General features: G+C 70.6%; 107 protein-coding genes and 1 pseudogene (2 of these 108 only partly in view). 69 read left to right on the top strand and 39 right to left on the bottom strand.

Going from position 1 to position 112,152, the window contains the following annotated elements; genetic code table 11:
* The 3 genes in view from ACIBI4_RS31175 to ACIBI4_RS31165 are tightly spaced (at most 25 nt apart) and all read right to left on the bottom strand, a layout consistent with a single transcriptional unit that may run on beyond the window.
* Positions 1-641, bottom strand: partial view of a carbohydrate ABC transporter permease gene (locus tag ACIBI4_RS31175; protein ID WP_399207518.1) — the 5' portion only. The gene continues 247 nt to the left of window position 1, outside the view; only the first 641 of its 888 coding nucleotides appear in the window; the start codon lies at positions 639-641; its stop codon lies beyond the left edge, outside the window.
* Complete coding sequence (locus tag ACIBI4_RS31170) at positions 634-1,602, bottom strand: carbohydrate ABC transporter permease (protein ID WP_399207588.1); 969 nt, start codon at positions 1,600-1,602, stop codon at positions 634-636. The genes ACIBI4_RS31175 and ACIBI4_RS31170 overlap by 8 nt, the downstream gene beginning before the upstream one ends.
* Positions 1,603-1,627: 25 nt before the next feature.
* The gene (locus tag ACIBI4_RS31165) at positions 1,628-2,947 is read right to left on the bottom strand and encodes an ABC transporter substrate-binding protein (RefSeq protein ID WP_399207517.1); all 1,320 of its coding nucleotides are present in this window, start codon (positions 2,945-2,947) and stop codon (positions 1,628-1,630) included.
* 195 nt (positions 2,948-3,142) lie between these two features.
* Between ACIBI4_RS31165 and ACIBI4_RS31160 the strand changes: the two genes are divergently transcribed.
* From ACIBI4_RS31160 to ACIBI4_RS31145, 4 genes are all read left to right on the top strand, one after another.
* Positions 3,143-4,381, top strand: coding sequence for an ROK family protein (locus ACIBI4_RS31160; RefSeq protein WP_399207516.1), 1,239 nt, complete (start codon positions 3,143-3,145; stop codon positions 4,379-4,381).
* Positions 4,382-4,443: 62 nt separating this feature from the next.
* Positions 4,444-5,628 carry a cytochrome P450 gene (locus ACIBI4_RS31155; protein ID WP_399207515.1) on the top strand — a complete coding sequence of 395 codons (1,185 nt, stop codon included), beginning with the start codon at positions 4,444-4,446 and terminating at the stop codon, positions 5,626-5,628.
* 36 nt (positions 5,629-5,664) lie between these two features.
* Positions 5,665-6,099, top strand: a complete 435-nt coding sequence (locus ACIBI4_RS31150) for a PaaI family thioesterase (RefSeq protein ID WP_399207513.1) — start codon at positions 5,665-5,667, stop codon at positions 6,097-6,099.
* Positions 6,099-6,611, top strand: a complete 513-nt coding sequence (locus ACIBI4_RS31145; RefSeq protein ID WP_399207512.1) for a hypothetical protein — start codon at positions 6,099-6,101, stop codon at positions 6,609-6,611. Before ACIBI4_RS31150 ends, ACIBI4_RS31145 begins: the two co-directional genes overlap by 1 nt.
* 9 nt (positions 6,612-6,620) lie before the next feature.
* On the opposite strand, the gene ACIBI4_RS31140 is transcribed toward ACIBI4_RS31145, so the two are convergent.
* Positions 6,621-7,619 (bottom strand): Gfo/Idh/MocA family oxidoreductase, encoded by a 999-nt coding sequence (locus ACIBI4_RS31140; RefSeq protein WP_399207511.1) that lies wholly within the window; start codon positions 7,617-7,619, stop codon positions 6,621-6,623.
* A gap of 100 nt (positions 7,620-7,719) precedes the next feature.
* Here ACIBI4_RS31140 and ACIBI4_RS31135 point away from each other — a divergent pair, with 100 nt between their 5' ends.
* From ACIBI4_RS31135 to ACIBI4_RS31095, 9 genes and pseudogenes are all read left to right on the top strand, one after another.
* Positions 7,720-8,538 (top strand): GntR family transcriptional regulator, encoded by an 819-nt coding sequence (locus tag ACIBI4_RS31135; protein WP_399207510.1) that lies wholly within the window; start codon positions 7,720-7,722, stop codon positions 8,536-8,538.
* A gap of 159 nt (positions 8,539-8,697) precedes the next feature.
* The gene (locus ACIBI4_RS31130) at positions 8,698-9,693 is read left to right on the top strand and encodes a substrate-binding domain-containing protein (protein ID WP_399207509.1); all 996 of its coding nucleotides are present in this window, start codon (positions 8,698-8,700) and stop codon (positions 9,691-9,693) included.
* 161 nt (positions 9,694-9,854) lie between these two features.
* Positions 9,855-10,862 (top strand): sugar ABC transporter substrate-binding protein, encoded by a 1,008-nt coding sequence (locus tag ACIBI4_RS31125; protein ID WP_399207508.1) that lies wholly within the window; start codon positions 9,855-9,857, stop codon positions 10,860-10,862.
* Entirely contained in the window at positions 10,859-11,890 is a 1,032-nt protein-coding gene (locus ACIBI4_RS31120) for an ABC transporter permease (protein ID WP_399207507.1), read from the top strand. Before ACIBI4_RS31125 ends, ACIBI4_RS31120 begins: the two co-directional genes overlap by 4 nt.
* On the top strand, positions 11,887-12,738 hold the full coding sequence (locus tag ACIBI4_RS31115) for an ATP-binding cassette domain-containing protein (protein WP_399207506.1): 852 nt from the start codon (positions 11,887-11,889) through the stop codon (positions 12,736-12,738). Before ACIBI4_RS31120 ends, ACIBI4_RS31115 begins: the two co-directional genes overlap by 4 nt.
* 123 nt (positions 12,739-12,861) lie before the next feature.
* Positions 12,862-13,989: pseudogene (locus ACIBI4_RS31110) on the top strand (ROK family glucokinase); the annotation flags it as partial.
* A gap of 147 nt (positions 13,990-14,136) precedes the next feature.
* Positions 14,137-14,718, top strand: coding sequence for a sugar kinase (locus ACIBI4_RS31105; protein ID WP_399207505.1), 582 nt, complete (start codon positions 14,137-14,139; stop codon positions 14,716-14,718).
* A 216-nt stretch (positions 14,719-14,934) separates the two neighbouring features.
* Complete coding sequence (locus ACIBI4_RS31100; RefSeq protein WP_399207503.1) at positions 14,935-17,727, top strand: DEAD/DEAH box helicase; 2,793 nt, start codon at positions 14,935-14,937, stop codon at positions 17,725-17,727.
* A 563-nt stretch (positions 17,728-18,290) separates the two neighbouring features.
* Complete coding sequence (locus ACIBI4_RS31095; RefSeq protein WP_399207502.1) at positions 18,291-19,982, top strand: SWIM zinc finger family protein; 1,692 nt, start codon at positions 18,291-18,293, stop codon at positions 19,980-19,982.
* 139 nt (positions 19,983-20,121) lie between these two features.
* Here the strand turns inward: ACIBI4_RS31095 and ACIBI4_RS31090 are convergent, their stop codons facing one another.
* Both ACIBI4_RS31090 and ACIBI4_RS31085 read right to left on the bottom strand, forming a co-directional pair.
* Positions 20,122-22,131, bottom strand: coding sequence for a GTP-binding protein (locus ACIBI4_RS31090; protein WP_399207501.1), 2,010 nt, complete (start codon positions 22,129-22,131; stop codon positions 20,122-20,124).
* Between the two features lie 178 nt (positions 22,132-22,309).
* Positions 22,310-23,203, bottom strand: coding sequence for a hypothetical protein (locus ACIBI4_RS31085; RefSeq protein ID WP_399207500.1), 894 nt, complete (start codon positions 23,201-23,203; stop codon positions 22,310-22,312).
* 138 nt (positions 23,204-23,341) lie between these two features.
* On the opposite strand from ACIBI4_RS31085, the gene ACIBI4_RS31080 reads away from it, so the two are divergent.
* Positions 23,342-24,091, top strand: coding sequence for a GntR family transcriptional regulator (locus ACIBI4_RS31080; protein WP_399207499.1), 750 nt, complete (start codon positions 23,342-23,344; stop codon positions 24,089-24,091).
* Between the two features lie 11 nt (positions 24,092-24,102).
* On the opposite strand, the gene ACIBI4_RS31075 is transcribed toward ACIBI4_RS31080, so the two are convergent.
* Positions 24,103-24,492 (bottom strand): RidA family protein, encoded by a 390-nt coding sequence (locus ACIBI4_RS31075; RefSeq protein WP_399207498.1) that lies wholly within the window; start codon positions 24,490-24,492, stop codon positions 24,103-24,105.
* 72 nt (positions 24,493-24,564) lie between these two features.
* Between ACIBI4_RS31075 and ACIBI4_RS31070 the strand changes: the two genes are divergently transcribed.
* Positions 24,565-25,566: a LysR family transcriptional regulator gene (locus ACIBI4_RS31070; protein WP_399207497.1), complete on the top strand. Its 1,002-nt coding sequence runs from the start codon at positions 24,565-24,567 to the stop codon at positions 25,564-25,566.
* Here ACIBI4_RS31070 and ACIBI4_RS31065 read toward each other — a convergent pair.
* The 5 genes from ACIBI4_RS31065 to ACIBI4_RS31045 form a co-directional block, all read right to left on the bottom strand.
* Positions 25,535-26,146: a class I SAM-dependent methyltransferase gene (locus tag ACIBI4_RS31065; RefSeq protein WP_399207495.1), complete on the bottom strand. Its 612-nt coding sequence runs from the start codon at positions 26,144-26,146 to the stop codon at positions 25,535-25,537. The two genes, ACIBI4_RS31070 and ACIBI4_RS31065, sit on opposite strands and share 32 nt — an antisense overlap.
* A gap of 72 nt (positions 26,147-26,218) precedes the next feature.
* Complete coding sequence (locus ACIBI4_RS31060; RefSeq protein ID WP_399207494.1) at positions 26,219-27,274, bottom strand: hypothetical protein; 1,056 nt, start codon at positions 27,272-27,274, stop codon at positions 26,219-26,221.
* A gap of 817 nt (positions 27,275-28,091) precedes the next feature.
* Positions 28,092-28,769 (bottom strand): response regulator, encoded by a 678-nt coding sequence (locus tag ACIBI4_RS31055; protein WP_399207493.1) that lies wholly within the window; start codon positions 28,767-28,769, stop codon positions 28,092-28,094.
* The gene (locus tag ACIBI4_RS31050; RefSeq protein WP_399207492.1) at positions 28,766-30,019 is read right to left on the bottom strand and encodes a sensor histidine kinase; all 1,254 of its coding nucleotides are present in this window, start codon (positions 30,017-30,019) and stop codon (positions 28,766-28,768) included. Before ACIBI4_RS31050 ends, ACIBI4_RS31055 begins: the two co-directional genes overlap by 4 nt.
* Before the next feature lie 38 nt (positions 30,020-30,057).
* A complete protein-coding gene (locus tag ACIBI4_RS31045; RefSeq protein WP_399207491.1) occupies positions 30,058-30,282 on the bottom strand; it encodes a hypothetical protein in 225 nt (74 codons plus the stop codon).
* Positions 30,283-30,815: 533 nt separating this feature from the next.
* On the opposite strand from ACIBI4_RS31045, the gene ACIBI4_RS31040 reads away from it, so the two are divergent.
* Positions 30,816-31,196, top strand: a complete 381-nt coding sequence (locus ACIBI4_RS31040) for a hypothetical protein (protein ID WP_399207490.1) — start codon at positions 30,816-30,818, stop codon at positions 31,194-31,196.
* 151 nt (positions 31,197-31,347) lie between these two features.
* On the top strand, positions 31,348-33,105 hold the full coding sequence (locus ACIBI4_RS31035) for a chloride channel protein (RefSeq protein ID WP_399207489.1): 1,758 nt from the start codon (positions 31,348-31,350) through the stop codon (positions 33,103-33,105).
* A 17-nt stretch (positions 33,106-33,122) separates the two neighbouring features.
* Here the strand turns inward: ACIBI4_RS31035 and ACIBI4_RS31030 are convergent, their stop codons facing one another.
* Positions 33,123-33,266 (bottom strand): hypothetical protein, encoded by a 144-nt coding sequence (locus tag ACIBI4_RS31030; protein ID WP_399207488.1) that lies wholly within the window; start codon positions 33,264-33,266, stop codon positions 33,123-33,125.
* A 112-nt stretch (positions 33,267-33,378) separates the two neighbouring features.
* Here ACIBI4_RS31030 and ACIBI4_RS31025 point away from each other — a divergent pair, with 112 nt between their 5' ends.
* From ACIBI4_RS31025 to ACIBI4_RS30995, 7 genes are all read left to right on the top strand, one after another.
* Entirely contained in the window at positions 33,379-34,002 is a 624-nt protein-coding gene (locus ACIBI4_RS31025; RefSeq protein WP_399207487.1) for an MgtC/SapB family protein, read from the top strand.
* A gap of 203 nt (positions 34,003-34,205) precedes the next feature.
* A complete protein-coding gene (locus ACIBI4_RS31020) occupies positions 34,206-35,585 on the top strand; it encodes a glutamate decarboxylase (protein WP_399207587.1) in 1,380 nt (459 codons plus the stop codon).
* Between the two features lie 117 nt (positions 35,586-35,702).
* Positions 35,703-37,241, top strand: coding sequence for an APC family permease (locus ACIBI4_RS31015; protein WP_399207486.1), 1,539 nt, complete (start codon positions 35,703-35,705; stop codon positions 37,239-37,241).
* Positions 37,242-38,168: 927 nt separating this feature from the next.
* Entirely contained in the window at positions 38,169-38,693 is a 525-nt protein-coding gene (locus ACIBI4_RS31010; protein WP_399207485.1) for a hypothetical protein, read from the top strand.
* Between the two features lie 20 nt (positions 38,694-38,713).
* Positions 38,714-39,997 (top strand): 4-carboxymuconolactone decarboxylase, encoded by a 1,284-nt coding sequence (gene pcaC, locus ACIBI4_RS31005; protein WP_399207484.1) that lies wholly within the window; start codon positions 38,714-38,716, stop codon positions 39,995-39,997.
* Between the two features lie 55 nt (positions 39,998-40,052).
* The gene (locus tag ACIBI4_RS31000) at positions 40,053-40,685 is read left to right on the top strand and encodes an MBL fold metallo-hydrolase (RefSeq protein ID WP_399207483.1); all 633 of its coding nucleotides are present in this window, start codon (positions 40,053-40,055) and stop codon (positions 40,683-40,685) included.
* 86 nt (positions 40,686-40,771) lie between these two features.
* Positions 40,772-41,551 (top strand): exodeoxyribonuclease III, encoded by a 780-nt coding sequence (locus tag ACIBI4_RS30995; protein WP_399207482.1) that lies wholly within the window; start codon positions 40,772-40,774, stop codon positions 41,549-41,551.
* Between the two features lie 54 nt (positions 41,552-41,605).
* Here ACIBI4_RS30995 and ACIBI4_RS30990 read toward each other — a convergent pair whose 3' ends face one another.
* Entirely contained in the window at positions 41,606-43,315 is a 1,710-nt protein-coding gene (locus tag ACIBI4_RS30990) for an SGNH/GDSL hydrolase family protein (RefSeq protein ID WP_399207586.1), read from the bottom strand.
* Positions 43,316-43,585: 270 nt separating this feature from the next.
* On the opposite strand from ACIBI4_RS30990, the gene ACIBI4_RS30985 reads away from it, so the two are divergent.
* The 5 genes from ACIBI4_RS30985 to ACIBI4_RS30965 all read left to right on the top strand — a co-directional run bounded on the left by ACIBI4_RS30985 (position 43,586) and on the right by ACIBI4_RS30965 (position 47,367).
* A complete protein-coding gene (locus ACIBI4_RS30985; protein ID WP_399207481.1) occupies positions 43,586-44,029 on the top strand; it encodes a DUF6278 family protein in 444 nt (147 codons plus the stop codon).
* A 123-nt stretch (positions 44,030-44,152) separates the two neighbouring features.
* Positions 44,153-44,896: an amino acid ABC transporter ATP-binding protein gene (locus ACIBI4_RS30980; RefSeq protein ID WP_399207480.1), complete on the top strand. Its 744-nt coding sequence runs from the start codon at positions 44,153-44,155 to the stop codon at positions 44,894-44,896.
* Between the two features lie 20 nt (positions 44,897-44,916).
* Positions 44,917-45,846: a glutamate ABC transporter substrate-binding protein gene (locus ACIBI4_RS30975; protein WP_399207479.1), complete on the top strand. Its 930-nt coding sequence runs from the start codon at positions 44,917-44,919 to the stop codon at positions 45,844-45,846.
* A gap of 10 nt (positions 45,847-45,856) precedes the next feature.
* On the top strand, positions 45,857-46,501 hold the full coding sequence (locus ACIBI4_RS30970) for an amino acid ABC transporter permease (protein WP_399207478.1): 645 nt from the start codon (positions 45,857-45,859) through the stop codon (positions 46,499-46,501).
* Positions 46,498-47,367, top strand: coding sequence for an amino acid ABC transporter permease (locus ACIBI4_RS30965; RefSeq protein ID WP_399207476.1), 870 nt, complete (start codon positions 46,498-46,500; stop codon positions 47,365-47,367). The genes ACIBI4_RS30970 and ACIBI4_RS30965 overlap by 4 nt, the downstream gene beginning before the upstream one ends.
* A 32-nt stretch (positions 47,368-47,399) precedes the next feature.
* On the opposite strand, the gene ACIBI4_RS30960 is transcribed toward ACIBI4_RS30965, so the two are convergent.
* Together ACIBI4_RS30960 and ACIBI4_RS30955 are read right to left on the bottom strand one after the other, a co-directional pair.
* A complete protein-coding gene (locus tag ACIBI4_RS30960; RefSeq protein ID WP_399207475.1) occupies positions 47,400-48,992 on the bottom strand; it encodes a CocE/NonD family hydrolase in 1,593 nt (530 codons plus the stop codon).
* 170 nt (positions 48,993-49,162) lie between these two features.
* Positions 49,163-49,915 (bottom strand): hypothetical protein, encoded by a 753-nt coding sequence (locus tag ACIBI4_RS30955; RefSeq protein WP_399207474.1) that lies wholly within the window; start codon positions 49,913-49,915, stop codon positions 49,163-49,165.
* A gap of 212 nt (positions 49,916-50,127) precedes the next feature.
* Between ACIBI4_RS30955 and ACIBI4_RS30950 the strand changes: the two genes are divergently transcribed.
* The gene (locus ACIBI4_RS30950; RefSeq protein ID WP_399207473.1) at positions 50,128-50,787 is read left to right on the top strand and encodes a glycoside hydrolase family 75 protein; all 660 of its coding nucleotides are present in this window, start codon (positions 50,128-50,130) and stop codon (positions 50,785-50,787) included.
* A gap of 30 nt (positions 50,788-50,817) precedes the next feature.
* On the opposite strand, the gene map is transcribed toward ACIBI4_RS30950, so the two are convergent.
* Positions 50,818-51,585: a type I methionyl aminopeptidase gene (gene map / locus ACIBI4_RS30945; protein WP_399207472.1), complete on the bottom strand. Its 768-nt coding sequence runs from the start codon at positions 51,583-51,585 to the stop codon at positions 50,818-50,820.
* A 64-nt stretch (positions 51,586-51,649) separates the two neighbouring features.
* Here map and ACIBI4_RS30940 point away from each other — a divergent pair, with 64 nt between their 5' ends.
* The 13 genes from ACIBI4_RS30940 to ACIBI4_RS30880 all read left to right on the top strand — a co-directional run bounded on the left by ACIBI4_RS30940 (position 51,650) and on the right by ACIBI4_RS30880 (position 63,168).
* Entirely contained in the window at positions 51,650-51,901 is a 252-nt protein-coding gene (locus ACIBI4_RS30940) for a helix-turn-helix domain-containing protein (protein ID WP_399207471.1), read from the top strand.
* Positions 51,898-52,380: an NUDIX hydrolase gene (locus tag ACIBI4_RS30935; RefSeq protein ID WP_399207470.1), complete on the top strand. Its 483-nt coding sequence runs from the start codon at positions 51,898-51,900 to the stop codon at positions 52,378-52,380. The genes ACIBI4_RS30940 and ACIBI4_RS30935 overlap by 4 nt, the downstream gene beginning before the upstream one ends.
* Before the next feature lie 67 nt (positions 52,381-52,447).
* Positions 52,448-53,629: an alginate lyase family protein gene (locus ACIBI4_RS30930; protein WP_399207469.1), complete on the top strand. Its 1,182-nt coding sequence runs from the start codon at positions 52,448-52,450 to the stop codon at positions 53,627-53,629.
* Positions 53,626-54,864, top strand: a complete 1,239-nt coding sequence (locus tag ACIBI4_RS30925) for an alginate lyase family protein (protein WP_399207468.1) — start codon at positions 53,626-53,628, stop codon at positions 54,862-54,864. Before ACIBI4_RS30930 ends, ACIBI4_RS30925 begins: the two co-directional genes overlap by 4 nt.
* A gap of 33 nt (positions 54,865-54,897) precedes the next feature.
* A complete protein-coding gene (locus ACIBI4_RS30920) occupies positions 54,898-55,299 on the top strand; it encodes a PPOX class F420-dependent oxidoreductase (protein ID WP_399207467.1) in 402 nt (133 codons plus the stop codon).
* 16 nt (positions 55,300-55,315) lie between these two features.
* Positions 55,316-55,702 (top strand): MmcQ/YjbR family DNA-binding protein, encoded by a 387-nt coding sequence (locus tag ACIBI4_RS30915; protein ID WP_399207466.1) that lies wholly within the window; start codon positions 55,316-55,318, stop codon positions 55,700-55,702.
* 161 nt (positions 55,703-55,863) lie between these two features.
* Positions 55,864-57,576: a hypothetical protein gene (locus ACIBI4_RS30910; protein ID WP_399207465.1), complete on the top strand. Its 1,713-nt coding sequence runs from the start codon at positions 55,864-55,866 to the stop codon at positions 57,574-57,576.
* Positions 57,577-57,765: 189 nt separating this feature from the next.
* Positions 57,766-58,608 carry a nitrilase-related carbon-nitrogen hydrolase gene (locus ACIBI4_RS30905; RefSeq protein WP_399207464.1) on the top strand — a complete coding sequence of 281 codons (843 nt, stop codon included), beginning with the start codon at positions 57,766-57,768 and terminating at the stop codon, positions 58,606-58,608.
* A complete protein-coding gene (locus ACIBI4_RS30900; RefSeq protein ID WP_399207463.1) occupies positions 58,605-59,897 on the top strand; it encodes an aspartate aminotransferase family protein in 1,293 nt (430 codons plus the stop codon). Before ACIBI4_RS30905 ends, ACIBI4_RS30900 begins: the two co-directional genes overlap by 4 nt.
* A 112-nt stretch (positions 59,898-60,009) precedes the next feature.
* Positions 60,010-61,404, top strand: coding sequence for a dihydropyrimidinase (gene hydA / locus ACIBI4_RS30895; RefSeq protein WP_399207462.1), 1,395 nt, complete (start codon positions 60,010-60,012; stop codon positions 61,402-61,404).
* A gap of 228 nt (positions 61,405-61,632) precedes the next feature.
* Positions 61,633-62,154: an SMI1/KNR4 family protein gene (locus tag ACIBI4_RS30890; RefSeq protein WP_399207461.1), complete on the top strand. Its 522-nt coding sequence runs from the start codon at positions 61,633-61,635 to the stop codon at positions 62,152-62,154.
* On the top strand, positions 62,155-62,787 hold the full coding sequence (locus ACIBI4_RS30885) for an SMI1/KNR4 family protein (protein ID WP_399207460.1): 633 nt from the start codon (positions 62,155-62,157) through the stop codon (positions 62,785-62,787). It begins immediately after the preceding gene.
* Positions 62,788-62,847: 60 nt separating this feature from the next.
* Positions 62,848-63,168, top strand: a complete 321-nt coding sequence (locus tag ACIBI4_RS30880) for an amidohydrolase family protein (RefSeq protein ID WP_399207459.1) — start codon at positions 62,848-62,850, stop codon at positions 63,166-63,168.
* A 36-nt stretch (positions 63,169-63,204) separates the two neighbouring features.
* Here the strand turns inward: ACIBI4_RS30880 and ACIBI4_RS30875 are convergent, their stop codons facing one another.
* Complete coding sequence (locus ACIBI4_RS30875) at positions 63,205-64,407, bottom strand: helix-turn-helix domain-containing protein (RefSeq protein ID WP_399207458.1); 1,203 nt, start codon at positions 64,405-64,407, stop codon at positions 63,205-63,207.
* A gap of 137 nt (positions 64,408-64,544) precedes the next feature.
* Between ACIBI4_RS30875 and ACIBI4_RS30870 the strand changes: the two genes are divergently transcribed.
* Positions 64,545-64,730 carry a hypothetical protein gene (locus tag ACIBI4_RS30870; RefSeq protein ID WP_399207457.1) on the top strand — a complete coding sequence of 62 codons (186 nt, stop codon included), beginning with the start codon at positions 64,545-64,547 and terminating at the stop codon, positions 64,728-64,730.
* A gap of 14 nt (positions 64,731-64,744) precedes the next feature.
* On the opposite strand, the gene ACIBI4_RS30865 is transcribed toward ACIBI4_RS30870, so the two are convergent.
* Complete coding sequence (locus tag ACIBI4_RS30865) at positions 64,745-65,581, bottom strand: hypothetical protein (RefSeq protein ID WP_399207456.1); 837 nt, start codon at positions 65,579-65,581, stop codon at positions 64,745-64,747.
* Between the two features lie 201 nt (positions 65,582-65,782).
* On the opposite strand from ACIBI4_RS30865, the gene ACIBI4_RS30860 reads away from it, so the two are divergent.
* Positions 65,783-66,577 (top strand): SDR family NAD(P)-dependent oxidoreductase, encoded by a 795-nt coding sequence (locus tag ACIBI4_RS30860; RefSeq protein ID WP_399207455.1) that lies wholly within the window; start codon positions 65,783-65,785, stop codon positions 66,575-66,577.
* A gap of 30 nt (positions 66,578-66,607) precedes the next feature.
* Here the strand turns inward: ACIBI4_RS30860 and ACIBI4_RS30855 are convergent, their stop codons facing one another.
* Positions 66,608-67,030: a VOC family protein gene (locus ACIBI4_RS30855; protein ID WP_399207454.1), complete on the bottom strand. Its 423-nt coding sequence runs from the start codon at positions 67,028-67,030 to the stop codon at positions 66,608-66,610.
* An 87-nt stretch (positions 67,031-67,117) separates the two neighbouring features.
* On the opposite strand from ACIBI4_RS30855, the gene ACIBI4_RS30850 reads away from it, so the two are divergent.
* The 15 genes from ACIBI4_RS30850 to ACIBI4_RS30780 all read left to right on the top strand — a co-directional run bounded on the left by ACIBI4_RS30850 (position 67,118) and on the right by ACIBI4_RS30780 (position 82,805).
* Complete coding sequence (locus tag ACIBI4_RS30850; RefSeq protein WP_399207453.1) at positions 67,118-67,714, top strand: TetR/AcrR family transcriptional regulator; 597 nt, start codon at positions 67,118-67,120, stop codon at positions 67,712-67,714.
* 107 nt (positions 67,715-67,821) lie between these two features.
* Positions 67,822-68,508 (top strand): GntR family transcriptional regulator, encoded by a 687-nt coding sequence (locus tag ACIBI4_RS30845; protein WP_399207452.1) that lies wholly within the window; start codon positions 67,822-67,824, stop codon positions 68,506-68,508.
* Entirely contained in the window at positions 68,505-69,407 is a 903-nt protein-coding gene (locus ACIBI4_RS30840) for a dihydrodipicolinate synthase family protein (RefSeq protein ID WP_399207451.1), read from the top strand. Before ACIBI4_RS30845 ends, ACIBI4_RS30840 begins: the two co-directional genes overlap by 4 nt.
* Positions 69,404-71,125: an L-arabinonate dehydratase gene (gene araD, locus ACIBI4_RS30835; protein ID WP_399207450.1), complete on the top strand. Its 1,722-nt coding sequence runs from the start codon at positions 69,404-69,406 to the stop codon at positions 71,123-71,125. The genes ACIBI4_RS30840 and araD overlap by 4 nt, the downstream gene beginning before the upstream one ends.
* A gap of 105 nt (positions 71,126-71,230) precedes the next feature.
* Complete coding sequence (locus tag ACIBI4_RS30830; RefSeq protein WP_399207449.1) at positions 71,231-72,178, top strand: carbohydrate ABC transporter permease; 948 nt, start codon at positions 71,231-71,233, stop codon at positions 72,176-72,178.
* A gap of 59 nt (positions 72,179-72,237) precedes the next feature.
* Positions 72,238-73,089 (top strand): carbohydrate ABC transporter permease, encoded by an 852-nt coding sequence (locus ACIBI4_RS30825; protein WP_399207585.1) that lies wholly within the window; start codon positions 72,238-72,240, stop codon positions 73,087-73,089.
* Complete coding sequence (locus ACIBI4_RS30820) at positions 73,086-74,252, top strand: Gfo/Idh/MocA family protein (protein ID WP_399207447.1); 1,167 nt, start codon at positions 73,086-73,088, stop codon at positions 74,250-74,252. The genes ACIBI4_RS30825 and ACIBI4_RS30820 overlap by 4 nt, the downstream gene beginning before the upstream one ends.
* Positions 74,249-75,088: a PmoA family protein gene (locus tag ACIBI4_RS30815; protein ID WP_399207445.1), complete on the top strand. Its 840-nt coding sequence runs from the start codon at positions 74,249-74,251 to the stop codon at positions 75,086-75,088. Before ACIBI4_RS30820 ends, ACIBI4_RS30815 begins: the two co-directional genes overlap by 4 nt.
* Positions 75,085-76,644, top strand: coding sequence for a glycoside hydrolase 43 family protein (locus ACIBI4_RS30810; RefSeq protein WP_399207444.1), 1,560 nt, complete (start codon positions 75,085-75,087; stop codon positions 76,642-76,644). Before ACIBI4_RS30815 ends, ACIBI4_RS30810 begins: the two co-directional genes overlap by 4 nt.
* Positions 76,645-76,676: 32 nt before the next feature.
* Positions 76,677-78,014, top strand: coding sequence for an ABC transporter substrate-binding protein (locus tag ACIBI4_RS30805; RefSeq protein ID WP_399207443.1), 1,338 nt, complete (start codon positions 76,677-76,679; stop codon positions 78,012-78,014).
* Entirely contained in the window at positions 78,011-79,318 is a 1,308-nt protein-coding gene (locus ACIBI4_RS30800; RefSeq protein ID WP_399207442.1) for a polysaccharide lyase family 1 protein, read from the top strand. Before ACIBI4_RS30805 ends, ACIBI4_RS30800 begins: the two co-directional genes overlap by 4 nt.
* A gap of 119 nt (positions 79,319-79,437) precedes the next feature.
* Positions 79,438-80,445, top strand: a complete 1,008-nt coding sequence (locus ACIBI4_RS30795) for a LacI family DNA-binding transcriptional regulator (RefSeq protein WP_399207441.1) — start codon at positions 79,438-79,440, stop codon at positions 80,443-80,445.
* A gap of 129 nt (positions 80,446-80,574) precedes the next feature.
* Entirely contained in the window at positions 80,575-81,126 is a 552-nt protein-coding gene (locus tag ACIBI4_RS30790; RefSeq protein ID WP_399207440.1) for a SigE family RNA polymerase sigma factor, read from the top strand.
* The gene (locus tag ACIBI4_RS30785; RefSeq protein WP_399207439.1) at positions 81,123-81,869 is read left to right on the top strand and encodes a hypothetical protein; all 747 of its coding nucleotides are present in this window, start codon (positions 81,123-81,125) and stop codon (positions 81,867-81,869) included. The genes ACIBI4_RS30790 and ACIBI4_RS30785 overlap by 4 nt, the downstream gene beginning before the upstream one ends.
* 126 nt (positions 81,870-81,995) lie before the next feature.
* Positions 81,996-82,805, top strand: a complete 810-nt coding sequence (locus ACIBI4_RS30780; RefSeq protein WP_399207437.1) for a pectate lyase — start codon at positions 81,996-81,998, stop codon at positions 82,803-82,805.
* Between the two features lie 124 nt (positions 82,806-82,929).
* Here ACIBI4_RS30780 and mmsB read toward each other — a convergent pair whose 3' ends face one another.
* From mmsB to ACIBI4_RS30750, 6 genes are all read right to left on the bottom strand, one after another.
* A complete protein-coding gene (mmsB, locus tag ACIBI4_RS30775) occupies positions 82,930-84,165 on the bottom strand; it encodes a multiple monosaccharide ABC transporter permease (RefSeq protein WP_399207436.1) in 1,236 nt (411 codons plus the stop codon).
* Positions 84,162-85,733: a multiple monosaccharide ABC transporter ATP-binding protein gene (gene mmsA, locus ACIBI4_RS30770; RefSeq protein ID WP_399207435.1), complete on the bottom strand. Its 1,572-nt coding sequence runs from the start codon at positions 85,731-85,733 to the stop codon at positions 84,162-84,164. The genes mmsB and mmsA overlap by 4 nt, the downstream gene beginning before the upstream one ends.
* Before the next feature lie 41 nt (positions 85,734-85,774).
* A complete protein-coding gene (gene chvE, locus ACIBI4_RS30765; protein WP_399207434.1) occupies positions 85,775-86,881 on the bottom strand; it encodes a multiple monosaccharide ABC transporter substrate-binding protein in 1,107 nt (368 codons plus the stop codon).
* Between the two features lie 2 nt (positions 86,882-86,883).
* Positions 86,884-87,915 carry a hypothetical protein gene (locus ACIBI4_RS30760; protein WP_399207433.1) on the bottom strand — a complete coding sequence of 344 codons (1,032 nt, stop codon included), beginning with the start codon at positions 87,913-87,915 and terminating at the stop codon, positions 86,884-86,886.
* Positions 87,916-88,013: 98 nt separating this feature from the next.
* Complete coding sequence (locus ACIBI4_RS30755) at positions 88,014-89,018, bottom strand: zinc-binding dehydrogenase (RefSeq protein ID WP_399207432.1); 1,005 nt, start codon at positions 89,016-89,018, stop codon at positions 88,014-88,016.
* Entirely contained in the window at positions 89,015-90,169 is a 1,155-nt protein-coding gene (locus ACIBI4_RS30750) for a mandelate racemase/muconate lactonizing enzyme family protein (RefSeq protein WP_399207431.1), read from the bottom strand. The genes ACIBI4_RS30755 and ACIBI4_RS30750 overlap by 4 nt, the downstream gene beginning before the upstream one ends.
* A gap of 202 nt (positions 90,170-90,371) precedes the next feature.
* Between ACIBI4_RS30750 and ACIBI4_RS30745 the strand changes: the two genes are divergently transcribed.
* Both ACIBI4_RS30745 and ACIBI4_RS30740 read left to right on the top strand, forming a co-directional pair.
* Entirely contained in the window at positions 90,372-91,148 is a 777-nt protein-coding gene (locus ACIBI4_RS30745) for an IclR family transcriptional regulator (protein ID WP_399207430.1), read from the top strand.
* 29 nt (positions 91,149-91,177) lie between these two features.
* On the top strand, positions 91,178-92,014 hold the full coding sequence (locus tag ACIBI4_RS30740; protein ID WP_399207429.1) for an SMP-30/gluconolactonase/LRE family protein: 837 nt from the start codon (positions 91,178-91,180) through the stop codon (positions 92,012-92,014).
* 42 nt (positions 92,015-92,056) lie between these two features.
* On the opposite strand, the gene ACIBI4_RS30735 is transcribed toward ACIBI4_RS30740, so the two are convergent.
* From ACIBI4_RS30735 to ACIBI4_RS30720, 4 genes are all read right to left on the bottom strand, one after another.
* The gene (locus ACIBI4_RS30735) at positions 92,057-93,430 is read right to left on the bottom strand and encodes a tannase/feruloyl esterase family alpha/beta hydrolase (RefSeq protein ID WP_399207428.1); all 1,374 of its coding nucleotides are present in this window, start codon (positions 93,428-93,430) and stop codon (positions 92,057-92,059) included.
* 102 nt (positions 93,431-93,532) lie between these two features.
* A complete protein-coding gene (locus ACIBI4_RS30730) occupies positions 93,533-94,195 on the bottom strand; it encodes a pyridoxamine 5'-phosphate oxidase family protein (RefSeq protein WP_399207427.1) in 663 nt (220 codons plus the stop codon).
* 188 nt (positions 94,196-94,383) lie between these two features.
* Positions 94,384-95,238, bottom strand: coding sequence for a ketose-bisphosphate aldolase (locus tag ACIBI4_RS30725; protein ID WP_399207426.1), 855 nt, complete (start codon positions 95,236-95,238; stop codon positions 94,384-94,386).
* A gap of 22 nt (positions 95,239-95,260) precedes the next feature.
* The gene (locus tag ACIBI4_RS30720) at positions 95,261-96,145 is read right to left on the bottom strand and encodes an SIS domain-containing protein (protein ID WP_399207425.1); all 885 of its coding nucleotides are present in this window, start codon (positions 96,143-96,145) and stop codon (positions 95,261-95,263) included.
* 163 nt (positions 96,146-96,308) lie between these two features.
* Between ACIBI4_RS30720 and ACIBI4_RS30715 the strand changes: the two genes are divergently transcribed.
* A complete protein-coding gene (locus ACIBI4_RS30715) occupies positions 96,309-96,821 on the top strand; it encodes a MarR family winged helix-turn-helix transcriptional regulator (RefSeq protein WP_399207423.1) in 513 nt (170 codons plus the stop codon).
* A 5-nt stretch (positions 96,822-96,826) separates the two neighbouring features.
* Here the strand turns inward: ACIBI4_RS30715 and ACIBI4_RS30710 are convergent, their stop codons facing one another.
* The 5 genes from ACIBI4_RS30710 to ACIBI4_RS30690 form a co-directional block, all read right to left on the bottom strand.
* Positions 96,827-97,927, bottom strand: coding sequence for a PP2C family protein-serine/threonine phosphatase (locus tag ACIBI4_RS30710; RefSeq protein ID WP_399207422.1), 1,101 nt, complete (start codon positions 97,925-97,927; stop codon positions 96,827-96,829).
* A 121-nt stretch (positions 97,928-98,048) separates the two neighbouring features.
* The gene (locus ACIBI4_RS30705; RefSeq protein ID WP_399207421.1) at positions 98,049-98,462 is read right to left on the bottom strand and encodes a hypothetical protein; all 414 of its coding nucleotides are present in this window, start codon (positions 98,460-98,462) and stop codon (positions 98,049-98,051) included.
* A 135-nt stretch (positions 98,463-98,597) separates the two neighbouring features.
* Complete coding sequence (locus ACIBI4_RS30700) at positions 98,598-99,725, bottom strand: MFS transporter (protein ID WP_399207420.1); 1,128 nt, start codon at positions 99,723-99,725, stop codon at positions 98,598-98,600.
* Positions 99,726-99,827: 102 nt separating this feature from the next.
* Entirely contained in the window at positions 99,828-100,214 is a 387-nt protein-coding gene (locus ACIBI4_RS30695; RefSeq protein ID WP_399207418.1) for a YybH family protein, read from the bottom strand.
* A 28-nt stretch (positions 100,215-100,242) separates the two neighbouring features.
* Positions 100,243-101,910: an alpha/beta fold hydrolase gene (locus ACIBI4_RS30690; protein ID WP_399207417.1), complete on the bottom strand. Its 1,668-nt coding sequence runs from the start codon at positions 101,908-101,910 to the stop codon at positions 100,243-100,245.
* Between the two features lie 180 nt (positions 101,911-102,090).
* Here ACIBI4_RS30690 and ACIBI4_RS30685 point away from each other — a divergent pair, with 180 nt between their 5' ends.
* A complete protein-coding gene (locus tag ACIBI4_RS30685; RefSeq protein ID WP_399207416.1) occupies positions 102,091-103,044 on the top strand; it encodes a MerR family transcriptional regulator in 954 nt (317 codons plus the stop codon).
* 7 nt (positions 103,045-103,051) lie between these two features.
* On the opposite strand, the gene ACIBI4_RS30680 is transcribed toward ACIBI4_RS30685, so the two are convergent.
* Positions 103,052-103,912, bottom strand: coding sequence for an aldo/keto reductase (locus tag ACIBI4_RS30680; protein WP_399207415.1), 861 nt, complete (start codon positions 103,910-103,912; stop codon positions 103,052-103,054).
* Between the two features lie 152 nt (positions 103,913-104,064).
* On the opposite strand from ACIBI4_RS30680, the gene ACIBI4_RS30675 reads away from it, so the two are divergent.
* A complete protein-coding gene (locus tag ACIBI4_RS30675; protein WP_399207584.1) occupies positions 104,065-104,883 on the top strand; it encodes an SAM-dependent methyltransferase in 819 nt (272 codons plus the stop codon).
* 10 nt (positions 104,884-104,893) lie between these two features.
* Positions 104,894-105,322 carry a hypothetical protein gene (locus tag ACIBI4_RS30670; RefSeq protein ID WP_399207414.1) on the top strand — a complete coding sequence of 143 codons (429 nt, stop codon included), beginning with the start codon at positions 104,894-104,896 and terminating at the stop codon, positions 105,320-105,322.
* A gap of 23 nt (positions 105,323-105,345) precedes the next feature.
* Here ACIBI4_RS30670 and ACIBI4_RS30665 read toward each other — a convergent pair whose 3' ends face one another.
* Entirely contained in the window at positions 105,346-105,549 is a 204-nt protein-coding gene (locus tag ACIBI4_RS30665) for a hypothetical protein (RefSeq protein WP_399207413.1), read from the bottom strand.
* A 133-nt stretch (positions 105,550-105,682) separates the two neighbouring features.
* Between ACIBI4_RS30665 and ACIBI4_RS30660 the strand changes: the two genes are divergently transcribed.
* The 3 genes from ACIBI4_RS30660 to ACIBI4_RS30650 are packed head-to-tail and all read left to right on the top strand — an operon-like array spanning position 105,683 to position 110,855.
* Complete coding sequence (locus ACIBI4_RS30660) at positions 105,683-108,148, top strand: DUF4132 domain-containing protein (protein ID WP_399207412.1); 2,466 nt, start codon at positions 105,683-105,685, stop codon at positions 108,146-108,148.
* Positions 108,145-110,544 (top strand): DUF4132 domain-containing protein, encoded by a 2,400-nt coding sequence (locus ACIBI4_RS30655; RefSeq protein ID WP_399207411.1) that lies wholly within the window; start codon positions 108,145-108,147, stop codon positions 110,542-110,544. Before ACIBI4_RS30660 ends, ACIBI4_RS30655 begins: the two co-directional genes overlap by 4 nt.
* On the top strand, positions 110,541-110,855 hold the full coding sequence (locus ACIBI4_RS30650) for a hypothetical protein (RefSeq protein ID WP_399207410.1): 315 nt from the start codon (positions 110,541-110,543) through the stop codon (positions 110,853-110,855). Before ACIBI4_RS30655 ends, ACIBI4_RS30650 begins: the two co-directional genes overlap by 4 nt.
* Positions 110,856-110,875: 20 nt before the next feature.
* Here ACIBI4_RS30650 and ACIBI4_RS30645 read toward each other — a convergent pair whose 3' ends face one another.
* Complete coding sequence (locus ACIBI4_RS30645) at positions 110,876-111,952, bottom strand: hypothetical protein (RefSeq protein WP_399207409.1); 1,077 nt, start codon at positions 111,950-111,952, stop codon at positions 110,876-110,878.
* A 132-nt stretch (positions 111,953-112,084) separates the two neighbouring features.
* Positions 112,085-112,152, bottom strand: partial view of a 1,4-alpha-glucan branching protein gene (locus ACIBI4_RS30640; protein ID WP_399207407.1) — the final stretch only. 559 nt of this gene lie beyond the right edge of the window; 68 of the gene's 627 nt are visible here — the last part of the coding sequence; the start codon falls outside the window, past its right edge — the gene reads right to left on this strand; the stop codon is at positions 112,085-112,087.

Here is a 112,152-nt window from a genome sequence, read left to right as displayed (position 1 = left end):
GGCACCGCGGCCGGGACGACGACGCGGAAGAGCGCCCCGAGCGGTCCGCAGCCGTCCACGAGCGCGGCCTCGTCCAGGTCGCGCGGGATCGAGGAGAAGTAGCCGATCAGCATCCAGATCGAGAACGGCAGCGAGAAGGTCAGATACGTGAGGATCAGACCGCCGCGCGAGCCGTAGAGCGCGATGCCCGTGGAGTTCCCGATGTTCACGAAGATCAGGAAGAGCGGGAGCAGGAAGAGGATGCCCGGGAACATCTGCGTGGACAGGATCGTCACCGTGAACACCCGCTTGCCGCGGAACTCGTAGCGGCTCACCGCGTACGCCGCGAAGACCGCGATCACCACCGAGCAGACGGTCGCCGCGCCCGCCACGATCAGCGAGTTCATGAAGTACTTCGCGAGCGGGACGGTCTCCCAGATGTCGATGTACGGGCGGAACGTGATGTCGCTCGGCAGCCAGGTCCACTCGCCGAGGGTGTCCTCCAGGGGCTTCACCGAACTGGAGAGCATCACGTAGACCGGAAGCAGCGCGAAGAGCGCGAGCAGGCTCAGCACGATCCGGCGGGTCCACACGAAGGACCGGGGTGGCGCCATCGGGGAACGAGGCCGCCCGGCCGTCAGGGAGCGGGGTCGCTCAGACATCGACTCGCCTCTTTCCGCGCGAGGTGACCAGCAGGTACACCGCCGTGACCAGGAGCAGGAAGAGCAGCAGGAGCACGGACATCGCCGAGCCCGAGCCGAAGTTCCAGGTCAGGAACGACGATTGGTAGATATGGATCGAGACGAGGTCCGCGGCCTCGGGCGCCGACTTGCCGAACAGCAGGAACGGCGTGTTGAAGTCGTTGAACGTCCACAGGAACAGCACAAGGACCAGGACCTGGTTGACGGGCGCCAGCGAAGGCAGGGTGATCCGGCGGATCTGCTGCCAGATCCCGGCGCCGTCGAGCGCGGCCGCCTCGTACAGCTCGCCGGGGATGTTCTGCAGCCCGGCCATCAGCATCAGGAAGGCGAACGGCCAGGTCTTCCAGATCGCCACGATCGTCAGGGCCCAGAAGCTGTTGTCTCCGATCAGCCAGAAACTGTCGCCGCCGAGCACCGAGTTCACCAGGCCGTTGTCCCGCTGGAACATGAACGCCCAGGTGATCACGGCCGCGTAGACCGGCAGCGCGTACGGCGTCAGGAACACCGCGCGCAGTACCGCACGACCGCGGAAGTTCTCCTGCATCAGGATCGCCGCGGTGACCCCGAGCAGCCAGGAGAAGCCGACGGCGAGCACCGTGAACGCGCAGGTCACCCAGAACGAGTGGAGCAGCGCGGCACCGACGGGCGCGTCGAAGTCCACGGCGATACGGAAGTTGTCGAAGCCCGTCCACGGGGCGCTGCCCCAGTCGCGGATGTAGAACTGCGTGAGCTCCTTGAAGCTCATCACGGCGCCGATGACCATCGGCACCAGGTGGATGAGCAGTTCGAGCACGAGCGCGGGAAGCAGCAGTAGATACGGGAGCCCGCCGCGCCGCAGCCGGTCGGGGAGGCGCAGCCTGCGGCGCGGGGGCGGACCCCCGGCGGGGGAGCGCAGTGCTTCCCCCGCCGCGGGCGCCTTCATGTCGAGCGAGGTCACGTCGTGGTCCTCAGCTCTTGGTCATCTGCTGCTCGGCCTTGCCGAGCGCGGCCTTCACGGACTCCGTGGTCACCGGCCGGCCCGCGGCCGCGTCGGCGAACAGATCCTTGATGGCGGTGCCGACGACCGTCTCGAACTGCGACTCCTCGGGCACCTGCGGCAGCGGCGCCGCGCTCTTGCCGAGGACGTCGCGCAGCACGGAGGTGTCCGGCTTGCCGAAGGCCGCGTCCTCCTGGGCCGCCTTGACCGGCGGGATCGAGCCGTAGGTCGAGTTGAGGATCCGCTGCTCCTCGTCGGAGGTCATGAACTTCACGAAGTCCACGGCCCCGTCGAGGTTGTCGCTGTTCTTGAAGACGGAGATGTTGATCCCGGCCACCATCGAGTTGATCTGCTCGCCCTGTCCGGGCGTGCCCGACTGCACCGGAACGGGAGCGACCCCGTACTCGCTCTCGTCCATGCCCTGCGACTTGAACGTGGAGGCGGCGGCCTGCCACAGCACCATCGCCGCCTTGCCCTTGGAGAAGTCGCTGAGCGACTGGTTCTGGGCGTATTCGGCGGCGCTCTTGGACGTGATCCTGTCCTTGGCCATGAAGTCCACCCACTGCTTCACGCCCGCGACCGCGCCGTCGGAGGTGAAGTCCGGCTTGCCGTCCTCGGTGAAGAAGTCGGCGCCGTGCTGCTTGGCGAGCACGAAGGCCTGGTGGATGTGGTTGGAGAGATTGCCGCCTTCAAGAGCCAGACCGTAGGTGTCGCCCTTGGTGACCTTCTTGCCGGCCTCGACCAGCTCGTCCCAGGTGGCCGGCGGCTTCTCGATCCCCGCGTCCTTGAAGATCTTCTTGTTGTAGTAGAGGGCGTACGACAGCGAGTACAGCGGGACCGCGGCGGGGTCCTTGCCCTCCGCCCCGGCCGCGGCGACGGCCGCCTCGGTGAACCGGTCCCGGCCGCCGATCCTCGCGAAGTTCTTCTCGTCCCACGGCAGCAGCGCCCCGGTCGCCTGCAGCGAGGCGGACCAGGTGTTGCCGATGTTCAGGACGTCAGGACCCTGGCCCGAACTTGTCGCGGCCATGATGCGGTTGAGCAGGTCCGACCACGGGACGACCTCCAGCTCGACGTCGATCCCGGTCTTCTTCTCGAACTTCGCGATCTCCTTGGTGAGGATCTTCTTGTCGGCCTCGATGCTCGGGCCCTGGTTCGAGGCCCAGTACGTGAGCTTCTCGGGGCTTTTGTTGCTGCCCTCGCCGTCGGTCGCCGTACCGCCGCCGCAGCCGGCGGCGGTCGCGGTCAGGGCGAGGACGAGGGCGGCGGCAGCGGCGGCTCGTATCGTGCGCATGAGGGCCCCTCTCAGGGGGTGGCCCCGTTCAACTCATGAACGGGCGTCACGGCTAAATTCAAGGCGTGAGTTAAGTAGTGAGAGAAGGGGGCGTCAAGAGCTCGCGCACGAGTTCACGGGCACGTTATGGTCACGGACGCAGGGCAGTCGGGAGCCACGGGTGGCTGCTGTCCGCGGGCCAAGGGAGGGGCGAGCATGGCGCAACCACACCGGCGGACCGTGCGTGACCTGCGACGCAGCAATCGCGCGACGGTGCTCGGGCGGCTGTACTTCGAAGGTCCGCTGAGCCGCCAGGAGCTCGGCCCGCTCACCGGCCTCAGCTCCGGATCGATCAGCAACGTGGTCGGAGAACTCGTCACGGACGGCATCGTCGAGGACGCCGGATCCGTGGAATCCGACGGCGGACGCCCCCGTACGCTGCTGCGCGTCGCGCCCGGCAGCGGCCATCTCGTCGGCGTGGACGTCGGCGAGACCCGGATCCGCGTCGAGCTCTTCGACCTCACGCTCACCGAACTCGCCCGCGCCGACCTGCCGTTGCCGCCCGACGGACACGACGTCGAACGGGTCGTACGGCTCATCGGCGAAGGGCTCCGGCAGGTGCTCCTGCTGCGCGAGAACCCCGAGCGGCCGCTGCTCGGCATCGGGGTCGGCGTCCCCGGCATCGTCGACTCCGGCTCCGTCGTGCACGGCCAGACCATCGGCTGGGACGCCGTGCCGCTCGGCTCGCTGCTGCAGTCCTCCGGCCACCTCCCGTCCGGGATACCGCTGTTCATCGACAACGGCGCCAAGACCCTCGGCCGCGCCGAGATGTGGTTCGGTGCGGGCCGCGGCGCCCGCAATGCCGTCGTCACCCTGATCGGCTCCGGTGTCGGCGCGTGCGTCATCGCCGACGGGGTGCCCTACCAGGGCGCCACCAGCAGCGCGGGGGAGTGGGGGCACACGGTCCTGCAGGTCGTCGGCGGACGCTCCTGCCGGTGCGGTGCGACCGGCTGCCTGGAGGCGTACGTGGGCGCCGAGGCGCTGCTCCAGCGGTGGCGCGAGAACGGCGGCCGCTGGTCGGCGGCCGACGAGGAAGGCGCGCTGGCCGAGCTCCTCGCCGCGCCCGACGCGGCCGGACTCCTCGACGAGACCGCGCGCTACCTCGGCGCGGGCATCGCCGACCTCGTCAATCTCTTCAACCCGGAACGCATCGTCCTCGGCGGCTGGGCCGGCCTCCTGCTCGGCCCCCGGCTGCTCCCCGCGGTCCGCGAGGCCGCCGCCTCGTACGCCCTGCGCCACCCCTTCGCGGGCACCTCCCTGGTCCTGGGCCGCCTCGGCCCCGACGCGGTCACGGTCGGCGCGGCGACCCTGCCGCTCGCCCGCTTCCTGGAGGCGGGCGGCGTGATCCGCACGGAACCCGCGGACGCCCGCCGCACCGGATCCCCGGTCGCTTGATCTTCCGGGTTAGCCTCGAAGGGAGTGACCTCGGGGCTTCCGGCTGCGGAGAGGACCGTTTCATGACGGAGATCGTCGATCTGGGCGCGTACGGCGAGGAGTTCACCAGGGACCCGTATCCCGTCTACGCCGCGCTGCGCGAGCGCGGGCCCGCGCATCTCGTCCGGCTGGCCCCGCCGTACGACGAGATGTACACGTGGATGATCGTCGGCTACGAGGAGGCGCGGGCCGCGCTCACCGACCCGCGGCTCGCGAAGAACCCGTCCGTCCTCGACGGCACGGCGCTCGACGGCGACCTCATCGGCACCCATCTGCTGCTCGCCGACCCGCCCCAGCACACCCGGCTGCGCAAGCTCGTGGCCCGCGAGTTCACCGCCCGCCGCGTCGAAGCCCTCGCGCCCCGCGTGCAGGCCGTCACCGACGGGCTGCTCGACGCGATGGGGGACCGCGGGCGGACCGACCTCATCGACGCCTTCGCCTTCCCGCTGCCGCTCACCGTGATCTGCGAGCTGCTCGGTGTGCCCGCCATGGACCGCGATGCCTTCCGCGCGATGTCCAACGAGGTGGTCGCGCCGACCGGGGCGGACGCCGAAATGGCGGCGGTCACCCAACTCGCCACGTATCTGGACGAGTTGATCGAGGACAAGCGCTGCAGCGGTCCGGCGGACGATCTGCTGAGCGCCCTGATCCGCACCACCGCCGAGGACGGCGACCAGCTCTCCGCCGACGAACTGCGCGCGATGGCCTTCCTGCTCCTGGTCGCCGGGCACGAGACCACGGTCAACCTCATCGGCAACGCGGTGCACGCCCTGCTCACACACCCCGCCGAACTCGACGCCGTACGGGCCGACTCCGGGCGGCTCGACGCGGTGATCGAGGAGACCCTGCGGCACGAGGGGCCGGTGGAGAACGCCACGTACCGCTTCAGCACCGAACCCGTCGAGGTCGGTGAGGTCACCATCCCCGCCGGGCAGCCGGTCCTCGTCTCGCTCGCCGCCGCCGGTCACGATCCCGGCCGCTTCCCCGACCCGGGGCGCTTCGACCCGGACCGCAGCACCCAGGGGCATCTGGCCTTCGGCCACGGCATCCACTTCTGCATGGGCGCACCGCTCGCCCGCCTGGAGGCGCGCATCGCGCTGCGCACCCTCCTGGAGCGCTGCCCGGACCTCGCGCTCGACGGGGCGGCCGGGCCGTGGCTGCCCGGGATGCTGGTGCGGGGGGTGCGGAAACTCCCCGTGAAGTGGTGAAATGCGGCTCGCAGACCACCTTCGGAGGAAGCTCTCATGCAGGAGTTCGACCGCACCACGTTTGATCTCGGCGTCGCCGAACAGGTCCTGGACGCCCAGCCGTTCAGCCGCCTGCTGAAGACCCGCATCACGTCCTTCGGCGACGGGGCCGCCGTGCTCGAACTGGACATACGCGAGGAGCTGCAGCAGCAGAACGGCTTCCTGCACGGCGGTGTCCTCGCCTACGCGGCCGACAACTCCCTCACGTTCGCGGCGGGTTCGGCGCTCGGGCCCGCCGTGCTCACCGCGGGCTTCTCCATCCAGTACATGCGCCCGGCCCGCGGCCGTACCCTGCTCGCCCGCGCCGAGGTCGTGCACGCGGGCCGCCGGCAGGCCGTCGCCCGCTGCGACCTCGTGTGCGTCGACGACGACGGCACGGAGACCCTGTGCGCGGTGGCGCAGGGGACGGTGCTGAACACCGTCGGCTCCTGATGCAGCGCCAACTGGAGATACAGGCTGAACTCACCGCCCGCCTCGGCGGCGGTGAGGGCTTCCACCATGTCCACTGGCGCTCCAAGATCGAGCTCGCGCTCGACTGCTTCATGTGCGAACGCACCGCGCGGACGACGGTCCTCGAACTCGGCGCGGAACGCTCCCTGTGCTCGGGCAGCACCAGCAGCGGCTTCCCCAGCCACTACACGGCGGCCCGTATCGCGGCCTTCGACATCACCTCGGGCGACGACCGCCTCTCCCTCAACGCCATCGTCAGCTTCTGGTGGGCCCCCTTCACGGACGCCCGCACCGGCCTGCGCGGCGCGGCCCCCACGCTCCAGCCCTGGGTCCGCCTCCACCTCGGCTACAACTGCCCCGACGAACCGGCCACGGACCCCCACCAGTTCACCACCCAGACCAACACGGTCCGCCCCGCAAGCGAGTCCTGCACCCACTGCACACGCCCGGTCGCAACCAGCTTGCGGGCACCCACGATCCGGTTGCTGGACTGAGCTCCCCGCTCACCCGATCTCCTCCACCCGTACGACCCGCCCCTCCCGCCGGGACACCTCGCACGCCTCCGCGACCCGCAGGGCCGCCAGGGCCTCGTGGCCGTCGCAGGGGTTGGGGTGCTCGCCCAGGAGGAGGGAGACGAACGCCGCGAGTTCGGCTTCGTAGGCGGGGGCGAAGCGTTCCAGGAAGCCCGGCCAGGGTTTGGAGGCCGGGGGCGGGCCCAGGGGCTCGGTGGAGGCGATCGGGGTGCGGTCGTCGAGGCCCGCCGCGATCTGGTCGAGTTCACCGGCCAGTTCCATGCGGACGTCGTAGCCCGAACCGTTGAGCCGGGTCGCCGTGGCCGTGGCGAGGACCCCGCCGGTCAGGGTCAGGACGGCCGCCGCCGTCGAGACGTCGCCCGCATCGCGGAACATCTCCGGGCCCGCGTCCGACCCCGTCGCGTACACGGACTCGACCTCCAGGCCCGTCACCCAGCGCAGCATGTCGAAGTCGTGGATGAGGCAGTCGCGGTACAGGCCGCCCGACAGCGGCAGGTATTCGGGCGGCGGAGGAGCGGGATCCGAGGTGATCACCCGGATGGTGTGCAGCCGCCCGAGCCGCCCCGACCGCACCGCCTCGCGCGCACCCGTGTAGCCCGCGTCGAACCGCCGCTGGAACCCGATCTGCAGAAGAGTGCCCGCTGCGTCCACTTGGGCGAGCGCCGCCTTCGTCCCCGGAAGGTCCAGCGCGATGGGCTTCTCGCAGAAGACCGGAAGCCCCGCCCGCGCCGCCTGCTCGATGAGCGCCGCGTGCGCCGACGTCGCCGCCGTGATGACCAAGGCGTCGACGCCCCAGTTGAAGATCTCCCGTACACCCGGAGCCGCCGTCTCGCCCAGCCGCTGCGCGAGCCGGGAGGCCCGCGCGGGATCCGCGTCGGCGATGAGCAGCGAGCCCACGTCACGGTGACGGCTCAGCACGGCGGCGTGGAAGGAACCGATCCGGCCGGCTCCGATGAGTCCGATACGCATGGCATCAACGTGGCAGGCCCGTCAGGCCCTGTCCATCGTTTGTCAGGACAATCGAACCTCACCACTTCCTGTCAACCGGACGCGGGGCTACGCTCGCCCCGTGTCCAAGCAAGCAGTGCACCGTGCGAACACTGCAGGGAACACAGCGGGACCACAGACGGCCGTGAGCAGCGTCGGCGACGCCTCTCTGGCCCTGGGCGTCGACCGCACCAGCCCGGTCCCGCTGTACTACCAGCTGTCCCGGCAGCTGGAAGAGGCCATCGAGCAGGGCAAGCTCGCGCCCGGCAGCCTGCTCGGCAACGAGATCGAACTCGCGGGGCGCCTCGGACTGTCGCGCCCCACCGTGCGCCAGGCGATCCAGTCCCTCGTGGACAAGGGGCTGCTCGTGCGCCGCCGCGGAGTCGGCACCCAGGTCGTGCACAGCCAGGTGAAGCGCCCCCTCGAACTGTCCAGTCTCTACGACGACTTGGAGACCGCGGGCCAGCGCCCCGCCACCCAGGTCCTGCACAACGTGATCGAACCGGCCTCCGCCGAGGTCGCCGCCATGCTCGGGCTCGCCGAGGGCGCGGACGTCCACCGCATCGAGCGGCTGCGGTTCGCACACGACGAACCGGTCGCGTACCTCCGCAACCATCTGCCCGTCGGACTCCTCCCGTTGGAGACAGCCCACCTGGAGGCCACCGGCCTCTACCGCCTCATGCGCAACGCGAGTGTCACCCTGCACAGCGCCCGCCAGTCCATCGGCGCCCGCGCGGCCACCGGGGAGGAGGCGGCACGGCTCGGCGAACCGGCCGGAACGGCCGTGCTCACCATGGCCCGTACGACCTTCGACGACATGGGACGCGCGGTCGAGTACGGCTCGCACCTCTACCGGGCCTCGCGCTACTCCTTCGAGTTCCAGCTGCTCGTACGGTCCTGAGTCCTGAGCCTTGAGCGACACCGCGACCGGGTCTACGCACGTCTTCCCGACTGGGTAACGAAGTCCGAATGTTCTGACAAACGCATTGACGGAGCCCGGTGCCACGGCTACAACCACTCAAGCCGCATCCCGGCGGCCGGGAGAAGAGGTGGGTTCACCATGCGTACACGCCGCACTGCAGCAGGCATAGCCGCCTTCGCGGCGGCCGCGGTCCTCGTCGCGGGGTGCAGCAGCTCCGGCGGCAAGGAGTCCGAGGACAAGCCGTCCGAGGGCGGCGGGGGCAAGGTCTCCGGGCCGAAGCTGACGATCGGCATGGTCACGCACGCCGGCAAGGGCGACGCTTTCTGGGACATCGTGCAGAAGGGCGCCCAGGCCGCCGCGGACAAGGACAACGTCGAGTTCCTGTACGCCAGCGACGACCAGGCCAAGGAGCAGGCCTCGCTCGTCCAGTCGTACATCGACAAGAAGGTCGACGGCATCGTCGTCTCCCTCGCCAAGCCCGAGGCCATGAAGGACGTGCTCGGCAAGGCCGAGGACGCCGGCATCCCGGTGATCACCATCAACTCCGGCGGTCAGTTCTCCGCCGAGTTCGGTGCCCTCAACCACATCGGCCAGGACGAGTCCGTCGCCGGTGAGGCGGTCGGCAGCGAACTGGAGAAGACGGACCGCAAGAAGGCGCTCTGCGTGATCCACGAGCAGGGCAACGTCTCCCTGGAGGAGCGCTGCGCGGGCGTCAAGAAGGCCTTCGGCGGCGACACCGAGAACATCAACGTGCCCGGCACCGACATGCCCCAGACGCAGTCGCAGATCACCGCGAAGCTGCAGGCGAGCGAGGACATCGACGCGGTCGTCACGCTGAACGCGGGCATCGCCGAGGCCGCCATCAAGGCCAAGGGCGACGCCGGCAGCAAGGCCGAGGTGTCCACGTTCGACCTGAACGAGGCCGTCACCGAGCAGTTGAAGAAGAAGGCGATCACCTTCGCCGTCGACCAGCAGCCCTATCTGCAGGGCTACCTCGCCGTGGACGGCCTGTGGCTCTACAAAACGAACCTCAACGTGATCGGCGGCGGACAGCAGGTCCTCACCGGCCCGGCCATCATCACTGAGAAGGACGTCCCGCAGCTCGAGAAGCTGGCCGCGAACGGCACGCGGTGACCGTCGCCGCCCTCGCCCTGCCCGGGTGCCGCTCGACCGTATGGCCGAGCGGCCACCCGGTACCTGTCCGGCGGCGGAGATCGCCGGTCAGTAATACTGGGGCGTTCGCGGCCGCACAGGCCGCGGCGCACCGGGCAAGGCAGCAAGAAGGGCACGGCTTCGTGGCAAGGGTTCGGACCTGGGTGGGCATCGCACTGGCAGCGGTACTGGGGGCATCGGTCGCCGGATGCAGCAGCACGGGCGGCAAGCGCGCCGAGGACGCACGCAAGGCGTCGGCCGAGGCACAGGGGAAGGCGGCCGTGAACACGCCCAGGTGGACCTTCGCGATGGTCACCCACTCGGGGGATGGCGACAGTTTCTGGGACATCGTCCAGTCCGGCGCCAAGCAGGCTGCCGCGAAGGACAACATCAACTTCCTGTACGCGCACGACGACCAGGCGCAGCAGCAGGCGCAGCTCGTGCAGTCGTACATCGACAAGAAGGTCGACGGGCTGATCGTCACGCTCGCGAAGCCGGACGCGATGAAGGGCGTCATGGCCAACGCGAAGAAGGCCGGCATCCCCGTGATCACGGTGAACTCCGGCTCCGCCGAGTCCAAGGAGTTCGGCGCGCTCAGTCACATCGGCCAGGACGAGGAGATCGCCGGTGAGGCCGTCGGCGAGGAGCTCACCAGGCGCGGCAAGAAGAAGGCGCTCTGCGTCCTGCACGAGCAGGGCAACGTGGGCCACGAGCAGCGTTGCGCGGGCGCCGAGAAGACCTTCAAGGGCGATCTGCAGAACCTCTACGTCGACGGCACCAACATGCCCGAGGTCCAGTCCGGCATCGGCGCCAAGCTCCAGGCCGACCGCTCCATCGACTCCGTCCTCACCCTCGGCGCGCCCTTCGCCGACGCGGCCGTCAAGGCCAAGAAGGACGCCGGCAGCGAGGCCGAGATCGACACCTTCGACCTCAACGAGGAGGTCGCCCGCGGCCTCCAGGACAAGACCTACGGCTTCGCGGTCGACCAGCAGCCGTACCTCCAGGGCTACGAGGCGATCGACCTGCTCTGGCTCTACCGCTACAACGCCAATGTCCTCGGCGGCGGCCGTCCCGTCCTGACCGGCCCGCAGATCATCACGGGCGAGGACGCGGGGGCGCTCCTGGAGTACACCGAGCGGGGGACCCGATGACCACAGCGACCGCCGACGAACGGCTGCTCAGAACCTCTCTGTGGCGCAAGATGCTCGGTCGCCCCGAGCTGGGCGCGGTGATGGGCGCCGTCGCCGTCTTCATCTTCTTCTCGTTCGCCGCTGACAGCTTCCTGCGGATGTCATCGCTGAGCACCGTCCTGTACGCGGCGTCCACGCTCGGCATCATGGCCGTCCCGGTGGCGCTCCTGATGATCGGCGGCGAGTTCGACCTCTCCGCCGGTGTCCTGGTCACGTCATCCGCGCTGGCGTCCTCGATGATCAGCTACCAGATGACCGCCAACGTCTGGGTCGGCGTCTTCGTCTCGCTCCTCGTGACGCTGGCGATCGGCATCTTCAACGGCTTCATGCTGACCCGGACGCAACTGCCCAGCTTCATCGTGACGCTCGGCACGTTCCTGATGCTGACGGGCCTCAACCTCGGCCTGACCAAGCTGATCAGCGGCACCGTGCAGACGAAGTCGATCGCCGACATGGAGGGCTTCGCCTCCGCGCAGAACGTCTTCGCCTCCGAGATCTCGATCGGCGGCGTCAACTTCAAGATCACGATCCTGTGGTGGCTCGTCCTCGTCGCGCTCGCCACCTGGATCCTGCTCCGCACCCGCTGGGGCAACTGGATCTTCGCGGTCGGCGGCAACGGCGACGCGGCCCGCGCGGTCGGCGTCCCGGTGACCAAGACCCGCATCGGCCTCTACATGGGCGTCGCCGTCGGCGCCTGGATCTCCGGGCAGCATCTGCTGTTCTCCTTCGCCCGCGTGCAGTCCGGCGAGGGCGTCGGCAACGAGCTGATCTACATCGTCGCGGCCGTCATCGGCGGCTGTCTGATCACCGGCGGCTACGGCTCCGCGATCGGCTCCGCCTTCGGCGCGCTGATCTTCGGCATGGTCAGCAAGGGCATCGTCTTCGCCGAGTGGAACGCCGACTGGTACAAGTTCTTCCTCGGCGCGATGCTGCTGCTCGCCACGCTCCTCAACCACTGGGTACGCAAGCGGGCGGAGGCCACGAAATGAGCGAGGCTCCGGCTGCGGAGGCAGTGGCGACGGGCACGGCACTCGTCGAGCTGGACGACGTCAGCAAGTACTACGGCAACATCCGGGCGCTCGAAGGTGTCTCCCTTGAGGCGCACGCGGGCGAGGTCACCTGCGTCCTCGGCGACAACGGCGCCGGCAAGTCCACCCTGATCAAGATCATCGCAGGGCTGCACCAGCACGACGCCGGCACCTTCCGCATCGAGGGCGAGGACGTCCGCCTCGGCAAGCCGCGCGAGGCCCTCGACCGCGGCATCGCCACGGTCTACCAGGATCTCGCCGTCGTCCCGCTGATGCCGGTCTGGCGGAACTTCTTCCTCGGCTCCGAGCCCACGAAGGGCGCGGGCCCCCTCAAGCGCATGGACGTCGCGCTCATGCGCGGGACCACCCGCGCGGAGCTCCTGCGCATGGGCATCGACCTGCGCGACGTCGACCAGCCCATCGGCACGCTCTCCGGCGGCGAGCGGCAGTGCGTGGCCATCGCGCGCGCCGTCTACTTCGGCGCCAAGGTCCTCGTCCTCGACGAGCCCACGGCCGCGCTCGGCGTCAAGCAGTCGGGCGTCGTCCTCAAGTACGTGGCGGCCGCACGTGACGCAGGCCTCGCCGTGGTCCTGATCACGCACAACCCGCACCACGCGTACCTGGTCGGCGACCGTTTCGTCCTCCTCAAGCGCGGCACGATGGCCGGCAGCTACGCCAAGCCGGACATCGCCCTCGACGAGCTGACGCGCCAGATGGCGGGCGGCTCGGAGCTGGAGGAGCTCAGCCACGAGCTGGAGCGGGCCCCGGAGCCGCTGCATCTCGGCGGGGAGCCGACGGACAAGGGGTGACCCGCGGGGCCGGGGCGGGGATGCACCTGTGCCGGCCCGCGGAGCCGGGGTGGGCGTCCACCCGCCCCGGCTTGCCCGGCCGGGCAGCACACCCGTCCCACGTCGCCCATAGAATCGCCCCCGATGAGCACTTACCGTGATCTCGCCCCCAGAGGCTCGGCGCGCGCGACCCTGCGGACCGTAGGGACGCGCGAGCGCCGCTCGCATCTCACCGCACCTCGCGTGCCCACCGTCGGCATCGACATCGGCGGTACGAAGGTGATGGCGGGCGTCGTCGACGCGGACGGCGTCATCCTGGAGAAGCTCCGCACGGAGACCCCGGACAAGTCCAAGAGCCCCAAGGTCGTCGAGGACACCATCTGCGAGCTGGTGCTCGACCTCTCCGACCGGCACGACGTGCACGCCGTCGGCATCGGCGCCGCGGGCTGGGTCGACGCGGACCGCAACCGCGTCCTGTTCGCCCCGCACCTCGCATGGCGCAACGAACCCCTGCGCGAGGCCCTCGAAGGGCGCCTCGCCGTTCCCGTCCTCGTCGACAACGACGCGAACACCGCAGCCTGGGCCGAGTGGCGCTTCGGCGCGGGCCAGGGCGAGGACAACCTCGTCATGATCACGCTCGGCACCGGCATCGGCGGCGCCATGCTGGAGAACGGCCAGGTCAAGCGCGGCAAGTTCGGTGTCGCCGGCGAGTTCGGCCATATGCAGGTCGTCCCCGGCGGCCACCGCTGCCCCTGCGGCAACCGCGGCTGCTGGGAGCAGTACAGCTCCGGCAACGCCCTGGTCCGCGAGGCCCGCGAACTGGCCGCCGCCGATTCCCCCGTCGCGTACAACATCGTCGACCGCGTCCAGGGACAGATCTCCGACATCACCGGACCACTGATCACCGAGCTCGCCCGCGAGGGCGACGCGATGTGCGTGGAACTGCTCCAGGACATCGGCCAGTGGCTCGGGGTCGGCATCGCCAACCTCGCCGCCGCCCTCGACCCGTCCTGCTTCGTCATCGGCGGCGGCGTCAGCGCGGCCGACGACCTCCTGATCGTGCCCGCCCGCGACGCCTTCCGCCGCCAGCTCACCGGCCGCGGCTACCGCCCCGAGGCGCGGATCGCCAAGGCGCAGCTCGGCCCCGAGGCAGGGATGGTGGGCGCGGCGGACCTCGCCCGCCTCGTCGCCCGCCGCTTCCGCCGCGCCAACCGCCGCCGCGTCGAGCGCCACGAACGGTACGAGCGCTACACCCAGGCGATCCGCAACGGCCGCATCCCCACCCTCGCCGACGCCAAGGCACCCTTGGACGAAGGCACCGGCGGCAAAGGCGCCGGTACCGCCGGTACCGCCGGTACCGCCGGTACCGGCGACGCCGGTCCGTCGTCCGACACCAGCACCACGCAAGGAAACCCGTAGATGCCGCCGTCCGTCCCCCGCCAGTCCCCGCCGCCGGACGAACCGGCACGCAGGCCCGAGGACCACCGGCACATGATCCGGCGCCGCTGGATCACCGCGACGATCATCGTGCTCCTGATCGGCGTCCCCGCCGTCTACCTGGCGATCTCCGCGGGCCAGAGCCGGGACAGCGGCCGCGACAAGGAGGAGAAGTACTCCGCGACCGGCCTCACCGAGGGCTGGCCTTCACGCGTGCAGCGCCGGATCTACGAGGTGCCGATCCCGGGCAAGTCCAAGAAGGTCGCGTACTACGAGACCAACAACTGGCGCACCAGCCGCCTGTACGCGCAGTTCGAGACGACACCGGCCGGTCTGGAGAAGTTCCTCAAGAACATCGACGAAACCGTCGACTCCCTCGAACCGAACGAGATCACCATCAGCGAACGCGACCAGCGCGTCGTCGGCTGGGAGTTCACGGGCGAGGGCCCATGGGCGGGCCTCACCCACAAGCAGAGCGACCCCCGCCCGACGCAGGACGTCACGGTGAACACATCGAACCCGAAGCGCCCGATGGTGTACGTGGTGTCTGCGGCTACGCCTTAGCCGTTCAGCCCCTGCGGCGTTTGAGCAGAGCCGAACGAAGTCCGGATGCGGGGTCCGGGGCGGAGCCCCGGTTTCGGGAAGGGGCGGGTCGGGGAGAAAGCCCGCCGCAGGCGCCCCCACCCACCCCCACCTGCACAAACAAAAAATTGTCAGACCCGCTCCGTAAAGTCGTCGACACCTGCCCGCACAAGCCGCACGAGGAGGTGCGACAACGCCATGCCCACCACCGCGCTCGCCCACCTCGCCCCCGTCTTCCTCCCGGCCCCCCTGCCCCGCGAGGGCAGACTCGCCTTCTGGTCACCCGACGACACCCCACTGCCCCCAGACCTGGGCGAGGCCACAGACCTCACCGTCGTACGCAGAAGAGGCGCCGTGGTCCGCACCACCACGGTCCCCGCGCGCACCCTCACCGTGGAGCAGGCCCTACCGGCCTTGCTCCACGCCCACACCACACCGAACGCCCACCCTGCGGCAGCCTGCTGGGGCACCGCCGCACATTTCGCCCTGCACCTGGTCGCCCGGGGCCGCCTCCTCCCCGGCCTCACCGGCGACGACCTGGACGCATGGCGGGCGGGCCCACTCGAAGCGGACGACATCCGCTATCTGCGATCGGTCGCCGCCGCCCTGCCGTACGAGGGGCACGCGAGCCCTCTGCCCGACACCCGGCCGCTCCGGCTCCCGTCCCCCGAAGCCCTGATGCGCGCCTTCCTGGACGCGGTCGCCGACACCCTGCCCCGTACCATCGCGGCCGCCCACGCCGTCGGCGCCCCCTTCGCCGCCCGCGCGCCGCAGCGGCTGCCCGAGGCGCGGGACTGGGCGGCGGAGGCGGCGGCCGGCATGGACACCGGCGTACGGATCTCGCTCCGGCTCGACCTCAGCGGATACCACCTGTTCGACCGCACCGACGACGCCCAGGGCCAGGGCGCCGCCGCGATCGTCCAGGTGCACAGCCTCGCCGACCCCACCCTCGTGATCGACGCGGCGGCGCTGTGGGCGGGGGAGGGGGACGCGGTGTTCGGGCCGCGCGCCCGGGTCGACGCGGCCCTCGCACTGCGCCGCGCCGCCCGCGTCTGGCCGCCTCTGGAGCGGCTCACCGAACGGGACACCCCGGACGTCCTGGCGCTCACCGAGGAGGAGTTGTACGAACTCCTCGGTTCCGCGGCCGCCCGGCTCACCGCGGCGGGCGTGGGCGTGCACTGGCCCAAGGATCTCGCGCAGGATCTGTCCGCGGCGGCGATCGTCCGCCCCGCGCCGGGCTCGGCCACCGACGGCACCGGCTTCTTCGAGGCGGAGCAACTCCTCGAATTCCGCTGGCAGTTGGCGCTCGGCGGCGAGGCGCTCAGCGAGGCAGACATGGATCTGCTCGCCGAGTCCCACCGGCCCGTCGTACGGCTGCGGGACCGCTGGGTCCTGGTCGATCCCGCCCTCGTCCGCAAGGCGCGCAAGCGCGAACTGGGGTTGCTCGACCCGGTGGACGCGCTGTCCGTGGCCCTCACGGGAGAGGCCGAGGTCGACGGCGAGGCGGTCGAGGCCGTACCGGTCGGCGCGCTGGCCGCCCTGCGCACCCGGCTGACCACCGCCCTGGCCCCCGCCGAACCGCCGCCGGGCCTGCGGGCCACCCTGCGCGACTACCAGCTCCGCGGCCTCACCTGGCTCGACCGGATGACCTCCCTCGGCCTCGGCGGCTGTCTCGCCGACGACATGGGCCTCGGCAAGACCATCACCGTCATCGCACTCCACCTCAAGCGCGCACGCCCCGAGCCGACCCTCGTCGTCTGCCCCGCCTCCCTCCTCGGCAACTGGCAGCGGGAGATCGAGAAGTTCGCGCCCGGCGTCCCGGTCCGCCGCTACCACGGCACGGGCCGCAGCCTCGACGACCTCGACGGCGGCTTCGTCCTCACCACGTACGGCACGATGCGCTCGGCGGCGCCCCGTCTGATGCAGCAGTCCTGGGGCATGGTCGTCGCCGACGAGGCACAGCACGTCAAGAACCCGGCGTCCGCGACCGCCAAGGCGCTCCGCACGATCCCGGCACCCGCGCGCGTGGCCCTGACCGGCACCCCCGTCGAGAACAACCTGTCCGAGCTGTGGGCCCTGCTCGACTGGACGACCCCCGGGCTGCTCGGCCCGCTCAAGGCCTTCCGCTCGCGGCACGCGCGCGCCGTCGAGGGCGGCGAACACCCGGACGCAGCCGAGCGCTTGGCGCGTCTGGTCCGCCCGTTCCTGCTGCGCCGCAAGAAGTCCGACCCGGGCATCGTCCCCGAACTGCCCCCGAAGACCGAGACCGACCACCCGGTGCCGCTCACCCGCGAACAGGCCGGCCTGTACGAGGCCGTGGTGCGCGAGTCGATGGCGGCCATCGAGGCGGCCGAAGGCATCGCACGCCGCGGCCTGGTCCTCAAGCTCCTCGGCGCGCTCAAGCAGATCTGCAACCACCCGGCCCAGTACCTCAAGGAGGAGGCCGGGGCGCGTCTCGACGGGCGCTCGGGCAAACTCGCGCTGCTCGACGAGCTGGTGGACACGATCCTCGCGGAGGACGGTTCGGTGCTGGTCTTCACGCAGTACGTGGGGATGGCCCGGCTCATCGCGGCGCATCTGGCCCATCGCGCCGTACCGGTGGAGATCCTGCACGGGGGTACGCCGGTCGCTGAGCGCGAGCGGCTTGTCGACCGTTTCCAGGCGGGGGCGACACCCATCCTCGTCCTGTCGCTCAAGGCGGCCGGGACGGGGCTCAATCTGACCCGGGCCGGTCACGTCGTCCACTTCGACCGCTGGTGGAACCCGGCAGTCGAGGAACAGGCCACCGACCGCGCCTACCGCATCGGCCAGACCCAGCCGGTTCAGGTCCACCGCCTGATCACCGAGGGCACGGTGGAGGACCGCATCGCGGACATGCTCGCCGCGAAGCGGGAGCTGGCCGAGGCGATCCTGGGCTCGGGCGAGTCGGCCCTGACCGAACTCACCGACCGCGACCTGGCGGACCTGGTCTCCTTGAGGAGGTCGGAATGAACACGCCACCGAAGGGAAGCCCCGCGGACCGCGCACGAGCGGCGTTGCGGGCGGCTCGGGCGGAGAGGGAGCGGGAGCGGTTGGAGGGGGTCGGCGCCCCTGAGGACGGAGCCGCGGGCGAGGGGCGTGCCTCGTCCGAGCCGTCGGAGCCGGGGCCTTCGGGCTTCGGCTCGGACACGGTGCCGTCGCGCGACAACGATGAGGCGGCGGCCGCCTCGGAGAGTCCGGGCGGCTCGGCGAGCAGCGAAGCCGCGTCGTCCTCAGAACCCGTGGAAGGTTCCGAGGAGCCGGGTCCGGCGGGACCGAGGCCCGAGCCGTCGGAGGGATCCGAGGGTGCGCGTCCGGCGGATGCGGCGCGGGCGGCGCTGCGTGCGGCCCGGTCCGCGTCGGCGGCTGCCGGAGCAGGCAGCCGGCCCGTCGGCAAGGGGGCGGAAGCCGCAGTCAAGGAGGTTGCCCGCACGGAGGGGACCCCATCGGCAGACCCGGCACCGAGCGCGCCCGAGCCTCCCAAGAGCTCCCCGGCGCGAGAGGCCGGTCATGAGGCGGACGAGGCGAGGGCCGCGTTGCGCGCGGCGCGCGAGACGGCCCACAAGGAGGACCGGACCGAGCGCCCGCGCCAGACCACCCCCACGCCCCCCACCCGTACGCGCGCCCGCTCCGAAGGCGACGCGCCTGCCCCCTCCCGCCGGGGCGGCGGCCCACGCGCGGCGTCCGCGGACCTGGCCGATCTGCTGCAGTCCCTCGGGCGCGGAGCGGCCGCACGGACCTCGAGCGCTCCCGGCGCGGACGAGCCGGCCGGCTCAGCGGGACTTCACGCCGCACCGGACCAGTTGGCGGGTGCGCCGCAGCGGGATGCCGACAGCGCACCCGCCGTGCGACCCCACGCCGCCGACCGCACCGCCGACCGCACCGCGACCACACCCCGCGACCCGGCCCCCGAACCCACCCGTCACGAACTCACCCGTCGCGAGACGACCCCGACCAGCTCGGCCGCCGCCGCAGCAGCCACCATCCGCCCCCTCCCCGTCCAAGACCTCCGCCGCACCTTCTCCGCCCTGCCTCAACGCCCCGCCCACGAAGGCGACTTCGCCGAGACCTGGTGGGGGAACGCCTGGGTGCGGGCGCTGGAGGAAGTGGCCGCCGATCCCGCGCGGCTCAAGCGAGGGCGGGGGTACGCGGATCAGGGGCACGTCGAGGCGATCACCGTGACGCCCGGCAACGTCCTCGCGTACGTGCAGGGCAGCCGACAGCGCCCGTACCGCACACGGATCCGGCTGCGGACGCTGGACGACGCCGACTGGGAGCGGTTCCTCGACGCCGCCGCGGACCACCCCGGCCACCTCGCCGCCCTGCTCGACCGCGAGCTCCCGCACGGGCTCGCGGACCTCGCCGCCGGGCTCGGCGTCGACCTGCTGCCGGGGCCGGGTGAGCTGCAACCCGACTGTTCCTGCCCGGACTTCGGGCATCCCTGCAAGCACGCGGCCGCCCTCTGCTACCAGACGGCACGGCTGCTCGACACCGACCCCTTCGTCCTACTCCTGCTCCGCGGCCGCGGCGAGCACTGGCTGCTCGACACTCTGGCGCGCCGTAACGCCCACCGCGCCGCGCGCGCGGAATCGGCCGCCCCGCCGATGCCCGGCGTACGGGCCACGGAGGCACTCGGGCAACGCGTCCTGCCGCCCCTGCCCGCGCCTTTGCCCAGGCTCGTCCACGCGGGCCGGCCGCCCGCGTACCCGGCCGCGCCCGGCGGCCCGGACCCGTTGGCACTCGACCAGTTGGCCACCGACGCGGCCGCCCGCGCCCATGCCTTCCTGATCACGGGGGAGGACACCATCGGCGGGCTCACGCTCTGGCAGGACGCCGTACGGATCGCCGCCGGTCAGCCCGGTTCGGGGCTGACCGGAGCGACTCGTGCGCTGTACGCCCAACTCGCCGCCGCGGCAGACCGTTCCACCACCGACCTGGCCCGGGCCGTGGCCGCCTGGCGCCAGGGCGGCCTCGACGGCCTCACCGTCCTGGACGAGCCATGGAACCCCCCGGCGGGCCCCTTCGACCAGGCCCGCCCGGCCCTCCTCGCCGCCGAGCACCCCGCGTTCCGCCCCTGGCGCAACCACCTCACGCACCCGGCCGGCCACCTCCAGCTCCGCTACGGCCGCGACGGCTACTGGTACCCGTACGAAGCCGAGCCTGGCACCGACGACTGGTGGCCCCGCGGCACACGCGACCTGGACCCGGTGGGCGCCCTCTCGGGCTGAGGCGCCCGCCTGACCTGGTACGCCCGCCCGCCTGGGCACGAGCGTCCGCCCGTTCCGGGATGCCCGCCCGGCCCTGAGGCGGGCCGTCTCAACCACCACCGCCCGCCTCAGCCACCCGTACCCGCCCAGCAGCCACCCCCTACCGAAGCCGCGTCACCACCAGCAAATACTCCTTGCGGCTGAGCGGGTTGTGGTCCGTCCGGGCCCGCGCCGCGGGCTCGCCCGCCACCGGCCGATAGCCCGCGAACGCGGACTCGACCACGCCTTCGCCGCGGGTGAGCCCCGGAAGGAGCTGCCCCAGCCGGTGCAGACTCGCCGCCGGGATCTCGCCCTCCACGACACCGGCGGCACCCCGGAGATCCGGCGTACCCGGCACCGCCCGCAGCCGACCGAGGAGCGCGAGGACCGGACTCAGCGCGTCCGAGGGCAGTTCGAGCCGGAACGCGTGCACCGGCTCCTCCACGCGCGTCCCCGCCTCCCGCAGCGCATCCATCAGGACGAGCGGCGTGACCAGCCGGAAGTCCCCCGCCGTACTCGACATGCTCTTGTCGAAGGTCGCGTGCGAGTGGCTCTGGCGCGGCCAGTACCCCGAGTGCGTCATCGTCACCTTGCAGTCGACGACCTGCCAGCCGAGCAGCCCCTGGCCGAGCGTCTCGTACACCGTCTCCTCGACGGCCTTGAAGAACGCGTACGGCATGGAGCCGAGTTCGACCTCCAGGCCGAAGGAGATCCCGCTGCCGGGCGCCGCCGGTTCCACGCGCAACCCGACCGTCCCGAGGAACGGCAGCAGATCCTTCTCGTAGCCGTGGCCCACGCCGGCCGGCCGCTCGACGCAGATCGTCGTCGTCTCGCGGAAGGCGACGTCGATCCCGAACTCCTCGGCGAGCGTGGTCTGGATGACCTCCTTCTGGACCTCGCCGTAGAGGGAGAGGTGCACCTCTCCGCGTACGTCGTCCTGGCGGAGCCCGATCAGCGGGTCCTGCTCGGCGAGTTGGGCCAGCGCCAGATGCAGCGCACCCCGGTCCGTCCCGGCACCCGGCACCACGACCGTCTCCAGCGTGGGCGGCGCGAAGTGCGCGTCGTCGGACTCCTTGCGGGCCGCGCCCACCCAGTCCCCGATCCGCACCTCGCCGAGCCCCCACACCCGGGCGATCTCACCGGCCCGCACCGCGTCCCGGCGCTCACCCGCGCCTTCGTGGAAGACCTCGACCGCGGTCACCTTCGCCTCGTGGGGCGTACGGTCACGGCCCACCGGTACCCGGTCCCGTACGGCCAACTCGCCGGAGAACATCCGTACATACGCGATCTTCTCACCGGCCCCACCACGCTCGACCTTGAAGACGGTGCCCGAGAGCCGGCCGTCACCGGGGTCGGCGGACGGCAGCAGGGTGCGGATGCCGTCCATGAGGTCCGGCACCCCGGCACCCGTGACTGCCGAGCCGAGGAACACCGGGTGCACCAGACCGTCGCGGGTCTGAGCGGCCAGCGTGCCGAGCAGCCGCTCGTACGGAACGGGTGCGTCGGTCACGTACGCGGAGAGCAGTTCCTCGTCCTGTTCGGCGAGGACTTCGGTCAGACGGCGGCGGAAGCCGGCGTCCCCGGAGCCGTACGCGAGGGCGCGGGCGTCGCGTGCGCCGATGCCCTGGACCATGCCCATCGCGAGCGCGGCAGGGGTGAGGCGGCGGTTGATCCGGCGCAGGGTGCGTTCGGCGTCCGCGCCGCGTCGGTCGATCTTGTTGACGAAGATCAGCGTCGGGATGCCGAGGCGGCGCAGCGTACGGAGCAGGATCCGCGTCTGTGCCTGAACGCCTTCGACGGCCGACACGACGAGCACGGCTCCGTCGAGCACGCCGAGCACCCGCTCCACCTCCGCGATGAAATCGGGGTGGCCGGGCGTATCGATGAGGTTGACGGTCACTTGGTCCTCGGGCGGGCCGAGGGGGAACGAGACGACCGCGGACTTGATGGTGATGCCGCGGCGGCGCTCCAGCGCGAGCGAATCCGTCTGTGTGCTGCCCGCGTCGACGCTGCCGGGAGCATCGATCACACCGGCGGCGTGCAGCAGCCGCTCGGTCAGGCTGGTCTTACCTGCGTCGACATGGGCGAGGATGCCCAGATTCAGTGAGGGGTTCGGCGATGCCGATGACACGTCGCGTCATGTCCTTCGAAGAGGGGATCGGGGTCAGCGAGCGGGACATGGACGTCTGGCGCATTCCGATTCCTCCTCTTGTGGCCGCTTCGTGGCGGCGGACGTCTGCGAGTAGACCAGGGCTGGGCGCTACCGGGCAACCGAATTAGCGGTGAGTGCGCGACGACCCGCGCGTGGCTCAGCCGCGCTTGCGGGTGTTGCGGCCCATGCGGTGCCAGGTGTGGCGGCGGCCGCGGATGGCGACGGAGTAGTCGTAGAGGAATTCGGGATCCATCGAACCGGACACATAGGCATCGCCGATGTGGTGCGCGTCGACGCCGATCTCCTTGGCGTTGAGCGCGAGTTGAGGCACCAGATTGCGGTGCGAGCCCTCCTGGCTCGTGCCGATGGTGCCCATGGCGATGGCACCGGCGGCGTGGATACGGCGTACGGCGTCCGCGGCGATCTCACGGGTGACGCCGGGAACCGTGCCGGGCAGCGGGACGAGCACACCGTCGGCACCGGCCTCGGCGACCGCGGCCATCCTGGCGGCGTCCAAGACCTCGATCCGCCCGGCCATGTGCATCTTCCCGGACCAGATGGCGACGTCGTCGCCGAGTCCGTTGCGCAGTTCCTCGCTGGTGCGGGCGATGTCCTCGAGCGTGGCGCCGGTGGCGGGGTTCGCCGTCACGCACAGCAGGGCGACACCCTGATCGACCAGCCGCTTGGCGTTCTCGACGGTCGCCTTGCGCAGCTCGGGAACCCTGCCGGGTTCGATGTTGACGCCGATCGGCCGGCCGACGGCGTCGGCGATGCCGGTGACGGAGTCGTGGCTGCCGAGCACCGCAAGGTTCCAGCGGCTGCCGTCAAAGACTGTCTCCACGGCGTTGATGATCACGATGTCCGCACCGAACGCGGCGGCGACCTCGATGTTGCTGACGCCGCCGGTTTCGTGCGCGCTCATCAGCATCGACATGTTCGCCCAGACCTCGGCCACCACGGCGCGCCCCTCACTCTGGGCCACCGAGGCGGTCAGCTCCCTGCCGCGGAGCGTGGCGAGTTGGCTGCTGTCCAGGTCGAGAATGCGCGACATGACGAGGTCCTTCCGGAGTACTTGGCTAGGGAATGGGTGTTTTCACCCCTATTCGGGTATACCAGATGTAGTCCAGATGGCTTTCCGGTCCTTCGGCCCTGAAGCAGGGGCGAAGGTCATCGAGCAAGGAGCAGGCGCGTGCCGCGCACCGAGCCGTTCGCGCCCGTCCCGTCCGACGGCGGCCAGCCCCCGTACGTCCTCGCACAGCAGGCCCTCGCGCACGCCATCGCCTCCGGCGCCCTCGCGCCGGGGGAGCGGCTGCCGTCCGAGCGCCATCTGTGCGAGCAGCTCGCCGTCAGCCGAGTCACCCTGCGCCGCGCCCTCGCCGCCCTGAAGGCGCAGGGCCAGGTCGAGTCCTCGCAGCGTCGCGGCTGGCAGGTCACCCGGGCCGGCTTCACCCACACCGCCGACGCCGGCGCGGTCATCGGCTTCATCGAGGCCAACCGGCGCCTCGGCGGCCAGGTCACCTCCCGCGTGCTCCTCGCCCGTACGCGCCGGGCGCGTTCGAAGGAGGCCGACCGCCTCGGCATCCCCACCCGGGCACCCGTCTTCGAGCTGCACCGGCTACGTCACCTCGACGGCCTGCCGGTCTGCCTCTCGTACGACCTGGTACCTCTCGCGTTCGCCCCGGCCATCGTGGACCAGGACTTCACCACCGCCTCGCTCTTCGCCCATCTCGCCGCCGAGGGACACGGCCCGGCCCGCGCCGAGTACACGGCCCGCGCCGCCCTTGCCGCGGACGAGGAGAAGGAGCCGCTCGATCTGACCGGACCGTCCCCGGTCCTGCACACCACACGCCTGTCGTACGACACCACGGACGCGCCCTGCGCGGACAGCCACGAGGTCTACCGCGCCGATCGCTACGAACTGCGCATCACGCTCGGCTGAGGTGCGGACCGTCACGCGACCTTCCGCCGGGCGTACACCTCGATCTCGATCTTCATCCGGGGGTCGGCGAGGCCGCACATGAGCATCGTGGCGGCCGGCCGGACCTCGCCGAACGTGCGACGCAGGGCGGGCCAGCAGGGCTCGAAGTCGGCCCGGTCGGGCAGCAGATAGCGGACCCGCACCACGTCGGCGAAGGTGCACTCCGCTTCGGCGAGGGCGGCCTCGATGTTGCGCAGGCACTGCTCGGTCTGCTCCACCACGTCGTCGGAGATCGTCATGGTCGTGTAGTCGAATCCGGTCGTCCCGGACACATGGACCCAGTCGCCGTCGATCACCGCGCGGGCGTAGCCGATCTGCTCCTCGAACGTCGAGCCGCTGAGGATGGAACGTCGCTCTGTCATGCGCCGAACGCTAAGTGACCAGCACTGATACGTCTAATACGCTTTCGGGTGCTCAGTGATATCTCTAGGCGTATGGAGCGCCCCGAACTTCCCCTGCATCAACTGCATGCCTTCGTCGTGCTCGCCGAGGAACTCCACTTCGGTCACGCCGCCACCCGTCTGGGCATCGCCCAGCCTCCGCTGAGCCAGCAGATACGCCGGCTTGAGGACAAGGTCGGCCACGCGCTGTTCAGCCGCGAACCCGGACGTATCCGCCTCACCCCGGCGGGGCGGGAGCTCCTGCCCGCTGCCCGGAGCGTTCTCAGCCACCTCGCAGAGGGGCTGACCGCGGCCAGGGACGTCGGCAGCGGCAGGGCCGGCCGCCTGCGGATCGGCTTCGCCGCCTCCCTCGCCCTCACCGTGCTGCCCAGCCTCCTGCGAACGTTCCGGGAACAGTTCCCGGCCGTGGAACTGGACATCCAGGAGATGACCACCACGCCCCAACTGGCCGCCCTGCGCGAACGGACGATCGACATCGGACTGCTGCGGGAGCCGCCCGCCCAGGACGCGGAGCTCGACTTCGAGACCGTGCTGACCGAACCGTTCGTGGCCGTCCTGCCCGCCTCGCACCCGCTCGCGGCGCAACGAGCCGTCCGGGTCGAGCAGTTGGCGGACCAGCCCTTCGTACTCCTGCCGCGTGCCGTCGGCCCGCCGCTCCACGACCGGATCGCCGGCCTCTGCATCGCTGCGGGTTTCACCCCTCGGGTGGCTCAGCACGCCGTGGAATGGCAGACCGTGTGCGCCTTGGTGGAAACCGGCCTCGGCGTGTCGCTGGCCCCGGAGAGCATCCGCCGGATCCGCCTCAAAGGCGTTGCCTTCCGCAGGATCGAGCCTGGTGTCGCGCCCGGTGTCGGGCACGGTACCGCGACCGGTATCGAGCCCAGTGCTGCGCGCACACGAGTTGCCGTCGCATGGCGCAGGAACGACTCGAACCCCCTGCTCCCAGGCATCCTGGCCGCCCTGACCGAGATCCGTCGGACCGGCCGGTGTGCCGAGCCGGTCGCTAGGAGGCCGTATCCGGGAGGCGTGGCGTGAGGACGGCCACGAGGAACTCGGAACCGTCCACGTAGGGGATCAAGTCCCATGTGGACAGAAGGAGTTGGGGAGTCAGGCCAGCTGCTTCGGCGTCCTGGAGGAACTGCTCGGGAGGGTAGCCGCGGTCCGTGCCGAAGCCGGTCACTGCCCGCCCGCCGGTCCTCAGATGCCTCTTGAACCGGCCGAGGACGGTGCGCCGGGTGTCCGGGGCGAGGAACGTCATCACGTTCCCGGCGCAAACGATGAGGTCGAAGCCGTCCCCCGGAAGGTCGAGGTCGGCGAGGTCACCAACCAGCCACTGTGCACCGGGATGGTCGGTGCGGGCCGCGGCGATGAGGGTCGGGTCGAGGTCGACACCCGTGACGTCGTGCCCGGCCTCGGCGAGGTAGGCGCCGACCCGGCCGGGCCCGCAGCCCGCGTCGAGGATCCGCGCTCCGCGGCCCGCCATCGCGTCGATGAGACGGGCCTCACCGTGCAGGTCGGCCCCTTCTTCGGCGAGTTTTCTGAACCGGTCGATGTACCACTGTGAGTGCCCCGGGTTCTCCTTGAGCAGCGCGAGCCAGCCGTTCGTGTCGTTCACCCGGCCAACTATGCCTCACCCACCGGCCCGCACCCGGCCACCTGCTCTCGGCGGATGCTCAGGACGGAACTGTCAGCTGTCGCGGCGTGCCCACTGAGCCGCCCGGACCGTTCCCTCCTGGATGTCCTGCTGTGGCAGCTGGAGTCCGAAGGCGTCTTCCAGGGCGTGGAAGTACAGCTCGAACTCGCTGGTCGTCCCGGGATGGTCGAGTTCGGCGCGGCGTATGGCCCGGTTGAGGAAGTCGAGTTGACCGCCTCGGAAGTAGGGGGCGCGGCCGCGGTCGTACCAGATGAGCTCCAAGACGCCCCAGTCGTCGTCGATGCGCCGGCCGTCGCGGAAGTAGTCGAAGGTGTAGATGGCCTTCGCGGACGTGGCGCGCAGATGCACCATCTCGCTGACACCGAGCCGGGCGAGAGCCTCAAGGCCCGGACCGAGGCCGGGGGTCTCGTGGTACATCAGGAACGCCCAGTCGCCGGCCTGCCCGAAACAGCAGGTCTCCCAGACCATGTCCTGGTAGAAGGCGCCGTCGTCCATGCTGCGCAGGTCCGCAAGGCGGGTTTCGCCGGCGACCTGTTCGGGGTCGGCTCCATGGAGCAGGACGATCTGTTCGGCGCTGATGTTCTCGCCGCGGAAGAAGACGAGGTGTGTGCAGGGGTCTTGTCCGCGCCAGTTTCCGGCGATCCAGGCGAGTCCCTCCAGCGGGTCGCGCCCGCACGGAAGGGACGGCGGCTCGCCGTCCATGCTGCCGTTGCGGAATCGGCTGCCCCAGGCGGGGTTGATCCGGTCCAGCAACTCGGCTTGGCCGCCAACCAGGTTGGCGACGGGGCCGCTGCCCGGGGCGCGGGCCGCGATGTGCTCGGCGAGCTTGCGGACCGCGTCCTCGGCGGCGAAGTACAGCACCTGATCCAGATCTCGGGTGACGAACACCTCCCGATACGGACCGATGCGACCGCGCACCGTGCCGTCCTGTTCCAAGATGAGGAAGAGACGACCGTGCAGCTCGCCCACGCGCTCTTCGTACTGGTCCGGCGAGGTGCCGATGGGTGGCAGCATCGCGTCGTCGAGCACGTCGGAGTTCCCGGTCAACTGGTGCCAGGCCTGCTTGAGAGTGTCCTCCGATATCTGCATGGGCGTCAGTATGCGACTGGGCACTGACAGTGCTGACGACGCTCGCGCGAGCTGTGGAGACCACGCACCGCTCGGTTTGTGAAGCCCGATGTGGAGGACTTGCGACCGGCGGCCGATCCGTGGGGAGGTTTGGCCAACGGCTCAGCCCCCGCTCACGCAGCGAATGGGAGACATGGCAGCCTGGACGGGTGAGTCAAGAGAACGTCGAAACCCTGCAATACCGCGTTGACGGGCCGGAGGACGCCCCAGTCCTGGTGATGGGCACGTCGCTCGGTGCCACATGGCACGCGCTGCCAAGGCGACGGCGGGGTGTTTCTGCCGGCTTGTGTCTCGGGGCGCGCGGGCGCTGCTGCACTTCAGTGGGACGTCATCGCCGCGTCGGTAGCGGCGTTCGAGAGGTACGTGTTGGGAAGGCTGCATCCGTGCTGCCCCTGCCGGAGTCTGGTCCCTGACCGAATTGGACCGAGTCTCTTATTTCCCATGTGCCGATTGCCGGGCAGCGCAGTTCGCACACACGGCGGTCGTGCGCGCTCTCGTGCGAAGTCGTAGGCGGCTCCTCCGCGTCGTCAGGGAGTCCGGGAGTACTGGCGCCGCGCCGGAAGCCAGGTAGTGGCTTACGAGACTGACGTCCAGTTGCCGGCAGAGCGCCGTGAACTCGTCAGCCAGGTCGCGCTTGATCTCCTCGACGTAGGAAAGGTCATCGCGTGTTTCGTGCAACTGAGTCAGGAGTATCGCCGGCCCGGATTCCAGGACGCTCAAGGCCCGCTCGGCTTGGGTGCCTGCGGTGAGGCGGCCGAGCTCCACCAGGCGGGCGAGCTCAATGATCGTTCAATGCGCGCAGGAAGAGCCCTCTTTGGTCATTCACAAGGAGCGCCAGCTGCGTCCGGTTGTCCAGGCCGAACTTCCGCAGGGCACGCGACACATGGGACTTCACGGTGCCTTCGGCGAGCCGGAGGCGGGCCGCGATCTCCGCGTTGCCGAGGCCTTCGGCTACGGCGAGGACACAGCGCAGTTCCATCGGGGCGAGCGACTTGATCTGCTCCACAAGCCGGGGACCGCCCGCCGGGTGGTGGTGGCTCGCGAAGCGGTCCATGACGGCGGAGATCACCGCGGGCGAGAGGACGGCGCGGTGCTCGACCGCACTGTGCACGGCGGCCCGCATCTGTTCGCCCGAGGCCGTCTTCAGGAGATAGCCGTCCGCACCCGCTCGCCACACGCGCGCGACGTGCTCCTCGTCGGCGAGCGCCGTGAGGATCAGGATGCCGAGGTCGGGGTGGCTTTCGCGTAGCAGTCGCGCGGTCTCGGCGCCGTCCATGGCGCCAGGCATGGCGAGGTCGAGGACGACCCCGTCGGGGGCCTGGGCAGTTACCAGCTCGAGGGCTTCCTCGCCCGAGCCTGCTTCCCCCACCACCTTGATGTCGTCGCCTGCGCCGAGGATGGTGCGCAGGCCGGTGCGGACGACTTCTTCGTCGTCGACGATGACGATGCGGATCATGAGACGTTCCCTTTACGAGTACGAGGTGTTGTGTGCAGCGCGTCGAGGCCGCCGTAACCCTTTGGCCACGGCACTTCCGCCCTGACGAGAAAGCCCCCGCCCGACTCCGCCCCCGCGCTCAGCACCCCGCCCAGCTCCCCGACCCGGCTGCGCAGTCCAGGCAGCCCGAGCCCGGTGCCGCTCGCGTCAGGGCTCACCGGACCATTGCGCCGGGGTCCGTTGCCGACCTCGAGGGTCCAGCCTTGGGGTCGAAGGTCCAGGGCGAGCCGTACGTCGGCGCCGGGTGCATGCCGTAGGACATTGGTCAGCGCTTCGGTGACCACGCGCCGCGCCGTGTGCTGGTGCTCGGCCGGCAGCTCGCCGAAGGCATTGAAGAAGCCGTCGCTCAGGCGCACTTCGAGCCCGGAGGCCCGTACGCTCTCCAGCGATCTGGCCAGCGCCTCCGCTTCGGCCCGCGCGCTGTCCGCCCGCAGGGCCTGTCCCTCCGTACCTTCTTCCGCCTCGAGTTCCCGCAGCCTCAGCACGCCCGTCATCGAGCGCAGATGGTCGGAGGCTGCCGCACACTGCTGCTGCGCGGAGTCGAGGAGATTCACCGTGTCCGCACCGCCCGCGCTCGCCGGGAGCTGCGCCCGCAGCGACTCGAGCAGGATGTTCAGAAGCGCCACGTCATGGCCAAGCAGATCGTGGAACTCCCGTACCAGACGGCTGCGTTCGGCGTTTACGGCGTCCACGGCCCGTTGCCGGGCCGCGTTCGCCGCCTGTGCCCGGTCCTCGTCGCGCTGGCGCCGGGTCGTCCCGGCCACGATGGTCATCGCCACCATGAACACGATCACCGCGACACTGGTCGCCGAGCCGTCCTGCACCAGCGGTGGCCCGGAGCCCGTCGCGGTCAGCAGGAAGAGCAGCGCGCTGGCGATCACGCCGAACATCCAGGCCCGTACGACGGGTTGATAGCGCCCTGCTGCGTACGCGAGGAAGAACAGCGCTGCGTAGTGCATGCTCAGGATCGTCCCGACCAGGACGATCACCGTGGCGTACGCGAACCGGGTGCGTCGCCACAACAGGGCCGCAGAGGCCATGACGATGCCCGCCCAGCGCAGCACCGGATGCACGGCCCAGGAGCCATGCGCCCAGACCGCGGGGATCTCCATCGCCGCGGCGACGACCAGCGCCGCCACCCCCGCCAGGCGATCCCACGCGGCGGGGGTGAGGGAGCGGCGCCAGGCACCGAATACGACGGTCGAGGGCACCCGCACCCTCCCTTCGTGAGGAACCAACCGATTACGGGTCACTGCGGCTGGTCGAGCTGTTCACTGAGCCAGGGGATCGCCTCGGGATACATGCTGCGCCAGGTGTCCCAGTTGTGGCCGCCGGTCGGTTTGATCACTGTCTTCACCCGTACTCCCGTGCCTTTCGCGGCCTTGCTGAACTCCTCGATGTAGGAGGGCGGACTGTCGGGGTCCTGCCGAGAAGTACCGAGGAAGAGCGAGACGTTTGCGTCCGTGTGGCGCACGAGCCACATGGGGCTGTTGCGTTCGCGGACGGCGGGGTCTGTCCAGGAGGCCGCTCCAGGAGGCGTACAGGCCGTAACTGTTGTTGATCATGGTGGCGACGGTGCCGATCGCTGTCAGCTGGCACAGCACGATCATCAGCACGCGCAGGGGCCAGCGCAGCCAGCCGGGACCGCGGACCCTTCCCCACAGGAGCAGGGTGCCCAGCATCGCGAGACCTGTGGCGATCACCAAGGTGACCTGGAAGGTCGTGCTGGTCAGCTCCATTCCGGCTCCTCACTTACCGAGCTGTAGGTACCTCTCGCACCCTGACATCGGGCACAGGGGTGTGGGCGGCGACAGGGCCGTCGAGTCGCCCGGGCGCGGCAGCCGCACGGCGGGCGAGGCGTCCACGTTCGTTTACAGGACCTCGGGCACGGAGGTTCTTCCGGGCCGACAAGTCGGGCCGTCCGGCGAACCTCCGAGGTCCGCTCAGGGTGTTCTCTGAAGAGGTGGGGCGGCACCCGCAACCGCCCCCGGATCGAGAGGAAGCACCATGACCACCAGCTTCACCTCAACTCGACCGGCCGAGGACCGGGTCAGCAGCTACGAGGCCTACGCCCTGACGTGCCTGGACTGCGGACACGGCTGGGAGGTCGGCTTCGACATCACCCCGTGGACCGACGCCGAGGGCCGGCGTCATGTGCGCTACACCGTCGACGGCGAGGAGGTTCCCTCTCCGCTGTCCCGTCCCACCTGCCCCCGCTGCGACGGCCATGTCCTGCGCATCATGCGCTCCGGCCGCGTGGCCACAGCCAAGCACGCACTGACCACAAAGTGGCAGGCACCGCTGGCCCGCGGCGGGCGCCACACTGCCCACCTGCTCGCACGAGCCACCGCCTCGGTCGTGGCCCATCGGCGCGGTGCGCGGTGGTGAGAGGCGCCCGCCACTGAACGAACGGCGAAACGTGCCCTCCACAGCCAATGGCGATGAGAGGCCGCGAACCGCGGCTCCATCCAGGTGAGGCCTGCACCCGCCGCCCTGTGCCGCGCGGATGGCTCCGTCTCCGGTCACCACCATGGGCGGCATGTCTGTACGAGCCTGGGCCCTTGGCACCCCACGTCACCTTGCTCGATGGCTGCAGAGCACTCAGGGCGGGTTTGCCGTCCTGGCCGTGCTGGTGGGTGTGGGCGCGGGTCTGGGAGCGGTCGGTTTCCGCTGGCTCATCGAGGGCGTGACCCGAGTGCTCTCGGGTTACGCCGATTACTCGGCCGTGGGTCGGGTGCCGAACCCCCTGGTGCCTGGGCTCGGCACGTACTTCGTCCTGCTCGCACCCGTGGTGGCCGGGATCATCTACGGCCCCTTGGTGTACCGCTTCGCCCGCGAAGCGCGCGGGCACGGCGTACCGGAGGTCATGTACGCCGTCGACCGGCAGGGCGGCCGTATCCCGCCGCGGGTCGCGGTGGTGAAGTCGCTCGCGTCCGCACTCTGCATCGGGGGCGGCGGCTCGGTGGGCCGGGAAGGGCCGATCGTCCAGATCGGATCGGCGCTGGGATCGAGCCTCGGCGTGTTCGTACGCGTCGGCGAGGACCGCCTCAGAGTGCTGGTGGTGTGTGGTGCGGCGGGCGGCATCGCGGCCACGTTCAACGCACCGCTGGCGGGCGTCTTCTTCGCGATGGAGCTGATCCTGCGGGATTTCACCGCGCCCCGCTTCGGCGTCGTGGTGCTCTCCTCGGTGACGGCGAGCGTGATCGCCCGCTCCCTCCTCGGGGACCAGACCTTCCTGCAGCTGCCGCAGGTGGAGGTCGAACACCTCGCTTCCTACGTGCTGTTCATTCTGCTCGGCGCGCTGGCCGGGACAGTGGGCGTGCTGTTCACCAAGGTGCTCTACCTCGTGGAGGACGCCTGCGACAAGGTCTGGCGTGGTCCCGAGTGGCTGCGTCCCGCCGTGGGCGGCGTGGTCCTCGGTGCGATCCTGCTGGCGTTGCCTCAGATGTACGGGGTGGGCTATCCGGTCCTGGAAAAGGGGGTGGCCGGCGGCTACGCGGTCGGCTTCCTGCTGGTGCTGCTCGTCGGGAAAGTGGTGGCGTGCAGTCTCACGATCGGTATCGGCGGCTCGGGCGGGGTGTTCGCGCCCAGCCTGTTCGTGGGCGCGATGCTCGGCAGCGCCTTCGGCCAGAGCCTCGGGGAGCTGGCACTTGGCGTGACCGGCTCACCCACCGCATACGCGATCATCGCCATGGGAGCCGTGTTCGCGGGCGCCGCTCGTGCCCCCATCACGGCGGTGCTCATCATGTACGAACTCACCGGCGACTACGGGATCATTCTGCCCCTGATGGCGGCGGTGGCCGTGGCCACCGGGGTCAGCAGGGCGCTGAGCCGGGAAACCGTCTACTCGGCCAAACTGCTGCGCAGAGGCGTGGACTTGGACCTCACCGGGCCCGCCGCGATCGACGTCGGGACGGTGATGCAGCCACCTCCCGCCGTCCTCGGGCCCGGCACAGGACTGCGAGAGGCGGCTGATGCTCTCCTGGGTACGGGCAGTGGCTGCCTTCCGGTGGTGGACGGTGCCGGTGAACTCCAGGGCACGGTCAGCTCGGTGGCGACCGCGGAGGCACTCGCCGCGGGAATGCCCGGCGACGAGCCGGTGACCAGCGTCCTGGACACTCCGCAAGGGGTCCGCGTCGGCGAGAGCCTGCAGGATGCCCTGTCCCGGTTCGCCGCCGCGGAGGGGGACGGCATTCCCGTACTGGATGCGACAGGGCTTCAACTCGTCGGCTGGCTCACACATCGCACCGCGCTGCAGGCGCTCAACCCGGCAGATGCCTCTGGGCATGGTTCGTGACGCGACGGCAGGCAGCATTAGTTCACGGGTAGCCACAGCAGTTGTTCACGGGTTTGGAAGGCACCCCCGATCCACGGTTGGGTGATGATCACGAGTCTTGACAGCATTGCGGTTCCTGCCAGGGCAGCATCGGGATGTTCCTGGTGAAAGGTGCTGGTCATGCCGCAAATGTCGAAGGCCTAGCTGTATGCGGCGATCCGGGCCGAGTTCCCTGACATCGCATCGGCACCACACCCGCGCCCGAGCCGAAGCCCCAGCCAGGGCCGGTTGAGCGTGAAGCTGCTGAAGGAGGCCGACGGCGGCCAGGGCTGGCGGCAGGCCGCCGAATTCGGCCTTGCCCTGCTCCTGTCGGGCGTGATCGGCCTGGAGCGGGAAATCCGCCAGAAGTCAGCGGGCCTGCGCACCTACACCACGGTCGGCGTCGGTGCCGGCGTGATCTTCGTGCAGCGTGGTTCCGTGCAGGGCCTCACCACGGCCGCGACCATCTGGCTGACCGCGGCCGTGGGCGCCGCCGCAGGAGCCGGGCTGCCACTGCTCGCGGTGCTGGCGACCGCCGCGTACTTCGTCGTCGCCTACGCGATCCGTCCGCTGGCCCACCGCCTGCCCGCACTCCGCGCGGCACCCGTCCACTACCGCATCGCCTACCTACAGCGCACCGGATGCTCCACGAACTGCTCGAAGCGTGCGAGCAGGGTGGCTTCATCGTCTCCGAACTGCGGGTCCTGTCGCCGGACGCGATGGGAACGGCATCGGTTCCGAATGACGAACACCTTGCGGAAGTGCACCTTGCCGTGGTCGGTCGCGGTGACGCGGGCGCGCTCACCGCACGATTCGCAGATGTGCCCGGCGTTGTTGCCTGCAGCCGCGGCAGCAACGGGGACGAGTGACCGCGCGTAGGCCGCGCTCACTTTCGTTGACATCGAGTCCCGTAACGGCGGGCCTTGGGTACATGAGATCAGGGCTTATGCCGCCGTTCAGCCAGCTCATACGGGTGTGTCATGGATAGGGGCGAAAAGGTTCCGAGTCGGAAATCGCGCCCCTCGGCCGCCACCAGAATCCCCTGGTAACGGCACTCCCAAGAAAAGATCGTGAGCAATCACATGACGGTCACCGAAACCTCCCAGGAGCCCGCCTCAGTCGTCGACGGAATCTACGCCTCCCCGCTCGGCCGGTCCGGCCTGCCGAAGACCAACTTCCCCGACGCGTCCGCCGACCCCTCCGTGGTCTACCAGCTGGTCCACGACGAACTGGAGCTCGACGGCAACTCCTCCCAGAACCTCGCCACCTTCTGCACCACCTGGAGCGAGCTGCAGGCCCGCACCCTGATGGACGAGAACCTCGGCAAGAACATGATCGACAAGGACGAGTACCCGCAGACCGCCGAGATCGAGCAGCGGTGTGTGCGGATGCTCTCCGACCTGTGGCACGGACCGGACCCCGAGCATGCGCTCGGCTGCTCCACCACCGGCTCCAGCGAAGCCTGCATGCTCGGCGGCCTGGCCATGAAGTGGCGCTGGCGCAAGGCCCGGCAGGCCGCAGGCCTCCCGGCGGACAAGCCCAACATCGTGTGCGGACCGGTGCAGATCTGCTGGAAGAAGTTCGCCCGCTACTTCGACGTGGAACTCCGCGAGGTCCCGCTGCTGCCCGGCGCCACCGGGCTGCGCCCCGAGCAGCTGCGCGAGTACGTCGACGAGAACACCATCGGCGTCGTCGCCATCCTCGGTGTCACCTTCACCTGCGACTACGAGCCGGTCGCCGAGATCGCCGCCGAACTCGACGCCATCGAGAAGGACTTGGGATACGACATCCCCATCCACGTGGACGCGGCCAGCGGCGGCTTCATCGCCCCGTTCGTCCAGCCCGAGCTGGTGTGGGACTTCCGCGTCGACCGGGTCGTCTCCATCAACACCTCAGGGCACAAGTACGGCCTGGCCCCGCTCGGCGTCGGCTGGGTGGTGTGGCGGGAGCCGGAACTGCTCCCCGGGGAACTCGTCTTCTACGTCGACTACCTGGGCGGCAACATGCCGACCTTCGCCCTCAACTTCTCCCGCCCCGGCGGCGAGATCATCGCCCAGTACTACCTCTTCCTGCGCCTGGGCCGCGAGGGCTACCGCCGCACGCAGCAGAACTGCCTGGACACCGCCGCCTATCTCGGCGAAGAGGTCGCCAAGCTGGGCCCGTTCACGCTCCTGTACGACGGACACGGCGGGCTGCCCGGCATCTCGTACACCCTCACCGACCCCGAGCACTCCCCGTTCACGCTCTACAACCTCTCCGCGAAGCTCCGCGAGCGCGGGTGGCAGGTGGCGGCCTATCCGCTGCCCGCGAACCGCCAGGAAACCGTGATCCACCGCATCCTGGTGCGCCGCGAGATCAGTCACGACAAGGCGTCCCTGTTCCTCGACGACATGCGCCGCGCGGTCGACCAGCTGACGGCTGCCGCGGTCAAGGCCGCAGGGCCGATCTCCTTCCACCACTGAGCACCCGTCAGGAGATCTGCCATGCACTCCAGTAAGCCCTCAACCGACCTACGCACCACGAGAGTTCTCACCAAGGCCGGCCGAGCCCGGGGCCTGACCGTACCGGCCATCGGCCTCATGACAGCCGCCTCCGTCATCACCAGCCTGCGCGGGCTGCCGATGATGGCCAAGGAAGAGCTGACGATGTTTGCCTACATCGGCTTCGCCACGCTCCTCTTCCTCATCCCGGCCGCCCTCGTCTCCGCCGAACTCGGCGGCGCCTACGCCGGCCGCAAGGGCGGCGTCTACGACTGGGTGTCAGAGGCCTTCGGCAAGCGCACCGGCTTCGTCGCCGTCTGGCTCCAGTGGATCCAGAACGTCGTCTGGTACCCCACCGGACTCGGATTCGCCGCCGCAGCTGTCGCCTTCGCCGTCCGCGACCCCTCCCTCGCCTCCAACCACATCTTCGTCGGCCTGTTCTGCATCGGCGCGTACTGGCTGGCGACGCTCGTGGCGCTGAGCGGCACCGGCCTCCTCGTCAAGATCGCAAAGCGCGGCTTCGTGCTCGGCACGGCACTGCCCGGCCTGCTGCTGCTCGGCCTCTTCGTGTACTGGATCGCCTCCGGCCACCCCATCGGCTGGGAGCACACCACGGCTGCCGCCGTCGCCAGCCACGGACACCCGCGTCTGTTCCCGGCGCTGACCGGGCTGAGCACGCTGGCCTTCCTCGCCGGCATCCTGCTCCTGTTCGCGGGCGGTGAGTCCCAGGCCGTCCACGTCTCGGAGATGAAGGACCCCAAGCGCGGCTACCCCAAGGCCATGTGGCTCGCCGCAGGCCTCGCGTTCGCCATCTTCACGGCCGGCTCCCTGGCGGTCGCGGGCATCCTCCCGTACGGGAAGATCACCCTCACCACTGGTGTCTTCGACGCGTACCAGTCCGTTCTCGGCGGAGCGCTGCACGCCGGCTGGCTCGTTCCGGTGATCGCCGCCCTGATCGGTTACGGCGCGCTGAGCGGAGCCCTCGCCTGGATCAGCGGCCCCAGCAAGGCCCTGCTGTCCACCGCGCACGACGGCCTGCTGCCGCCCGCGCTGCGACGCACCAACAACAAGGGCGCCCAGCGCAACATCCTGTTCGCCCAGGGACTGATCGTCACTCTGATCTCGGCGATCTATCTGGTCACGCCCAACGTGTCCGCGGCGTTCTTTCTGATCTCCGCGATGACGGTCAGCCTCTACATCGTCATGTACCTGATGCTGTACGCGACCGCCATCCGGCTGCGCTACACCGCCCCGCACCTGCCGCGCAGCTTCCGCATCCCCGGTGGCAAGCCCGGCATGTGGGCAGTGGCCGGAACGGGCTTCGTCGCGGTGGCCTTCGCCCTGGTTCTGTCCTTCGTCCCGCCGGCCCAACTGCCCATCGGCAGCCCGGCGATGTACGTGGCCCTGGTCGCCGCAGGACTGCTCGTCTTCACCGGAGCCCCGGTGCTGATCGGCAAGTTGGCCAAGCCGTCGTGGCGCGAGACGCCGGCCGTGCCGGACTTCCCGCCGCTGCACGAGGAGTTGACCGCTCCTGCAGCGGAGCAGCAGCCGCAGGCGGGTTCGGCACCTACGCTCGCTGCGACAGGCGCAGGACCGGCACGGCACCGGTGGCCGCACCTGCGCCACCACTCGCACTGACAAGCGGAAAGGATGGGGACGGCGGGGCCAGGGCGAGGCGTCCTGGCCCCGCCGCCATTGTTTGCCCACGGACCTCGACGCCCCCCGAACCTGATGCTGATCGACTCACTCGAGACCAGAGAGGCCGACAGGGCGCATGGAGGCAACCCACCGGGAGGTGAAGCCACGTGTCGCTGCGCCCGCCTGTCCGTGTCTTCATTCCGCCTCAGGCAGGTCCATTGTCTCCGCGAGGGAATGGACGCCCTCGCGGGCTGCGCCACGCGGTTCGGCGAGCCTTGAGCGCTGCTGCGACTGGAACTGCCTTTCGTGGTCCTGGACAGCACACCGATTCGGATTCGGCTCAGGGTGTCGTGACCGTTGATGACCGTCCAGACGGCCAAACACCCAGCCCGTGGACCCTCGGGTCTTGAACAGTGAGGGCAGGGTACTCGAGGCCGTGGTGGCGCGGCTGCTCCATGGCTTTTTATCGCCGATTGGCCAAATCGGCGCCGCTTCCCATCATGGTGCGAACCGGCGGCGGCCATGCGCCGCGCTGTAGACCTTGTGAGCCGACAAGAAGGGGCGCATGCGGTACCGGTTCGTCGTCGATGCGGGGCGTGACCCTGTCACCGGGAAGCGCAAGCAGCTGACCTGTACTTTCCCCACTCGGCGGGAGGCGAGATGTGAGTACGCGCTCATCATGAGCCGTCGCTACAAGGTGACTCTGGATCGTGTGCCGGGCCAGCTCGGTCCCGTACGGCTCCAAGGGCTCGCTGAGGAGCAGGTCGATGCCTGGATGCGGTGGGCGCTGCGGGAGGGGGGTGACTGGGGCCGCAAGGCAGGAACGGGCCTTGGCGTCACCTCCGTGGAGATGTCCCTCGCGAGGCTGAAGGAGGCGCTTGGCCATGCCGTGACGGAGCGCATGGTCGCGCAGAACGTGGCCAGGCGGTGTCCATCCCGCTGGAGGCGCGTAAGGCGGACCGCCAGGCGAAGGAGGACGTACCGCCCTGGAACGTGGAGGAGGTGCATGCCTTGGTCTTCGTGGCGAAGGGTGACCGTTTGTTTGCTCCGTACCTTCTCTCGCTGATGGGGCTGCGGCCGGCAGAGGTGTGCGGTCTGCGTTGGGACGACGTGGACCTGGGCAAGGCCACGGTGTCGATCACGAACACGCGTACGTTGGTAGGAAATCAGAAGGTTGTGGAGAAGGACGCGAAGTCCTTCGCGGGGAAGCGGCAACTGCCCCTGCCCGACCTGGTCCGAGAGGCCCTGACGTCCTTCCGAAGTGTGCAGGCGGCCGAGCAGCTGGCGGTTGGCGACGCGTACCAGGACAGCGGACGCGTATTCGTCGACGAAGGCGGCAGGATGCTCCAAGCGGTGGTACGTGAAGCCCGATGTGGAGGACCTGCGTCCGGCAGCGAAGACATGGGCAGGTCTTGCGAGCGGTCCTACCCCCACACCGTGAGAGCGGTGTGAGATATGGGAGCGTGGGGCAGGTGAGTGAGACGACGACAGCACCCCTGCAATACCGCTTTGACGGGCCAGAAGACGCCCCGGTCCTCATTTTGGGGACTTCGCTCGGTGCCACATGGCACATGTGGGACCGCCAGATACCCGAGCTCACCGAGCACTGGCGCGTGCTGCGGTTCGATCTGCCCGGGCATGGCGGGGCGCCCGCGCATCCGGCGGATTCCGTGCAGGCGCTCGCCGACCGGCTGCTGGTGACGCTGGACGAGGTCGGCGTGCAGCGGTTCGGCTTCGCGGGCTGTGCGCTCAGCGGGGCGATCGGTGCCGATCTGGCGCTGCGCCACCCGCAGCGCGTCGCCTCGCTCGCGCTGATCGCCGCGTCGCCGCGGTTCGGTACCGCCGACGAGTTCCGGCAGCGGGGCGTGGTCGTCCGCAGCAACGGGCTCGAACCCGTGTCGCGGACCTCGCCCGACCGCTGGTTCACCCCCGGCTTCGCGGCCGCGCAGCCCGCGATCACGGAGTGGGCCGTGCAGATGGTGCGCACGACCGACCCAGGCTGCTACATCGCGGCCTGCGAGGCGCTCGCCTCCTTCGACATCCGCGAGGAACTCGGCCGGATCGGTGTGCCGACCCTCGTCCTGGTCGGCTCCGAGGACCAGGTGACCGGGCCCGCCGAGGCCCGCACCCTCGTGGCGGGCATCCCGGACGCGCGGCTCGCGGTCGTCCCCGGTGCCTCGCATCTCGCCCCGGTCGAGCAGCCCGCCGCCGTCACCGATCTGCTGGTGCACCACTTCTCGACGGCCTGGACGGAGGCGCATGCCGCGCTCGCCGCCCCCGCGCCCGTCCCTGTCCTCGCCCCGCCCGCGCGCGGCCCCATCGCCGAGATCGCGCCCCTGGAGCCGGTGCCCGGGCAGCCTGCCGCGGACGGCCGCCCGGACCCGTACGACATGGGCATGAAGGTCCGGCGCGAGGTGCTCGGCGACGCGCATGTGGATCAGGCGCTCGCCGACAGCGACGCGTTCTCGGACGACTTCCAGGACCTGCTCACGCGCTACGCGTGGGGCGAGGTGTGGGCCCGCACCGGTCTGGAGCGCCGGATGCGCAGCGCCGTGACGCTCACCGCGCTCGTCGCGGCCGGTCACCTCGACGAGCTCGCCTTCCACACCCGCGCCGCCCTGCGCAACGGCCTCACCCCGGACGAGCTCAAGGAGATCCTGCTGCAGACCGCCATCTACTGCGGGATCCCCGCCGCGAACGCCGCCTTCCGCGTCGCGCAGACGGTCATACGGGAAGAGACCACACCGCGCGAGTGACGGCACCGCCGCCCGCGCCTCGCGGGCGGCACCGGTGCGGGAGCAGGATGGGCGTATGCATCTGACGAAGAAGTCCCACGCCTGCGTGCGCATCGAGAAGGACGGCCGCACCCTGGTGCTCGACCCCGGTATGTTCGGGGACCCCGACGACGCCCTCGGCGCCGACGCCATCCTGATCACGCACGAGCACCCGGACCACTTCGCCGAGGACCGGCTGCGGACAGCCCTGGAGGCGAACCCCGCCGCAGAGATCTGGACCCTGCGCTCTGTCGCGGATCAGATCGCGGCGGCGTTCCCCGGACGCGTCCACACGGTCGGCCACGGTGACGCCTTCGCCGCCGCCGGCTTCGACGTGCAGGTCCACGGCGAACTGCACGCCGTGATCCACCCGGACCTGCCGCGCGTCACCAACGTCGGCTATCTGGTGGACGGTTCGGTCTTCCACCCGGGCGACGCCCTCACCGTTCCCGACCACCCGGTGGACACGCTGCTGCTCCCGGTCATGGCCCCCTGGAGCAAGGTCTGGGAGGTCATCGACTACGTACGGGAGGTCAAGCCGCGGCGCACCATCGACGTCCACGACGGCCTGCTCACCGACCTCGCCCGCCCGGTCTACGACACGCACCTGGGCAATCTGAGCGGCGCCGAGCACCTGCGGCTCGCGACCGGCGACGGCACCCAGGCGTAGGCCGAGGCAGGGGACGGGCGGGGACGGGACGCAGGCCCGGCGGCCGGGGGACGGGCGTTGTCAGAGGCCCCCGGTAGATTGGCCTCATGCGTATCGCCACCTGGAATGTGAATTCCGTGACCGCCCGTCTGCCCCGCCTCCTGGCCTGGCTGGAGACCAGCGGCACGGACGTGCTGTGCATCCAGGAGACCAAGTGCGCCGCCGAGCAGTTCCCCGCCGACGAGCTCCGCGAGCTGGGCTACGAGTCGGCGGTGCACGCGACCGGCCGGTGGAACGGAGTGGCGCTGGTCTCCCGCGTGGGCCTGGAGGACGTGGTCAAGGGCCTGCCCGGCGACCCGGGCTATGACGGCGCCGAGGAGCCCCGCGCGATCTCCGCCACGGTCGGCGGCGCCCGCGTCTGGTCGGTCTATGTGCCGAACGGGCGCGAGCCCGACCATGCGCACTATGCGTACAAGCTGCAGTGGTTCGAGGCCCTGAAGGCCGCCGTCGCCGGCGATGCGCAGGGGTCGCGCCCCTTCGCCGTGCTCGGCGACTACAACGTCGCGCCGACCGACGAGGACGTCTGGGACATCGGCGTCTTCGAGAACGCGACGCATGTGACCCCGGCCGAGCGCGCCGCGCTCACGGCCCTGCGCGAGACGGGCCTCGGCGACGTCGTGCCGCGCCCCCTGAAGTACGACGTGCCGTTCACGTTCTGGGACTACCGGATGCTCGCGTTCCCGAAGAACAAGGGCATGCGCATCGACCTGGTCTACGGGAACGAGGCGTTCCAGAAGGCCGTCACCGACGCCTACGTGGACCGCGAGGAGCGCAAGGGCAAGGGCGCCTCGGACCACGCCCCCGTGGTCGTCGACCTCGACCTCTGATCCACGGAAGGGGGCGGGGCTCCACACCACCGGGCCCCGCCCCTCTGCCGCGCGCTACAGCACCTTCAGATCGATCGACTCCGCCAGCGCCGCGAGCCCCGCGTCGCCCGGGTGCAGATGATCCCCGCTGTCGTAGGCGGGCAGCAGCCGCTTCGGATGTGCCGGGTCGCGCAGCACGGCGTCGAAGTCGAGCACCGCGTCGTACGTCCCGCTGGTGCGGATCCACTCGTTGACCGCCTGGCGCTGCGCGTCCGCGGCCGCCGTGCACAGCGACTCGCCCTCGCAGGGCGCGATCGTCGCGGCCACGGTCCGCAGACCGCGCTCCTTCGCCCGCTCGGCGATCTCCCGGAGCCCGGCCGTCACGTCCTCGGCCTGCGCGCCCCACCGCACATCGTTGACGCCCTCGAACACCACGACCGTGCGCGCCCGCGTCTGCGCGAGGACATCCCGTTCGAGCCGGTGCAGCGCGCTCACCCCGCCCGTGTCCGTGGACACCCCGTCGCCGGTGTAGCGGTCGGTGACGACGCGGTTCGCGGAGATGCCGTGGTTGAGCACGCCGTACGCGGGGACCTCGTCCTGCGCGAGCAGCCGCCGCGCGAGCACGTTCGGCCAGCGTCGGTTGGCGTCCGTGGTGGACTTCACCCCGTCCGTGATCGAGTCGCCGAGCATCACCACGGACTCCTGCGCACCGCCGACGTCGACCCCGGCCAGGAACGGCCAGGTCGTGATCGTCGAGGTGTACGAGGCCGCGTCCGTGTCGCGCGTATGGTCACCGGCGCCGCTCAGATACGACTTCTGGATCGCCTGGCTGTGCACGGGCGCCGCGCTCACCGTGCCGGACAGATGGAACGAGACCAGCAGGTTCGTGTCGGCGGGCACGTCGAAGTCCAGCGGATCGCTGAACACCTGCGCACCGGCCGGGATTTCGGTGCCGCGCCCGCCCGCGAACTCCAGCGGTACGGGCTTCGAACGGGCCCCGGCGCCGGATCCCTGCACGGCGACGCTCGCCGAACCGATCCGCACCGGCGTCCCGGCGAAGGTGTTGGCGAGGTTGATCCGCACCCGCGGACCGCCCGCCGAACTGTGCACGACGAGCCGCAGCGTACGGTCCGTCCACGGTCCGACCGCCGTGTAACCGGCCGCGGACGCGGACCAGCTGCCGGTCCAGCCGCGCGCCGACTCCCGTACGGACACGGCGAACACATGCAGGTCGGCCGCGCCCGGATCGCGCGGCAGCTCCACCGAGGCGACATCGCGGCCCTGGGCCAGCGGTACGGAGACCACGTACAGCCGTGCCTTCTCGGTGAGTTGGCCCTGCGCGGTGTTCACATGCGGCAGCGCCACCGACTTGGTGGCGAGCGGTCCGGAGCGCCAGTCGGGTGCGGTCAGGCGGTACGCGGACGAGGAACCGTCGCGGTACCGGACCCGCCCCGCGCCGCTCGCGTCGCCGCCCGTGCCGGCGACGAGGAACGACAGCGCCCCGCCGCGGCCGCGCACCCGCACCGACTGCCCGTCGGCGCGCACGTTGTCGCGCTCGCCCGGTGCGGTGTCCGGCATCCGCAGACGCGCGGCGTCAACGGACAGGGTGCGGCCGGGAGTCCAGCCCGCGGCCGCGAGGTCCTGCGCCGACAGGGAGGCGCCCGAACCGTCGAAGTCCGCCTCGCCCGCCGCGGCGTTGTCGCTGATCGCGCGGTTGTCGAAGAGCCGCTCGAGGGACTCGGCGGGCGGTCGTTCGGCGGCCGTCGCGACGGCGCCCGGCGCCATGCCCGCGACCAGCGCAAGGACGACCGCCCCACCCCACAGACCTCGGCGCACGAAGGACTCCTCCCGTTGGCGGTGTGACGACAGATGTGTCCTGAAGCTAAAGAGGTGGCAGGAACGCGTCAATGACCGACGCCTGAACTCGCCCTGAATTCAAGGCAGAACAACGACGGAACGCCGGCCGGGAAGCGGCGGTGCCCGCAGCCCCGTGATTGCCAAGATCGGTCCGCGCGCCCTGTGGTGCCGTACGGAATCGGATGCGACTCTTGGCGTATGAACATCCCTTTTGTCGATCGGTGGCGCAGGAAGCACGCGGCCGGCCACGCTGACGCGCCCCTCGCCGCCGCGTTCGAGGAAGACCCCGAGGGCGTGGCCGAGCTGCTCTCCGAGTGCGCCCTGCTGCGCTCGCAGGCCGAGAGCGTCGGGCTCGAACTCGACGACAGCCCCGCCTCCTTGGAGGCCCTCGACCAGCTGCTCCCGCGCTGGCGCGACGATCCGGAACTGCTGCCCTGGCTGGGCAACGACGCCGGTCTCTACCTCGGCACCGTCGTCGTCCGCACGGTCGAGGGCGCCACCTGGCACGTCTGGCCCGGCGGCCATCCGGTGGTGCGGCTGGCGTCCGGCCGCGAGATCCAGGTGGTCGAGGCGGGCCTCGAATGGGCGGTCGGCGGCGCCCCCGAGCTCTCCCAGGTGTACGCGGAAGCCTCCGAAGCCTGAGTGCCTCAACACCGTTTGATCAAAATACGGTTTATGCCCGACTTATGCGTGTCGCCTATTAAGTCCCATATTGCGCTGGATAGTTTGCGCGGACTGAACAGCTGAGAGTGGGCAGGTCCGTACATGGCCGTCGATCCGTTGATCGAGCTGCGTGACGTCAACAAGTACTACGGGAAACTGCATGTCCTCCAGGACATCCAGCTCACCGTCGGACGCGGGGAGGTGGTGGTGGTCATCGGGCCGTCCGGCTCGGGCAAATCGACGCTGTGCCGGACGATCAACCGCCTGGAGACGATCCAGTCGGGCTCGATCACCCTCGACGGCCAGCCCCTGCCGGAGGAGGGCAAGGGCCTCGCGAAGCTGCGGGCCGAGGTGGGGATGGTCTTCCAGTCCTTCAATCTCTTCGCGCACAAGACGGTTCTGCAGAACGTCTCGCTCGCCCAGGTCAAGGTCCGCGGCCGCAAGAAGGACGAGGCCGACCGGCGCTCGCGTGAACTCCTCACCCGCGTGGGTCTCGAGGCGCACGCGGAGAAATACCCGGCGCAGCTCTCCGGCGGTCAGCAGCAGCGCGTGGCCATCGCCCGCGCCCTCGCCATGGACCCCAAGGTGATGCTCTTCGACGAGCCCACCTCGGCCCTCGACCCGGAGATGATCAACGAGGTCCTCGAGGTCATGCAGTCCCTCGCACGCGAGGGCATGACCATGGTCGTCGTCACCCACGAGATGGGCTTCGCGCGCTCGGCCGCCAACCGCGTCGTGTTCATGGCCGACGGGAAGATCATCGAGGACCGGGCCCCGGAGGAGTTCTTCAACAGCCCCGAGAGCGACCGCGCCAAGGACTTCCTGTCCAAGATCCTGAAGCACTGACGGGGGACGGGATTCAAGGAATGCGTACGACAACGCGTACGGCTCTGCGTACGACACGTGTGCTCGCGGCGCTCCTGCTCGCCGCGCTCGCCGCGGCGGGCTGCGGCAAGGAAGGCAGCCCGCCCACCAAGGGCCCCAAGCCCGAGGACCTCCCCAAGTACCAGGTGGCAAGCGGGTTCACGCTGGACGACTCCGGCACCTGGAACAAGGCCAAGCGCCGCGGCCGGCTGATCGTCGGCGCCAAGGAGGACCAGCCCTACCTCGGCGAGAAGGACCCCGCGACCGGCACGTACTCGGGCTTCGACATCGAGATCGCCAAGATGATCGGCGCCTCCCTCGGCTTCGACCCGAACAGGATCGAGTTCCGCACGATCGCCTCGGCCAACCGCGAGACCGCCCTGCAGAACGGCCAGATCGACTACTACGTGGGCACCTACACCATCAACGACAACCGCAAGAAGCTGGTCGGCTTCGGCGGCCCGTACTACATGGCGGGACAGGGCCTGCTCGTCCGCAGCGACGAGGAGGACATCCAGGGCCCGCAGGACCTCGACGGCAAGAAGGTCTGCTCGGCCGCGGGATCGACCCCGTACCAGCGCATCCAGGCCGACTACCCCAAGGCGGTCCTCGTCGCGTACGACACGTACTCGATCTGCGTGGACAACCTGCTCACCTATCAGGTCGATGCCGTCACCACCGACGACGCGATCCTGCAGGGTTACGCGGCCAAGCTCCCCGAGGAGATGAAGCTGGTCGGCAAGCCCTTCTCCGAGGAGCCGTACGGCATCGGCGTCCCGCGCGGCGACAACGCGCTGCGGTTCGCCATCGACGACGCGCTCGCGGCGCGCGAGAAGGACGGCACGTGGAAGAAGGCGTACGACGCGACGCTCGGTCTCTCCGGAGTGCCCGCGCCCACCCCGCCGCCCATCGACCGCTACCCGGCGAGCTGAGGGGGCCGGCATGAACGTACTGACCGACAACTTCTCCACCTACGGCGAGGGCTTCCTCGGGACGGTCGAACTCACCGTCTACGCCTCGATCCTGGCCCTCGTGCTCGGCTTCATCATGGCGTCCTTCCGGGTCGCACCCGTCGGCTCCTTCCGGGTCTTCGGCACGGTCTGGGTCACCGTCCTGCGCAACACCCCGCTCACCCTGCTGTTCTTCGCGGTGCTGCTCGGGCTGCCGCGCTTCGGACTCGTACTGCCCTTCAAGGTGTTCGCCGTGCTCGCCCTCGGCTGCTACACCTCGGCGTTCATCTGCGAGGCCCTGCGCTCCGGCATCAACACCGTGCCCAAGGGGCAGGGCGAGGCGGCCCGCAGTCTCGGGATGAGCTTCGGGCAGACCCTGTCGCAGGTGATCCTGCCGCAGGCCTTCCGCTCGGTGATCCCGCCCGTCGGCTCCAACCTGATCGCCCTCGCCAAGAACTCCGCGATCGCGGGCGCCTTCAGCGTCACCGAACTGCTCGGCACGTACCGCACGCTCAACGAGCTGGGCTACAGCATCATCTGGACCTTCGTCTGGATCGCCGTCGGCTACCTGATCATCACTCTCACCATCAGCGCGCTCTTCAACATCCTTGAAAAGCGCTGGGGGGTCGCCCGATGAAAGCCCTCGACCACAGTTCCAGCGCCCTCTACGACATCCCCGGGCCCAAGGCGGAACGCCGGCACCTGATGTACGGCGTCCTGTCGACGCTGCTCATCCTCGGTGTCGCCGGCTGGATGCTCTATCTCCTCTTCGACACCGACCAGTTCACCGCCGCGAAGTGGAACCCCTTCACGTACAAGGGAATCCAGGAGCTGCTGCTCACCGGCCTCGGCAACACGCTCAAGGCCTTCGCCATCGCGGCGGTGCTCTCGCTGGCGCTCGGCGCGGTCCTCGCCGTCGGCCGGCTCTCCGACCACAAGCCGGTGCGCTGGCTGGCCACGCTGATCGTGGAGTTCTTCCGGGCCATGCCGGTCCTGGTGATGATCTTCTTCGTCTTCGTGGCGCTGAAGGTCCAGCCGCTGCCCGCCCTGGTCACCGGACTGACGCTCTACAACGGCTCGGTGCTCGCCGAGGTCTTCCGCTCCGGCGTCAACTCCGTCGAGCGCGGACAGCACGAGGCCGCGTACGCGCTCGGGATGCGCAAGACCCAGGTGATGACCCATGTGCTCGGGCCGCAGGCGCTGCGCGCGATGCTCCCGGCCATCATCAGCCAGCTCGTGGTGGCCCTCAAGGACACCTCGCTCGGCTACCTCATCACCTACGAGGAATTCCTTCACGCGGGCAAGCTGATCGCGTCGAATCTCGACTACGATCTGCCGTTCATCCCCGTGGTGATGGTGATCTCGCCGATCTACATCGGGATGTGCATGCTCCTGTCCTGGTTCGCCACCTGGGTGTCCAAACGGCAGAAGCGCAACCCGAAGGTCGAGGCCGTGGAGATTGCACCGGCCGAACCAGGGACGCTGCTGCCGGGGAGGCAGTAGCACGGAGCACCCCACCCGGCAGCAGCCGGAGATCACTTCTCGCGCAGCGGCACCGATACGAACGACGGGTCGGCCGCGGGAGAGGAGAAGGTCAGCTGCGCGCCGGTCGGGTTGTGCTCGATGTAGAGCGGGTCGACCGTGTCGATCACCAACGCGAGCTTGTGTCCCGCAGGAACGTCGTAGGCCGTGGAGAACAACTCCAGGTCCACGCCGAACGCCTGCCCAGGGGTCTTGTCGTGGAAGGTGTACGGCGCATTGGAGACCAGCTTGCCGACGCCGAGCGGCCCCACGTCGTAGAGATACGCGACGAGGGTGCCGCTCGGCTTCGTGCTGGTGACGGTGGTGTGCAGCTTCGTCGTCCCGCGCACCTGTCGCACGCTGTCGTGGCGCTCGGACTGCCATACGGCGGCGAACGAGCGCGGCAGCAGCGGGATCGAGGCGGTCGGCGGCAGCTTCAGGAACTGGTCGAGTGCGTTGGACAGCAGGACGACCCCGCCGTTGGCCCCCGAGTCGATGTTCGCGAACACGTGCTCGCTGTCGTTGAGCGGGATGCGCTCGGTCGCCGCGCCCACCGACTTCCAGTCCGCGTAGCCCTCGTAGCCGCCGGTGGAACGGGACTTGAGCTGGACCGGCTGTTCGCGGTCGATGCCGTTGTCCTCGCCCTTGAGGTGGTGGTCGAACCAGCGCTGTGTGTTCGTCCAGACGTCGTTGGGCAGCCCGAGCAGACCCGTCGCCTCGGCCGTCGCGTGGTCGCCCGGGCGGAACTCCAGGCGCTTGGGCCCGGAGAGCTGCTCGAAGAACTTCGCGTACTGGTTGGGCGGGAAGATCGTGTCGCCCCAGGCGTTCGCCAGCATCACCGCGGGCTTGTTCGCGTTGAGCCTGTCGATGTACGTGGCGGGGGAGCGCTTACGTCCCCAGGCCAGCATCTCCTGCTCCTTGGCCAGGTTCGAGCCGAGGAAGTCCTTCATGACCTGCTGCAGTTCGGGGCTCGGGCGGCCGGTGAGGAAGCCCGCGCCCGTGAGGAGACCGGCGGCCTGGACGTGCTGGGTGCGGCCCGAGTAGATCGACTCGATCAGGTCCGCCCAGCCGCTCATCGCGCCGACCGCCTTGACCCGCTTGTCGTGCGCGGCGGCCAGGAGCGAGATCCCGGCGCCGTACGAGACACCGGCCATGCCGACCTTGTCCGGGTCCGTGGGCGTGTTCGCGAGGGTCCAGTCGATGACGCGGGAGGCGTCCGCGATGTCCGGGGCGCCCGCGACCTCGATGTTTCCGCCGGACTGCCAGAAACCGCGGGAGTTGTAACTCACCACGACATAGCCGGAGTCGGCGAGCTTCTGCGCCTGGGCGACGTACTCGATCTGCGGCACGGCCCAGCTCGTGGGCAGCACGATCGCCGGGAATCTCTGACCGTCCTCCGCTCCCGCGGGAGTGAAGACATTGCCCTTGAGTACGGTGCCGCCGTCGCCGGGGATGTCGACGAACCGCACGTCCGCCGCCGCGGTGGACTGCGTCGCGGGTGCCGCGCCGGCCTGTGCCGGGGCCAGGCCGAAGGCGGCGCCCGCGACGAGAGCCGCGGAGAGCGAGCTGATCGAGGTCGTACGGAGGGTCCTGCGCGGAAGTCCCACGGTCACTCCTCACTCGTGTCAGTGCAAAGTGACCTGACGGTAACGTCAGTTCTTTACCGGTGGTAACCCATCGGTAAGTTACGCGCTGGTAAAGATTGGTGGGCGGCCGACACGGGCCTCGGTCACGCGAGCGCGCTCGGCTTCCGCCAGTCGGCCCTGCTCATGTGGCGCTACTGCTTCGAGCGGTGCGCGCCCTTCGGTGCCGGAGCCTGCTCCTGGGCGGCGCGCGTCACGTCGGCGACCAGTTCGACCACGTCCGGCCCGTACGCCTGGGAGTTGACGACCTTCAGGAGGAGGACGAAGGAGCTGCCGCCGTGCTTGCGGGACAGCCGCTCGTGGTGCTTCGCGAGGTAGCGTGCGGCCGCCTGGGTGGCCGAGGCGCGCTGGCCGCAGAAGAGGAAGACCGGACGGGCTTCCTTGCCCTGGCCCGCGGTGAGCCGCGCGAGGACGACGTACTCGGTGATGCCCGGTTCCATGCGGTAGCGCTCGGAACCGATCTGGAAGGCGCCGCGGTCCGGGCCCGGCTCGGGGTCGGTGTTGACGCGGATGCCCGGCAGCAGCGAGTGCATGTGGGCGGCCATCCGGCGGTTCGTGGCCGGGCCGCCGACACAGAACTCGGTGCGCTCGCCGAAGCCCTGCTGGGCCGAGTCGTGCGTGACGAGCTGGGAGTGGGCGCCGCAGTCCTTGATCAGCGCGGAGAGTTCGAGCAGGGCGAAGACGTCGTTGCGCGAGATCATGAGATCCGGGCCGCCGGCGTCGCGGTTCACCACGAGCAGCGACTCGGAGTTCTCCGGGAGCCCGAAGAAGGCCTGCTTGCGGCTGAGCTTGCGCCGCCACATGTACGTGCGGGCGTACCAGCCGAGGGATATCGCGAGCACCGCGACGACCGCGGCGACGACGACGATGCGCAGGAGTTCACTCATGGGCGGGCACTCTAGCCGTCCCACGGACCCGCGTTCGAGGGTCCCCCGGTGCTTTTCGCGCAGGCCACCGGGTGTTTCACGGCAAGGTGCGATACGTCGGGAAACTGGGCCGACAGGACAGCAAAAGGTGCGATGCGGGCAAGGCTCGGTGAGGGTGGGCCGGGTGTGCCCGGGCCCTCGCGGCACCCGCCGAACCGACTGAGGAGCCTGTCTTGCGTGTTGTCCTTGCGGCCGTACTCGCCCCGCTGCTGATCGCCGCGGCGATCCCTCCGGCGACCGCGCAGGAAGGCCCGGTACCGGCCGCCGCGCTTCTGGCGAAGGTGCGCGAGTGCCGCCCTGTCTCCACCGGCCGCTTCCGCACGGACGACGGGGCCCGCGCGGACATCCCGGTGTGCGCGGGCCGCGGTGTCGTCCACTACGAGGCCGACCTCGACATCGACTGCGACGGCCGCCCGAGCCGGGCGTGCAGCAGGAAGACCGACCCGTACTTCCTGCCGACCACCGCCTTCCAGGATTCGGCGGGCCGGCACCTCGACTCGGCGAAGCTCCCGTATGTGGTGGTGCCGGGGCCGAGCAAGGCATGGGACCACACCAAGTGGGGCGTGCACGGCGGGGGAGTGGTCGCCGTGATCTACCGAGGCAAGGTGCAGTACGCCGTCGTGGGTGACACCGGTCCGACGGATCTGATCGGCGAGGCCTCGTACGCGACGGCCCGTTCGCTCGGCATCGATCCGCATCCGGTGACCGGGGGCGCCGACGGCGGGGCGACGTACCTCTTCTTCCGTGGCTCGCGAGTGCGGCCGATCGAGAGTCACCGCGAGGCGGTACGGGTCGGGGAGGCGCTCGCGCGGAAGTTCGTCGGCGGGCGGTGAGCCACGGGCGTGGGCCGTCGCGACGGGCGGTCAGAGGGTCGTCAGGATGCGCGGCCCGTCGTCCGTGATCGCCACCGTGTGCTCGGCGTGGGCGGCGCGGCTGCCGTCGACCGAGCGCAGCGTCCAGCCGTCGCCGTCCTCGTAGTAGCGGTCCGTGCCGCCGCCGATCAGCATCGGCTCGATCGCCAGCACCATGCCGTGGCGCAGCGGCATGCCGCGGCCCGGGCGGCCCTCGTTCGGCACCGACGGGTCCTCGTGCATCTGGCGGCCGATGCCGTGACCGCCGAAGCCCTCCGGGATCCCGTACCCGGCGGCGCGGCAGACCGTGCCGATCGCGTGCGCGATGTCGCCGATGCGGTTGCCGACGGTGGCGGCGGCGATGCCCGCGTCCAGCGCGGCGAAGGCCGTGTCGATGAGCCGGGTGTCCTCGGGGCGCGGGGTGCCGACCGTGAAGCTGATCGCCGAGTCGCCCGCCCAGCCGTCGAGCTTGGCGCCGAAGTCGATGGAGACGAGGTCGCCGTCGCGCAGCCGGTAGCCGTCGGGGATGCCGTGCACGATCGCGTCGTTGACCGAGGCGCAGATGACCGCGGGGAACGGTGTCGGCGCGAAGGCCGGCTTGTAGTGCAGGAACGGTGAGGACGCGCCCGCCGCGCGCAGCACCTCGTGCGCCACCTCGTCGAGTTCGCGCAGGCTGCTGCCCACGCGGGCCTGCTCCCGCACCGCTGTGAGTCCTTGCGCCACCACGCGCCCCGCGGCGCGCATGGCTTCGAGCGACTGATCTGTCTTGATCTCAACCATGCCAATTACTATACCGGTCAATGCGGTATTGGAATAACGCTCGGCCCGGTATTAGAATAACGGCATGGTGCGCACCCCTCTCACCCCCGAAGAGCGCGAACGCGGCGAGCGGCTCGGCAGGCTGCTCCGCGAGGCGCGCGGCCCCCGCAGCATGAACGAGGTGGCGACGAGCGCCGGCCTCTCCGCGGAGACCCTCCGCAAGATCGAGACCGGCCGGGCCCCCACCCCGGCGTTCTTCACGGTCGCCGCCCTCGCGGCCGCGCTCGGTCTCTCCCTCGACGAGGTCCTCGCGCGCTGCGCGCCGGTGCCCGCGTGACCCGCCCGCACCTGACCCGCACTCCGCGCAGGGCCGCCCGGGTGGCGGTGCTCTCACCCGACGGGGCGCTCTTCCTCCTCCGTTACGACAACGAAGAGGTCGGCCGGCACTGGGCCATGCCCGGCGGCGGCCTCGACGAGGGCGAGAAGCCGCGCGACGGGGCGCTGCGCGAACTCCACGAGGAGACCGGCTGGCGCGACCTCGCGCTCGGCGGACTCCTTTGCACCTGGGAGCACGACTTCACCCGCGCCGGTATCCCCGTACGCCAGCACGAGCACATCTACCTGGCCGACGGCCCGCGGCGCGAGCTCGGACCCGAGGTGGCCCAGGCGCACGCCGCGGACGGGATCCTCGGTGCGCGCTGGTGGACGTACGACGAGCTCGCCGGGACCCAGGAGGCGCTCTGGCCACCGCAGTTGGCGCAGGTCCTGAAGGCGCCCGAGCGGCCCGTCCATCTGGGCTTCGTGCCCAACCGATAGAGGGCAAAGGGGCGCAGGGGGAGTAACAGATCCTGCGGTGGGAAGCGGGCGGGGCCAGGCTGCCCCTATGGCCCGTCTCCCCGCTCTTGTGCGTGCCGTCATCGCCGCGGCGCTGCTGCCTCTCCTGGTCTCCACCGCCCCCGCCCCGCGTCCCCTGCAGCATCCGGGCGCGTTCGTCGACCGGACCCGGCTCGACTTCGTAAGGGCCCGGGTGCGTGCCGGCGACGAACCGTACGCCTCCGCGTTCGACGCGCTGCGCTCCAGCCGCTACGCCTCGCTCCGGTACAACGTCCAGCCGCAGACCGAGGTCGTCTGCCCGCCCGGCAACCGGCCCGGGCGCGGCTGTGTGGAGGAACGCGAGGACGCGATCGCCGCGTACACCCACGCGTTGATGTGGGCCGTCACCCGCGAACCCGCCCACGCCCGCAAGGCCCTGGAGATCATGGACCTCTGGTCGGGCGCCGTGCGCGGCCACAGCGGCGGCAACTCCGGTCTGCAGTCCGCCTGGGCGGGATCGATGTGGGCGAAGGCCGGCGAGATCATGCGGTACGGCCACAAGGACTGGCCCGACGAACACATCACGCGCTACGAGCGCATGCTCCGCGACGTGTACCTGCCGCAGGTCGCGGGCGGTTCACTCGGACGCAACGGCAACTGGGACCTCGTGATGGCCGACGCCGCCGCCAGTATCGGCGTCTTCCTCGACGACCGTGCCGTACTCGAACGCGCCGTGGAACGCGTACGCCAGCGCGTGCCCGCGTACTTCTATCTGCGCTCCGACGGCCCCCTGCCCAAGAGCCCGCCCGGCGGCCTGGTCGACACGAAGCGGGAGCTGACCCGCTACTGGTTCGGGCAGCGGCGGTTCGTGGACGGACTCGCGCAGGAGACCTGCCGCAACTTCGAGCACGTCGGCTACGCGATCGCCGCCACCGCCCATGTCGCCGAGACCGCCCGCGCGCAGGGCATCGACCTCTACAAGGACGTCGCCGAACGGCTGCGCGCCACCCTGGAGTTGCACAGCCGCTTCCAGGTCGACGACGTCGAGAACGGACCCGAGTGGCTGTGCGGCGGAAAGCTCACGCTCACCATGGGTCCCGATCTGGAGGTCGCGCTCAACCACCTGCAGAACCGCCTCGGGCTGAAACTGCCGCACGCGAGGCGGCTCGCCGGTGAGATGCGCCCGGCCGGCACGGACCACCTGTTCGTGGCCTGGGAGACGCTCACGCACGGTGGGGAGCCGGTGAAATGAGGCGCCTGACCGTCTTGTTGACGCTCCTGTCCGGCCTGATCGCCGCCGTGCCCCCGGCCGCCGCCGCACCCCCGCCCCCGCCGCCCGACGACGTCCGCTCCGGCTTCAGCCACCCCGGCGTCCTGCTCGGCCTCGACCAGGTCGACGCCCTGCGCCGCGCGGTCGCCGAGGGGCGCGAACCGCAGGCCTCCGCATACCGCCGTATGAAGAAGAGCCGGTACGCGGCCGACGACTACACCCCGCACCCGTACCGGATCGTGGCCTGCCCGCCGTACAAGAACCCGCCGGCCTGCACCGCCGAACGGCAGGACGCCATCGCCGCGTACACCCAGGCCCTCCTCTACACCGTCACCCGCGATCCGGCCCACGCCCGCCGCGCCGTGCGGATCATGGACGCCTGGTCGGCGAAGCTCGTCGACCACACCGAGGGCAACGCCGCGCTGCAGGCCGCCTGGTCGGGCTCCACCTGGGCCCGCGCCGCCGAACTCGTGCGCCACACCTACGAAGGCTGGCCCACCGCCGACGTGGAGCGCTTCGAACGGATGCTGCGCCACGCCTACCTCGGTGAATACGCCCTGGAAGTCGCCGACTACAACGGCAACTGGGACCTCACGATGATCGACGCCGCGCTCTCGATCGGCGTCTTCCTCGACGACCGCCGCGTCTTCGACGACGCCGTACGCCGCTTCAAGGCCCGCGTTCCCGCGTACTTCTATCTGCGCTCGGACGGACCGCTGCCCGTCGCACCGCCCGGCGGGACGGTCGACACGCCCAAGGAGATCCGCGCGTACTGGTTCGGCCAGCGCACCTTCGTGGACGGGCTCGCCCAGGAGTCCTGCCGCAACTTCGAGCACGTCGGCTACGCGCTGGCCGCGACCGCGCACGCCGCCGAGACCGCGTACCACCAGGGCGTCGACCTCTACAAGGGCGTACGGGAACGGCTGCGCGCCACCATCGAGTTCCACGCACGCCACCAACTGGGCGCACGCATGCCGAAGGAGCTGTGCGGCGGAAAGCCGACGCTCACCATGGGCCCCGATCTGGAGGTCGTGCTCGGGCATCTGCGCGGGCGGCTCGGCATTCCGATGCGGTACGGGACGCGACTGGCCGAGGCGAAACGGCCGGCCGGCACGGACGATCTGTTCGTGGCCTGGGAGACGCTGACGCACGGCGCGAACCTGGGCTGGGTCAAGGGCGTGGATCCGGTGCGGGACCGCAGGGCGGAGCGGCGCTGAGGCCGGACACGTGTGCGGATAGGGTCGCGTGTCATGACCAGCGACGCCCTTGAGGCCCTCGGACGTTCCCGGTACGTCTCGATCACGACGTACCGCAAGGACGGCACCCCCGTCGCCACCCCCGTCTGGGTCGTCCACGACAGCACGCACCTCTATGTCTGGTCGAAGACCGACTCGTGGAAGGTGAAGCGGCTGCGGAACGACAAGCGGGTCGTGATCACCGCGTGCGACGTACGCGGACGGGTCGAGGACGGGGCACTGAGCCGCGCCGGGACCGCGACGCTGCTCGACGAGGACGCGATGCCGAAGGTGCGGCGGCTGCTCTCGCGCAAGTACAAGTGGCAGTACTGGATGGTCGACTACCCCGCGATGCTCGCGCGGCGTGGCAAGCGGCCGCATACGGGGATCGCGGTGCGACTCTCGGAGAGCAACTGAGATAGGGGAGGCCGTGATGCCCGCTCGTGCCGATGACGCCGCCGCCCGGCCGGACGCCGACGCGGCGCGCCGGGTCGCGCTCGCCCTGCCGGGCGCCTTCGAGAAGCTCGCGTGGGGGCTGCCCACGTTCCGGGTGGAGGGCGGGAAGATCTTCGCCTCGCTCGACGACTCGGACACCGTCCTCGGCGTGAAGTGCCCGCAGGAGGAACGGGCCGAACTGATCGCCGCGGAGCCCGCGAAGTTCTTCCTGCGCGAAGGACACGACGACAACTACCCCTGGCTGCGGGTCCGCCTCGCGGCGCTCGACGACGAGGACGAGCTGGCCGCGATCCTCGCCGACTCCTGGCGCCAGGCGGCACCGAAGCGACTGCTCGCGGAGCATCCGGATATCGGGGTCCGATGACCGGTACCGTACGCGCGCGTTGAGCGCATTCGTGTGCCTCTACGAAAACTCCGCGTAGCCGCCCCGTAACGCGTGAGGTGTGGAATGCTGCCGCACACACGTGGACCGGAACGGTCCGGTCAGAGCCGCGGAACCAGGCTCATGGGTGGGGGACGGGACACATGGCGTCGGGGCAACACGCGGACCCCGTGCGGGAGTTCGCGGAGTATCTGCGGGGTCTGGTCGGACGGATCGACCAGGACGCCGGATGGTGCGGTGTGTTCCTGAGGCGTGATCCCGACGGCATGCGCGCTTGTCTGCAGGGACGCGAGGCGCCGCCCTGGGACGTGGTGGAGGCGCTGCTCAACGACCTGGCGGCGGCCTACGGCCGGGACACGGCGGCCCATGAACTCGACCACGCGCACGCCCTGCACCAGCGGTTGCTGCGGCACGTCGACACCCGCCCCGGTTCGCGCGAGCGGCTCGGCGAGCGGCTCGACCTGATGCTGGAGGAGCAGCGGCTCGCGGCCGAACGCCACGGCGAGCTGGGGGAGTTGCTGCTCACCGCGTCCCCCTTCGAGGCCGACCGGCTGCGGCTCGACCTCGCCTGGGCGCAGGACGACCACGAGCGGGCGACGGCACGCGTGTCGGAGCTGCGGAACCGGCTGCAGAGTGTGCGGGCGCCGGGGCGGGGCGCGGGTGCTGCGTCGCGTACGCAGGGGGATGTGCCCCCGGAGATGGAGCACTTCTTCGTGCCGCGGCAGGGGGGTCCGCGGGGTGCGGGGTCTTCGCAGGGGGGCGGGGACGGGGCCTGGCCGGGGGCGGGTCAGGAGGCGTCCCGGATGCAGGGGGCGCCCGGGATGCGCGGCGACTCCCGTGCGCAGGAGGGGCCGCACGCTTACGACACCTTCGGCGGGCAGAACGTCTTCGGTGCGCAGGCGCCGCCCCGTGGAGAGGATGCTTTCGGCGGGCAGGGCGGACCCCACGGGCAGGGCGGACCCCACGGGCAGGGTGCGCCCCGGTCACAGGAGGCACCCCGCCCGCAGAGCCCACCCCGCTCGCAGGAACCCTCGCGCTCGTGGGAGTCGTCCCGTACCCACGACGCCTCGTCCTTCTCGGACGACGGCGGGAGGCGGGACGACGGCGGGAGGTCACTGGGCAGTGGGGGGTCGCAGGGCAGCGGTAGGTCACCGGACAGCGGGCGGACCGCCTCGCGGGCCCGCCGGTTCGTCCGGCGCGGCGCCCGGTACGCGCCCGGGGCCGACGAGGCCGCCGCCGCGCCGCCGTCCGCCGCGCAGACGCCGCCGCGCGGCGCGCGCTACGGGCCGATACCCGAGCCGACCGCACCGCCCGGGACCGCGCCCGGCCCCGACGCCCATGCGATCACGGCCACCGTCGCCTCCCTGATCTCCCTGCGCGGCGCGGGCAAGACCGGTGAGGCGCATGTGCTGCTGTGTGAGGCGGCCCGCCGCCCACCCGCCCAACTGCCCCTGCTCGCCCAGGAGTTGCAACGCGCAGGACTTGCTGCCGACTGGGCGACGCTCCTGTGGGAGGCGGCGTCCCTGCCGCCCGCCGACCTGGTCGCCGTCGCCGACGCCCTGTCCGACGCAGGGCGCAGCGACGACGCGGGCCGGCTCCTGCGGCAGGGCGTGGGCCGGCCCGCGTCCGAGATCGGCGAGGCCGCGCTCGTCATGGCCGACGCGGGGCGCCGCGGGCGGGCCGAGGTCCTGCTCGAAGCGTTCCTGCGGGTCCGTACCCCCGAGGAGGCGGCCCAGATCGTGGCCACCGACCCGGACCGCCTGATCCCCCCTCTGCTCAAGGCCGCCGAGTCGGTCTCGGCCGACTGCCACCGCGACCTGTCCCACGCACTGCGGGTGGCGGGCTTCCGGGTCTAGGGGCGCCCACCCGTACTCGGGCCGATTCCCTCACCCGTACGAGTAGGAATCGCGCGCACCGCCGAAGGCTTGCGGCAGGCGGTCTTGCCCCGTCCCTGTACTGGCCGTACGTTCGTGGCTCCACGGGCGCCTTCTACGTGCGTAGAGCCCGCGGGCTCGACAGCGAGCGTCTCGTCGAAGGAGCAGCTCATGGCCACCGTCGTACGCGCCGCACTGGTCCAGGCGACCTGGACAGGCGACACCGAATCCATGATCGCCAAACATGAGGAGCACGCCAGGGAGGCCGCGCGCCAAGGCGCGCAGGTGATCGGCTTCCAGGAGGTGTTCAACGCGCCGTACTTCTGCCAGGTGCAGGATCCGGAGCACTACCGCTGGGCCGAGCCCGTGCCCGACGGGCCCACCGTGACCCGGATGCGGGAGCTCGCGCGCGAGACCGGCATGGTGATCGTCGTCCCCGTCTTCGAGGTCGAGCAGGCGGGCTTCTACTTCAACACCGCCGCCGTCATCGACGCCGACGGCACCTATCTCGGCAAGTACCGCAAGCACCACATCCCGCAGGTCAAGGGCTTCTGGGAGAAGTACTACTTCAAGCCGGGGAACCTCGGCTGGCCGGTCTTCGAGACGGCCGTCGGCAAGGTCGGCGTCTACATCTGCTACGACCGCCACTTCCCCGAGGGCTGGCGCCAGCTCGGCCTCAACGGCGCTCAGCTGGTCTACAACCCCTCCGCCACCTCGCGCGGCCTCTCCGCCTACCTCTGGCAGCTGGAGCAGCCCGCCGCCGCCGTCGCCAACGAGTACTTCATCGCCGCGATCAACCGCGTCGGCCAGGAGGAGTACGGCGACAACGACTTCTACGGCACCTCGTACTTTGTCGACCCGCGCGGCCAGATGGTCGGCGAGACCGCGAGCGACAAGACCGAGGAACTTCTCGTACGGGATCTGGACTTCGGCCTCATCGAGGAAGTACGCAACCAGTGGGCGTTCTACCGCGACCGGCGCCCCGACGCCTACGAAGGGCTGGTGCAGCCGTGACCGGATCCGCGTCCGAGCTCCACGACCGGCACCGCCGGGTGCTGCCCGACTGGCTGGCGCTGTACTACGACGAACCGATCGAGATCACCCACGGCGAGGGACGCCACGTCTGGGGCGCCGACGGCACCAAGTACCTGGACTTCTTCGGCGGCATCCTCACCACCATGACCGCGCACGCCCTGCCCGAGGTGACCAAGGCGGTCGCCGAGCAGGCCGGCCGGATCATCCACACCTCGACGCTCTACCTCGACCGTCCGATGGTCGAACTCGCCGAGCGCATCGCCGCGTTGTCCGGCATCCCCGACGCCCGGGTCTTCTTCACCACCTCGGGCACGGAGGCCAACGACGCCGCGCTGCTGCTCGCCACCGCGTACCGCGGCTCGAACACGCTCCTCGCGATGCGCAACAGCTACCACGGCCGCTCCTTCTCGACCGTCGGCATCACGGGCAACCGCGCCTGGTCCCCGACCTCCCTGTCCCCGCTGCAGACGCTGTACGTGCACGGGGGCGTCCGCACCCGCGGCCCCTACGCCCACCTGGACGACGCGGCCTTCATCGCCGCCTGCGTCGAGGACCTGGAGGACCTCCTGGGCCACGGCCGCGCCCCGGCGGCCCTGATCGCCGAACCCATCCAGGGCGTCGGCGGGTTCACCTCACCCCCCGACGGCCTGTACGCCGCGTTCCGCGAAGTCCTCGCCTCCCGCGGTGTGCTGTGGATCTCCGACGAGGTGCAGACGGGCTGGGGTCGCACCGGCGAGCACTTCTGGGGCTGGCAGGCCCACGCCGCCGCGGGGCCGCCCGACCTGCTCACCTTCGCGAAGGGCATCGGCAACGGGATGTCCATCGGCGGCGTCGTCGCCCGCGCCGACGTCATGAACTGCCTCGACGCCAACTCCATCTCCACCTTCGGCGGCTCCCCGGTCACGATGGCGGCGGGCCTCGCCAACCTCACGTACCTTCTGGAACACGACCTGCAGGGCAACGCGCGCCGTGTCGGCGGACTGCTCCTGGAGCGGCTGCGCGCCGCATGCGCCGGCGTTCCCTGGGTACGGGAGGTGCGCGGCCGCGGTCTGATGCTCGGCATCGAACTGTGCGAACCGGGCACGGACGAGCCCGCCCCGGCCCGCGCGGCCGCGGTCCTCGAGGCGACCCGCGCGGCGGGCCTCCTGATCGGCAAGGGCGGCGGCCACAACACCAGCGCACTGCGCATCGCACCACCGCTGAGTCTGACGGTGGCGGAGGCGGAGGAGGGCGCGGCGATCCTGGAGCGGGCTCTGCGATCCGTATGACCTCCGCGTGAGCGCCGCTTGACCACCGTACGGCCGCCGTACGTCCTCCGTACGACCGAATCCCACCCCACCCACCCCACCCACCGCATCCCAGCGCACCCCAGGGGGAGCCATGACGACCCGAACCCTCATCACCGGCGGCCTGGTCATCACGGCCGCGGACGAGACCCACGCCGACGTCCTCATCGAGGACGGCCGGATCGCTGCGCTCGCGGCCGCGGGCACCCAGGAGTGGACCGCGGACCGGGTGATCGACGCGAGCGGCAAGTACGTGATCCCGGGTGGGGTAGACGTCCACACGCATATGGAGCTGCCGTTCGGCGGGACGTTCGCGTCGGACACGTTCGAGACGGGGACGAAGGCGGCGGCGTGGGGTGGGACCACGACGATCGTGGACTTCGCGGTGCAGACGAAGGGGCAGTCGCTACGGGCGGGGTTGGACGCCTGGTACGCGAAGGCGGACGGAAACTGCGCGATCGACTACGGGTTTCACATGATCCTGTCGGACGTCACCGAGCGGACCCTGAAGGAGATGGACCTCCTGGTAGAGGAGGGCATCTCCTCCTTCAAGCTCTTCATGGCGTACCCAGGCGTCTTCTACAGCGACGACGGCCAGATCCTGCGGGCGATGCAGCGCGCGTCGTCCAACGGCGGCATGATCATGATGCACGCGGAGAACGGGATCGCGATCGACGTCCTGGTCGAACAGGCCCTGCAGCGAGGCGAAACGGACCCGCGCTACCACGGCGAGGTGCGCAAGGCCCTTCTGGAGGCGGAGGCGACCCACCGCGCCATCAAGCTGGCCCAGGTCACCGGCTCACCGCTGTACGTCGTGCACGTCTCTGCCCAGGAAGCGGTGGCCGAACTGGCCCGGGCCCGCGACGAGGGACTCCCGGTCTTCGGCGAGACTTGCCCGCAGTACCTCTTCCTCTCGACGGACAACCTGGCGGAACCGGACTTCGAGGGCGCGAAGTATGTGTGCTCGACCCCGCTGCGGCCGAAGGAGCATCAGGCGGCGTTGTGGCGGGGGCTCAGGACGAACGACCTCCAGGTGGTCTCCACCGACCACTGCCCGTTCTGCTTCGTGGGCCAGAAGGAACTGGGGCGCGGCGACTTCTCGAAGATCCCGAACGGGATGCCGGGGGTGGAGAACCGGATGGATCTGCTGCACCAGGCGGTGTTGGACGGGCATATCTCGCGCCGTAGGTGGATTGAGATCGCGTGCGCGACGCCGGCCCGGATGTTCGGCTTGTACGGGAAGAAGGGCACGATCGCGCCGGGGGCGGACGCGGATGTGGTGATCTACGACCCGCATGCCGAGCAGGTGATGTCCGCGGATACGCATCACATGAACGTGGACTACTCGGCTTATGAGGGGAAGCCGGTCACGGGGCGGGTGGAGACGGTGCTGTCGCGGGGGGAACTTGTCATCGAGGCACGGGAGTTCGTGGGGCGGGCCGGGCATGGGGCCTATCTGGCGCGGGGGACCAGCCAGTACCTCGGATGAGAGCAGTGGGTAGTTGAGCGTTGCGGGGCCTCGGCATCCACGTGGGGAAGCGGCGCAAGTGGAAGCGAGGAGTGGGCCTGTCTATGGAGACCCGGCTTCGGGAATTCCAAGTCTTATGCACTTGGAAGCCCGTGGTGATCGCGGAATGGATGTAGACTGCTACGTCGTGAACTCGGCGACGCCCCAATCTGCGATTTGCTCTTCTGGGCGATATAGAAGGTGACTGGAATGGTTGGCGGAAGTTCTGGCGCTCTGGGTGAGCGGGAGCGGTTTCGTCCTGCCTCACGTGAGGCATGGGATGCGGTTGAGGCATGGGTGGGGCGCGAACTTCCTGCGGAATATAAAGAGTTCGTCGATGGGTACGGGGATGCCGTCCTGTGCGGACATCTCTTCGTTCCTCACCCTGAAGGAAGTGATCGGCTCCTCACGTTTATGGAGCAAGAGCGGCGGGACTTTCACAGCGCGTTTCAGGATGTACGTGGCATTCCGACTCCCGTGAAAGATTCATGGAACTCCATCATTCCGTGGGCTTACCATGACTGGAACGGTGATGTTTGCCTACTTGTTCCCGAACCGGAAAGTGGCAACTGGACTGTAGCGGTCGCATTTCGGCAATGCCCAGAGGTGTGGCAGACGGGGATGTCGCTAACGAATTTCCTGCAATCTTTTCTGCTTGAGAAGAAATTTCCGCGAGGTTGGCCGGTGAGGGACGCGCAATGGACCTCGATGCCGGGAAGCTCATTGCTGTAGATGCTGGGGTCCGAGGAAGTGACCAAGGTGAGTTCAAGCTACCTCCGTCTTGTCCTGGACATGTTGGGTGACCCGACGGAGCGATTCCGGAGTCCTGCGGCATGGCGTGCGCTTGAAGCTGACCTCGGGGTCAGCTTGCCGGCGGATTATAAAGAGATCGTTGACGCATACGCTCCGATCCAGATCAATGGTCACCTCGCTCTGGACCATCCAGCGACTCAGCGATGGAATCTGAGCGAATGGATTCGCAGCACCGCCGATGCGTGGTCGCAGGTGGAATGGGGTGATGGGGAGCCCGATGGAGACCCCCGTGTGGTACTCGGTGTGGAGGAGCTTGAATTCGGTACGCCGAATGGCCTGATCCCCCTGGCGGGAACCGATCGAGGGGAGACGCTCTTTTATGCTCCCCGCGCGAGGAACGGCGAAGGGGTGCTCTTCGTTGAGGGCGGGGAGGGTGAATTCTTTGAATTCACCATGGAGTTCGCCGAGTGGCTGTACCGATGGCTCGTCGGTGAAGATGTCGGAGGTCCGGGCAGTAGCGTGTTTTACCCGGGTCCCGTGGCCCTTCGAGAATTGCCGATGAGCCCTGGTGATCGCCCTCAGGTGCGTTACGGCCCATCTCGGGGAATATAGTCCGCCATTACTCAGGTTGAACTCGGCAGACGGGCCTGTCTTGAAACTGAGACACTCCCCGTGGTGGAGCCGATGGATCCGATGGCCGGCATCTACACAGCGGTGACCCGGCAACCGCTCGCGGGAGGTGCCCCCTGGCAGCCCGAGGAGACCCTCGATGTCGAGACGGTCGTGTACAGATACACAAGGGGATCGGCATACGCCAACTTCCTCGAGAACGACCTCGGTTCGCTGACTGTGGGCAAAGCGGCCGACTTCGTGGTCCTGTCGCGCGACATTCTGCGTGCGGCGCCCGAGGACATCCCCGGCACGGTGGCGGAGACGGTGGTCGTGGCCGGAGAGGTCGTTCACCAGCGGGTGGTGGAGGGGGCGGTGACGTGAGGGCGGTGCAGTGAGGGCCGTGGCCCGAGGATCGCCTCACCCGTTCCGCCACCGCCCCCGAAGCCGCTGAAACCCTCGTGTGCGGGACGGTTCCTCCGAGGGTGACGAGTCCTCGGCCGCCGTGCGGCCCGCCTCCCAGAGATCCATGATCTCCTGTACGGCTTCCGCGCGGCCCGCGCGCTTTGCCAGTACGGAGGCGATGGCGCGCAGCTTCTCGCCGTCCCGTATCTCGTCGTGGATGAACATGCGCGAGACGTCGGACCTCGGCACGGAGGCCCACGCGCTCACGTCGTCGAACGCCGGTGTGTGGGCCAGCACGTGCAGATGGCGCAGCTCGGCTCCCACGCGTTCGTTCTGCAGGCGGGGGTCGATGCGCAGGTCGGCCGGTGTGCTCGCGTCGAGTGACGACGGGTTCCGTGCGCCGGCCTCCGCACGGCGGTCGGCCGCCTCCTGGAGCGCTCTCATCCGCGACTCCAGCTCACGGATCTGCGAGCGGTGGGCGTTCTCCAGGACCCGCCGTTCGCGGCCGAAGGCCTCCGCGATCCCGGCCATCCCCAGCTCGCTGTCCCGCAGGCGCTGTTCTGCCTCGAGCAGCAGCGCCCGGGTTCTCGTAAGTTCGGCCCGCAGCGCGTCGGCCTCGGCGCGCGTCTGTTCGTAGCTGCCGGTGATGCGCCGGAGCTCCTCCGGATCGTTCCCGCGGGCCGTGTACTCCGCCAGTTTCTCCTCGAGATCACGGATGTCGCGCTGCTTGAGCGCGAGCGATTCGCCGAGCTGCCGGATGCGCTCCTTGTGGTCCGTGACCTCGATCCTGGCCAGTGTGAGAGCGGCTGTGATCTCCTCCAGGTTGTGCGCCTGCTGGGCGAGATCCTCGGAGACCTTCGCGAACTCGGCTTTGAGCAGCGCCTTGGACGCCGCACCCCGCGGGTGGGACAGAACCCTTCGGTGCAGATGCTCCAGTTGCGTGCGGTCGCACTCGCGCACCTCGTGCCCGGCCGCCTCGACCGCGGCGAGCAGATCGCGGACGAACGGACCCGAAGCGGCCCGCTGCCCGTTCAGGTAGCGCGACACGGTTCCGGGGTCGTACTTGTACGTCTTGGCGAAGGCGCGCAGCGAGCTGTCGGTGCGGCTCATGTAGAGGCGCAGGGCCTGCAGGAACGTCTGCACCTCGGTGGGCAGTTCCGCGGACGGAGGCACCGAGCGCCAGTCCTCGCCCTCGCCCGCCCCTTCATCCCCCGGCATTCATCCCACCCGACCCCCGTCCGTCTGTTGCCAGTTCGCCGCATCGGCCCGATGCAGTTTCCGCAACACCACGCCACCCGCGCAAGGTGACGCCATCGCCCCGGTGACGCCGGTGCGGGACAGCGAGGGAGCGGAAGATGAAGCGAAACGCACAGCGCATGTCGAAGCGAGACAGGAACCGCGACGCAGAGCGAGACACGAAGCGCAACGGTGCGGCAGAGCGCGAGCCGCGGAACGTGGCGCGGGAGTTCGCGGTCCGCACGGGCGCCGCCTTCACGGCCCGTGCCCTGTGGGAGACGCTGCGCGCCGCGGTGGGCTGGTAGCGGTGGCCGGGGGATCAGCCGAGGTCCCGCAGCACTCCGGCGACCGTGGCCCGGTAGGTCTGCAGCGCCCGCAGGCCGGCCGTGTACCGGTCGCGGTGCCGGGCGATGTCCGTGCTCTGCGCCCGGGCCAGGGCGGCATGCCAGATCTCGGCCGTACGGTGGCGTCGCTTGCAGGTGACGTCGGCGACGGCCGTGGCCCGCTCCCGTTGCGTATGCCGGGTGTTGCCGTCCTCGCCCCGTTTCCACGCGGGGTCCGCGTACACCGCCACGGGGTCCGGGTAGCGCTTGAAGCCCTTCTCGACCAGGCAGTCGGACCACTCGCGCCATGCGTTCCGCAGCCGCGGGTCGCGTCGGACGGTCTTGTCGATCGCGGTCGTCCGGGTGCCCGCGTAGAGCCAGTCGCGCTTGAGGTCGATGCCACGCATCAGCCGTCTGCTCGCCTCGGCCGAACAGACGGAATGGTCCGCGTACTCGGCATCCGTCATCCGACGTCCCTTCGGCTCCCAGGCCGCCGCCGGACCCGCCGGGTCCCAGCCGTAGCCCCAGCGGCGGGCGGCGCGGGGGTCGAGGACCCCGTAGTCCGTCGCGACCAGGCTGAGCCGGAGGGGATCGGAAGGGGGCCGCGGATCGAGCGGGAAGTCCGGGTGCCCGCGCCCGGCCATGCACGCACGGATCAGCAGCCCGGAGGCCTGCTTCTCCCGCTGGTAGTCCTCCGGCGTGTAGCTGTAGCGGTCCGCAGGGAGCGGCCCGAGGTCGGACGCGGAACGGACCCCACCCGGCATCCCCGAACCGGACACGCACACGGCGGCCACCACCGCCACCACACCCAGTCGCCAACCCCGCTTCGTCATGCGGAGGGATGCTAGCGAAGGGGGTGTGGGTGCGTACCTGATGGAGGTCTTCCGGCCGTTGGCCTCCGCGGCGACAGCGGAAACTCCGGAAGCCGGATTGCCGGGGATCGGCGTGCTCCCGGGGAGAGACTGGGCTGGCCACGAAGGCACGTTCGGCGCCCTGCCCGGGCACGTTGACGACCGCGGAGGAGTACCGCACCCATGCACATCGATCTGACGGGCCGTACGGCCCTGGTCACCGGCTCCACCCAGGGCATCGGCCACGCCATCGCCCTGGAGCTGGCCCGCGCGGGAGCCCGCGTCGGGATCAGCGGCCGGACCGGGGCGCGCGTGGACGAGGCCATCACGCGGATCCGCGACGTGGTGCCGGACGCGGTCCTCGCGCCGGTGATCGCCGATGTCACCACCGAGGAAGGCGCGGCGCGTGCCGCGGAGCTGCTGCCGCGCGTGGACGTCCTCGTCAACAACCTCGGCATCTTCGGAGCGGCCGAACCGCTGGAGATCAGCGACGCCGAGTGGCGGCGCTACTTCGAGGTCAACGTACTGGCCGCCGTGCGACTCATCCGGCAGTACCTGCCCGGGATGACCGAGCGCGGCTGGGGCCGGATCCAGAACATCGCCAGCGACTCCGCCGTGGTCATCCCCGCCGAAATGATCCACTACGGCATGTCGAAGACGGCGCTCCTCGCGGTGACCCGCGGCTTCGCCAAGCAGGCAGCCGGCACCGGCGTCACCGTCAACTCCGTCATCGCGGGCCCCACTCACACCGGCGGGGTCGAGGATTTCGTCTACGAACTCGTCGACCGCTCCCTGCCCTGGGACGAGGCCCAGCGCGTCTTCATGCGCGAACACCGCCCGCAATCCCTGCTGCAGCGCCTCATCGAACCCGAGGAGATCGCCCACATGGTCGTCTACCTCGCGTCGGAGCAGGCGAGCGCGACGACCGGGGGTGCGGTGCGGGTGGACGGCGGGTACGTGGACTCGATCCTGCCGTGAGCGCCGCCGCCCCAGGAGAGTGCCGAGCCGTCAGTCCTCCGCGTACTGCGCGGCGAACTCGGCAGACGGCTCGATCGGTGTGATGACGTCGATCAGGACGCCCGACGGGTCCGCGACGATGAAGTGGCGCTGGCCGAAGTCCTCGTCCCGCAGCGGGAGTTCGGGGTGGAGGCCGGACTCGTGGACGAGGCGGTGCCATTGTGCGTCGACGTCCGGGACCTCGAGGTTGAGCAGCAGGCCCTGGACCGGGCGGCGGTAGGCCTCCGGGAGGGTCGGGTGCGTGTGGTCGAGGAGGGCGAGCTCGTAGGGCGGGTCTCCCGGGCGGCGGAGGCTGATGTACCAGTCGGCCTCGAAGGTGATCTCGAAGCCCAGGAGTTCCGTGTAGAAGGTGCGGGATTCCTTGAGACGGGCCGCGTCCGTGCAGATGACGGGGTACATGCTGGTCAGCTTCATGGCGTTCACCTTTCACCTGCCGTCGGTATGTGAAGTAGGCTATTCGCATACCGACGGTAGGTCAATCGCGGGAGGCGAGGGAGCGCGGTGGCAGGTGACGGGGTGCGGGCCCGGCAGAAGGAGCAGACGCGGCAGGAGTTGCTGCGGGAGGCGCGGCGGGCCTTCGCCGCGGTCGGGTACGGCGCGGTCGGGCTGATGGAGATCGTCCGGGCGGCGGGGGTGACCAAGGGCGCGCTGTACCACCACTTCGACAGCAAGGAAGCGCTCTTCCGCGCCGTGCTCGCGCAGGTGCAGGAAGAGGTGGGGGGGCAGGTCGCCCGTGCGGCCGGGGCCGAGAAGGATCCGTGGGATCAACTCACGGCGGGGTGTGCGGCGTTCCTCGCTGCCGGTACCGACCCCGAGGTGCAGCGGATCATGATGATCGACGGTCCCGCGGTCCTGGGGTGGGCCGAGTGGCGTGCTCTCGACGAGCAGTCGTCGGCTCGTCATCTGGCCGAGGTGCTGGAGGAGTTGGTGGCCGCCGGGGTCGTCGCCGAGCAACCCGTCGCTCCGCTCGTACGGCTCCTGTCGGGTGCCATGAACGAGGCGGCGCTGTGGCTGGCGACGTCCGAGGACCCGGCGGATCTGCCGGCGACGCAGCGGGCACTCGAACGTCTGCTGTCGGCGTTGCGCGCTGCCAACTGATTTGTTCTGTCAGGGGCATTGACGAAGTCGCGGCGGACTTCTAACTTCAAGCCGTCGTACTTCATGCGTCATATATGAGACGCCGTACATCAGATCCGAGGACCTGTATGACGTCAGTGCCCACTCCGATTCCCTCCCGCACCCAGTTCGTGCAGGAGGCGATCAAGCACCGCATCCTCACCGGCCAACTGCCCCCGGGGCAGGCCCTGGTGGAGGCCGAGCTCGCCGCGCAGTTCGGGGTCTCCAAGACGCCGGTGCGCGAGGCGCTCAAGACGCTCGCCGGCACGGGGCTCGTGGAGATGAGCCAGTACAAGGGCGCCACTGTCCGCATGGTCGACGCGGACATGGCGCGTGAGGTCTACGACGTACGACTGCTTCTCGAGCCCGAGGCGCTGCGTCGCACGGTGCGGCGCAGGGCCTCCCTGGAGGCGGCCCGCGAGGCCCTGACCCGCGCGGACACCGCGGCCGACACGGCCGAACGCTCCCTGGCCAACCGGGAGTTCCACCGGGCGCTCTATCTGCCCTGCGGCAATCCGCTGCTCGGCCGGATGCTCGACGAGGTGCGCGACCAGGCCGCCCTGGTCGCGGCGGTGGCCTGGTCCGCGGACCCGTCCTGGGAGCGCGAGGCCGCCGAGCACCGGGAGATCCTGCGGCTCGCCCTGGCCGGCGAGAGCGACGGCGCGGCCGACGCGCTGCGGACGCATATCGGCTCGTTCGTGGAGCGCGCCTTTCCCGGGGAGCGGGCCGGGGCCGGGGAGCGGAACACGACCGAGGAAACGAAGGACGGCGCATGACCTTCGATGCCGAGCGAGCGGCGCTCGCCGACGTGGTGGCCATCCCGGTGACTCCGTTCACCGAGGACGGCGGCCTCGACGAGAGCGCGTACCGCACCCTGCTGCACCGGCTGCGCGAGGGCGGGGTGCGGACGCTGACGCCGAACGGCAACACCGGCGAGTTCTACGCCCTGAGCACTCAAGAGCGCCGCAGGGTCACGGAATTGACCCTTCAGGAGGCGGGGGAGTGGGCCACGGTCGTGGTGGGGGTCGGGCACGATCTGCCGGCTGCCGTCGAGGCCGCACACCATGCCCGTGAGGCCGGCGCCCAGATGGTGATGGTCCACCAGCCGGTCCACCCGTACATCTCGGCCGACGGCTGGGTCGACTACCACCGGACGATCGCCGAGGCCGTGCCCGGACTCGGCGTCGTCCCCTACCTCCGCAACCCGCGGATCGGCGGAGCGCACCTGGCCGTGCTCGCGGACGCCTGCCCCAACGTGATCGGTGTGAAGTACGCCGTCCCGGACGCCGCCGCCTTCGCCGCCTTCGCTCACGACGCGGGGTTCGACCGCTTCGTCTGGGTCGCGGGCCTCGCGGAGCAGTACGCACCCTCGTACTTCTCGGCGGGCGCCACCGGCTTCACCTCCGGGCTCGTGAACGTCGCACCGCGGCTTTCGCTGTCCATGATCGAAGCGCTTCGATCGGGTGACTATCCGGCGGCGATGAAGGTCTGGGAGGAGATCCGCCGCTTCGAGGAACTGCGGGCCGCCGACGCCGCGGCCTACAACGTGACCGTCGTCAAGGAGGCCCTGTCCTCCCTCGGCCTGTGCCGCCCCGAGGTGCGCCCGCCGAGCAGCCCGCTGGGCGAGGCCGAGCGCGCCGAGGTGGCCGCGATCGCCGCGAGGTGGTCCATATGACCGTGGAAGCGGGAAGTCTGCGCAGCCATCAGTGGTACGGGACCGAAGGGCTGCGTACGTTCAGCCACCGTGCCCGCACGCGCCAGCTCGGCTATCTGCCCGAGGAGCACCTGGGCAAGCCGGTCATCGCGATCCTCAACACCTGGTCGGACATCAACCCGTGCCACTCCCATCTGCGCGAGCGTGCGCAGGCCGTCAAGCGCGGGGTCTGGCAGGCGGGCGGGTTCCCGCTGGAGTTCCCGGTCTCGACGCTCAGCGAGACCTTCCAGAAGCCCACCCCCATGCTGTACCGCAACCTCCTGTCCCTGGAGACGGAGGAACTGCTCCGCTCCTACCCGGTGGACGGCGCCGTCCTGCTCGGCGGCTGCGACAAGACGACGCCCGCCCTGCTCATGGGCGCCGCGAGCATGGACCTGCCGACCGTCTTCGTGCCGGCCGGGCCCATGCTCCCCGGACACTGGCGCCAGGAGATCCTCGGCTCGGGCACCGACATGTGGAAGTACTGGGACGACCACCGCGCGGGCCTCATCGGCGAGCGTGACATGGCGGAGCTGCAGAACGGACTGGCCCGTTCGCCCGGCACCTGCATGACCATGGGTACCGCCTCCACCCTCACCGCCGCCGCCGAGGCGCTCGGCGTCACGCTGCCCGGGGCGTCCTCGGTCCCGGCCGTCGACTCGGGCCACGAGCGGATGGCGGCCGCGTCAGGCCGCAGGATCGTCGGGCTCGTGCAGGAGGACCTCAGGCTCTCCAGGATCCTCACGATGGAGGCGTACGAGGACGCCGTCGCCACGGTGCTCGCCCTCGGCGGCTCCACCAACGCGGTCATCCACCTGATCGCGATGGCCGGACGCTCCGGGCTCCGGCTCACGCTCGACGACTTCGACCGCATCGCCCGTACGGTGCCGGTGCTCGCGAACCTGCGTCCGGGCGGTCAGTACCTGATGGAGGACTTCCACTTCGCGGGCGGACTCCCGGCCTTCCTCGCCCAGTTGACCGATGTGCTCCACCTCGACCGGCCGACCGTCGCGCACGCCACGCTGCGCGAGCAGCTCGCGGGCGCCGAGGTGCACAACGCGGACGTCATCCGGCCCCGCGGCAAGCCGCTCGCCGACGAGGGCGGACTCGCGGTCCTGCGCGGCAATCTGTGCCCGGACGGCGCGGTCGTCAAGCACATCGCCGCCGACCCGGAGCTCCTGGAGCACACCGGCCCGGCGGTGGTCTTCGACGACTACAAGGAGATGCAGCGCACCATCAACGACCCGGCCCTCGGTATCACCGCCGAGCACGTCCTGGTGCTGCGCGGCGCAGGGCCCCTCGGCGGTCCGGGCATGCCCGAGTACGGGATGCTGCCCATCCCGGACCACCTCCTCAAACAGGGGGTGCGCGACATGGTGCGGATCTCCGACGCGCGGATGAGCGGCACCTCGTACGGCATGTGCGTGCTGCATGTCGCACCCGAGTCGCATGTCGGCGGCCCGCTCGCGCTGGTCCGCAGCGGCGACCTGATCACGCTCGACGTCGCAGCCCGAAGCCTTCATCTGCACGTGGACGACGAGGAGTTGGCCCGTCGGCGGGCTGCGTGGTCACCGCCGCCTGCCGTGTACGAGCGGGGATACGGCGCCCTGTACGCCGAGCAGATCACGCAGGCCGACACCGGCTGCGACTTCGCCTTCCTGGCCCGCCAGGGGAAGGTGCCCGAGCCCTACGCGGGCTGAGGTACGCCCCACCGGACCGCCTCATCTTCTTGTACGAGATATCGAACCGCGTCCGCGAAGCGCTTCACGTTCGACCGTACCGACCTGTATTGATCGGAGACTGTCATGGCCCAAGCCGCAGCCGTGGCGAAGCCGCCCCCGCCACCCGCGAAGCCGAAAGGGCGCCGACACGGCTCGTCGACGCCGCGCAGGCTGCCGTATCTGCTGATCGCGCCGGCCGTCCTGCTGATGCTGGGCTTCATCGCCTATCCGGTGATCAGCGTCTTCTACTACAGCCTGCAGCACTACAACCCCACCAAGCCCTGGCGCGACGGCTTCGCGGGCTTCGACAACTTCCTGCACGCCTTCACCGAGGACCCGCAGTTCTGGGACACCCTCGGCTTCAGCGCCAAGTGGGTGTTCGTCGAGGTCGGGCTGCAACTGCTCTTCGGGCTCGCGCTCGCGCTGATCGTCAACCAGACCTTCGTCGGCCGTGCGCTCGGCCGGGCTCTCGTCTTCTCGCCGTGGGCCGTGTCCGGAGTGCTCACCTCGGTGATCTGGGTGCTGCTCTACAACTCCCAGACCGGTATCACGCGTTACCTCGCCGACCTGGGCATCGGCAGCTACGGCACGTCCTGGCTCTCCGACACCTCGACCGTCTTCTCGGCCGCGATCGTCGCCGATCTGTGGCGCGGTGTGCCGTTCTTCGCGATCCTCATCCTCGCCGACCTGCAGTCCGTCTCGAAGGACCTGTACGAGGCGGCCGAGGTGGACGGCGCGGGCCGGGTACGCCAGTTCCTGCACATCACCCTGCCGCACCTCAAGGACGCGATCGTCCTCTCCACGCTGCTTCGCATGGTGTGGGAGTTCAACAACGTCGACCTCCTCTACACCCTGACCGGCGGCGGACCCGCGGGCGAGACGACCACGCTGCCGCTGTACGTGGCCACCACCAGCGTCGACGCCCATGACTTCGGCTATGCGTCCGCACTGACCACGGTGGCCTTCGTGATCCTGCTCTTCTGCTCGGTGCTGTATCTGCGGCTCAGCAAGTTCGGAGGCGACAACAAGTGATCACCACCGACAAGGCCGAGACCTCCGCCGCCACCGTCCCCTCACCTCGTGCGGCGCCGATGGACGAGGTGCCGCGGCGGACCGGGCGGCGCCGCCGGGCCTGGGACGAGGTGCCGCGCTGGCAGATCTATCTTCCGCTCGGTATCTACCTCCTCTTCACCCTCATCCCCTTCTACTGGATCCTGCTGTTCGCCCTGCGCCCGGCTGGCTCCACGTCGCTGGTGCCCTGGCCGATGACCTTCGAGCACTTCGACAAGGTCTGGACGGAGCGTGCCTTCGGCACGTACTTCCAGAACAGCGTGCTCGTGGGCGTGGCCACCCTCGTCATGACCACGCTCGTCGCCCTGGCCGGCGGCTACGCCCTGGCCCGCTTCGACTTCCGGATCAAGCGCGGGTTCATGCTGGCGCTGCTGTGCTCGCAGTTCGTGCCGGGCGCGCTGATGCTGGTGCCGCTGTTCGAGATCTTCGCCAACCTGCAGATGATCAACTCCCTGGGCAGCGTGATCATCGCCGAGACGGTGTTCCAGCTGCCCCTGTCGATCATCCTGATCAGCAACTTCATCAAGAACGTGCCGGTCTCCCTGGAGGAGGCCGCCTGGGTGGACGGCTGCTCCCGCTTCCGCGCCTTCTGCGCGGTGGTCCTTCCGCTGCTGCGCCCCGGTCTGATCGCGGTGGGCTCCTTCGCCTTCGTGCACAGCTGGAACCACTTCCTGTTCGCCCTGATGTTCCTGTCCAACCAGGACCTGCAGACCATCCCCGTCGGCCTCAACACCCTGATGAGCGCGGACAGCGTGGACCTCGGCGCGCTCGCGGCGGGCGGCATCATCGCCGCCGTCCCCGTGGTCATCGTCTTCGCGTTCATCCAGAAGTGGCTGATCACCGGATTCAGTGCGGGGGCGGTGAAGGGATGAGCGGGACGCCCGTACCCGTGGTGCTCGCCGGTGCGCGCGGTCACGGTGGTTGGCACCTGGCGAACATACGGCGGCTGCAACGCGCCGGTCTCGTACGGCTGGTGGGGATCTGTGAGCTGACACCGCTGTCCCGGAACGAGCTCGCCGCCGCGCACATGGGCCAAGGGGTGGCCCAGTCGGCGGACTTCGCCGCGCTGCTCGACGCCACCGAAGCCCGTGTCGCCGTGGTGTGCACGCCGATCCCCACACACGCCGCACTCGCCTGCGCCGCCGCCGAACGCGGCGTCCATCTGCTCCTGGAGAAGCCGCCCGCGCCCTCGTGGGCGGAGTTCACCCGGATCGCCGGCGCCGTGGAGCGGGCACGGACCGCCTGCCAGATCGGGTTCCAGTCGCTGGGCTCCGGTGCCCTGCCCGCGATCCGCGCGATGGTGGACGCCGGACAGATCGGCGAGGTCGTCGGGGTGGGCGCGGCCGGTGCCTGGGCGCGCGACGAGGAGTACTACCGGCGGGCTCCCTGGGCCGGGCGACGGCGTTTGAACGGGGTGGACGTCGTCGACGGCGTCCTCACCAACCCCCTGGCGCACGCCGTCGCCACGGCCCTAGCGCTGGACGGCACGACGCACGCCGACGACGTGAGCGGCATCGAGACCGAGCTGTTCCACGCCAACGACATCGAGGCCGACGACACCTCCTGCGTGCGCCTCACCGGCACCCATGGCCGGCGGATCACCGTCGCCGCGACGCTGTGCGCCGAGCAGCCGGACGAGCCGTATGTCCTGATCCATGGCGCGTCGGGCCGGATCACGTTCTGGTACAAGCAGGACCGGGTGCTTCTGCAGCGGTCCGGGCACGGTCCCGAGGAGTCCGCGTACGGCCGGACCGACCTCCTGGCAAACCTGGTGGCACACCTCACCACAGGGGCGGATCTGTTGGTTCCGCCTGCCGCGACGGGCGCGTTCATGCGCGTGGTCGAGGCCATCCGCCAAGCACCCGACCCCGCCCCGCTCCCCGAACGCGCCTGGCGCCACGCACCGGACGCACCCCGCCGGATCGTGCCCGGCATCGACGCGATGGTGGCGGCCGCGGCCGACACCCTCGCCCTGTACTCCGAACTGAGGGCGCCGTGGGCCTGCGAGCTCCCGGAAGGGACGAGCGCCCGATGACCGACACCTTGACCCTGCACTGCACAGGGCGCCCGGTGGCCCGCTACACCGCGCGGCCCGAGCTGCCCGCGAACCTGTCCCCGCGTCCGTACTTCCACGAGGTCACCACCCTGGGCGGCGCCTCCGTCACCGAGGTCCGGCCCGCCGACCACCCGCACCATCTCGGCGTCGGTGTCGCCGTACCCGACGTCGAGGGCCACAACTTCTGGGGCGGTCGCACCTTCGTCCGCGACCAGGGCCCCACCGCCCTCGACAACCACGGCACCCAGCACCATCTCGCCTTCGCGCTGTCCGGCGCCGACGGATTCGTCGAGGAACTGGTGTGGCGTGCCAAGGGGCGCGAGCTGCTCAGGGAGCGCCGCACCGTCACCCCGGTCCAGCTGACCGACAGCGCCTGGGCGCTGGACTTCACCTTCGCCCTGACCAACGCCACCGGCGCCGCGCTGTCGATCGGCAGTCCCGCCACCAACGGCCGTCCGGGCGCGGGTTACGGCGGGTTCTTCTGGCGCGCCCCCAAGGAGGCCACCGCCCCCGCGGTGCTCACCGAGCACGGTGACGGCGAGGACGCGGTGCACGGGCGGCGCACCGACTGGGTGGCCCTCGTCGGCACGCGCTGGACGCTGGCCTTCGCGGGCGTCACCGAACGCACCCGCCGCGACCCGTGGTTCGTGCGCACCACCGAGTACCCCGGGGTCGGCTCCTCCCTCGCGGCCGCCGAGCGTCTGCGGCTCGCGGCGGACGACACGGTCGTACGGCGCCTCGTCACGGTGGTCGCCGACGGACGCCTCGACCGGGCGGCCGCCGGTGCCTTGGTGCGGAAGGCGGTGACCGCATGAACGCCCAGGACGGGACGACTGCGGGCACAGGGCACGGTCAGGCAGCCACCTACCGCAACCCCGTCCTCGCCGCCGACTGGTCCGACCCCGACGTGATCCGCGTCGGCGAGGACTTCTACCTCACCGCGTCAAGCTTCGGCCGGGTCCCGGGACTGCCCCTGCTCCACTCCCGCGACCTGGTCAACTGGACCCTGATCGGGCACGCCCTCGAACGCCTGGAGCCCGCGGCCGAGTTCACCGTGCCCCGGCACGACTGCGGGGTCTGGGCGCCCTCCCTGCGGTACCACGACGACCGGTTCTGGATCTTCTGGGGCGACCCCGACCACGGCATCTACCAGGTGAACGCGCCCTCGGTCAGGGGCCCTTGGAGCACCCCGCACCTGCTCAAGGCGGGCAAGGGGCTCATCGACCCCTGTCCGCTGTGGGACGAGGAAAGCGGAGAGGCATACCTCGTGCACGCCTGGGCCCGCTCACGCTCCGGCATCAAGAACCGGCTGACCGGCCACCGGATGCGCGGCGACGCCACCGGACTCCTGGACGAGGGCAAGGTGATCGTCGACGCCGACCGGATCCCCGGCTGGTTCACCCTCGAAGGCCCCAAGCTCTATCGCCACGACGGCTGGTACTGGATCTTCGCGCCGGCCGGAGGTGTGACGACGGGCTGGCAAGGTGCCCTGCGCTCACGGGAGTTCTTCGGCCCGTACGAGGAACGCATCGTGCTGGAACAGGGCGACAGCGACATCAACGGTCCCCACCAGGGCGGCTGGGTGCGCACGGCGGAGGGCGAGGACTGGTTCCTGCACTTCCAGGAGCAGGGCGCGTACGGTCGGCTCGTCCATCTGCAGCCGATGCGCTGGGACGAGGACGGCTGGCCCGTCATGGGCGCGGACGGCACCCCCGTGCGCGAACACGCCATGCCCGACCTGCCCGCGCAACTGCCCTGCGAGCCCGCCACGGACGACGACTTCCCGGGCGGCAGGTTCGGCCGCCAGTGGCAGTGGACCGCCAACCCCCGCGACGGCTGGGCTCCGCAGCACACCGCCGACGGACTGCGGCTGACCTGCGTACGAGGGGAGCACGCACACGATCTGCGCACGGCGCCGCACATCCTCACCCAGCGCCTGCCCGCATCGGCGTGCACCGTCGAGGTGGAGCTGGCCCTTGACGCCCAAGTGCCGGGCGCCAAGGCCGGTTTGACCGTCCTCGGTGACGCGTACCGCTGGATCGGCCTGGAGCGTACGGCGGACGGAGACGTACGGCTCGTGCACCGCTTCGCCGAGACCGTCGCGGACCGCGAACGCGACGCCGCCGAGCCGATGCCCGCGCCGGGCGGCCGCGCTCGGCTGCGGATCGAGGTGGGCCCCGGGGCCCGCTGCCGGTTCGCGGCCGACACGGGGGACGGGTTCGTGAGCGCCGGTCCGGTGTTCGCGGCCACCCCGTGGCGGTGGGTCGGCGCGCTGCTCGGCCTGTTCGCGGCCGCGCCCGGTCGGCCCGGTCAAGGCGGGCAGGCGGGCTCGGCGCTGTTCACGAAGTTCCGTATCAGCAAAGAAATCTGACGCAACATCACGCTCTCGAAGGAGCCGCAATGATGAGCCATGTACGAGGCAAGGGCCGCATGTTCGCCGCCCTCGCCCTGACCACCACCCTCGCGCTGACCGCCACGGCCTGCGGTGACGACGGCAGCGGCAGCGGCGGGGACAAGGGCGACGAGGGGTCCGGGAAGGGCGAGATCGTCTTCTGGGACAACAACGGCGGTGTCCGTACCGACGTCTGGAAGGAGATCATCGCCGATTTCGAGAAGGCCAACCCGGACATCACGGTCCGCTACGAGGGCATCCCCGCCGAGAGCGTCCAGTCCAAGTACGACACCGCGGCCCAGGGCGGCGGTCTGCCCGACGTGGGCGGCATGGGCACCGCGATGCTCTCCGGCTTCGCCGCCCAGGGTGTCGTGGAGCCGCTGGACAAGCGCTTCGACGCCAGTGCGCTCAAGGACAAGCTCAACCCGAACATGGTGGCCAGTGTGCGGGCCGCCGGCGGCGGTGACGAGACGCTCTACACGATCCCGACCTCGGCGAACAACGGCACCCTGTGGTACCGCACCGACCTGTTCGAGGCGGCGGGTCTGGAGGAACCGGCCACCTGGCCCAAGTTCTACGAGGCCGCCGAGAAGCTCACCGACGCGAAGAAGAACAAGTTCGGCTACACCATCCGCGGCGGCGAGGGCTCCATCGCGCAGGCGCTCGACGCCTCGTACGGCCAGTCCGGCATCACGTCGTTCTGGGACGGCGACAAGACGACCGTCAACGACCCGAAGAACGTCGAGGCCCTGGAGAAGTACGTCGGCCTGTTCAAGAAGACCACCCCGTCGGCCGACGTCAACAACGACTTCAAGAAGATGGTCGCCCAGTGGGACAGCGGCGAGATCGGCATGCTGAGCCACAATCTGGGCTCGTACCAGGACCACCTGAAGTCCCTTGAGGGCAAGTTCCGCGGCATCCCCAACCCGACGACGGCGGACGGCACCCGGGTCCAGGTGTCCAACCCGGTGGACGGGCTCGCCGTGTTCAAGTCGAGCAAGAACAAGACGGCGGCCTGGAAGTTCATCGAGTTCGCCGTCGGCCACGAGTCCAACAGCAAGTGGAACGAGTCGGCCGGCGCCATCCCCGCCAACAGTGAGGCCGCCGCGGACAGCTGGGTGCAGGAGGCCGAGGCGACCAAGCTGGCCGCCGAGGCCCTCGGCTCCTCCGAGCTCAAGATCGTGCAGCTGCCCTACTACCTGCCCGACTGGAACACCATCTCCAAGGCCGACAACGAGCCGAACTTCCAGAAGGTCCTGCTCGGCAAGATGTCTGCGAAGGACTTCCTCGACACGCTCGCCGAGCAGCTGAACGCGGCGCAGGCCGAGTGGAAGGAACGGGCGAAGTGACCCACCATCACCCCGCCCGACGGAAGGCGGTCGCGGCCCTCGCCGCCTGCACCCTGCTCGCGCTGCTCGCGACGCCCGCCGCCGCGCACGCGAAGCCCGCCCCGAAGGACCCCGCCCGCCAGACCCTCGGCGCCGACGACGGCTGGGCGTCGGAGGGTCCGGGCACGACGGGTGGCGCGGCGGCCGGCGCCGAGCGCGTGTACACCGTCTCCACCTGGGCGCAGTTCCGTACCGTCCTGGAGGAGTCCGGCGACGCGCCGAAGATCATCAAGGTGCGCGGCGTCCTCGACGCCACCGCGGCCGGCTGCGCGGCCTTCGAGGCCGACGGCTACCGCTTCGACCAGTACCTGGCCGACTACGACCCGGCGGTCTGGGGCCACGACCGCCCGGTGAGCGGGCCCCAGGAGGACCTGCGGGCCGCGTCCGCCGCCCGCCAGGCCGAGGCGATCACCGTGCAGGTGCCCGCCAACACCACGATCATCGGCGAGGGCCGGAACGCGGCCGTCAACGGGGCCAGCCTCCAGATCAAGGACGTCGACAACGTCATCGTCCGCAACCTCACCTTCGAGGCCCCGCTCGACTGCTTCCCTCAGTGGGACCCGACGGACGGCGCGACGGGCGCCTGGAACTCCGAGTACGACGCGGTCGTCGTGTACGGCTCCACACACGTCTGGCTCGACCACAACACCTTCGGCGACGGCCGCTACCCCGACGCCACGCTCCCCTCGTACTACGGCGAGATCTACCAGCAGCACGACGGCCTGCTCGACATCGTGCGTGGCGCGAACCACGTCACCGCTTCGTGGAACGTCTTCCGCGACCACGACAAGACCCTGATGATCGGCAACAGCGACAGCGCGGGGTCCACCGATGCCGGAAAGCTCAAGGTCACGCTGCACCACAACCGCTTCGAATCGATCGTGGAGCGCGCCCCGAGGGTGCGGTTCGGCCAGGTGGACACGTACAACAACCACTACGTCGTCACCGAGGACCAGCCCTACGTCTACGCCCTCGGAATAGGGCAGGACTCCCAACTGGTCGCCGAGAAGAACGCGTTCACACTGCCGCCGTCGGTGAGCGCGGGCCGCATCCTGAAGAAGTGGAAGGACGCACCCGTCACGGCGGAAGGGAACCTTGTCAACGGCGCGCGCACCGACCTGATCGCGGTCCACAACGCGGAGTTCCCGGAGGAAGCGCTGCGCGAGGGGGCGGGCTGGACTCCGGCCCTGCGCGCCCGGGTGGACTCGGCGCGGGCGGTTCCGGTGCTGGTGGGGAAGGGGGCCGGGGCGGGGAAGCTGTGCTGACCTGGTGAGCCGGGGGCAGCCTGGACCGTCCGGTGGCGTGCGCATAGGGTCGTTCCGTCCTACGAAGAGGGCTGTGCGACTCCGCCGGCGCACCGCCACCGGAAGTCCAGGAGCCCCGCATGGTCACCGTCGCCGAGGTCGCTCAGCACGCGGGGGTCTCGGCCAGCACGGTCAGCTACGTCCTCAGCGGGAAGCGCTCGATCTCGCACTCCACGCGCGTACGCGTCGAGCGCAGTATTGCGGAGCTCGGCTACCACCCCAACGCCGGTGCCAGGGCCCTCGCCAGCAGCAGGTCCCATGTGATCGCGCTGATGGTGCCGCTGCGTACGGACATGTACGTGCCGGTGATGATGGAGATCGCCCTCGCGGTCGCGACCACCGCGCGCACCCACGGCTACGACGTGCTGCTCCTGACCGGCGAGGAGGGCGAGGCGGCCGTCCGGCGGGTCACCGGGAGCGGGCTCGCCGACGCCATGATCCTCATGGACGTCGAACTCGACGACGCCCGCCTGCCGTTGCTGCGCCGCGGCGAACTGCCCGCCGTGCTCATCGGGCTGCCCGCCGAGCCCGCCGGACTCGCCTGTGTGGACCTCGACTTCGAGGCGGCCGGAGCGCTGTGCGTCGAGCATCTCGCCGGCCTCGGGCACCGCGACATCGCGGTCATCGGCGAGCCGCCCGGCGTCCACGAACGGCACACGGGTTTCGCGCTGCGCACGCTCGACGGTCTGCGCGCCCGGGCCTTGGAGCTGGGCGTCCGGCTCCTTCACCGGGCAAGCGAAGGCGGTTACGACGCCGTCGCCGCCACCCTCGCCCGCATCCTCGACGAACGCCCCGGCACCAGCGCCGTGGTCGTGCAGAACGAGTCCGCAGTGGAACCCCTGCTGGCGCTGCTGCGCCGGCAGGGCCGCGCGGTGCCCGAGGACGTCTCGGTGATCGCGATCTGCCCGGACCAGGTGGCCCTGCAGGCCTCCGTACGCCTGACGTCCGTGACGATCCCCGCGCGCGAGATGGGCCGCCGCGCGGTGGAACAGGTCGTCGCCGCGCTGGACGGCCGCGGCGAGGAAGGCGTCCGCCTGCTCGCCCCGGAACTGACGGTGCGGGCCAGCACGGGGCCGGTCGCGGGTTGACCCTCCGGGGGACCGGCTCTAGCGTTGCGCGTTCGGAATCACATACGGCGTCCGGGATTTCGGACGCCGTGACGGATGGCGGGGGCCGGACGGCCGGTGGGTGCACCGGCCCCGAGGCGCGGAGAGAGCGTGGCAGAACCGATCGGCGCGGCAGCGGAGTTCCATGCGTTCTTCGAGGATCACTACGCCCAGCTCTCGCGTCTCGCCTATCTGCTGACCGGTGACGCGGACGGCGCCGACGACCTCGCCGCGGACGCCCTGCTCGCCCTGTGGCACCGCTGGGACCGCGTCCGCGGCGCCGACCACCCGGCCGCGTACGCCCGCGGTGTCGTCGCCAACATGGCCCGCAGCCGGATCCGCAGCGCCGTGCGCGAACGGCGTCGCGTCACGCTGTTCTGGTCCGGACAGGGCGAAGGACGCGAGGACCCCGACATACCGGCCGTCGTCGATGTGCAGGAAGCGCTGCGCCTCCTGCCCTTCCGCAAGCGTGCCTGTGTGGTGCTGCGGCACGCCTTCGACCTCTCGGAGAAGGACGTGGCCCAGGCTCTCGGTGTCTCGGTCGGTACGGTGAAGAGTCAGACATCCAAGGGGATGGCGGAGCTGCAGCGGGCGCTCGGGCGCGAAGAGACGCTGCGCGGCATCCGGATGACGGTCGCGGACACGGCAGGCAGGAACTCATGAACGCGTCGCACAACCACCAGGGCGACGAGGAACTGCGCGCACGCCTGCGTGAGGCCGCCGGGTCCCACCGGCCCGACCGCGAGCGGATGCTCGCCCGGGTGCAGCGGGGCATGGCGGCGGACCCCGCCGGACCCTCGGTCCGCACACCGCACCGTCCGCCGGTCCGCCCACTGCCGGGCCGTCCCGCCGCTTCCTGGCTGCGCGTCGCCGGCGCCACCGCCGCGGTCGCCTCCGCCGTCGCGCTCGGCGGCTACGGGGTGGCCTCCGCGGTACGCGGCGGTCCCGCACCGGCCGGCGAGCAGACCGTGGCCACGGCACCGGACACTCCCGCCCGCACCACGCCACGCACGGTGCCCGCGGACCGTCTCCTGTGGGCCGACGGCTCGGTCGACCCCGGCAGCAAGCCGTACTGGAGCCAGAGCAACATCACCGTCAAGCCGAAGAAGGACCTGACCGCCCTCACCGTCGAGGTCCGCCTCTCCGGTGCGAACCACCCGGACGACACAGGGAGTTGGCGCTCCCTGCCCGCCGGGGACTTCGACCTCGGCGTGCGCGCGGGCCGGGACGGCGGCCTCGTCTACCGCTGGACCCTCAAGCCGGGCCGCACGGTCCCGGCGGGCGAGCATGTCTTCGCGGCCCAGTACCACCACGACGACGGCGGACGCGACGCCGGCGAGGACACGTACACCGTGCGCGTGAGTGCGGCGGACGAACAGGCCGAATGGAAGGGCGACTTCGAGTAGAAGCGTCCGCGTGAACCAGGCGCCGAAAAATTCTCCCGACCACGGCAACCCGTTCCCGGCCGGCGGCAACCACCAGTCGTATGGCCGACACAAGGCCAACGCCCCCACACCTAGGGAACGGAACGCATGAGCCGACACAAGCGGAAACTCACCCGCGGCCGCGCCATCGCCGCGGCTTCCGCCGCACTCGCCCTGACCGGCGCGGGCATCGCCACCAACATCCTGCTCTCACCGGCCGGCGCGGCCTCCACCTGGCCCGAGGCGAAGGGCAGCAAGGCCGTGTCGAGCACGGTCAAGGTGACGGGCACGTACGACGGCGGGCTCAAGCGCCACTACGGCAGTGGCGCGCTCGGCGGCGGCGGTCAGGAAGAAGGCCAGGACCCGGTCTTCCAGCTCGCCGACGGCGCCGTACTGAAGAACGTAATCATCGGCTCACCCGCCGCCGACGGCGTGCACTGCCTGGGCAGTTGCACGATCCAGAACGTCTGGTGGGAGGACGTCGGCGAGGACGCCGCCAGCTTCAAGGGCAAGTCCGCCTCGTCCGTCTACAAGGTGTACGGCGGCGGCGCGCGCAAGGCCTCCGACAAGGTGCTGCAGTTCAACGGTGCCGGCAAGCTGGTGGTCTCGAAGTTCCAGGTCACGGACTTCGGCAAGCTGGTCGGCTCGTGCGGCAACTGCTCCACGCAGTACAAGCGCACCATCATCATCAACGACGTGGACCTCACCGCGCCGGGCAAGTCGGTCGTCGGCATCAACACGAACTACGGTGACACGGCCGCGCTGCGCAACGTCCGTATCCACGGCGACAGCAGCCGGAAGATGGAGACCTGCGCCCGCTTCACCGGCAACGACAACGGTGACGAGCCGGTCAGGACGGGCGTCGGACCGGACGGCACGTACTGCAAGTTCACGGCTGGGGACATCACCTACAAGTAGGCACGGCCCTTGGGCCCGCGCCTCCGTGCAGGCACCCGTGCCCGCACCACAAGAGCCCCGCCGGTGGGACCCGGCGGGGCTCTTCGTCATCGGGCCCGAAGGCCCCTGACGCGTACCGGCAGGATCAGGACCCCACCCGCCGCTTGTTCCACACATCGAACCCGACCGCCGCGAGCAGCACGAGCCCCTTGATCACCTGCTGCCAGTCCGTGCCGACGCCGACCAGGTTCATGCCGTTGTTGAGGACGCCGAGGACCAGGCCGCCGATGATCGCGCCGAGGACCGTGCCCACGCCGCCGCTCATCGAGGCGCCGCCGATGAACGAGGCGGCGATGGCCTCCAGTTCGAAGTTGAGGCCCGCCTTGGGGGAGGCCGCGTTGAAGCGGGCGGCGAAGACAAGGCCCGCGAGCGCGGCCAGCATGCCCATGTTGAGGAAGACGAGGAACGTGACCTTCTTGTCGCGCACGCCCGACAGCTTCGCCGCCGGGAGGTTGCCGCCGATCGCGTAGATGTGGCGGCCGATGATCGCGTTGCGCATCACGTACCCGAAGCCGACCAGCAGCGCGCCGAGGATCAGCAGGACGTACGGGGCGCCCTTGTAACTGGCGAGCAGCATGGTCAGCGTGAGGATGGCCGCGCTCAGGGCCGCCAGCTTGAGCAGGAAGAGCTTCAAGGGCGGTACGTCGAGGGTGAACTCCTGCTGGCGGCGGCGGTCGCGGACCTCCTGGAGCACCACGAAGGCGATCATCGCGAGACCGAGGAGGAGCGTCAGGTTGTGGTAGTTGGTGTCCGGTCCCGCCTCCGGCAGGAAGCCGTTCGCGACCTTCTGCAGGCCCTGGGGGAACGGGCCGAGGGTCTGGCCCGCCAGGAAGATCTCGGTGAGCCCGCGGAAGATCAGCATGCCCGCGAGCGTGACGATGAAGGACGGTATCCCGCCGTACGCGATGAAGAAGCCCTGCGCCGCACCCGCCACCGCGCCCATGGCGAGGCACAGCACGACCGCGAGCGGCCACGGCATGTCGTGGTTCACCATGAACACCGCGGCCATCGACCCGACGAACGCCGTCAACGAGCCGACGGACAGGTCGATATGGCCCGCGATGATCACCAGCATCATGCCGATCGCGAGGATCAGGATGTAGCTGTTCTGCAGCACCAGGTTGGAGACGTTGCGCGGCAGCAGCAGATCGCCTTCGGTCCACACGGCGAACAGGACCACGATCAGACCGAGCGCGATCAGCATCCCGTACTGGCGCAGGTTGCGGCGCAGCCCGTCCAGGACCAGACGCAGCAGACCCGCGTCCTCGACCGCACCGGACGGCGCGGGGGCCTCCCGCTCGGTGGTCGCTTCCGTACTCATCGTGCTCCCTCTTCGTCCTTGGCCATGAGCCCTTCGTCCTTGGTCATCCGGCGCATCAGCGCCTCCTGCGAGGCATCGGCCCGGGTGAACTCGCCCGTGAGCCGGCCGGCGGCCATCGTGTAGATGCGGTCGCACATGCCGAGCAGCTCCGGCAGTTCGGAGGAGATGAAGACGACGGCCTTGCCCTCGGCTGCGAGCCGGTCGATCACCGTGTAGATCTCGTACTTGGCGCCGACATCGATCCCGCGCGTCGGCTCGTCGAGGATCAGCACGTCGGGACCGGCGAGGATCCACTTGCTGAGGACGACCTTCTGCTGGTTGCCGCCGGACAGCTTCCCCACGGGCTCGAAGACCGTCGGTGCCTTGATGTTCATGGTGGAACGGAAGCCCTCGGCGAGCCGCCGCTCCTCGTGTTCGTCGACCACACCGCGTCGCGCGACCTTCCTCAGCGCGCTCAGCGAGATGTTGCGGTGGATGGTGTCGATGAGGTTGAGGCCGTAGTGCTTGCGGTCCTCGGTGACGTACGCGATGCCGTGCGCGACCGCCTCGGGCACCGATTTCGTACGGATCTCCGTACCGTCCTTGAGGACCGTGCCGCCCGCGTAGCGGCCGTAGGTCCGCCCGAACACGCTCATCGCGAGCTCGGTGCGGCCCGCGCCCATCAGGCCCGCGATCCCGACGATCTCCCCGCGCCGCACCGCCAGGGACACGTCATCGACCACCTTGCGCTGGTGGTCGATCGGGTGCCGTACCGTCCAGCCGCGGATCTCCAGGGCGGGCGCCCGGCCCTCCTCCGGCTCGTGCGGGGTGCGTTCGGGGAAGCGGTGCTCCAGGTCGCGGCCGACCATCCCGCTGATGATCCGGTCCTCGGTGGTGCCCTCGGACCGTACGTCCAGCGTCTCGATGGTGCGGCCGTCGCGCAGGATGGTCACCGAGTCGGCGACCCTGCGGATCTCGTTGAGCTTGTGCGAGATGATGATCGAGGTGATGCCCTGCTTCTTCAACTCCAGGATCAGATCGAGGAGTTTGCCGCTGTCCTCGTCGTTGAGTGCGGCGGTCGGCTCATCAAGGATGAGCAGCTTCACCTTCTTCGCCAGGGCCTTCGCGATCTCCACGAGCTGCTGCTTGCCGACACCGATGTCGGCGACCCGGGTGTCCGGGTGGTCGCGGAGCCCGACCCGCGCGAGCAGCTCCGTGGCGTGCCGGAGCGTCTCGGTCCAGTCGATGACGCCGCGCCGGGCGTGCTCGTTGCCGAGGAAGATGTTCTCGGCGATCGAGAGATACGGCACCAGGGCGAGCTCCTGGTGGATGATCACGATGCCGTGCTGCTCGCTCGCCCTGATGTCCTTGAACCGGCAGGACTCGCCCTCGAAGAGGACGTCACCGGAGTAACTGCCGTGCGGGTGGACGCCGGAGAGGACCTTCATCAGGGTCGACTTGCCGGCGCCGTTCTCCCCGCAGATGGCGTGGACCTCGCCCTGCCGGACGGTCAGTGTGACGTCCGAGAGCGCCTTGACGCCGGGGAAGGTCTTGACGATCGAGCGCATTTCCAGGACGGGTCCCGCCATGGACGTGCCTTTCTGTCTCGGTGGTCTTCGGAGCGGGCGGGTCAGTCGAGGTCGGACGCCTTGTAGTAGCCGGTGTCGACGAGCTCCTTCTCGTAGTTCTCCTTGTCGACGCTGACCGGCTCGAGGAGGTACGCGGGCACGACCTTCGCGCCGTTGTCGTACGACTCCGTGTCATTGGTCTCGGGCTTCTCGCCCTTCAGCGAGGCGTCGACCATGTCCGTGGCCACCTTCGCGAGCTGCCGCAGATCCTTGTAGACGGTCTGCCGCTGCTCGCCCGCGATGATCGACTTCACCGAGGCCACCTCGGCGTCCTGCCCGGTGACCACGGGCCACGGCTTGGACTTGGCCCCGTACCCGTCGCCGCGCAGCGCCGACAGGATGCCGACGGAGATGCCGTCGTACGGCGAGAGCACCGCGTCCACGCGCTTCGCGCCGCCGTAGGAACCGGTCAGCAGGTCGTCCATGCGCTTCTGCGCGGTGCCGCCGTCCCAGCGCAGGGTGGTCACCTGGTTGAGATCGGTCTGCTTCGACTGCACGACAAGCTGCTTCTTGTCGATGTACGGCTGCAGCACCTTCATCGCGCCGTCGAAGAAGTAGCGGGTGTTGTTGTCGTCGTTCGACCCGGCGAACAGCTCGATGTTGAACGGGCCCTTCTCGCCCTTGTCCAGACCGAGCTGCTCGACGATGTACGTGCCCTGCAGCGCGCCGACCTTCTCGTTGTCGAAGGACGCGTAGTAGTCGACGTTCTTCGAGCCGAGGATCAGCCGGTCGTACGCGATGACGGGGATGTCGGCGTCGGCGGCCTGCTGGAGCACGTTGTCCAGGGACTTGTTGTCGATCGCCGCGATCACCAGCGCGTCCACGCCCTGCGCGATCATGCCTTCGATCTGGGAGACCTGCTGGTCGGGCTTGTCCTCGCCGAAGACGAGCTTCGTCTCGTACCCCTTGGCCTTCAGGTTCTTCTCGACGTTGGCGCCGTCGGAGATCCAGCGCTCCGAGGACTTGGTCGGCATGGCGATGCCGACGGTGGCGCCCTCGGCGTCCTTCTTCTCCTCGCTGCCTCCGGTGCTGTCCTGTCCGCAGGCGGTAAGGGTGAGGCTCAGGGCGAGGGTGGCGCCGGCGGCCACGGCCTTCGTACGGATGCGCATGGTCAGCTGTCCTTCGCGGTCGGTTCGTGCGGGACGGGTGCGTGGGTGACGGGCTCGGGGGCGAAGCGGTGGAGCGGGCCGGGCAGCCGGGAGCCGAGCGGCGACATCCCGCCGTCCGCCCCGTGCCGCGCCAGCAGATCGAGGGCGAGCCGGCCGCGCCGGACCCGCTCGCGGGCCGTGTCGAGGGTCAGATCGCGCAGATGGGCCCCGTACGGATAGATACCGGGCGCCTTCGACAGGCCGAACTTGAGGTACAGCGGGGCGCCTCGTCGGATCAGCTCGGCGATCTCGTACATCCGGACATAGCCGCCGAGGTCGTCGGGCGCCTCGACGTAGAGGTCCATGGGGGCCGCGGACGTGCGGCGGATCTCGGTGAGATGGTCGAGCGTGAGGTCCGAGGGAACGTTGAGCGAGTCGGCGCCGAGACGTTCGTAGACGGCGTACGAGGCCGGGTTGACCGGGCCGATCAGGGCCGACACCTTCAGCGTGGTGTCCGCCGGGATGACGCCCGCGAGACGGGCGCGGTGCAGGGTCCACAGCACGCCCTCGTCGGCCACGAGCAGGCATTGCACCCCCAACTCCGTGGCGCGCACGGCGTCCTCGACGCAGCCGGCGAGCGCGTCATGGCCGCGGGCGCGCAGGCCCGCGCCGCCCGAGTCGGTGCGCACGGAGGCGCCGGTGTCCCACGTGCCGCGCGGTCCCGTGAACAGGCAGAGCTCGATGTCACGGGCGGCGGTGGCCTCGGCCATCTCGGTGATCTCGGCGTCGGAGAGCATCCAGACGCCGCTGCCCTGGCTGATGCGGTGGACCGGCACGTCGAGCCGCGCGCTTTCCTTGAGCACGACGGCCAGCGCCTCGGGCCCTTCCACGGAAGGGATTTCGGTACGCCAGGTGCCCTGGTCGGGGAAGCGGTGCGGTGAGGCGTCGGCGGCGTCGGGGGCGGGTACGGGGTGCCCGAGCCGGGCCAGGGCCTCGGCGCCGGGGCGGCGGGGTGCGTGGGGTGGGTGCGGTGCGAGGGGTGAGCTGGCTGTCACGGAACTCCCTTGTTCGAGATTTCGGACGACGTTCGGGTCATTGGGTGTGAAGAAGGTGAGGCCGGCGTGAAACGGAGCCCGGAGGGTGAGGGAAGGCCCTACGGCCGCAACAGCACCTTCCCGGTCTTCGGGTCGCCGCCGCCCACCAGCGCGACGGCCTCCGCGAACTCCTCCAGCGGGAACTCGTGCGTGATCAGGGGCGCCGGGTCGAGCAGCCCGAGCCCGAAGGCCCGTACCGCATCCGACCAGGCGGCAGACGGGGCACCGAAGACCGAGCGGATCTCCAGCTGGCTGACGGAGAGATGGACGGGGTCGATGCCGGTGGCGCCCGCCGCGAACATCCCGGTGAGCACCACCCGGCCGCCGCGCCGCGCGAGGAGGCAGGATGCGGCGGCCGTGGTCGGCGCCCCGGCGGTCTCCACCACCAGGTCGAACGTTCCCTCGGGGCCGTCTCCGGGCGCGAGCGCCCGGGTCGCCCCGAACTGCCGTGCCTGTTCGGCGCGTTCGGTCCGCGGGTCGATCACCGTCAGCGAGGCCGGTGACGAGGCCGCGAGCAGCTGGACGGCGAGAAGTCCCAGCGTGCCCGCGCCCACCACGGCGATCCGCTCCCCGGGACGCGGGCGCCCCGCGCGGACCGCGGCGGCGACCACCGCCGCGGGTTCCAGGAGCGCGGCAGCGCGCAGGTCCGCGTCATCGTCCAGGAGGTGCAACAGCCGCGCGGGTACGGTGAGATGATCCGCGAAGGCGCCCGGCTCGGTGAACCCGGTCTCCGCGTAGCCCGCGCCGCACAGGCTCGTCTCGCCCGAACGGCAGCGCTCGCAGACTCCGCAGGCACGGAAGCCCTCGGCGACCGTCTTGCGGCCCACCAGCGCGGGGTCGACTCCCTCGCCGACGGCCTCGACCGTCCCCGACCACTCGTGGCCGGGGATGACGGGATACCGCACATAGCCCGGTGCGCGCCGGCCGTCGTACAGTTCGCGGTCACTCATGCACAGGCCCGCGGCGGCGACGCGTACGAGCACCTCGCCGGGGCCGGGCGATGGGACGCCGCCCTCGGTCAGGCGATGTACCCCGGGCCGTTCGACGACAAGCCCGCGGCTCATTTCGGCTGCCTCTTCTCCCAACCGTCGGCCCACAGGTCGAACCGGGCCTCCTGCTGCGGGAACTCGGCCGCGGCGTCCACGTCCAGCTCGACCCCGAGCCCGGGCGCGTGCGAGATCGCGAAGCAGCCGGTCTCCGGGTCGACCTGCGGGGCGCCCTTGACCACCTTCTTGATCTCCGCGTCCGCGAAGTCGTTGAAGTGCTCCAGGATCTTGAAGTTCGGGGTGCACGCCGCCAGTTGGAGCGAGGCCGCGGTCAGGACCGAGCCGCCCACGTTGTGCGGGGCGACCAGCATGTAGTGTGTCTCGGCGGTGGCCGCGAGCTTGCGGGTCTCCAGGATGCCGCCGATGTGCCCGACATCGGGCTGGATGATGTCGGCGGCCTGCGACTCGAAGAGCTCACGGAACTCGATCCGGTCATGGATCCGCTCCCCGGTGGCCACCGGGATGTCCACCTTCGCGGCCACCTTCTCCAGCGCCTTGAGGTTCTCCGGCGGCACCGGCTCCTCCAGCCACGCGGGCGCGAACGGCGCCAGATCGCGGGCCAGCCGCACCGCCGTGGCCGGGCTGAAGCGGCCGTGCATCTCCAGCATCAGCTCGCAGTCGGGCCCGATCGCGTCCCGCACCGCCTCGATCAGCGACACCGCGTACCGGGTCTGCTCGGGCTCCAGCTCAAAGTGCCCGGTCCCGAACGGGTCGATCTTCAGGGCGCGGTAGCCGCGCGCGACCACGTCCTTGGCGGCCCGGTGGTACGCCTCCGGGGTGCGCTCGGTCGTGTACCAGCCGTTCGCGTACGCCTTGACCTTGTCCGTCACCTTGCCGCCGAGCAGCTGCCAGACCGGCACCCCGAGCGCCTTGCCCTTGATGTCCCAGCAGGCCATCTCGATCACGGCGATCCCGGACATGACGATCTCGCCGGCCCGCCCGTAGTCGCCGTACTTCATGCGCCGGACGAGATCCTCGACGGCGAACGGGTCGGAGCCCGCTATGTGGTGGGCCTCGGCCTCCCGCAGATAGCCGACGAGCGCGTCGGTGCGTCCGAGCATGCGGGTCTCGCCGACACCGGTGAGACCTTCGTCGGTGTGCACGAGGACGTAGGTGAGATTGCGCCAGGGCGTCCCGACGACATGAGTGCTGATTCCCGTGATGCGCACGGCAGTTGACCCCAGGGTTTCTCGTGGACTGTTCGAGATTTCGTCACACGTTCGAAATGGTGGCGTGACCGTAATCAGGGCCCGGCGGTGGTGTCAATGGACCGTGCACGGGCATTGCCCGGTGAACGGGACTGTGGTTACCGTACGTTCGGCATACCGGGCACTGGCCGGAATCTCGAACAACAGGGGTGGGTGAGGGTTCATGGGGCGACTAGTCCCGGCGGTGACCAGGGCGCTGGACGTCATGGAGCTCTTCCTTGAGGGCGACGGCACGCTCTCCGCACCGGACATCACCCGCCGGCTCGGTCTGCCGCGCACCACGGTGCACGAACTCGTCACGACGCTCGCCGCCCGCTCCTACCTCGTGCCCGTCCCCGAACAGCAGGGCCGCTACCGCCTCGGGGTACGCACCTACCAGCTCGGCAGCCGGTACGCGGAGCAGCTCGACCTCGCCGCCGAGGGGCAGCGGGTCGCGCGCGAGGTCGCCGAGACCTGTGACGAGACCGTCCATGTCGCCATCCTGGAGGACCTTGACGTCATCTACATCGCGAAGGTCGACTCCATCCACGCCGTCCGTATGGTCTCCGCCGCGGGCCGCCGGCTGCCCGCGCACTGCACCTCCGTCGGCAAGATGCTGCTCGCCTCGCTGCCGGCCGCCGAACTGGACGTGCGCCTGGCGGAGGCGGGCGAGCTGGACGCGATGACCCACCAGAGCATCACCGGCCACGACGCCCTGCGCACCGCCCTGGCGGAGATCCGCGAGCGCGGCTTCGCCACCGAGCACCGGGAGTCCAACCCGGATGTGAGCTGTGTGGCGGCCCCGGTGCGGGACCGCGCGGGCCGGGTCGTCGCGGCCCTGTCCGTGTCCGTGCCGATGATCCGCTGGACCGAGGAGCGCGAGGCCGAACTGGCGGAACTGGCCACGAAGGGCGCCCGCGACCTCTCCGAGAGCCTGGGCTTCCGGGGCGGCGACCGGTGAGCGCAGGGCGGTCGGTACGTACCGCGCCCGTGGAGGTCGCCGTCCGCGCGACGGCCGAGCTCGGCGAAGGCCCCGTCTGGGACGCGGACGCGGAGAGGCTGATCTGGGTCGACATCCTCGGCTCGCGCGTCCACACGTACGACCCGGTGAACGGTCGCCGCACGGTCCTGGCCACCGAGCAGCACGTCGGCGCCGCGCTGCCCCGCACGGGCGGCGGTCTCGTCGTCAACCTCCGTGACGGCGTGGCCCGTTACGGCGCCGACGGCTCCTTCGCCTGGCTGCTGCGCGACCCGGTGCCGGGCCGCCGCGGCAATGACGCCGCGGTCGCCCCCGACGGTTCGCTGTGGGCGGGCACGATGCGCTACGACGAGCGCGACGGCGGCGGCCACCTCGTCCGCGTCGCCCCGGACGGCACCGCGACCGGTCTCTTCGCGTCCGTCTCGGTGAGCAACGGCATCGGCTGGAGCCCCGACGCCACCCGCGTCTACTACGTCGACAGCCCCACGCGCCGTATCGACGTCTGCGATCACGTGGACGGACTCCCGTACAACAGGCGGCCGTTCGCGGAGATCGAGCCGGGCGCGGGCTTCCCCGACGGGCTCACCGTCGACGCCGAGGGCTGTGTCTGGGTGGCGCTGTGGGACGGCGCACAGCTCCGCCGCTACACCCCCGACGGCCGCCTCGACCGCACCCTCCACCTCCCCGTGCGCCGCCCGACGGCCTGTGCGTTCGGCGGCCTCGGCCTGCGCGACCTGTACATCACGACGGCCCGCACCGGCCTCGACCGCCCCCATCCCCTGTCGGGCTCGCTCCTGGTGCTGCCCGACGCGGGGGAGGGGCTGCGGACCCCGGCCTTCGGCGGCTGAGACGCCTCGGCCGGGGCCGCGTTCACCGGGATACCCGGCGGGTCAACTCCCTCCGATGTCGCAGCTGTTCACCACATCCCCTGTCACGGGCCGCTCCACCGTCCCGCTGCCCGGCGGCCGCGTACCGTCCTCCACCCAGGCCGTCAGCGCCGTGAACGCGTCCCGGTAGCAGGGCAGGACCGGGCGGAGCCGGTCGGGATACGTGTCGTGGAGACTGTCCACGTGGGTGCCCTGCTCGACCGTGTAGTAGCGGTGCAGGGCGCCGCGGCCCCGGTCCTTGATCATGCGGGTGTACGTGTCCGAGTCCGTGGAGATCGGCAGCAGCGCGTCCAGATCGCCGTGCAGCGTCAGCATCGGCTTCCCGATCCGCCCCGTCAGCGCGATCCGCTCGACCGCCCGCCGCACCGACGCGGGCCGCTCCTCGTAGGCGTACGTCGCGTCCGAGGCGCACGGCGCCAGGATCTGCTCCAGCGTGGAGCCCGCCGAACTCCCCGGACAGGCACGGTCGTACGAGGGGTCGAGCTCCGCCCGGTAGGTCTTCTGCGTCAGACCCCAGTACGCCTTCTCGTGGTACGGCCACAGGAACTCACTGCCCCGCGCGAACCCCGCCCGGTACATGTCGGTGTCCGTGGCCCGACCCGCCTGCCGCGCGACCGCGGTGGGCAGCTGACGCAGCATGTTGTCGCCGCGGGAGGTCCACAGGGTGCCCTCCCAGTCCACCCCGCCGTCGTACAGCTCCGGATGGTTCTCCAGCTGCCAGCGCGTCAGATAGCCGCCGTTGGAGATGCCCGTCATGTACGTGCGGCGCGGCGCCTTCCCGTACGCCTGGGCCACCACCTTCTTGGCGGCCCTGGTGAGCTGGGTCGTCCGGCGGTTCCACTCGACGATCGCGTCACCGGGGCGCTCGCCGTCGGTGTAGAAGTCGGGGCCGTTGTTGCCCTTGTCGGTGGAGGCGAAGGCGTAGCCCTGGGCGAGGACCCAGTCGGAGATCAGCGAGTCGAGTGAGTACTGCTTGCGCACACCCGGTGCGCCGGTGACGACGAGCCCGCCGTTCCAGTTCTCCGGCAGCCGGATCACGAACTGCGCGTCGTGTTTCCAGCCGTGCGTGGCGTTGAGGCGCGAGCTGTCCGGGAAGTAGCCGTCGATCTGGACGCCCGGCACACCCGTGGGGTTCTTCGTGCCCTTGGCCTGCAGGGACATCCAGTCGGACGGGTCGGTGTACGCGGTGCCGCTGAGCGCCGCGGTCGTCAGATCGGGCAGACAGGCCGTCGTGTGGTGCTCCGCGCCGGGCACATGGACGGGCCGCTGCCCCGCGCAGTGCGCTGTGTCCGCGGTCCCGGCGGGCACGGCACCCGCAGTACCGGCTCCGAGCAGCAGCACGGCGGCCAGGACGGTGCCGCCTGTTCTCAGGCGCATGGACTCCTCCAAGGATCGACTGGCGGCCATCGTCGATGCGCCACCGGCCGCGCGCCATGGCGTGGAGAACCACTGCTGCACGCCCCGGCATGGGGCCCGTCGCTACCTGCCCGGGCCCGCGCCGTGCACGTCCGAGCGCGAGCCCAACGCCGCGATGTGGGCGGGCAGTTGGACCGCAGAGTCCAGATCGGGGGCGGGCAGCGGGGCGCCGGACACCGTGCGGAACGGCACATTGCCCGCCCACAGGCCCAGCTCGGCATCCGGTCCGTCGCCGTCGTCCGGCGGCCCGTCGGCGATCTTCACGGAGGCCTCGTCCAGATCGAGCGCGAGCAGCGTCGTCGCCGCGAGTTCCTTGCGGCTGGGGCGGCGCGCGTAGTCCCACTGTCCGGGCGCGCACTGCTCGGTGAGCACCCGCAGCCCTTCGAGCTTCTCCTCGCCGTCGAGGACGCGGGGCACGCCGTAGACCATCGCACTGCGGTACGCGATGCCGTGCTCGAAGACCGAGCGTGCCAGGATCAGCCCGTCCACGTGCGTGACCGTCACGCAGACCTCGGCCCCGGGGGAGCGGAGGCTGCGGCTCGCGACGGAACCGTGCAGGTACAGGGTGTCGGCCGTCGCGCCGTAACACGTCGGCACGACCATCGGGCTGCCGTCGACCACGACCCCGAGATGGCAGACGAACCCGGCCGCGAGCACGGCGTCCAGATCGGTCTTCCGTACGGAGCCGTTCTCCCGCAGGCGCCGGTGCCGGGTCCGCTCGGTCACGGCGAGCTCCTCGCCCGCTGCGCTCTCTGCGGCTGCTTCGGATTCCTGCACTGTTGGGCCCTCCCGGCAGACGATGTCGTCGGTCGTTTCAGGCCGTGACGACGTATTCCGTATCGATCGCCGTACGGTAGAGGACTTCGGCCGCGGCGGCAACGGGTCCCGGGCCGGGCCGCGGCCGTAGCCCACGCTCACCCCGCCCCGAGCACCCCGATCATCCGCGCCACCGTCTCCGCCATCGCCGTACGGCCCACTGCCAGGTACTTGCGCGGATCCACCACGCTCTCGTGCGCGGCGAGATGCGCGCGGACCGCGCCGGTCAGCGCGATGTTGAGGGCCGTGCCGATGTTGACCTTCGCGATGCCGCCCGTGACCGCGCGCGTCAGCTCGTCGTCAGGGACGCCCGAGGAACCGTGCAGCACCAGCGGCACGGTCAGCGCCGCGCGCAGCCGTGCGATCAGCTCGTGGTCGAGGGCCGCCGTGCGCGAGGTCATCGCGTGCGAGCTGCCCACCGCGACGGCCAGGGCGTCCACCCCCGATTCGGCCACGAACGCCCGCGCCTCCTGCGGCTCGGTGCGGGCGCCGGGCGCGTGCGGGTCGAGCGGCGCCTTGCCGTCCTTGCCGCCCACCTCACCCAACTCGGCCTCGATCCACAGCCCTTGGGTGTGCGCCCAGTCCGCGGCGGCACGCGTCGCGGCGAGGTTCTCCTCGTACGGCAGATGCGCGGCGTCGTACATCACCGAACCGAAGCCGGCGTCGGCGGCCTGCCGCAGCAGCTCGTCCCGCTTGACGTGGTCCAGATGCAGCGCCACCGGCACCGACGCGGCCTCGGCGGCGGCGACGGCCGCACGGGCCAGCGGCAGCAGCCGGCCGCCGCGGAACGCGACCGCGTTCTCGCTGACCTGGAGGATCACCGGGGACTTGGCCCTCTCGGCGCCCTCGACGACGGCCTCGATGTGTTCGAGGGTGATGATGTTGAACGCGGCGACGGCGCCCTGCTTGGCCGCGGCCTCGGCGACCAGCGCACCGGATCCGATGAGTGGCATCGGCGACGACCCCCCGCGCCCGTCAGGCCGACGGCAGGACGACGGAACGGGTCAGATGCCGCGGCCGGTCCGGGTCGAGCCCCTTCACCGCGGCCACCGCCACCGCGAGCCGCTGCGCGCGCACCAGCTCGGCCAGCGGGTCCAGCGTGCCCTCGATCCACAACGCGCCCGTGGCGCCCACCTGTTCGGCAAGACCGTCGGGCGCCTCGCCGAACATCCACGTCGCCGTGCCGGCCGTGGAGATGGAGATCGGGCCGTGCCGGTACTCCATCGCCGGGTACGCCTCGGTCCACGCCAGGGATGCCTCGCGCATCTTCAGCGCGGCCTCCTGCGCCAGGCCGTTGGTCCAGCCGCGCCCCAGGAAGCTGAACTGTGCGCAGTCCACGAGCCCTTCGGGCAGCGGCTCGGCCAGCGCGGTACGCGCGTCGGCGACGGCCTGCGGGCTGTGCAGCCCGAGGTGGGCGCGGAGCAGCGTGAGGGCCGTGGTCGCGAAGCGTGTCTGCACCACCGACTCCTCGTCGGCGAAGGCCATCACGACCACCGCGTCCGCGGCCTCCATGACCGGGGTGTCCGGATCGGCGGTGATCGCCGTCGTGGCGGTGCGGCCGCGCAGCTCGCCGAGGAGCGCGAGGACCTCCGTGGTGGTGCCGGAGCGGGTCAGGGCTATGACCCGGTCGTACGGGCGCCCGGCCGGGAACTCGGACGCGGCGAACGCGTCGGTCTCGCCCTGCCCCGCCGTCTCGCGCAGCGCGGCGACGGCCTGAGCCATGAAGTACGACGTGCCGCAGCCGACGAGCGCGATCCGCTCACCCGGCGCACCGAGCACGTCGCGGTGCTCGACGGCCAGTTCGGCGGCGCGCTCCCAGCACTCGGGCTGGCTGGTCAGTTCCTTCTGGACATGGCTCATGGGGGCTACTCCATGCATCGGAATGATTGAAGCTGCAAGATATAGCTTCTCTTCGAGCAGGAGCAAGCAATCCGGGTCAGGGGCCCGGCGCCGCGCGCGAAGGTCCGTACGGGCTTTGCCTTCCCCGGGGTGCGGCGCGGACGGATGGAGGTAGAAAGACTGCATGGCCGAATACGAGGGCGGCGCCGCGGATGCCGACGACGTGGCCGCGGTGACGCGTGCCGTCCTGACCGCCTCGCGGCTCCTTGTCGCCGTCTCGGCCCGTTCGCTGGCCGTGGTCGAAGGGCAGGTGACGCTGCCGCAGTTCCGCATGCTCGTCGTGCTGTCGACGCGCGGCGAGACCAAGCTCGTCGAGCTCGCCGATCTCCTCCAGGTGGCGCCGTCCACCGCCATGCGGATGGTCGACCGGCTGATCGCGACGGGCTTCGCGGACCGGCAGATCAACCCGGGCAACCGCCGCGAGACGCTGCTGCGGCTCACCGCCGAGGGGCGGCGCATCGTCGAGGACGTCACCGCGGTCCGCCGCCGCGAGATCGCCGCCATCGTGGAGCGGATGCCCGCGGACCGGCGCGTGGACCTGGTCGCGGCGCTCGACGCGTTCACCGAGGCGGGCGGCGAACCCCCGGTCCCGCACGGCACCGCGGCCCTGCATCCGCTGGGCTGGACGGACGCCTGAGGCGCTCAGCCCCGCCGGTCGTCCTGCTGATGTTCGTGCTGCTGGTAGCGGAGCAGCAGCATCGCCGCGTCGTCCTGCAGCGGCCCGTCCGCGTGCGCCACCAGATCCGCCCGGATCGCGTCGAGCGCCGCCTCCGGCGCCCGCTCGCCGAGCAGCGGTGCCCGCTCGCTCAGGGGGTAGAAGGTGCCCGCGGCGTCCCGGGTCTCGGTGACCCCGTCGGTGTACAGGAGCACCTGGTCGCCCGGCGCGAAGACGGTCTCGTACGGTTCCGGCGCGGGCCCGCCGTGCAGGGCGAGGCCCAGCGGCAGCGCGTAGCGCGGCGGTTCGGGGAAGGTCGTGGAGCCGTCGGGGTGGACCAGCATCGGGGCCGGGTGGCCATAGTTGAGCAGCGTGGCGGCATGCCCTTCGGCGATCTCCGCGAGCACCGCCGTCACGAACTTCTCGCCCTGCAGCTCCCGCTGCACCGCCCGCTCCAGACGGGCGCCGACACCGGTCAGTTCGGGCTCCTCGTGCGCCGCCTCGCGGAACGCGCCGAGCACCAGCGCCGCGGTCTCCACGGCTTCGAGTCCCTTGCCCTGCACATCGCCGACGATGACCCGTACGCCGAAGGGAGAGGCCACCACCTCGTACAGATCGCCGCCGATCCGGGCCTCGGCCACCGCCGAGGTGTACGAGACCGCGATCGTCAGCGGGCCCGCGCTGCGCGGCACCGGGCGCAGCAGCACGCGCTGCGCGGTCTCCGCGATCGAGCGGACACTGGCCAGTTCGGCCTCACGGCGCTGGCGCATCACGGCGGCGGTGATGCCCGCGAGGGTCACCCCGGCCACCGAGGCCATCGCGGTGTACACACGGCGAGAGGGATACGACTGGTTGAGCCCGAGCGTCACGCACAGCAGCAGCGCCAGGGCGCCGATCCCAGCGGTGCGCCGCCAGCCGCCGACGAGTCCGGCGAAGGCCGGACCGAGCGAGACAAGCGGCAGATAGCCCACGGTCGGACCCGTGGAGACATCGACCACGCCCACGATCGCCATCACCGCGAACGGGAGCGCCGCCAGGATCCTGGGTGCCGACATCACCTTGGACCGCGACGGCTTCCTGACGGTCATGGTGTGCGCTCCAGCGGCTCGGCTGCTCGACGTTGACCTTATGCAAAGATTCTGTGCACGAATGGGCCGGGCCTGGACGTTGTTATCAAATCGCAGTTACGGGGCCGGTGGACGCCGGGTGTCAGCGAACGTGCCCGCGAGGACACTTGTGCCCCGCTCCGTCCCGTTGCGCCCGCCAGTGCCGCTCGCAGTACGCGACATCGCACTGCGCGCAGAACCCCGCGTCGCCGGGCAGCCCCGCCGAGTGCACCTGGCGGTAGGTGCGCGGATAGCGCAGGGCCGCGCGGTAGTGCTGCGCCTGGGCCTCCGCGAGGTTCTGGCCGAGCCCGTTGGAACACCCGTTGCCGTCGACGATCAGCCACCACGACGCGCTGTCCCGCAGGCCCTCGTACGTCCGCCGCACACCGGCCGGCCACGCGTGCCAGCTGGCCGGATGGGCGCCGGGACGCGCCAGTTCCAGCCGTACGATCTGGGCTTTGCACAGCGCGCACGAGACGTACAGCACGAACCACAAGGTGGGGATCTGCTTCACCATCGCGGCACGCCCCGGTCGGTCCTTCCGGCGATACGGCAGCCCGTCATGGCGTCCATCCTTGCACGCAGCAAAGAAAGCGTGACGGCCAATCGCGGATTCGGTGAAGGCGGTACGGGAGGGGCCGGGCGAGGGCGATCAGAAGCTCGCCGGGACGCGGCGGTCGCGCAGGGCCGGGAGCACGGCGACGAGCATCAGCGCGGCCGTGCACGCGAAGGAGAGCGGATATCCCAACGGGCCCGCCGCCAGGCCGAAACCGACGGCGCCGATCCCGGTCCCGGCGTCGAAGGCGAAGTTCCACATCGCGGTGACGGTGGCGTAACTCCCCTTGCGGACACGGGAGTACATGAGCGACAGGGTGGAGTTCTGGCAGATGCCGAAGCCGGTGCCGAACAGGGCCGCGCCCGCGAGGACGGCAGCCGGGACGTGCGGCAGGGCCAGGAGCAGCGTCCCGAGCGCGGACAGGAGGAGGCCCGGCAGGACGAGACGTACGGGACCGTGCCGGTCGCCGTGCCGTCCCGCGAACCAGCGGGCCGCGGTGGCGGTGGCGGGTTGCAGGAAGAGTGCGGCCGCCGCGAGACCCGCGGCACCGGCCGGTACGGCGAGCGGCAGGAAGGTGACGACGACGCCCGCGGCGACGGCGGTGGCCCCGAACACTGCCGTCGGACGGACCAGTTCGCCCTCGCGGAACCCGGCGGCGAGACCGACCTGCTTGCCCTGCGCGGGTTGCTGCCGGGGGAGCGCCGGAACGCTGAGGAGCGCGGCCAGGGCGGTGAGCCCGGCGGCCACCGCGACGGGCCCGTACCCTCCGTGCGCCGCGAGCCACACGCCGAGCGGCAGCGCGGCGAGCGTCGGCACACCGGACATCAGACCGGCCAGGGCCAGCCCTTCGCCCCGGCGCTCCGGCGGGACCAGCGCCATCGTGAGCGCGCTCCCCGCGACGAGGGTCAGGGCGAAGCCCACCCCGCGAACGAGACAGACGGCGACGATCCACGCGATGTGCCCCGACACGGTCAGCACCACCGCGGGCGCCCCCATCAGCACCAGCCCCACCGCGAGCGGCCCCCGCGTCCCGTACCGCCGCACGACTCGCGGCGTGACCAGCACCCCGCCCACCGTCGCGAACATCAACGCACCCGTGGTGAGCCCGACGGCTCCCGCGTATCCGGAGGCCTCCGTGTAGAGAGGGACGACGGACAGCAGGAGGTAGTAGCTGACGGAGGCGCCGATGATCGAGACGAACCGGATCAGGAGGGGGCGGGTCACCAACCGGGGTCGGGTGTACGGGACGTGAGTGGCTCCCGCGGGACGGCTGCTGCTCGGCATAGGGGACATTAGGGGCGTGGGTTCCCGAGGGCCACGCCCCGGTCAGCTGCTGAGATGCTCATGCACGATCCTCCATGCTCCGCTCTGTCGCGCGATCACATTCGTCCCACGCCCCTCCCCGGAGCGCCGCTCCCCGTCCACGCGTCCGCTCCACGCGAACCGGTAGCGGCACACGGCCACGTCGTCCGCGACGACTGGCCACTCCAGTTCCCGTACCTCGTAGACCTCGTCCTGGATCGTCGCGAAGGTCCGCTCGATCGCGGCGCGCACCGCGTCGATGCCCTGGTGGGATCCGTCGGAGAACCAGTACGTGGCGTGCTCGGCGAGGAACGGGAGGACCCGGGTGATGTCGTGGCTGTTGTTCGCCGCCTCGTAGGAGCGCATGAACGCGGTGAGTTCGCGCTCCGTCGGCGGCAGTCGACCAGTCATCGCGGCATCATGGCGGACCTCGCGCCGGTCACGCCATGCCCGGCCCCAGCCGATCCACCACCCACTCCATCGCCTCCCGCACCACCGCGCGGGATTCGTCCGTCGGGTCGATGCCTTCGAAGGCGTGGTGGCCGTTCGGGATGTCGAGGATCGTGAGGCGGGCGTCGGCTGCGTCGGCTGCTGTGGTGAACTCCTCGACGGTGGTGGCGATCGCGGAGGTCTCCAGGCCGGCGCGGAGCAGGAGCAGCGGCAGGTCGCCCGCCTCGGCGACGACGTCCGCCGGGCGCGGGAGACCTGTCGGGTGCGGCCAGTTGGGCAGCGCGGCCATGATCGGGTAGTTGGCGGCGAGGCAGCGCAGCCACGGGGGCGGCGCGCTCAGCCACGGAGCGGTGAGCGGCCCGCTCCCCGAGAAGAACCACAGCGCGATCCGGTCCCCGTCGACGCGCGGATCGCTGCGCACCTGCTCCACCGCGGCCGCCAGGTCGGCGGAGGCGCGCGGGTAGGCGGTCAGGTCGTGCAGCCCGTGATCGAGCGTGACCCCGACCGCTCCGTGCGCGGCGGCCAGACGTGCGTATCCGACGAGGGTCGGCCACTCGCGGGGGGTGGGTCGCATGTCGGCGGGGATGGGGCCGCCGTGGATGATGACGACGGCGGGGTGAGGGGTGTCGGCGGCGTGAGGGGTGTCGGCGAGGGCTGGGTTGCTCTGGGCTTCGGGGGAGTCCGCTGCTTCGGGGGAGTCCGCCGCTTCCGGGGAGTCCGCCACCGGCAGGGAGTCTGCCCGCTCCGGGGAGCCGGTCACCTCCGGGGAGCCGGTTGCCTCCGGAGCGACCGTCGCCTCCGGGAAGTAGAAGTCCACGTTCCCGTGCCGTTCCCGGGCGATCTCCGGGACGTCGAGGAGGAACGGGCGCAGATAGCCCGGAGTTTCCGTGGGCTCGTCCGTGGGCGGATCGGCCAGACTCACGCCCTCGCCCGCCGCGGCGCCCAGGAGCGCGTCCGCGAGTTCGCGAGGGTGGGACAGCATCGGCCAGTGCCCGGCGGGGAGTTCGAAGAACGTGACCTCGGGGCGGGCCAGCGCCTTGATGGCCGGCTCGCCGAAGCCGAGCAGCAGCCGGAGTGTGGCGATCGTCGCGCCGCTCTCCGCGCACAGCACTCCCGTGGACGGCAGCGCGGCCCCCGCACCCGTCAGCCGCAGCGGCTGCAGCAACGTACCCATCGGCTGCGGCGCCGCGAGCGCGGTGAGCCGGTCCAGGTGGGCGTCGGACAACCCTGCCGTACTGCCCCAGCGCACCCACTCCGCACGCCCTGGCACCGGCAACTCCTCGACGCCCGCGGGCAGTTCCCGCAGCCCGGGGTCGGGGATGGCGCCCATCGCCGCCGCGCCGTCCTCCACCAGCGGCCCGTCCAGGTACACGACGCGCGCGACCCGCCCGGCGCGGCGGTCCGCGGCGCCCACGGCCGGGTACACCCCGTAGGCGTGCCCGACCAGGACGATCTCGCCTTCGGCGGACGCGTCCGCGTCAATCGCCGTGACGACCCGCGCGATGTGCGCCTCCAGATCGACGGACCCACCGTCCGGCGCGGCCCGCGGCACCTCCACGACCTCAGCCGTCGCCCCGGCCGCGCGCAGCAGCCCGACGGTCTCCTGCCATACGCCGGCCCCGGTGAACATCCCGGGCACCACAATGAACCGTGTCATCCCGCACTCCCTTCGCGAACTCCCGCACCCGCGACCGGCTCCCCGGCCGCCCCCGCGGTCCGCCGGAACCGTAGGAACTCCCCTTGAGGGAGGTTCAACCCCCGGAGGTCCGCCCCTCCGCCCGCACCGCCGCCACCCCTCTCCAGGTACGTTGGAAGCGACCGGCGAAGGGGGTACGGAGTGGCAGCGGGCTGGGACGGTTCGTGGAGCATCGGGGAGCTGGCCGAGTACGCGCGGACCACCGTGAAGACCGTGCGCTTCTACTCCGACCGCGGCCTGCTGCCCGAACGCGACCGCAGCGGCGGAGGGCACCGGCGCTACGGTCCCGAGGCGCTGGAGCGGCTCCGCCTCATCCGCTCCCTGCGCGGCCTCGGCGTACCGCTTCCGGACGTGCAGCGGATCGTCGCCCAACAGGAGGAGGGCGATGAGTCGCGCGCCCTGGAGGACGCCGTCGCCGGGCAGTTGCGGACCCTCGGCTCCCAACTTGCCGCCCTGCGCTGGCAGGAGGCCGCACTCCGCCTCGTCCACGAAGCCGTACCCGAGGAGCGCCCCGACCGGCTGCAGCTCGTCGGCGCGCTCGCCAGCCCGCCGAGCACCGCCCCGCTCGCCCGCTTCTGGCGGGCCTGGCTGCCCGCGCGCATGCCCGCGCGCGCGACCTCCGCGTTCCTGGAGGTCGCGGTCCCGCAGCCCCCGGAGAGCCCCACGCCCGGCCAGGTGCTGGCCTTCGCACGGCTCAACGCCCTGGTGACACGCCCCTGTTCGGCCAAGGAGCCCACGCAGCCCGCCGCGCACGGAGCCGCGGGACCGCGCGAGGCCGCGCTCCTGTACGCGGGCCTCGCCGAGGCGTATGGCCTCGCGGCCCCCGACCTCCTCGCGGGCCGCGCCCCGCACGACGGCGAGGCGCTGGCCGCGTTCGTCGACACGTACGCCACCGTCCACGGCCTGCGCGACACTCCGGCCTTCCGCCGTCGCCTGGCCCGCGAACTCGGCGCGGACCCGCGGTTCGACGGCTACTGGGAACTTGTCGCCGAGGTCGCCACGCCCCCCGGGGAGCGCCCCCACCCCACGCCAGGCACCGCGCACGACTGGCTGGTCGCCGCGCTGGAGGCGGGAGTCGGGGCGCGCGCCGCCTGAACCGCTCCTACGGCAGGTTCAACTCCATGGCGGCACCCGGCTCCGCGAGCCCGTCGAGCCGGGCCCGCTGCCCGGCCGTGAGCGCCAGTCCCTCGGCCGCCACGTTTTCCTCCAGATGCGCGATCCGGGCCGTCCCGGGGATCGGAACCATCACGGGCGAGTGGCCCAGGAGCCAGGCCAGGGCGACCTGGGTCGCGGTGGCGTCCAGCTCGGCGGCCACCTCCGCGACCACCTCGTTGGCACCCGCCTTGCCCCACGCCGCCGTCCGCCAGGGCAGGAACGCGATCTCCGCCTCCGTGCACGCGGTGAGCACGGGCTCGTGCTCACGGTCGAGCAGGCTGTAGCGGTTCTGCACGCTCGCGATCTCCACGATCCCGCGCGCCTCGGCCAGTTGAGCGACCGTCACCTCGGACAGCCCGATCCGCCCGATCTTCCCCTCGTCCCGCAGCTCGCGCAGCGTGCCCACCTGGTCGGCGAGCGGCACCTTCGGATCGACGCGGTGCAGCTGCAGCAGCTCGATCCGCTCCATCCGCAGCCGCGCAAGCGCCGCGTCGACCTGCTCCCGCAGCACCGCGGGCCGCCCGTCGAGATCCCACTCGCCCGCGGCGGACACCGCGATCCCGATCTTCGTGGTGACGAGCAGCTCCTTCGGATACGGGTACAGGGCCTCGACGAGCAGCTCCTCGTTCGCCCCGCCGCCGTACAGGAACGCGGTGTCGATGAGCGTGATCCCCAGCTCGACGGCCCGCCGGGCGACGGCGAGCGAGTTCTCCCGCTCTGCTCCCGCCCCGGTCGGCAGATGCATGGCACCGAACGCGAGCCGCCGTACTTCCAGATCGCCGCCGATACGGATGGTCCTGGGCGTCATGGGTGACACTTCCCCTCCCGTGGTGAATCCGCCACGCTAGCAAGGGTGTTGGCCGAACTCATGGCACCGTTACTGGTCAGGACCTCCCAACGGGCCCCGGAAGACCGTAGGTTGACCTCGACCGCACGCTGCAGAGGGAGAGGCCCGCCGTGGTGAACGAAGAGTCCGAGACGTCAGGTGCCGCGGTGCAGGGCCGGATCGATGTGTCACGGCCGCATTCGGCGCGGATCTGGAACTATCTGCTCGGCGGCAAGGACAACTACGCGGTCGACCGCGCGGCCGGCGACAAGGTCGTCGAGGTGTATCCCGGCATGCGGGACGTCACGCGCCAGTCGCGGCAGATGCTCACCCGCGTCGTCGCCCATCTCGCCGGCGAGGCCGGCATCCGCCAGTTCCTCGACATAGGCACCGGGCTGCCGAGCGCCAACAACACCCACGAGGTCGCCCAGTCCATCGCCCCCGACGCACGCATCGTGTACGTGGACAACGACCCGCTCGTCCTCGTGCACGCGCAGGCGCTGCTCACCAGCACGCCCGGCGGCAAGTGCGACTACATCGAGGCGGATGTCCGCGACCCCGAGACGATCCTGCGCGAGGCCGCCCGCACCCTCGACTTCTCGCAGCCGGTGGCGCTGATGCTGATGGGCATCATGGGCCTCGTCTCCGACGAGGAGAAGCCGCAGGCCATCGTCGACCAGCTGATGTCCGCTCTGCCGTCCGGCAGTTACCTGGCGCTGTACGACGGCTCCGACGCGGACCCCGCCTACGTGGAGGCCATCGCCCGCCACAACGCGAACAGCGGCGCCGTCCCGTACACCCCCCGCGGCATCGACCGCATCGCCCGCTACTTCGACGGCTTCGACCTGCTCGACCCCGGCGTGGTGTCGGTGGAGCGGTGGCGCCCGGAGGCGAACCCGTTCGGGGAGCCGGTGGCGGTGTCGTGCGCGGGCGGGGTGGCGCGCAAGCCCTGAGGGAGCTGCCGTGCACTGGTCGTTCAAGGCGCACGCGGCACTGCTCGCCGGCATGGCCGTGGTGTGCCTGACGGTCGCCGCCAGAGAGCTGACCGGGGTATTGAGGTGGGTGCCGGAGGGCGGAGACTGGCTTCTGGGGGCGGTACTCCTGTGGCTGCCGCTCCTTTTGGTGGCAGTGGCCCGGGATTGCCTGGCCCGGCTGAGCTCGCCCGGGCCCGCGTTCCCGTACCTGCCGTTCACGGTGCAGGCCTTTCTGGTGCTGTCGTTCCTGGCGGGCGCGACCCTGGGCTGGGTGGGACCGGAAGGAGCGGCGGCGGGGGACCGGAGGCTGTTCGCGTGCGCGGGAATGCTCTGCGTGCTCGGGGCAGGACTCGTCCTGGTGGCGGGCGAGCGGCGACGTCGCTCGCCCCGCGCCGTCGAGCAGACCGACGACAGCTGACGGCAGCCGCTCCCGGACCGTGCTCAGCCGGTGTACGCGTCCGTGAACTGCGGTCCGTCCAAGCCCTGTTGGCAGCCCTCGTGGTCGTCCGGGCCGCCCACCTTCGTCAGGACCAGCGCATAGCCCTGCCCTGAACTGCAGCCCTTGTCGCTCCACTCGCGGGCCAGGACCGTCCAGACCACCGCGAGGATGACGGCTCCGGCGATGAGGAACAGCCGCGGTTTCATACGCCCCCCTCGGGCCTGCCTCCGGTACCCGGTCCGCCTCATGGTGACGGGCAGGACGTGTCGTCGCCAGGGGCTTCGCGCGGGCGCCCGCCGCCCCGGCCCCGTTGTCAGACCTTGCTGCCATGATCTCGGCATGTTGTACGAGACCTTGGTGGCCGAAGCCCGCAGGTGTGACTCCCTCGACGAGGTGCGCCTGCGTGCGCTGGAGCGTGGGCGGTGGCTGGTGGAGCTGCTGGAGCAGCAGCGGCGTGGCGGTGCCGGGAGCGGCGCCGCCCGCGCCGCGATGGTGGAGCGGCTGGCCACCGGCGTGGGCGACGAGGAGGGCAGGGCGGCCCTGCTCTGCCTCCTCCTCGGCTCGCGTTACGAAGAGACCCGCGACTGGGCCTACGCCTTCGACGCCGACGCGCTCGTGCGCCGTGTCCGCGGCTGGTCGGCCGCCGAGGTGGCCGTCCTGTTCGTGCGGGTGACAGAGTGCGACAGGGGCTACTGGTTCGCCGACTCGCTCACGGTCGCTCTCCCCGCCGCCGAGCAACTCGCCCCCGAGGCACTGCGCGAGGTCTCCCCGCATCTGCGCGCGCTGCATGCGCAGATGCGGGACCAGTCGATCGACGCGACACGCAAGGCGAAGCTCAACCGGCGCCTCCGCGACCTCCTCGGCAGCATCGAGGAGACCACCGTCCCCCACGGCCTCATCCCCGACAAGGCACCGTGGGCCGCCCCGCTCCGCAACCGGGTCGCGGCCGCCCCGACCGCCGGACTCGCCGCGCTCATCCGCCACTTCGTCGCCCTCTCCAGCCCTCGCCCCACCCAGAAGTGGCGCCGAGCCTGCCAGGACCTGGTGGAACGGGCCGACGCCCGCGATCTCGTCGCCGACGTGCTCCGCGAGCTCGCGGAGGGCGACACGCTCTGTACCCGTACGCATGGTGAGCACTCCGAGGCGATCGGCGGCGCGTACCACTACCACTACGTCGCGCACCAGAACGACGGCGATCTCGCCCGGGGCGCCGTCTGGGCCGTCGCACTGGCGGACGGGCCGGCGGCCGTACCGCACCTCGTCGCACTCGCCCTGCGCGTCAGCGGCACGGAGCGGGGCATCGTCGAGGACCTCAAACTCGCGGGCGCCGCGATCAACGCCCTGGGGGAGACCGGCGACCAGACATCCCTGGAAGCCCTGTGGCGGCTGCGCACCCGCATCCGGCACCGCGCCCTGCGCAAGCAGCTCGACACCGCGCTGACCACGGCCGCGGGCAAGCTGGGCATCACGCCCGAGCAGCTCGTCGAGCGCAGCGTGCCCGACCACGGACTCGGCCCGGACGGCGCGGTGGAACGTGAACTGGGCGAGCACACGCTCCGGATCGCGATCGAGCACGGCACCACCGTCCGGCTGACCATCGTCCGCCCGGACGGGACACCATCACGGACCGCACCGGCCGCCGTGAAGGACGGACACCCCGACGCGCTCAAGCGGCACAAGGCCTTCGCCAAGGAGCTGCGCACCACCCTGGCGAGCGAGCGCGTCCGCGTGGAGGCCCTGATGTCCACGGACCGCGAGTGGCCGTACGACGAATGGTGCCGCCACTACCGCGACCACCCGGTCACCGGAGGTATCGTCCACGGCCTGATCTGGGAGTTCCGCGCGGGCGACGGGCCGTGGCAGGCCGTCGCGCCCGGCGCGCGGCCGGACGGCAGCCCCGACCGCGTACGGCTGTGGCACCCGATCCGCGCCGAGGCCGGCGAAGTCGCCGCCTGGCGCGAGCGGTTGATGGCCGACAAGCTGCGCCAGCCGTTCAAGCAGGCCTTCCGCGAGATCTATCTGCTCACGCCCGCCGAGGACGAGACCCGCGTCTACTCCAACCGATTCGCCGCGCACATCGTCCACTACCAACAGCTCTACGCCCTGTTCAAGGAGCGTGGCTGGCAGGCGAACTATCTGAGCGGGCACGACGGCGGCTACGAGGGCGAGGCGCGCGGTGTGTTCGCCGACGGCGCCTGGCGGGCCGTGTTCCACCACGACCCCGCCGACGAGGACTTCCCCTACTCACCCGACCACGCCGCCACCGACCAGGTCCGCTTCGAACGCCGCAGCGGCAAGCAGTGGCGCGAAGTGCCGCTCGCCGATGTACCGCCGCAGGTGTTCAGCGAGGCCATGCGTGATGTCGACCTGTTCGTCGGGGTCACTTCGATCGCCGCGGACGCCGAGTGGTCCGACCGCGGCGAGGACCGCCACCACGCGTACTGGCGCACCACCACCTTCGGAGCCCTGACCGCGAGCGCCGAGGTCCGCGGCGCGGCCCTGCAGCGCATCCTGCCCCGGCTGCGGATCGCCGACCGCTGCACGCTGGACGGCCGTTTCCTGCGGGTCCGGGGCGAGTTGACCACGTACAAGATCCATCTCGGCTCCGCGAACATCCTGATGGAGCCGGACGATGCCTACCTGTGCATCGTGCCGGGCCGGCGGCCGTCCGCGGGCGGGCAGGTGTTCCTGCCGTTCGAGGACGAGCGGCTCTCCCTGATCCTCAGCAAGGCGCTGCTCCTCGCCGCCGATACGAAGATCAAGGATGAGACGATCGTCCGCCAGATCAAGCGAGGTGCGCGATGAAACCCGGAGTCGAGCGGATGCTGCGGCTGCTGGCCGCGGATGCCGGGACGGCGGCGCAGGACGGCGAGTTCGACGCACGAAGCGTCGATCTGTCGGACGTGACGCCCGAGGACCTCGGCATGCTGAAGGTCGCCTCACGCCGGGTCAACTTCCAGGACGCACCGCCCCAGGTGCAGGACGTCAAGCGGGTCGTCGACCACGCGCTGGGGGACCGGGAGGTGCGGTACAGCGCGGCCTCCTGCCGCACCCTCTTCGACGTCCTCGTCGAACAGTGCTCGTGGCGGTACGGATCTCCCGACCTGCGGCAGGGCCTGCACGCGCTCGACCGGTGCTCGGAGCCCGTGCCCGACGTGTCCGAACAGGCCGCCACGCTCGTGGGTCTGGTCCTGGAGAAGGTGCCGGTGCGGCAGCCCCGCGCCCTCATCGCCGTCGCGGGCCTCGCGGGCGAGGAGGCGCTGCAGCGGGCGGTCGCGGGCCTTCTGGTGTACGGCGGCCCGCTCTTCGCCGACGAGATGGCGGTCCTCGCGGGCCTCGGCCCGGCCGAGCAGCGCATCCTGACGGCCCTCGACCGCGAGTTCCCGCTGATGCGGCACGAGGCGGAGATGTGGCACGACACCGCCCGGATCCCGGCCTATGTCGCCTTCACCCGGCGGGTGCTGGAAGCGGCGGCGGACCGCGCCGAGGCGATCCACGACGGCGTGATCCCGTACCGCGCGGACAAGGCCTTCACCGCACCGGAGGTGGTGACCCTCGGCCTGGCGCTGCGCGTGGCGCTGATCCGCGACGAGCCCTGGCTGCCCGAGCTCTGCGCACGCCTGCTGCCCGCCATCACCCTCGCGCCGGGCACCGCGAAGACCCTCCCGTCCCAGGGGCTCCTGTACGAGATCACGCGCGCCGCGCAGGAGTTCCCCACGCCCGAACTGGTCGCCGCGCTGCGCACCGTCCGCCGCACCGTGCGGCACGCGGGCGTGCCCAAGCAGCTCGACAAGCTCCTCAAGAAGGCCGACGCCGCACTCGCGGAACGCACCGAGGTGGCCTTGCGCCTGCCCCGCCTCGGCTTCGACGACTCCGGTGTTCTGCGCCGCAAGGCCGCACCGTACGAGGGCGTCCTCACGGTCACCGACTCCGCCACGCTGACCTGGGAGAAGGACGGCCGCACCCTGCGCAGCGCACCCGCGCCGCTGCGCCGCGACCACCCGGACCTGGTCAAGGAGCTGCGCGACCTCGCCAAACGCGTCGATGCCCAACTCGCCACGCTGCTCAAGGCGTTGGAGGGCAGCTTCGTCGTCGACGCCACGTATCCCTACGGCTGGTGGCGCACGGACCTCGCCGCCCACCCGCTCGCCCGCACCCACGTGAACCGTCTCATCTGGGAGCTCGAAACGGCGCCCGGCACCTGGCACGCGTTCCTGCCCGCAGCGGAAGCCGGCACCGAAGCCGAAGGTGCGGCGGCCCTTCCCGACGCACCCGCCGAAGCCCGCATCCGCCTGTGGCACCCTCTCCGCTCCCGCCCCGACGACGTACGCGCCTGGCGCGACGTCCTCAGCGAGCAACAGCTGCGCCAGCCCTTCAAACAGGCCTACCGAGAGGTCTACCTCCTGACCCCGGCGGAGAACGAGACCCGCACCTACTCGAACCGCTTCGCCGCCCACCTCGTCCACTACCAGCAGCTGTTCGCCCTGTTCCGGGCCCGCGGCTGGCAGAGCACTCGCCTGGGCCCGTGGGACGCCGGCGACTCCGCCATGGCCGAGCGCACCCTCGCCTCGGGACAGTGGCGCGTCCGCTTCGCCCACACGTGGGCCGAGTCGACCGACGAGCACGACCTCGCGGGCACCGACGCCGTGCGCTTCGACCGCCGGGAGTCCGGCACCTGGCAGGAGGCACCGCTCGCGGACGTCCCGCCCCTGGTCCTCAGCGAGGCCATGCGCGATGTCGACCTCTTCGTGGGCGTGACCTCGATCGCCGCCGACCCCGACTGGACCGACGGCGGCACCCGCCGCGCCTATTGGGAGCGCGCCGGCTTCGCCGCGCTCGACCAGAGCGCCGAGGCCCGCCGCGAGGCCCTCGCCCGCATCGTGCCGCGCCTGAAGATCGCCGACCGCTGCACCCTGGACGGCCGCTTCCTGGTGGTCCGCGGCGAGTTGACCACGTACAAGATCCATATCGGCTCGGCCAACATCCTGATGGCCCCGCACGACGCCTACCTCTGCATCGTCCCCGACCGCCGCACGACGACGAAGCAGACGTCGAACGTCTTCCTCCCCTTCGAGGACTCCCGCCTGGCCCTGATCCTCAGCAAGGCCCTGCTGCTCGCGGCGGACACGGAGATCACGGACGCGAGCATCCTCGGCCAGATCAAGGCGGTGTGCGGCGCCCCGGTTAGGGTCCAGGAATGAAGCTGAAGATCGAGATATCGGTCCCCGAGAGCCACGCGGACGCCGTCATCGAGGCGCTGCACGCCTCCGGGGCAGGGCGCGTGGGCGAGTACGCCCGCTGTTCCAGCGTCTGGAAGGTGACGGGCCGCTGGCAGCCGCTGCCCGGCGCGCGGCCGTACGACGGCGAGGTGGGTGCCGTGCAGCAGGCCGAGGAGTGCCGCATCGAGTCGGTCTGCGACGAGGACCAGGCCCGCCTCGTACGGGACGCGGTCCGCAAGGCGCACCCGTACGAGGAGGCGGTCATCCACTTCCTGCCGTTGTACGAGCCGTAGGACCGGAGCGTGACGGCAGGTCAGGAACGGCTCGCCGTCCCGCACTCGCCCGAGCCGCTCCCCTCGATCCCCTCGCTGCGGTCGTACGGGTCCATCTCCTCGCCGCCGTCCGCGGGCCGGTGGTCCTCGGTGAAAGCGGGGGAGAGGAAGCCGATGGTGTCGCAGCCGCCGTTGGTGGTGTGGATCTTGTAGGAGGAGACGGAGAACGTGCCGGGTTCGGTCTTCACCTTCGTCGGGTCGTCCCAGCTCAGGACCAGTTCGCGGCGGACGATCGTCCGGGTGATCTCGTCGCTGTCGCCGTCGGCGCGGGTGAACGGGTAGACGAAGGTGACGTCCGCGGTCACCTCCAGGGCGCCGCGACGGCCCTCGGTGAACGACAGATGGCCGCGGGTCCTGACCACGTCACCGACGAGGCGGACCTCGGCCGGGCGGTAGCGCGTGAACAGGAGCAGCGGGTCGTGCTCGGCCGTCGGCTTGTCGAACGCCGTGGTGAGCAGCGGGCGGAGGTCAGGCTGGTGCGGATTGACGAGGGCGATCGCCGCGTCGGGGCGGCGTCCGAGCAAGGCGGCGGGATCGGTGTTCGTCCCGGCGAGGAAGTCGCGGGTGCGGGCCAGCGCGTCGGCGACCTGGCCCTTCGTCATCCAGCCCGTCGCACGCGCCGCGGGCACCGTGATGCCGTCCGCGCCATCCGCCCAGCGGGCTGCGGGGGAGCCCTTGAACGGCTCGTCGACCGTGGGCCGTCCACCGCCCGCGTCCGCCGGGGCACCCGTCGGCCGGGCGGACTCGGCGGCGAGCGGACCGCCGTCCTCGTCACCGCCGAACACACCGGACAGGGCACCCGGCGTGAGTGCCACGATCAGGGCGACCACCGCGACGACCAGGGCGAGCACATGCCAGGTCCGCAACCGCCGCTCCCGGGGCGGCCGGTGGGCACGCCAGGCGTCCGGCTGCTGCGGCGCGCTCCGCAGCTTGTCCGCCACCATCCGCGCCCGCGCCGAGGGTTCCTCGGGAGCGCCGGGCGTCCCGGCCTCGGCCTCGCGCAGGAAGCGCTCCCACTCCTCGTCCGGTATGGACGACTCGCCCTTGCCCTGGCTCAACTCCGGCCCCCATCCCGTCCCGGCACGTACCGTGCCCCCACGCCCCCGCCCTCACTGACGAGCGATGATCGCACAGGGGCGGGCGGGGAGCGTGGTGCGTGCGGTGCGCACGGTGCAAGAGGGGCGTACGGATCAGGCGTTGAGGTGCAGCGTGACGAAGGGGGCGCGGGCCTCGGTCCCGTCCGCGAGCTTCCACACCG

The sequence above is a fragment of the Streptomyces sp. NPDC050418 genome, assembly GCF_044458745.1.
GTDB lineage: Bacteria > Actinomycetota > Actinomycetes > Streptomycetales > Streptomycetaceae > Streptomyces.
Note: the sequence above shows the minus strand (reverse complement) of the source record. Positions and strands in the feature narration are given on the sequence as shown.

Bases quoted from the DNA above. Each gene is read 5' to 3' on its own strand.
- ACIBI4_RS30840 (WP_399207451.1), top strand. From the start codon at position 68,505: ATGACCTTCGATGCCGAGCGAGCGGCGCTCGCCGACGTGGTGGCCATC.
- ACIBI4_RS30820 (WP_399207447.1), top strand. From the start codon at position 73,086: ATGAGCGGGACGCCCGTACCCGTGGTGCTCGCCGGTGCGCGCGGTCAC.
- ACIBI4_RS31140 (WP_399207511.1), bottom strand. From the start codon at position 7,619: ATGCGTATCGGACTCATCGGAGCCGGCCGGATCGGTTCCTTCCACGCC.
- ACIBI4_RS31070 (WP_399207497.1), top strand. From the start codon at position 24,565: ATGGAGCGCCCCGAACTTCCCCTGCATCAACTGCATGCCTTCGTCGTG.
- ACIBI4_RS31165 (WP_399207517.1), bottom strand. From the start codon at position 2,947: ATGCGCACGATACGAGCCGCCGCTGCCGCCGCCCTCGTCCTCGCCCTG.
- ACIBI4_RS31170 (WP_399207588.1), bottom strand. From the start codon at position 1,602: ATGAAGGCGCCCGCGGCGGGGGAAGCACTGCGCTCCCCCGCCGGGGGT.
- ACIBI4_RS30655 (WP_399207411.1), top strand. From the start codon at position 108,145: ATGAAACCCGGAGTCGAGCGGATGCTGCGGCTGCTGGCCGCGGATGCC.
- ACIBI4_RS30650 (WP_399207410.1), top strand. From the start codon at position 110,541: ATGAAGCTGAAGATCGAGATATCGGTCCCCGAGAGCCACGCGGACGCC.
- ACIBI4_RS30720 (WP_399207425.1), bottom strand. From the start codon at position 96,145: ATGAGCCATGTCCAGAAGGAACTGACCAGCCAGCCCGAGTGCTGGGAG.
- ACIBI4_RS30665 (WP_399207413.1), bottom strand. From the start codon at position 105,549: ATGAAACCGCGGCTGTTCCTCATCGCCGGAGCCGTCATCCTCGCGGTG.
- ACIBI4_RS30940 (WP_399207471.1), top strand. From the start codon at position 51,650: ATGGTGCGCACCCCTCTCACCCCCGAAGAGCGCGAACGCGGCGAGCGG.
- ACIBI4_RS31075 (WP_399207498.1), bottom strand. From the start codon at position 24,492: ATGACAGAGCGACGTTCCATCCTCAGCGGCTCGACGTTCGAGGAGCAG.
- ACIBI4_RS30725 (WP_399207426.1), bottom strand. From the start codon at position 95,238: ATGCCACTCATCGGATCCGGTGCGCTGGTCGCCGAGGCCGCGGCCAAG.
- ACIBI4_RS30910 (WP_399207465.1), top strand. From the start codon at position 55,864: ATGGCGTCGGGGCAACACGCGGACCCCGTGCGGGAGTTCGCGGAGTAT.
- chvE (WP_399207434.1), bottom strand. From the start codon at position 86,881: ATGCGCATCCGTACGAAGGCCGTGGCCGCCGGCGCCACCCTCGCCCTG.
- ACIBI4_RS31060 (WP_399207494.1), bottom strand. From the start codon at position 27,274: ATGCAGATATCGGAGGACACTCTCAAGCAGGCCTGGCACCAGTTGACC.
- mmsB (WP_399207436.1), bottom strand. From the start codon at position 84,165: ATGAGTACGGAAGCGACCACCGAGCGGGAGGCCCCCGCGCCGTCCGGT.
- ACIBI4_RS31035 (WP_399207489.1), top strand. From the start codon at position 31,348: ATGTCTGTACGAGCCTGGGCCCTTGGCACCCCACGTCACCTTGCTCGA.
- hydA (WP_399207462.1), top strand. From the start codon at position 60,010: ATGACGACCCGAACCCTCATCACCGGCGGCCTGGTCATCACGGCCGCG.
- ACIBI4_RS30925 (WP_399207468.1), top strand. From the start codon at position 53,626: ATGAGGCGCCTGACCGTCTTGTTGACGCTCCTGTCCGGCCTGATCGCC.
- ACIBI4_RS30825 (WP_399207585.1), top strand. From the start codon at position 72,238: ATGGACGAGGTGCCGCGGCGGACCGGGCGGCGCCGCCGGGCCTGGGAC.
- ACIBI4_RS30745 (WP_399207430.1), top strand. From the start codon at position 90,372: ATGGGGCGACTAGTCCCGGCGGTGACCAGGGCGCTGGACGTCATGGAG.
- ACIBI4_RS30705 (WP_399207421.1), bottom strand. From the start codon at position 98,462: ATGGTGAAGCAGATCCCCACCTTGTGGTTCGTGCTGTACGTCTCGTGC.
- ACIBI4_RS30855 (WP_399207454.1), bottom strand. From the start codon at position 67,030: ATGAAGCTGACCAGCATGTACCCCGTCATCTGCACGGACGCGGCCCGT.
- ACIBI4_RS30980 (WP_399207480.1), top strand. From the start codon at position 44,153: ATGGCCGTCGATCCGTTGATCGAGCTGCGTGACGTCAACAAGTACTAC.
- ACIBI4_RS30815 (WP_399207445.1), top strand. From the start codon at position 74,249: ATGACCGACACCTTGACCCTGCACTGCACAGGGCGCCCGGTGGCCCGC.
- ACIBI4_RS30865 (WP_399207456.1), bottom strand. From the start codon at position 65,581: ATGACGAAGCGGGGTTGGCGACTGGGTGTGGTGGCGGTGGTGGCCGCC.
- ACIBI4_RS30795 (WP_399207441.1), top strand. From the start codon at position 79,438: ATGGTCACCGTCGCCGAGGTCGCTCAGCACGCGGGGGTCTCGGCCAGC.
- ACIBI4_RS30955 (WP_399207474.1), bottom strand. From the start codon at position 49,915: ATGAGTGAACTCCTGCGCATCGTCGTCGTCGCCGCGGTCGTCGCGGTG.
- ACIBI4_RS31160 (WP_399207516.1), top strand. From the start codon at position 3,143: ATGGCGCAACCACACCGGCGGACCGTGCGTGACCTGCGACGCAGCAAT.
- map (WP_399207472.1), bottom strand. From the start codon at position 51,585: ATGGTTGAGATCAAGACAGATCAGTCGCTCGAAGCCATGCGCGCCGCG.
- ACIBI4_RS30690 (WP_399207417.1), bottom strand. From the start codon at position 101,910: ATGACACGGTTCATTGTGGTGCCCGGGATGTTCACCGGGGCCGGCGTA.
- ACIBI4_RS30810 (WP_399207444.1), top strand. From the start codon at position 75,085: ATGAACGCCCAGGACGGGACGACTGCGGGCACAGGGCACGGTCAGGCA.
- ACIBI4_RS30920 (WP_399207467.1), top strand. From the start codon at position 54,898: ATGACCAGCGACGCCCTTGAGGCCCTCGGACGTTCCCGGTACGTCTCG.
- ACIBI4_RS30755 (WP_399207432.1), bottom strand. From the start codon at position 89,018: ATGAGCCGCGGGCTTGTCGTCGAACGGCCCGGGGTACATCGCCTGACC.
- ACIBI4_RS31130 (WP_399207509.1), top strand. From the start codon at position 8,698: ATGCGTACACGCCGCACTGCAGCAGGCATAGCCGCCTTCGCGGCGGCC.
- ACIBI4_RS30965 (WP_399207476.1), top strand. From the start codon at position 46,498: ATGAAAGCCCTCGACCACAGTTCCAGCGCCCTCTACGACATCCCCGGG.
- ACIBI4_RS30715 (WP_399207423.1), top strand. From the start codon at position 96,309: ATGGCCGAATACGAGGGCGGCGCCGCGGATGCCGACGACGTGGCCGCG.
- ACIBI4_RS30975 (WP_399207479.1), top strand. From the start codon at position 44,917: ATGCGTACGACAACGCGTACGGCTCTGCGTACGACACGTGTGCTCGCG.
- ACIBI4_RS30780 (WP_399207437.1), top strand. From the start codon at position 81,996: ATGAGCCGACACAAGCGGAAACTCACCCGCGGCCGCGCCATCGCCGCG.
- ACIBI4_RS31155 (WP_399207515.1), top strand. From the start codon at position 4,444: ATGACGGAGATCGTCGATCTGGGCGCGTACGGCGAGGAGTTCACCAGG.
- ACIBI4_RS30735 (WP_399207428.1), bottom strand. From the start codon at position 93,430: ATGCGCCTGAGAACAGGCGGCACCGTCCTGGCCGCCGTGCTGCTGCTC.
- ACIBI4_RS31020 (WP_399207587.1), top strand. From the start codon at position 34,206: ATGACGGTCACCGAAACCTCCCAGGAGCCCGCCTCAGTCGTCGACGGA.
- ACIBI4_RS31055 (WP_399207493.1), bottom strand. From the start codon at position 28,769: ATGATCCGCATCGTCATCGTCGACGACGAAGAAGTCGTCCGCACCGGC.
- ACIBI4_RS31115 (WP_399207506.1), top strand. From the start codon at position 11,887: ATGAGCGAGGCTCCGGCTGCGGAGGCAGTGGCGACGGGCACGGCACTC.
- ACIBI4_RS31085 (WP_399207500.1), bottom strand. From the start codon at position 23,203: ATGTCGCGCATTCTCGACCTGGACAGCAGCCAACTCGCCACGCTCCGC.
- ACIBI4_RS30710 (WP_399207422.1), bottom strand. From the start codon at position 97,927: ATGACCGTCAGGAAGCCGTCGCGGTCCAAGGTGATGTCGGCACCCAGG.
- ACIBI4_RS30890 (WP_399207461.1), top strand. From the start codon at position 61,633: ATGGTTGGCGGAAGTTCTGGCGCTCTGGGTGAGCGGGAGCGGTTTCGT.
- ACIBI4_RS31015 (WP_399207486.1), top strand. From the start codon at position 35,703: ATGACAGCCGCCTCCGTCATCACCAGCCTGCGCGGGCTGCCGATGATG.
- ACIBI4_RS31105 (WP_399207505.1), top strand. From the start codon at position 14,137: ATGCCGCCGTCCGTCCCCCGCCAGTCCCCGCCGCCGGACGAACCGGCA.
- ACIBI4_RS30905 (WP_399207464.1), top strand. From the start codon at position 57,766: ATGGCCACCGTCGTACGCGCCGCACTGGTCCAGGCGACCTGGACAGGC.
- ACIBI4_RS30915 (WP_399207466.1), top strand. From the start codon at position 55,316: ATGCCCGCTCGTGCCGATGACGCCGCCGCCCGGCCGGACGCCGACGCG.
- ACIBI4_RS30930 (WP_399207469.1), top strand. From the start codon at position 52,448: ATGGCCCGTCTCCCCGCTCTTGTGCGTGCCGTCATCGCCGCGGCGCTG.
- ACIBI4_RS31030 (WP_399207488.1), bottom strand. From the start codon at position 33,266: ATGACCAGCACCTTTCACCAGGAACATCCCGATGCTGCCCTGGCAGGA.
- ACIBI4_RS30970 (WP_399207478.1), top strand. From the start codon at position 45,857: ATGAACGTACTGACCGACAACTTCTCCACCTACGGCGAGGGCTTCCTC.
- ACIBI4_RS30885 (WP_399207460.1), top strand. From the start codon at position 62,155: ATGCTGGGGTCCGAGGAAGTGACCAAGGTGAGTTCAAGCTACCTCCGT.
- ACIBI4_RS31150 (WP_399207513.1), top strand. From the start codon at position 5,665: ATGCAGGAGTTCGACCGCACCACGTTTGATCTCGGCGTCGCCGAACAG.
- ACIBI4_RS30985 (WP_399207481.1), top strand. From the start codon at position 43,586: ATGAACATCCCTTTTGTCGATCGGTGGCGCAGGAAGCACGCGGCCGGC.
- ACIBI4_RS31145 (WP_399207512.1), top strand. From the start codon at position 6,099: ATGCAGCGCCAACTGGAGATACAGGCTGAACTCACCGCCCGCCTCGGC.
- ACIBI4_RS31100 (WP_399207503.1), top strand. From the start codon at position 14,935: ATGCCCACCACCGCGCTCGCCCACCTCGCCCCCGTCTTCCTCCCGGCC.
- ACIBI4_RS30660 (WP_399207412.1), top strand. From the start codon at position 105,683: ATGTTGTACGAGACCTTGGTGGCCGAAGCCCGCAGGTGTGACTCCCTC.
- ACIBI4_RS30875 (WP_399207458.1), bottom strand. From the start codon at position 64,407: ATGCCGGGGGATGAAGGGGCGGGCGAGGGCGAGGACTGGCGCTCGGTG.
- ACIBI4_RS30870 (WP_399207457.1), top strand. From the start codon at position 64,545: ATGAAGCGAAACGCACAGCGCATGTCGAAGCGAGACAGGAACCGCGAC.
- ACIBI4_RS30695 (WP_399207418.1), bottom strand. From the start codon at position 100,214: ATGACTGGTCGACTGCCGCCGACGGAGCGCGAACTCACCGCGTTCATG.
- ACIBI4_RS30990 (WP_399207586.1), bottom strand. From the start codon at position 43,315: ATGGCGCCGGGCGCCGTCGCGACGGCCGCCGAACGACCGCCCGCCGAG.
- ACIBI4_RS31040 (WP_399207490.1), top strand. From the start codon at position 30,816: ATGACCACCAGCTTCACCTCAACTCGACCGGCCGAGGACCGGGTCAGC.
- ACIBI4_RS30680 (WP_399207415.1), bottom strand. From the start codon at position 103,912: ATGACGCCCAGGACCATCCGTATCGGCGGCGATCTGGAAGTACGGCGG.
- ACIBI4_RS30860 (WP_399207455.1), top strand. From the start codon at position 65,783: ATGCACATCGATCTGACGGGCCGTACGGCCCTGGTCACCGGCTCCACC.
- ACIBI4_RS30845 (WP_399207452.1), top strand. From the start codon at position 67,822: ATGACGTCAGTGCCCACTCCGATTCCCTCCCGCACCCAGTTCGTGCAG.
- mmsA (WP_399207435.1), bottom strand. From the start codon at position 85,733: ATGGCGGGACCCGTCCTGGAAATGCGCTCGATCGTCAAGACCTTCCCC.
- ACIBI4_RS30805 (WP_399207443.1), top strand. From the start codon at position 76,677: ATGAGCCATGTACGAGGCAAGGGCCGCATGTTCGCCGCCCTCGCCCTG.
- ACIBI4_RS30830 (WP_399207449.1), top strand. From the start codon at position 71,231: ATGGCCCAAGCCGCAGCCGTGGCGAAGCCGCCCCCGCCACCCGCGAAG.
- ACIBI4_RS30785 (WP_399207439.1), top strand. From the start codon at position 81,123: ATGAACGCGTCGCACAACCACCAGGGCGACGAGGAACTGCGCGCACGC.
- ACIBI4_RS31120 (WP_399207507.1), top strand. From the start codon at position 10,859: ATGACCACAGCGACCGCCGACGAACGGCTGCTCAGAACCTCTCTGTGG.
- ACIBI4_RS31000 (WP_399207483.1), top strand. From the start codon at position 40,053: ATGCATCTGACGAAGAAGTCCCACGCCTGCGTGCGCATCGAGAAGGAC.
- araD (WP_399207450.1), top strand. From the start codon at position 69,404: ATGACCGTGGAAGCGGGAAGTCTGCGCAGCCATCAGTGGTACGGGACC.
- ACIBI4_RS30995 (WP_399207482.1), top strand. From the start codon at position 40,772: ATGCGTATCGCCACCTGGAATGTGAATTCCGTGACCGCCCGTCTGCCC.